The organism is Rahnella bonaserana (assembly GCF_019049675.1).
GTDB classification, from domain to species: Bacteria; Pseudomonadota; Gammaproteobacteria; order Enterobacterales; family Enterobacteriaceae; genus Rahnella; species Rahnella bonaserana.
Genome location: NZ_JAFMOW010000064.1, coordinates 57,672 through 173,014 on the forward strand (window position 1 = coordinate 57,672; position 115,343 = coordinate 173,014).

103 protein-coding genes (2 of these 103 cut by a window edge) are annotated in these 115,343 nt (G+C 52.5%); 49 read left to right on the forward strand and 54 right to left on the reverse strand.

Annotated elements, in window-relative coordinates; translation table 11 throughout:
• From fbaB to J1778_RS14415, 10 genes are all read right to left on the reverse strand, one after another.
• Positions 1 to 379, reverse strand: partial view of a class I fructose-bisphosphate aldolase gene (fbaB, locus tag J1778_RS14370; RefSeq protein ID WP_217173741.1) — the start only. Its footprint begins 671 nt before the window's first position; the window shows 379 of its 1,050 coding nt (coding positions 1-379); the start codon lies at positions 377 to 379; its stop codon lies beyond the left edge, outside the window.
• Between the two features lie 132 nt (positions 380 to 511).
• On the reverse strand, positions 512 to 1,354 hold the full coding sequence (locus tag J1778_RS14375; RefSeq protein ID WP_217173742.1) for a hypothetical protein: 843 nt from the start codon (positions 1,352 to 1,354) through the stop codon (positions 512 to 514).
• A gap of 169 nt (positions 1,355 to 1,523) precedes the next feature.
• Complete coding sequence (locus tag J1778_RS14380; RefSeq protein WP_217173743.1) at positions 1,524 to 3,902, reverse strand: virulence factor SrfC family protein; 2,379 nt, start codon at positions 3,900 to 3,902, stop codon at positions 1,524 to 1,526.
• Positions 3,899 to 6,871 carry a virulence factor SrfB gene (locus J1778_RS14385; protein ID WP_217173744.1) on the reverse strand — a complete coding sequence of 991 codons (2,973 nt, stop codon included), beginning with the start codon at positions 6,869 to 6,871 and terminating at the stop codon, positions 3,899 to 3,901. Before J1778_RS14385 ends, J1778_RS14380 begins: the two co-directional genes overlap by 4 nt.
• A 4-nt stretch (positions 6,872 to 6,875) precedes the next feature.
• The gene (locus J1778_RS14390) at positions 6,876 to 8,243 is read right to left on the reverse strand and encodes an SrfA family protein (protein ID WP_217173745.1); all 1,368 of its coding nucleotides are present in this window, start codon (positions 8,241 to 8,243) and stop codon (positions 6,876 to 6,878) included.
• A 199-nt stretch (positions 8,244 to 8,442) separates the two neighbouring features.
• The gene (locus tag J1778_RS14395) at positions 8,443 to 9,498 is read right to left on the reverse strand and encodes a hypothetical protein (RefSeq protein WP_217173746.1); all 1,056 of its coding nucleotides are present in this window, start codon (positions 9,496 to 9,498) and stop codon (positions 8,443 to 8,445) included.
• Between the two features lie 449 nt (positions 9,499 to 9,947).
• A complete protein-coding gene (locus J1778_RS14400) occupies positions 9,948 to 10,793 on the reverse strand; it encodes a hypothetical protein (protein ID WP_217173747.1) in 846 nt (281 codons plus the stop codon).
• A gap of 227 nt (positions 10,794 to 11,020) precedes the next feature.
• A complete protein-coding gene (locus tag J1778_RS14405; protein ID WP_217173748.1) occupies positions 11,021 to 11,914 on the reverse strand; it encodes a dihydrodipicolinate synthase family protein in 894 nt (297 codons plus the stop codon).
• A 50-nt stretch (positions 11,915 to 11,964) separates the two neighbouring features.
• On the reverse strand, positions 11,965 to 13,410 hold the full coding sequence (locus J1778_RS14410) for an MFS transporter (protein WP_217173749.1): 1,446 nt from the start codon (positions 13,408 to 13,410) through the stop codon (positions 11,965 to 11,967).
• Positions 13,411 to 13,538: 128 nt separating this feature from the next.
• Positions 13,539 to 14,261 carry a 2-phosphosulfolactate phosphatase gene (locus tag J1778_RS14415; protein WP_217173750.1) on the reverse strand — a complete coding sequence of 241 codons (723 nt, stop codon included), beginning with the start codon at positions 14,259 to 14,261 and terminating at the stop codon, positions 13,539 to 13,541.
• Between the two features lie 143 nt (positions 14,262 to 14,404).
• Here J1778_RS14415 and J1778_RS14420 point away from each other — a divergent pair, with 143 nt between their 5' ends.
• Complete coding sequence (locus J1778_RS14420) at positions 14,405 to 15,328, forward strand: DMT family transporter (RefSeq protein ID WP_217173751.1); 924 nt, start codon at positions 14,405 to 14,407, stop codon at positions 15,326 to 15,328.
• Between the two features lie 33 nt (positions 15,329 to 15,361).
• On the opposite strand, the gene J1778_RS14425 is transcribed toward J1778_RS14420, so the two are convergent.
• Positions 15,362 to 16,609, reverse strand: coding sequence for an LVIVD repeat-containing protein (locus tag J1778_RS14425; RefSeq protein WP_217173963.1), 1,248 nt, complete (start codon positions 16,607 to 16,609; stop codon positions 15,362 to 15,364).
• Between the two features lie 9 nt (positions 16,610 to 16,618).
• The gene (locus tag J1778_RS14430) at positions 16,619 to 17,686 is read right to left on the reverse strand and encodes a sugar ABC transporter substrate-binding protein (protein WP_217173752.1); all 1,068 of its coding nucleotides are present in this window, start codon (positions 17,684 to 17,686) and stop codon (positions 16,619 to 16,621) included.
• Between the two features lie 221 nt (positions 17,687 to 17,907).
• Here J1778_RS14430 and J1778_RS14435 point away from each other — a divergent pair, with 221 nt between their 5' ends.
• The 10 genes from J1778_RS14435 (at position 17,908) to J1778_RS14480 (ending at position 34,799) form a co-directional block, all read left to right on the forward strand.
• Entirely contained in the window at positions 17,908 to 18,990 is a 1,083-nt protein-coding gene (locus tag J1778_RS14435) for an oxidoreductase (RefSeq protein WP_217173753.1), read from the forward strand.
• A gap of 323 nt (positions 18,991 to 19,313) precedes the next feature.
• Positions 19,314 to 20,309: a VirK/YbjX family protein gene (locus J1778_RS14440; protein WP_217173754.1), complete on the forward strand. Its 996-nt coding sequence runs from the start codon at positions 19,314 to 19,316 to the stop codon at positions 20,307 to 20,309.
• 412 nt (positions 20,310 to 20,721) lie between these two features.
• Positions 20,722 to 22,287, forward strand: coding sequence for an MFS transporter (locus tag J1778_RS14445; protein ID WP_217173755.1), 1,566 nt, complete (start codon positions 20,722 to 20,724; stop codon positions 22,285 to 22,287).
• Between the two features lie 88 nt (positions 22,288 to 22,375).
• Positions 22,376 to 24,544 (forward strand): right-handed parallel beta-helix repeat-containing protein, encoded by a 2,169-nt coding sequence (locus J1778_RS14450; protein ID WP_217173756.1) that lies wholly within the window; start codon positions 22,376 to 22,378, stop codon positions 24,542 to 24,544.
• Between the two features lie 73 nt (positions 24,545 to 24,617).
• Positions 24,618 to 25,298 (forward strand): oligogalacturonate-specific porin KdgM family protein, encoded by a 681-nt coding sequence (locus tag J1778_RS14455; RefSeq protein ID WP_217173757.1) that lies wholly within the window; start codon positions 24,618 to 24,620, stop codon positions 25,296 to 25,298.
• Positions 25,299 to 26,193: 895 nt separating this feature from the next.
• Positions 26,194 to 28,893, forward strand: coding sequence for a magnesium-translocating P-type ATPase (gene mgtA, locus J1778_RS14460; protein ID WP_217173758.1), 2,700 nt, complete (start codon positions 26,194 to 26,196; stop codon positions 28,891 to 28,893).
• 111 nt (positions 28,894 to 29,004) lie between these two features.
• Positions 29,005 to 30,666, forward strand: a complete 1,662-nt coding sequence (locus J1778_RS14465) for a Na/Pi cotransporter family protein (RefSeq protein WP_217173759.1) — start codon at positions 29,005 to 29,007, stop codon at positions 30,664 to 30,666.
• 227 nt (positions 30,667 to 30,893) lie between these two features.
• Positions 30,894 to 31,700 carry a trehalose-phosphatase gene (otsB, locus tag J1778_RS14470; protein ID WP_217173760.1) on the forward strand — a complete coding sequence of 269 codons (807 nt, stop codon included), beginning with the start codon at positions 30,894 to 30,896 and terminating at the stop codon, positions 31,698 to 31,700.
• On the forward strand, positions 31,697 to 33,088 hold the full coding sequence (gene otsA / locus J1778_RS14475) for an alpha,alpha-trehalose-phosphate synthase (protein ID WP_217173761.1): 1,392 nt from the start codon (positions 31,697 to 31,699) through the stop codon (positions 33,086 to 33,088). Before otsB ends, otsA begins: the two co-directional genes overlap by 4 nt.
• Positions 33,089 to 33,143: 55 nt before the next feature.
• Entirely contained in the window at positions 33,144 to 34,799 is a 1,656-nt protein-coding gene (locus J1778_RS14480; protein ID WP_217173762.1) for an alpha,alpha-trehalase, read from the forward strand.
• Between the two features lie 110 nt (positions 34,800 to 34,909).
• On the opposite strand, the gene J1778_RS14485 is transcribed toward J1778_RS14480, so the two are convergent.
• Both J1778_RS14485 and J1778_RS14490 read right to left on the reverse strand, forming a co-directional pair.
• Positions 34,910 to 35,362, reverse strand: a complete 453-nt coding sequence (locus J1778_RS14485; RefSeq protein WP_217173763.1) for a hypothetical protein — start codon at positions 35,360 to 35,362, stop codon at positions 34,910 to 34,912.
• Positions 35,363 to 35,528: 166 nt separating this feature from the next.
• A complete protein-coding gene (locus tag J1778_RS14490) occupies positions 35,529 to 36,518 on the reverse strand; it encodes a nitrilase family protein (protein WP_217173764.1) in 990 nt (329 codons plus the stop codon).
• Positions 36,519 to 36,634: 116 nt separating this feature from the next.
• Here J1778_RS14490 and J1778_RS14495 point away from each other — a divergent pair, with 116 nt between their 5' ends.
• On the forward strand, positions 36,635 to 37,504 hold the full coding sequence (locus J1778_RS14495) for a LysR family transcriptional regulator (RefSeq protein ID WP_217173765.1): 870 nt from the start codon (positions 36,635 to 36,637) through the stop codon (positions 37,502 to 37,504).
• 42 nt (positions 37,505 to 37,546) lie between these two features.
• On the opposite strand, the gene J1778_RS14500 is transcribed toward J1778_RS14495, so the two are convergent.
• A complete protein-coding gene (locus J1778_RS14500; protein ID WP_217173766.1) occupies positions 37,547 to 38,008 on the reverse strand; it encodes a GNAT family N-acetyltransferase in 462 nt (153 codons plus the stop codon).
• A 159-nt stretch (positions 38,009 to 38,167) separates the two neighbouring features.
• Here J1778_RS14500 and J1778_RS14505 point away from each other — a divergent pair, with 159 nt between their 5' ends.
• Positions 38,168 to 38,542, forward strand: coding sequence for a YebG family protein (locus tag J1778_RS14505; RefSeq protein WP_217173767.1), 375 nt, complete (start codon positions 38,168 to 38,170; stop codon positions 38,540 to 38,542).
• Positions 38,543 to 38,616: 74 nt separating this feature from the next.
• On the opposite strand, the gene phoC is transcribed toward J1778_RS14505, so the two are convergent.
• Complete coding sequence (phoC, locus tag J1778_RS14510) at positions 38,617 to 39,354, reverse strand: acid phosphatase PhoC (protein WP_112286645.1); 738 nt, start codon at positions 39,352 to 39,354, stop codon at positions 38,617 to 38,619.
• Positions 39,355 to 39,608: 254 nt separating this feature from the next.
• Between phoC and J1778_RS14515 the strand changes: the two genes are divergently transcribed.
• Both J1778_RS14515 and J1778_RS14520 read left to right on the forward strand, forming a co-directional pair.
• Positions 39,609 to 40,031: a GFA family protein gene (locus J1778_RS14515; protein WP_217173768.1), complete on the forward strand. Its 423-nt coding sequence runs from the start codon at positions 39,609 to 39,611 to the stop codon at positions 40,029 to 40,031.
• Positions 40,032 to 40,060: 29 nt separating this feature from the next.
• On the forward strand, positions 40,061 to 41,455 hold the full coding sequence (locus J1778_RS14520; protein WP_217173769.1) for a M24 family metallopeptidase: 1,395 nt from the start codon (positions 40,061 to 40,063) through the stop codon (positions 41,453 to 41,455).
• A gap of 81 nt (positions 41,456 to 41,536) precedes the next feature.
• Here J1778_RS14520 and J1778_RS14525 read toward each other — a convergent pair whose 3' ends face one another.
• Positions 41,537 to 42,121, reverse strand: coding sequence for a nuclear transport factor 2 family protein (locus J1778_RS14525; RefSeq protein ID WP_113878195.1), 585 nt, complete (start codon positions 42,119 to 42,121; stop codon positions 41,537 to 41,539).
• 107 nt (positions 42,122 to 42,228) lie between these two features.
• Between J1778_RS14525 and J1778_RS14530 the strand changes: the two genes are divergently transcribed.
• A complete protein-coding gene (locus J1778_RS14530; RefSeq protein ID WP_217173770.1) occupies positions 42,229 to 43,110 on the forward strand; it encodes a LysR substrate-binding domain-containing protein in 882 nt (293 codons plus the stop codon).
• Between the two features lie 17 nt (positions 43,111 to 43,127).
• On the opposite strand, the gene arsC is transcribed toward J1778_RS14530, so the two are convergent.
• The 3 genes from arsC to J1778_RS14545 are packed head-to-tail and all read right to left on the reverse strand — an operon-like array spanning position 43,128 to position 45,220.
• Complete coding sequence (gene arsC / locus J1778_RS14535; RefSeq protein WP_217173771.1) at positions 43,128 to 43,553, reverse strand: glutaredoxin-dependent arsenate reductase; 426 nt, start codon at positions 43,551 to 43,553, stop codon at positions 43,128 to 43,130.
• Positions 43,554 to 43,564: 11 nt separating this feature from the next.
• Entirely contained in the window at positions 43,565 to 44,854 is a 1,290-nt protein-coding gene (locus J1778_RS14540) for an arsenic transporter (RefSeq protein WP_217173772.1), read from the reverse strand.
• Between the two features lie 45 nt (positions 44,855 to 44,899).
• Complete coding sequence (locus tag J1778_RS14545) at positions 44,900 to 45,220, reverse strand: metalloregulator ArsR/SmtB family transcription factor (RefSeq protein WP_112286640.1); 321 nt, start codon at positions 45,218 to 45,220, stop codon at positions 44,900 to 44,902.
• A gap of 86 nt (positions 45,221 to 45,306) precedes the next feature.
• On the opposite strand from J1778_RS14545, the gene arsH reads away from it, so the two are divergent.
• Positions 45,307 to 46,011, forward strand: a complete 705-nt coding sequence (gene arsH, locus J1778_RS14550) for an arsenical resistance protein ArsH (protein ID WP_217173773.1) — start codon at positions 45,307 to 45,309, stop codon at positions 46,009 to 46,011.
• Between the two features lie 390 nt (positions 46,012 to 46,401).
• The gene (locus tag J1778_RS14555) at positions 46,402 to 46,635 is read left to right on the forward strand and encodes a CinA family protein (protein ID WP_217173774.1); all 234 of its coding nucleotides are present in this window, start codon (positions 46,402 to 46,404) and stop codon (positions 46,633 to 46,635) included.
• Between the two features lie 53 nt (positions 46,636 to 46,688).
• Here the strand turns inward: J1778_RS14555 and J1778_RS14560 are convergent, their stop codons facing one another.
• Positions 46,689 to 47,180, reverse strand: coding sequence for a YciE/YciF ferroxidase family protein (locus J1778_RS14560; protein WP_217173775.1), 492 nt, complete (start codon positions 47,178 to 47,180; stop codon positions 46,689 to 46,691).
• 240 nt (positions 47,181 to 47,420) lie between these two features.
• On the opposite strand from J1778_RS14560, the gene J1778_RS14565 reads away from it, so the two are divergent.
• The 4 genes from J1778_RS14565 to J1778_RS14580 all read left to right on the forward strand — a co-directional run bounded on the left by J1778_RS14565 (position 47,421) and on the right by J1778_RS14580 (position 51,056).
• On the forward strand, positions 47,421 to 47,816 hold the full coding sequence (locus J1778_RS14565) for a YgiW/YdeI family stress tolerance OB fold protein (RefSeq protein WP_217173776.1): 396 nt from the start codon (positions 47,421 to 47,423) through the stop codon (positions 47,814 to 47,816).
• A gap of 272 nt (positions 47,817 to 48,088) precedes the next feature.
• Entirely contained in the window at positions 48,089 to 48,850 is a 762-nt protein-coding gene (locus J1778_RS14570) for an endonuclease/exonuclease/phosphatase family protein (protein ID WP_217173777.1), read from the forward strand.
• The gene (gene clsB, locus J1778_RS14575; RefSeq protein ID WP_217173778.1) at positions 48,847 to 50,094 is read left to right on the forward strand and encodes a cardiolipin synthase ClsB; all 1,248 of its coding nucleotides are present in this window, start codon (positions 48,847 to 48,849) and stop codon (positions 50,092 to 50,094) included. The genes J1778_RS14570 and clsB overlap by 4 nt, the downstream gene beginning before the upstream one ends.
• Positions 50,094 to 51,056 carry a lysylphosphatidylglycerol synthase domain-containing protein gene (locus J1778_RS14580; RefSeq protein WP_217173779.1) on the forward strand — a complete coding sequence of 321 codons (963 nt, stop codon included), beginning with the start codon at positions 50,094 to 50,096 and terminating at the stop codon, positions 51,054 to 51,056. The genes clsB and J1778_RS14580 overlap by 1 nt, the downstream gene beginning before the upstream one ends.
• Positions 51,057 to 51,313: 257 nt before the next feature.
• Here J1778_RS14580 and J1778_RS14585 read toward each other — a convergent pair whose 3' ends face one another.
• The 4 genes from J1778_RS14585 to J1778_RS14600 form a co-directional block, all read right to left on the reverse strand.
• Entirely contained in the window at positions 51,314 to 52,039 is a 726-nt protein-coding gene (locus J1778_RS14585) for a putative quinol monooxygenase (protein ID WP_217173964.1), read from the reverse strand.
• A 99-nt stretch (positions 52,040 to 52,138) separates the two neighbouring features.
• Positions 52,139 to 53,170: an aldo/keto reductase gene (locus J1778_RS14590; protein ID WP_217173780.1), complete on the reverse strand. Its 1,032-nt coding sequence runs from the start codon at positions 53,168 to 53,170 to the stop codon at positions 52,139 to 52,141.
• A gap of 44 nt (positions 53,171 to 53,214) precedes the next feature.
• On the reverse strand, positions 53,215 to 53,493 hold the full coding sequence (locus J1778_RS14595) for a YciI family protein (RefSeq protein WP_217173781.1): 279 nt from the start codon (positions 53,491 to 53,493) through the stop codon (positions 53,215 to 53,217).
• Between the two features lie 15 nt (positions 53,494 to 53,508).
• Complete coding sequence (locus tag J1778_RS14600; protein WP_217173782.1) at positions 53,509 to 54,084, reverse strand: NAD(P)H-dependent oxidoreductase; 576 nt, start codon at positions 54,082 to 54,084, stop codon at positions 53,509 to 53,511.
• 140 nt (positions 54,085 to 54,224) lie between these two features.
• On the opposite strand from J1778_RS14600, the gene J1778_RS14605 reads away from it, so the two are divergent.
• The gene (locus tag J1778_RS14605) at positions 54,225 to 55,124 is read left to right on the forward strand and encodes a LysR family transcriptional regulator (RefSeq protein WP_217173783.1); all 900 of its coding nucleotides are present in this window, start codon (positions 54,225 to 54,227) and stop codon (positions 55,122 to 55,124) included.
• Between the two features lie 201 nt (positions 55,125 to 55,325).
• Here the strand turns inward: J1778_RS14605 and asd are convergent, their stop codons facing one another.
• The 5 genes from asd to J1778_RS14630 all read right to left on the reverse strand — a co-directional run bounded on the left by asd (position 55,326) and on the right by J1778_RS14630 (position 60,724).
• Positions 55,326 to 56,444 carry an aspartate-semialdehyde dehydrogenase gene (gene asd / locus J1778_RS14610; RefSeq protein ID WP_217173784.1) on the reverse strand — a complete coding sequence of 373 codons (1,119 nt, stop codon included), beginning with the start codon at positions 56,442 to 56,444 and terminating at the stop codon, positions 55,326 to 55,328.
• Between the two features lie 414 nt (positions 56,445 to 56,858).
• The gene (locus J1778_RS14615) at positions 56,859 to 58,163 is read right to left on the reverse strand and encodes a PQQ-dependent sugar dehydrogenase (protein WP_217173785.1); all 1,305 of its coding nucleotides are present in this window, start codon (positions 58,161 to 58,163) and stop codon (positions 56,859 to 56,861) included.
• The gene (locus J1778_RS14620) at positions 58,160 to 58,600 is read right to left on the reverse strand and encodes a DUF2231 domain-containing protein (protein WP_217173786.1); all 441 of its coding nucleotides are present in this window, start codon (positions 58,598 to 58,600) and stop codon (positions 58,160 to 58,162) included. The genes J1778_RS14615 and J1778_RS14620 overlap by 4 nt, the downstream gene beginning before the upstream one ends.
• Before the next feature lie 131 nt (positions 58,601 to 58,731).
• Complete coding sequence (locus J1778_RS14625) at positions 58,732 to 59,469, reverse strand: GntR family transcriptional regulator (protein ID WP_217173787.1); 738 nt, start codon at positions 59,467 to 59,469, stop codon at positions 58,732 to 58,734.
• Between the two features lie 151 nt (positions 59,470 to 59,620).
• A complete protein-coding gene (locus tag J1778_RS14630; RefSeq protein WP_217173788.1) occupies positions 59,621 to 60,724 on the reverse strand; it encodes a sugar phosphate isomerase/epimerase family protein in 1,104 nt (367 codons plus the stop codon).
• Positions 60,725 to 61,137: 413 nt separating this feature from the next.
• Between J1778_RS14630 and J1778_RS14635 the strand changes: the two genes are divergently transcribed.
• The 6 genes from J1778_RS14635 to J1778_RS14660 are packed head-to-tail and all read left to right on the forward strand — an operon-like array spanning position 61,138 to position 67,093.
• Positions 61,138 to 62,253, forward strand: coding sequence for an ABC transporter ATP-binding protein (locus J1778_RS14635; protein WP_217173789.1), 1,116 nt, complete (start codon positions 61,138 to 61,140; stop codon positions 62,251 to 62,253).
• A gap of 15 nt (positions 62,254 to 62,268) precedes the next feature.
• Positions 62,269 to 63,321 (forward strand): extracellular solute-binding protein, encoded by a 1,053-nt coding sequence (locus tag J1778_RS14640; RefSeq protein WP_217173790.1) that lies wholly within the window; start codon positions 62,269 to 62,271, stop codon positions 63,319 to 63,321.
• 6 nt (positions 63,322 to 63,327) lie between these two features.
• Positions 63,328 to 64,158 carry an ABC transporter permease gene (locus J1778_RS14645; protein WP_238484732.1) on the forward strand — a complete coding sequence of 277 codons (831 nt, stop codon included), beginning with the start codon at positions 63,328 to 63,330 and terminating at the stop codon, positions 64,156 to 64,158.
• Positions 64,151 to 64,981: an ABC transporter permease gene (locus J1778_RS14650; RefSeq protein WP_217173791.1), complete on the forward strand. Its 831-nt coding sequence runs from the start codon at positions 64,151 to 64,153 to the stop codon at positions 64,979 to 64,981. Before J1778_RS14645 ends, J1778_RS14650 begins: the two co-directional genes overlap by 8 nt.
• 35 nt (positions 64,982 to 65,016) lie before the next feature.
• Complete coding sequence (locus J1778_RS14655; RefSeq protein ID WP_217173792.1) at positions 65,017 to 66,441, forward strand: M24 family metallopeptidase; 1,425 nt, start codon at positions 65,017 to 65,019, stop codon at positions 66,439 to 66,441.
• 1 nt (position 66,442) lies between these two features.
• A complete protein-coding gene (locus J1778_RS14660; RefSeq protein ID WP_217173793.1) occupies positions 66,443 to 67,093 on the forward strand; it encodes a flavin reductase family protein in 651 nt (216 codons plus the stop codon).
• Between the two features lie 2 nt (positions 67,094 to 67,095).
• Here J1778_RS14660 and J1778_RS14665 read toward each other — a convergent pair whose 3' ends face one another.
• Positions 67,096 to 67,317: a hypothetical protein gene (locus J1778_RS14665; RefSeq protein ID WP_217173794.1), complete on the reverse strand. Its 222-nt coding sequence runs from the start codon at positions 67,315 to 67,317 to the stop codon at positions 67,096 to 67,098.
• Positions 67,318 to 67,677: 360 nt separating this feature from the next.
• Entirely contained in the window at positions 67,678 to 68,586 is a 909-nt protein-coding gene (locus J1778_RS14670) for an SDR family oxidoreductase (RefSeq protein ID WP_217173795.1), read from the reverse strand.
• 250 nt (positions 68,587 to 68,836) lie between these two features.
• Here J1778_RS14670 and J1778_RS14675 point away from each other — a divergent pair, with 250 nt between their 5' ends.
• Entirely contained in the window at positions 68,837 to 69,154 is a 318-nt protein-coding gene (locus J1778_RS14675; RefSeq protein WP_217173796.1) for an RcnB family protein, read from the forward strand.
• Positions 69,155 to 69,204: 50 nt separating this feature from the next.
• Here J1778_RS14675 and J1778_RS14680 read toward each other — a convergent pair whose 3' ends face one another.
• A complete protein-coding gene (locus J1778_RS14680; RefSeq protein ID WP_217173797.1) occupies positions 69,205 to 70,023 on the reverse strand; it encodes a helix-turn-helix domain-containing protein in 819 nt (272 codons plus the stop codon).
• 217 nt (positions 70,024 to 70,240) lie between these two features.
• Between J1778_RS14680 and J1778_RS14685 the strand changes: the two genes are divergently transcribed.
• From J1778_RS14685 to dcuR, 5 genes are all read left to right on the forward strand, one after another.
• Positions 70,241 to 71,815 (forward strand): alpha-L-rhamnosidase-related protein, encoded by a 1,575-nt coding sequence (locus J1778_RS14685; protein ID WP_217173798.1) that lies wholly within the window; start codon positions 70,241 to 70,243, stop codon positions 71,813 to 71,815.
• Between the two features lie 45 nt (positions 71,816 to 71,860).
• A complete protein-coding gene (locus J1778_RS14690) occupies positions 71,861 to 73,252 on the forward strand; it encodes an MFS transporter (RefSeq protein WP_217173799.1) in 1,392 nt (463 codons plus the stop codon).
• A 55-nt stretch (positions 73,253 to 73,307) separates the two neighbouring features.
• Positions 73,308 to 74,951 (forward strand): carbohydrate porin, encoded by a 1,644-nt coding sequence (locus tag J1778_RS14695; RefSeq protein WP_217173800.1) that lies wholly within the window; start codon positions 73,308 to 73,310, stop codon positions 74,949 to 74,951.
• Positions 74,952 to 75,134: 183 nt separating this feature from the next.
• Positions 75,135 to 76,754 carry a sensor histidine kinase gene (locus J1778_RS14700; protein ID WP_217173801.1) on the forward strand — a complete coding sequence of 540 codons (1,620 nt, stop codon included), beginning with the start codon at positions 75,135 to 75,137 and terminating at the stop codon, positions 76,752 to 76,754.
• Positions 76,751 to 77,470 (forward strand): two-component system response regulator DcuR, encoded by a 720-nt coding sequence (gene dcuR / locus J1778_RS14705; RefSeq protein WP_112286620.1) that lies wholly within the window; start codon positions 76,751 to 76,753, stop codon positions 77,468 to 77,470. The genes J1778_RS14700 and dcuR overlap by 4 nt, the downstream gene beginning before the upstream one ends.
• Here dcuR and J1778_RS14710 read toward each other — a convergent pair.
• Together J1778_RS14710 and J1778_RS14715 are read right to left on the reverse strand one after the other, a co-directional pair.
• On the reverse strand, positions 77,464 to 78,426 hold the full coding sequence (locus J1778_RS14710; RefSeq protein ID WP_217173802.1) for an FAD:protein FMN transferase: 963 nt from the start codon (positions 78,424 to 78,426) through the stop codon (positions 77,464 to 77,466). The two genes, dcuR and J1778_RS14710, sit on opposite strands and share 7 nt — an antisense overlap.
• A gap of 23 nt (positions 78,427 to 78,449) precedes the next feature.
• Positions 78,450 to 81,227 (reverse strand): flavocytochrome c, encoded by a 2,778-nt coding sequence (locus tag J1778_RS14715; RefSeq protein WP_217173803.1) that lies wholly within the window; start codon positions 81,225 to 81,227, stop codon positions 78,450 to 78,452.
• A gap of 760 nt (positions 81,228 to 81,987) precedes the next feature.
• Here J1778_RS14715 and J1778_RS14720 point away from each other — a divergent pair.
• Positions 81,988 to 83,499: an anion permease gene (locus tag J1778_RS14720; RefSeq protein ID WP_120163653.1), complete on the forward strand. Its 1,512-nt coding sequence runs from the start codon at positions 81,988 to 81,990 to the stop codon at positions 83,497 to 83,499.
• A 190-nt stretch (positions 83,500 to 83,689) separates the two neighbouring features.
• On the forward strand, positions 83,690 to 85,336 hold the full coding sequence (fumA, locus tag J1778_RS14725) for a class I fumarate hydratase FumA (protein ID WP_217173804.1): 1,647 nt from the start codon (positions 83,690 to 83,692) through the stop codon (positions 85,334 to 85,336).
• A gap of 73 nt (positions 85,337 to 85,409) precedes the next feature.
• Here fumA and J1778_RS14730 read toward each other — a convergent pair whose 3' ends face one another.
• Positions 85,410 to 86,183, reverse strand: coding sequence for a DUF3750 domain-containing protein (locus J1778_RS14730; RefSeq protein ID WP_217173805.1), 774 nt, complete (start codon positions 86,181 to 86,183; stop codon positions 85,410 to 85,412).
• Between the two features lie 262 nt (positions 86,184 to 86,445).
• Here J1778_RS14730 and J1778_RS14735 point away from each other — a divergent pair, with 262 nt between their 5' ends.
• From J1778_RS14735 to mtr, 7 genes are all read left to right on the forward strand, one after another.
• The gene (locus tag J1778_RS14735) at positions 86,446 to 87,123 is read left to right on the forward strand and encodes an SDR family oxidoreductase (RefSeq protein WP_217173806.1); all 678 of its coding nucleotides are present in this window, start codon (positions 86,446 to 86,448) and stop codon (positions 87,121 to 87,123) included.
• A 105-nt stretch (positions 87,124 to 87,228) separates the two neighbouring features.
• Positions 87,229 to 87,831: a TetR/AcrR family transcriptional regulator gene (locus J1778_RS14740; protein ID WP_217173807.1), complete on the forward strand. Its 603-nt coding sequence runs from the start codon at positions 87,229 to 87,231 to the stop codon at positions 87,829 to 87,831.
• Between the two features lie 61 nt (positions 87,832 to 87,892).
• Positions 87,893 to 88,816, forward strand: a complete 924-nt coding sequence (locus J1778_RS14745; protein ID WP_217173808.1) for an alpha/beta fold hydrolase — start codon at positions 87,893 to 87,895, stop codon at positions 88,814 to 88,816.
• A 139-nt stretch (positions 88,817 to 88,955) separates the two neighbouring features.
• Complete coding sequence (locus J1778_RS14750) at positions 88,956 to 90,194, forward strand: MFS transporter (RefSeq protein ID WP_217173809.1); 1,239 nt, start codon at positions 88,956 to 88,958, stop codon at positions 90,192 to 90,194.
• Positions 90,195 to 90,481: 287 nt separating this feature from the next.
• Positions 90,482 to 92,215, forward strand: coding sequence for an ABC-F family ATP-binding cassette domain-containing protein (locus J1778_RS14755; RefSeq protein ID WP_217173966.1), 1,734 nt, complete (start codon positions 90,482 to 90,484; stop codon positions 92,213 to 92,215).
• A gap of 158 nt (positions 92,216 to 92,373) precedes the next feature.
• Positions 92,374 to 93,108 carry a pirin family protein gene (locus tag J1778_RS14760; protein ID WP_217173810.1) on the forward strand — a complete coding sequence of 245 codons (735 nt, stop codon included), beginning with the start codon at positions 92,374 to 92,376 and terminating at the stop codon, positions 93,106 to 93,108.
• A 979-nt stretch (positions 93,109 to 94,087) separates the two neighbouring features.
• Positions 94,088 to 95,332, forward strand: coding sequence for a tryptophan permease (gene mtr / locus J1778_RS14765; protein WP_217173811.1), 1,245 nt, complete (start codon positions 94,088 to 94,090; stop codon positions 95,330 to 95,332).
• Between the two features lie 24 nt (positions 95,333 to 95,356).
• On the opposite strand, the gene J1778_RS14770 is transcribed toward mtr, so the two are convergent.
• The 7 genes from J1778_RS14770 to J1778_RS14800 all read right to left on the reverse strand — a co-directional run bounded on the left by J1778_RS14770 (position 95,357) and on the right by J1778_RS14800 (position 100,454).
• Complete coding sequence (locus J1778_RS14770; RefSeq protein ID WP_217173812.1) at positions 95,357 to 95,929, reverse strand: GNAT family N-acetyltransferase; 573 nt, start codon at positions 95,927 to 95,929, stop codon at positions 95,357 to 95,359.
• A 147-nt stretch (positions 95,930 to 96,076) separates the two neighbouring features.
• The gene (locus J1778_RS14775; protein ID WP_013578204.1) at positions 96,077 to 96,256 is read right to left on the reverse strand and encodes a hypothetical protein; all 180 of its coding nucleotides are present in this window, start codon (positions 96,254 to 96,256) and stop codon (positions 96,077 to 96,079) included.
• Positions 96,257 to 96,362: 106 nt separating this feature from the next.
• Positions 96,363 to 96,962: a flavin reductase family protein gene (locus tag J1778_RS14780; protein WP_217173813.1), complete on the reverse strand. Its 600-nt coding sequence runs from the start codon at positions 96,960 to 96,962 to the stop codon at positions 96,363 to 96,365.
• A 60-nt stretch (positions 96,963 to 97,022) separates the two neighbouring features.
• Positions 97,023 to 97,877: a metal ABC transporter permease gene (locus tag J1778_RS14785; RefSeq protein ID WP_217173814.1), complete on the reverse strand. Its 855-nt coding sequence runs from the start codon at positions 97,875 to 97,877 to the stop codon at positions 97,023 to 97,025.
• Positions 97,874 to 98,728 carry a metal ABC transporter permease gene (locus J1778_RS14790; protein ID WP_217173815.1) on the reverse strand — a complete coding sequence of 285 codons (855 nt, stop codon included), beginning with the start codon at positions 98,726 to 98,728 and terminating at the stop codon, positions 97,874 to 97,876. The genes J1778_RS14785 and J1778_RS14790 overlap by 4 nt, the downstream gene beginning before the upstream one ends.
• Positions 98,725 to 99,504, reverse strand: a complete 780-nt coding sequence (locus tag J1778_RS14795) for an ATP-binding cassette domain-containing protein (RefSeq protein ID WP_217173816.1) — start codon at positions 99,502 to 99,504, stop codon at positions 98,725 to 98,727. The genes J1778_RS14790 and J1778_RS14795 overlap by 4 nt, the downstream gene beginning before the upstream one ends.
• The gene (locus J1778_RS14800) at positions 99,501 to 100,454 is read right to left on the reverse strand and encodes a metal ABC transporter substrate-binding protein (protein WP_274388770.1); all 954 of its coding nucleotides are present in this window, start codon (positions 100,452 to 100,454) and stop codon (positions 99,501 to 99,503) included. The genes J1778_RS14795 and J1778_RS14800 overlap by 4 nt, the downstream gene beginning before the upstream one ends.
• A gap of 187 nt (positions 100,455 to 100,641) precedes the next feature.
• Here J1778_RS14800 and mntR point away from each other — a divergent pair, with 187 nt between their 5' ends.
• The 3 genes from mntR (at position 100,642) to J1778_RS14815 (ending at position 102,250) form a co-directional block, all read left to right on the forward strand.
• A complete protein-coding gene (gene mntR / locus J1778_RS14805) occupies positions 100,642 to 101,082 on the forward strand; it encodes a manganese-binding transcriptional regulator MntR (RefSeq protein WP_112286701.1) in 441 nt (146 codons plus the stop codon).
• Between the two features lie 283 nt (positions 101,083 to 101,365).
• Complete coding sequence (locus tag J1778_RS14810) at positions 101,366 to 101,695, forward strand: hypothetical protein (RefSeq protein ID WP_338019646.1); 330 nt, start codon at positions 101,366 to 101,368, stop codon at positions 101,693 to 101,695.
• A 15-nt stretch (positions 101,696 to 101,710) separates the two neighbouring features.
• Entirely contained in the window at positions 101,711 to 102,250 is a 540-nt protein-coding gene (locus J1778_RS14815; protein WP_217173818.1) for a glycine zipper family protein, read from the forward strand.
• Between the two features lie 73 nt (positions 102,251 to 102,323).
• Here J1778_RS14815 and J1778_RS14820 read toward each other — a convergent pair whose 3' ends face one another.
• The 3 genes from J1778_RS14820 to J1778_RS14830 form a co-directional block, all read right to left on the reverse strand.
• A complete protein-coding gene (locus J1778_RS14820) occupies positions 102,324 to 103,136 on the reverse strand; it encodes a Cof-type HAD-IIB family hydrolase (RefSeq protein WP_217173819.1) in 813 nt (270 codons plus the stop codon).
• Between the two features lie 117 nt (positions 103,137 to 103,253).
• Positions 103,254 to 104,423 (reverse strand): MFS transporter, encoded by a 1,170-nt coding sequence (locus J1778_RS14825; RefSeq protein ID WP_217173820.1) that lies wholly within the window; start codon positions 104,421 to 104,423, stop codon positions 103,254 to 103,256.
• An 87-nt stretch (positions 104,424 to 104,510) separates the two neighbouring features.
• Positions 104,511 to 105,509 carry an ROK family protein gene (locus tag J1778_RS14830; RefSeq protein WP_217173821.1) on the reverse strand — a complete coding sequence of 333 codons (999 nt, stop codon included), beginning with the start codon at positions 105,507 to 105,509 and terminating at the stop codon, positions 104,511 to 104,513.
• Positions 105,510 to 105,652: 143 nt separating this feature from the next.
• Here J1778_RS14830 and J1778_RS14835 point away from each other — a divergent pair, with 143 nt between their 5' ends.
• Positions 105,653 to 106,048: a VOC family protein gene (locus J1778_RS14835; RefSeq protein ID WP_120162320.1), complete on the forward strand. Its 396-nt coding sequence runs from the start codon at positions 105,653 to 105,655 to the stop codon at positions 106,046 to 106,048.
• A 13-nt stretch (positions 106,049 to 106,061) separates the two neighbouring features.
• Here J1778_RS14835 and J1778_RS14840 read toward each other — a convergent pair whose 3' ends face one another.
• Genes J1778_RS14840 through J1778_RS14855 form a run of 4 tightly spaced genes read right to left on the reverse strand, consistent with a single transcriptional unit; the run spans position 106,062 to position 109,287 of the window.
• The gene (locus tag J1778_RS14840; protein ID WP_217173822.1) at positions 106,062 to 106,949 is read right to left on the reverse strand and encodes a serine hydrolase domain-containing protein; all 888 of its coding nucleotides are present in this window, start codon (positions 106,947 to 106,949) and stop codon (positions 106,062 to 106,064) included.
• 53 nt (positions 106,950 to 107,002) lie between these two features.
• The gene (locus tag J1778_RS14845) at positions 107,003 to 107,725 is read right to left on the reverse strand and encodes an amino acid ABC transporter ATP-binding protein (RefSeq protein ID WP_217173968.1); all 723 of its coding nucleotides are present in this window, start codon (positions 107,723 to 107,725) and stop codon (positions 107,003 to 107,005) included.
• Positions 107,712 to 108,476 carry an amino acid ABC transporter permease gene (locus J1778_RS14850; protein ID WP_217150398.1) on the reverse strand — a complete coding sequence of 255 codons (765 nt, stop codon included), beginning with the start codon at positions 108,474 to 108,476 and terminating at the stop codon, positions 107,712 to 107,714. The genes J1778_RS14845 and J1778_RS14850 overlap by 14 nt, the downstream gene beginning before the upstream one ends.
• 43 nt (positions 108,477 to 108,519) lie before the next feature.
• Positions 108,520 to 109,287 (reverse strand): basic amino acid ABC transporter substrate-binding protein, encoded by a 768-nt coding sequence (locus tag J1778_RS14855; protein WP_120508750.1) that lies wholly within the window; start codon positions 109,285 to 109,287, stop codon positions 108,520 to 108,522.
• 223 nt (positions 109,288 to 109,510) lie between these two features.
• Here J1778_RS14855 and J1778_RS14860 point away from each other — a divergent pair, with 223 nt between their 5' ends.
• A complete protein-coding gene (locus tag J1778_RS14860; protein WP_217173823.1) occupies positions 109,511 to 110,299 on the forward strand; it encodes a hypothetical protein in 789 nt (262 codons plus the stop codon).
• A gap of 41 nt (positions 110,300 to 110,340) precedes the next feature.
• Here J1778_RS14860 and kup read toward each other — a convergent pair whose 3' ends face one another.
• The 4 genes from kup to tssH form a co-directional block, all read right to left on the reverse strand.
• Positions 110,341 to 112,215 (reverse strand): low affinity potassium transporter Kup, encoded by a 1,875-nt coding sequence (gene kup / locus J1778_RS14865; protein ID WP_217173824.1) that lies wholly within the window; start codon positions 112,213 to 112,215, stop codon positions 110,341 to 110,343.
• A gap of 524 nt (positions 112,216 to 112,739) precedes the next feature.
• On the reverse strand, positions 112,740 to 113,273 hold the full coding sequence (locus J1778_RS14870) for a M35 family metalloendopeptidase (RefSeq protein WP_217173825.1): 534 nt from the start codon (positions 113,271 to 113,273) through the stop codon (positions 112,740 to 112,742).
• A gap of 15 nt (positions 113,274 to 113,288) precedes the next feature.
• A complete protein-coding gene (locus J1778_RS14875; RefSeq protein ID WP_217173826.1) occupies positions 113,289 to 114,617 on the reverse strand; it encodes a VasL domain-containing protein in 1,329 nt (442 codons plus the stop codon).
• A gap of 20 nt (positions 114,618 to 114,637) precedes the next feature.
• Positions 114,638 to 115,343, reverse strand: the 3' end of a protein-coding gene (gene tssH, locus J1778_RS14880) for a type VI secretion system ATPase TssH (RefSeq protein WP_217173827.1). The gene runs 1,865 nt beyond the window's last position; the window shows 706 of its 2,571 coding nt (coding positions 1,866-2,571); the start codon falls outside the window, past its right edge; it ends in the stop codon at positions 114,638 to 114,640.

Below are 115,343 nucleotides of genomic sequence, written 5' to 3' on the forward strand. Positions count from 1 at the left end.
TTTTATGGGCATAGCGGCGCGAAACTGACGCTAACACCCCATACGTGGACGCCACACAGTTACAGCCTGCTTCAATCGCCAGTTCGACAATATTTTTAGGATCGAAGTACAGGGGATTGGCAGCAAAAGAAGCGCCCGCGGAGTGCTCGACGCCCTGATCCACCGGCAAAATGGACAGATAACCCGTTTTGGCTAAACGCCCGGTGTTATACAAATTTTGCATCGCGGCCAGCACACGGGGAGAGCGGTTATTGTCGATCATCACGCGGTCAACAAAATCGTTACCGGGAAGATAAAGCTGATCTGCGGTGATGGTGGAACATTGATGCTGCAGCAGTGAATCGGCTTCTTTGCCTAGTAACTTAGCGATATCAGTCATATGGACTCCTTTTCGGCTCTTTGCGAACGCTCAGAGCAGTGAATGAAATTTCCTGACCCCTTACTTATAGTCGCCTTACCGGCTTTTTGTGTAACTCATATTGCGCTTTTGCGGCAGCCGGTCACTCTGCAGTCACTCAGTCAGAACGTCTCTGTCTTCACCCATATTGTTGAAACCACCCGGAAATTCGATCGTGACATGCTTATCATTGCTTCCTTGCCAGACATTCCTGAAAATGGTGGTAGCGACGGTACCTGCACCGCATTCAAACGCCATTTCATTGTCCATTTTACCCGTACGGATATTAATGAACCGCAGCTTTCTCATTGAAGATTTACAATCCTGCGTTTGCTGGTAAATCCCTATTAATAAATACCTTTTCGTGTGATACCACATAGGAATTTCCATTTCCCCGGCAGGTTTTATCTCCTGACTTTTGTCGTCCGTGTCATCAAGTTGAGCCACTTCTTGCAGATGTATAACCAGGGATTTTCTTCCGTCATTCCAGAGCCCTGTCACTTTGCCGCTATCAACGCTGAGTTCCATCGGACAAGGATTGGGACGTGCGGGTATCGGCTTCGGCACCACGGGACTGTCTCCGAGAGTATCGGGAGGCGTCACTTCACAAAGAACCAGCTTGCCATCCGCATGGCGCGTACCCACTAAAGCGATAGGGCGCCGGTGTGCATCATAATAGTAACTCCCTTCAATTTTTGACTGGCCGGCCTCTCCACGGTTTAACTCATCATAGTTTTGCAGTGAGACGTGGACGGGATAGCTGCCTACGAAACCGGTGTAATTGCGTACCTGATACCAGCCGGCACAGGCTGGTGTACTGAACAAGGCGACGCATAAAAACGCAGCGGACAGCACGGAAAACCATCGGTAGCGGCTGAGTTTATGGGTGTCTTTTGTCGGGAAAGTAAATGAGGGAATAGTGCAGGTTACATTCATTGTGATGTCCGGTTTGTTCATGAGGCCGTGATCATATGCTCATGATTTTACCTGTTTTGCTGAGTTCCATGCAGAAAAGCATTCAGGGGTGCATGCTGTCAGCAAACACTTTTTAAATGCTCTTTTAAACAATACCCCGCACCGGTATCAAAAAAAACGGAACACCACACTGATGTCCCGGTTTAATTATTCAGTTTGCCGCTTTTAACGTCTTCAGCAACTGCGCGAGATCGGCGCGCTGTGCTGCCGGGATTTCACCGCCCGCTGCATAACCCGCATTTTGCATAATGCTTTCCTGCAACCCCACCAGCCAGTCGTAGATATAAAACGCGGTGGAATTGGTCGGGGTGGCCGAAAGTTTGGTCAGGCGCTGGGATGATTTCCAGCTGGCGACGCTTTTCTTCGGTTTGGCGAAGATCTTGTGACCTTTATTTATGCGGCTTTCCGGACGCTCAGCTTCAGGTTGTTTTTCAAAGCCCAGCCACGCCACAAAATCGCCGAGCACGGTAAGCGCACGGGAAACCTGCCGGTCGGCATGATGTTCATGTTCACGCGCACCCGCCGGTAATACATTGCCTAAAGACCGCACCAGCGCTTCCCCCATATTAAGACGGAAACTGGCAGTGATAAGCTCCTCCATCAGCAGTTCGACCGTCGGTTTCGCCACGCCGAGCAGGGCGATCAGCGGTTCGTTTTCCGGCAGACTGCGCAGTTGGTTGATCCAGTAACGCTGGACCTGACGGGCAAACGCGGTGCCATCATCCGCTTTCGCCTGCCAGACGGGCGCGTCCTGTTGTTCTGCGAAGAGATCAATATCGATGCCGATACCAAAACTCTCCGCGCCGTTTTCATCCTGAGCGCCGGATTCCACCGGCTGGCTGGTATGTTCCAGATAAATACGGTGCAGCTCGTCGCGGCCTGGCAACAATTTTTCCAGTAGTTCGCCATGAACGCCGGTGCGGGTTTGCAGCGCTTTAATTACCGTCTGTACCGTACGCTGTTTCTGCTGCGGATCCGCGGCTTCGCCTTCCTGATACCAGCGGCCGAGCAGGTTGTCTGCCAGTTCACGATGCAGTTCATCACGTAGTTCACTCAGACGGGTCAGCCGTACCTCAGGACGGATTTCAGCCACCAGATAATCCGCCATGCGTTGCAAACCACGCTCGTCCATCGCCAGCAGTGCGCCCCAGGCATCGCCCGGATTGCCCACATGACGCTGAACAGCCTCGTCAAAATGCACAGACTGCGTCATCCGCCGGTCAAACGGGGTCAGCACCCAGACCAGGCCCGGTTTGCGGCGGCTGCGTACCTGCGGGTTTTCGCCGTGCATCTCTTTCACCCAGTGCTCGAGAGTCCGGCCAACCGCGACCACGTCATCACGTTTATCCGCGGCGGTGCAGACCATCAGCATATTCATCTCATGGCGGTCGGTGTAACGTTCCGGCAGATACGCGACTTTGGCGCGAAACAGCGGCGTAATGTCGTCATCACTGTCGTCGACCTCTGCGTCGCCGTAAGCCGGTAAATCCAGTAGATCAAACTGTTCGAACAAGGCTTCGCGTGGCGGCGAAAGCAGGGGGATCTGCACTTCAGATGCAAGCAGGGTTAGCTCTTCAAGTGACAACGTCACAGGTACAGTGCTCGTATCTTCAAATTCCGGGCAGACTGAAATCTCAATGTCAAAGGCCGGAGACTGACTGAAGATGCCATCGGCCGGTTGCATTGAATCATCGACCAGCACACTGAGCGGAGCCAGCAGACTCTTTGCGCCACCCAGGTGTTGCAGCGTATGCGCGTAATGACGGTAAGCCGTGGTCAGCGCGGGCACGTTGCCCCACAGAATTGAGAGCAAACGCGCACGGTCATCGACATTCAGATACGGTGCCAGCTTTACCGCGACCGGCCAGAAATGCGCATTGAGATGGCGAAAACGACGGGCATCAAGTCGAATCATGGAATCCCATAATCCCATCATCTGCTCACTGCTGAAGCCTTCAACCGGCTCCGGCTGGCGATGCATCATCAGTTTATTCAGATGTTCGGTGATTTGCTGCGTATCCGGCACGTGGTAATAGCTGTCCGGCTCGAAAGCGCGGATAACGATGCGGGCCAGATCAGGTTCACTGAGTAACAGCACGCGAACCGGGTATGCCCGGTCGCGCACATCGGACTGACGTGTGAAACGGGTGGCCAGGCGCGCGGTACGATGCCCCGGATTAATTTGCGTCAGATAATCCAGGGTAACCCCGCCCAGACGGGTTTCCAGTCGCCCGTAATTCCCGGCGGCCAGCGAACAAATCAGATAGGATTTACCCGCCTGTGAATGACCATAAAAGCCCAAAGCCGGCGGCAATTCACAAGCCAGTGCCAGACGCTGCGCTTTATCGCGGCAGCGTGTTAACTGCAAATTAAGCCGGTCAGCTTCAAGATCTAAACGGGGTGCCTGAGCGCGGGTGTTTTCCACCCAGTTCAGCGCATCGCCAATAGTGTCGGACGCGGCGGCAAACTGACGTTGCAGCACATTAGTGGTCAGATCCTGCGCCGGAATTGTTGTTGTGCTGATTGTCATGAGACGAATACGCTCCCACTGTCGATCCAGTAATGGCTTTCGCCCAGTGTATTTAGCCGCAGACGCAGGTGATGGGCTGGCACTTTGGTGCCGTTGTCCAGTACCGCGCTGGCAATATCAAAAAATTCCGGCGTCGGGTGATCTTCCCCTTTTTTGACCGCCAGTTTCACCCGCAGCACGCTGTCACCGGCCACTTTGCGCGCCAGCTCAGGCTCGGCAATTGACAGGGTATACAGCGGTGACGCCGGCCAGCGGTCATTTTCCAGCTGACGGAAGCCCAGACAAATCGCGCCACGGATACGGAAACTGGCCCCGGTGTCGAGTTTGTAATCATGGGCATCGAGGTCAATATCGCTGTAACAAACGTTCTCCCCGGTCAGCGCCTGATTGCCATCGAGCATGCCCAGATAGCGCACCGTCGAATACGGCTGGAAGTCACCGGCTTTGAAATAGAAGCCCGGCAGACGTAGATCCAGCGCCAGCAGGCAGAGCATCGCGCCCACGGCAGCGGTAGATTTCGGATTGTCGATGCGCCCGAGTTTATTAAACGGATACCAGCCGCTGGTGTGATAACCGTCGAGGGATAACATACGGTTAATCGGCAGCGGTTGCAGGTGACGGAACAGCGCCTGAATACCAGGGAAGCGCGAAGGGCGACCGGTCAGCAGCAGGACATCGCAATCATGCAACGACACCACTTCACACAGTGAACGCAGATTCTGGGTAATGCTCATCCGGTTGGATAAAAACTCGCCGTGCAGCTTGCTGAGTTTGAGCACCAGCGGTGTTTGCAAAATATCAAAGACCGCGGAACCGGCAGGCAGCACGCGCTGGATTTCGCTGTGCAGATAATCGAGCACTTTTTGCGTCGGCGGCTGTTCCAGCAACTCACCAAAAGGTGCGTCGATTTCCGCATGGGTATCCAGCGGGTCAAAGCGTTCATATACTTCCAGCACCGCGTGAGCCAGCGGAATGAAAATTTGCAATGTGCTTTGCTGGCGCAACGTTGCGTGTCCGTCCATGCGGCCTTCGCTGCCAAACAGACGGGTCATCAGCCCGTCAGGATTCGCCAGGCCGGCCTTTTTCAGTGCCGCATGCAGCGCTGGTAAAACGTAAAGCTGAATGACGTCGAGCAGAATATCGTCGCCCGCCACTTTAAAGCCTTCGCGGAACAGCAGACGCGGGGTGATTTTGACGTTGTTACCCACACCGTCATCCAGCCAGTATTGCGTGATAGCCAGATCGGTGGTGCCGCCGCCGATATCAATCGAGGCGATGCGCAGGGTTTTACCGACTGGTTCGTCATCCGCCAGTTCGCGGTCAGGTCGTGCCATGCTGGCAAAAAACTCACCCGTATGGCCGCCGAAATTCACCTGCGTTTCGTTATACAGATAGACCATCTGACCGCAGGTGGCTTCGTCCCATTCCATCTGCACGTCCGGCACGGGCATCAGGCTTTTCGCCTTGTCTGCCGGAGTTTTAAAGCCGTCATCAGACGGATGCCAGCCCATTGATTTCCATACCAGACCAATGGCTTCCTGCATGCGGCGGCGGAAGATTTCACGCTCCGGTTTAGGCATCGCCGAAGGCAGGGTCAGGATAATATTGCGTAACTGACGCGGAGCGGAAGAGCGCAGCATTTTGGTACGCTGAGCCGGGCTGTTAATTTGCATCAGCGCCTGCGCCAGCAGTTCGGACAACATCAGCGTCATCACCGAACTGCGGCTGTAGTGCGCCGAAAATACCGGCAGGCGGTCTTCAGCCGGTAAATCAGACAGCGGCTGTCCTTCATCATTAATCAGAAATGTCAGCGGCATGGCGGCCGCGACAGGTTCGGTAATCGCGCCATGCCCGCCCTGACTGAAACGCCAGCCCGGCGTGTAACTGTCTTCATCCCACAAATAGCGGCGCGGGCTGGAAATTCCGGTCGAGCCTTCGGTACCTTCGCGCAGTAAAGCCAGACGGCTGGCTTCACGCCCGGCACGCAAAATTGACGGCCAGATGAACGCATCGTCACGACCACTTTCGGCAGAAAAGTTAGGCTTGCCGAAGCGAGCCTGAGCAAATTCCACGCGGCTTTCAAACAGTTCGTTATAGAGGAAATGCGGCTGAGAAAGATCGCGCAATTGCAGTTCGCTGGTCTGCTTCAGACCGTCGATTTCACCGACGTGATCTTCAACCAGAATGCCGCAGGTATGCGAATTACCGACATCCAGGATCAGGTCCACGTTGATGGCCGGTTCCTGCAGGGTGGCACCACTGATTTTCAGCTCCGGAATGCCGAGCTGACTGCCGAGCATTTCCAGTAAATTCAGGTAGTGCGCCTGATATTCAAACTCACGCAAGGCGACTTTGATGTTGCGCGCCTCACGCTGCTCGCGGATAGCCGACTGCTCTGTAAAAACTTCACGCAGCCAGCCGTCAACCCAGGTCTGGTCAAGAAAATCCAGCAGTTCATCGTTATGCCACGCCAGCGCGAAACTGATGCCGTTTTTCACATCATCCGGTGTCGGGGCGAGCGGGGTATGTTCATCATCGCCTTCCACCACGCGGGTATCGAAAGCAATCACCACGCGGTGTGTGCTGCCGTCCGCTTCCGGCGTATCCAGCTGACGGATTTGCACCCTTGCCCAGTTATCCGGGCCAGCCATGAAAGTGCGCGGAGGATTAAAGCGCAGGAAAGGCAGCGGCAGCCAGATTTGATCCAGCAGTTTCAGCGACTGTTCCAGCGGAAAACTGAACTCAGGACGCACCACTTCCGGTGCGCCGCCGTCGGTTGCCGGTAAAAAGTGACGGCCATTTTGCGGATTATAATCCAGACGCAACAGCGGGCCGTTGGCACTTTTACGCACAAATTTGGCAGGCAGTTCGGTATCCCAGACCGGCTTAAGCGCGAAGTCGAGGAACTGGATGCCGCTGTCCCGGATCAAAGTCATCTTTTGTTTAAAATCAGTAATGGTTGCCAGCATGATCTTATTTACCTTCGCGCTTAATCGTCATTGGGTAAACCGTGTCGCCGTTATAACGGCCCTGACACACGGCAGCGCCAGTCGCGCCCTGGGTACAGCTGATTTCCGGCATCTGATAGCGTGAACCGTCGCTGCATTTCGCTTTATAACGGGTGTTAATCACCAGATTCCCTGACTGCATCAACCCGGCATTGACCGGTGCGCGACAGGTAACACCTGCGCCATAGGTGATTCTCACCGTGCCCTGACCTTGCCTGAACTGATAACGCAGCACCGGCGGCTTACCGGTGACCGGATCTTTGATTTCAACGATGCCATTCCAGTTACCGTTGAGGAATTTCGTTGACCCGATTTTTACCGCATCCGGCGGCAGTACCAGCGCATTTTTGCTCACTGGCGCAGGGGCAGGTTCAGCCACTACCGGCGTTTTCTCGACTTCCGCCACCGGCTCTGACGCAGGCACCACAACAGCAGCAGGCGCAACCGGTAAAGGTGCGGCATCGGTGGTTTTGGCATCGGGGGATTTCATTTCAGCAGCTTTGGCGGGTTCAGCGACCGGTGGCGGGGCGATGACCGCAGGTTCGGCTGCCGGAGCAGGTTTACTGATTTCAGTCTGAGCTGTCTCTGCTTTCGGCGCAGGAGGGCGGGAGTACAACCAGCCCGCAGCAGAACCGGCCACGACCAGCGCGGCAACCGGCAGCGCCCAGATCAGCGGCGATATTTTACGGCGCTGCGCCGCAACTGGTTCAGGTGCGACGGCTTCCTGCTCTGCGGCGCGCGCTTCAATGGTCTTTATCACACGCACCGGCGCTTCAGGCGCCATAACCGGCTCAGACGTTTTGACTTTTTCTGCGGCCAGCGAAAGTGAAGGCAAGGGTTCATCCGCTTTGAGTGTATTGCGCAGGGCAGCAAAAGGATCGGGATTACTGGTGCTGTCGAGGCTGACAAAGCCCCAGAACGTCAGAACTGGCTGACCGCCGACCAGATAAACGTGGTTCTGGTCCGGAAAACGAAAAGCTTTCTCCAGTAATGCGCCAAAAAACTGGCTGGCAGATTTCCCGGAGGATTTTGCCGCTTTGCTGATATGCGACACGGTATCGAGGCAGTTTTCCAGCTGGCGTAATGCCGAGGCGCGTGCTGCATCTGTTGCAGCCGCCCAGGAAACCACTTTACCCTCACGCGGTGAATACCAGTCGAGGCGGTCACCGGCCTCATTGAGTTGCGGAATAGCCAGACAATCCGCGATTGCAGGTTGTTTACGCAGGCGTAAGGTTTCCCGTAATTGCAGGGCTGATGCGTAAACCGGCTGCCCGTTCTCGCCCAGCGCAAGGATGTCGTTGAGACTGCCACTGCGTAAAAATGATTTTGCCACGCCTGAATAGCCTTTAGTGGTTTTGCTCCGCGCCAGCGCGCAGGCAGAAAAGGTTCATGATGCGGCCACCTTAAGCGATTTAAGCGAAATCAAACGGGGGAATAAGGGTCAAAAAGGGTGGCTGTTTATGGCGTGACGTAAAAGCGGCAGCATCTCCCACGGGAGGTCACCGCCGTTAAAAAAGAGAGGGAATAGCAGATTATCTCAGCAGGTCACGCGAGGTATATAAAGCCGAGACATATTCCTGCAATTCTGCACTACGGTTTTTGAGCCGCATCTGGTTCTCAATGCTGGTGATAACATTGAGATGCGGTGAACGAATATTGATAATTTCGTGCACAGAGTGATAGCCGCCTCCGACAAACAGAGCGATAGCGCACAGGGTTATCTGATCAATCTGAGACTGGCTCAGTTTATCGTCAAGAACATCCGCCGCTGTAAATATGCAGGAGGTACTGCCGGAGATTGAAGCGATTAAAGGGTTATCACGGTCAAACATGCGTTCCACAAATGCGGGACTGCCGTCCGCCAGCTTATGACTGATTCTCGTGCGAAACTGCGGTCTGTTTTTGGTCAGTCCGTTAATGGTTAATATTTGTTGCAGTTTCGGATCAAGCTGACTAAAAACTGCTTGGTCGAGAATACCGATATCTTCACGATAGGCTTTCGATTTCACGTCGCTGCGCCCCCTGACAGTGAACAGACCTTCAGGCCTGTTTCTCTCTACTATTTTTGCCGCAGGGGAAGTATTATGTTTAAACAGAAACGCATATTTTTCAGCATCCCTAATCCCGTGATCGATGATAAATGCTCCCATCGATTTAATCAGCAGTATTTTTCTGGCGAACATTTCTGCTGAATATTCCGCAGATAACAGAACAGAGGGGATATCCTGTTTAGATATCCTTGCAAACTGGCCATCAGTATCTACATCTGCTTCGACTTTCTTTACAAAAAAGTTAAACTCCTCAGAGTTGTTATTATTTAACCATACCCTGGAAAACTTAGCGGAAAGCATATAAATCGTGTCGCCAAAAACATGGGCATTTCTCAGAATAACGGCAGCAGCCCAGGACTCCTGAACAGTTTTTTCTATATTATTGAAATTACGATCATGTTCCAGCTTGTTTTGAAATTCGTAAGTATGGCTGGCATTCTTTGTCGCGCGGGTGAGTTGAGCGAGTTGCTTGTTTCGGAGGTTATTAAGAAACAAATCATCTCTGGTCTTAAAATCATTACTTTTCTGCGTCAGCATAAATTACCCTTGTTTTTTCAAATTTTCACATCTGCATAATTCACCTTCAGTGCAGCGAGTTTACCACAGGAGACAAATCAGGCCGCTGTAATTTTGAATTAATGTTAATCAATAACCATGATGAATAATATAAGGAGACAATATTTTCTTATAAAATAAATAATGGCAACTGTGCCGGATGTGCGCAGGCAAAAAATTTATGATCATGCAGGACACTGCCGGTATAAGCGGGGAAAACAATTATCTCAACAGGTTACAGGCGTCATGTAAAGCCGCGACATATTCGTTTAATTCCGCAACACGGTTTTTATGCCGCATTTGGGTTTCAATGCTAGTAATAACATTAAGATGTGGTAAACGGATATTGATGACTTCGTGCAAAGCGTGATAGCCGCCTCCGACTATCAGGGCGATAGCGGAAAGTGTTATCTGATCAAGCTGAGACTGGCTCAGTTTATCGTCCAGCACCTCTGCCGCAATAAAGATGTTGCGGTACTGCCTGAGATAGACGCGAGTAAAGGATTATCACGGTCGAACATACGCTCAACAAATGCGGGACTGCCGTCTGGCAGTTTGTGACTGATTCGGGTACGAAAAAGCGGTCTGATTTTCGTCAGTCCGTTAATGGTTAATATTTTTTTCAGTTTCGGGTCAAGCTGGTCGAAGACGGCTTTATCAAGAATACCAACGTCTTCACGATAAGATTTCGACAGCACGCCGCTGCGCCCCCTGACCCTGAAAAGACTATCTGGCCTGTTTCTCTGCTTTATTTTTGCTACCGGAGAGGTATTGTGTTTAAACAGAAACGCATATTTTGGGGCATCCTGAATCGCATAATCGATGATAAATGCCCCCATCGATTTAATTAGCTGTATTTTTCTGACGAACATTTCTGCTGAATACTCCGAAGACGACAGGACGGAGGCAATATCCTGTTTAGCTATCTTCGCAAACTGACCGTCAATATCAACATCCTCTTCAATTTTCCTTACGAAAAATTTAAATTCCTCAGAGTTGTTATTTTCCAGCCATATACTCCTGAATTTATCACAGAGCTTATAAACTGTGTCACCAAAAACACTGGAGTTTCTCAGGATAACCGCCGCAGCCCAGGACTCCTGGGCGGTTTTTTCTATGTTGTTAAAATTACGATCATGGGCCAGCTTATTTTGAAACTCATAAGTATGACTGGTATTTTTCGCCGAGTGGGTGAGTTTAGCGAGTTGTTTGTTTTTCAGCCTGTGAAGAAATAAATCATCTTTTGAGCGATGTCCATTTTTTGCATGCGTCCGCATAAACATCCTTATCTTTATAAATAATTACATATACGAAAATAGAGACTTCATTTTTAGGCAGGCCAGTCTAACACAAGGGGAAATGCAAATAGATGTACTTTTTAAATCACGTCATTTAATAAACATGGTGAATAATATTAAGGGATAACATTTATTTATAAGATAAATTATGCGCACCCACTGTCTCGGGGAAATAAATCGAGGCGGAAATATTTCCGCCTCGAATATCAGGCAAGTAAATCAAGCTGTCCGAGAACTCGGGCCAGTCGCTGGCGTTCATCACCCGTCACAGACTGAAGCGGTAGCGGCAGACAAGGTGCGGACGCAAGACCCAGAATTTCTGCGGCGGCTGCCACAACGCGCAGGCTGCCGTGCTGACGGAACATTTCCCATAACGGTTCCAGCTGTGCTGATAAAGCCTGCGCAGTTTGGGTATCGCCTTTTTGCGCTGCACGCGTAATAGCGATCGGAATTTCCGGGAACAATCCGGCAATGACGGAGTACCAGACATCGCCGCCTTGCGTCAGAACCGTGGCAGCAGCCAGATCACCCGCCGCGCCAAGCGTCACATGTGCCGGAACCCGCGGACGAAGCTCTGCCAGACGTTTCTGCGTGGCAACCGGATCAGCAGATAAACCGGGGATTTTGATACTGGCAACATGAGGCAGTTGCGCGATACGCCCGTAAAGCTCATCAGTGAAATCAAAATGCGTCGTGGCCGGATTATCGTAAACGCATAACGGCACCGAAAGATGACGGGTCACCGTTTCATATAACGTAAAGACTTCGTCACTGGTGAGTTTCTGATACGACACAGGTGCCAGTAATACCGCACTCACACCCGCGCGCTGGGCATCTTCCGCCAGGTGCAGCACGTCAGAGGTACGAACTGAACCGATACTGACCATCACGGGAATACCCCCGGCGTGTTCGACCGCCAGCCGGGCAACGCGGTCACGTTCACTGTGTTTCAGATAAGCATAACTGCCTGTTGAACCCAGTGCACCGATGGAATCCACACCCGCACTCACCAGACGCGCCATCAGCCTGACAAAAGATTTCTCATCAATGCCTTTATCAGTCAGCGGGGTGAGAGGAAAAGCACTTAATCCTGTGAACATCGGGAACTCCCAAAGGGGTTAATTAACACGACTCAGCATAGAGCAGCGATTTACTTTTTGCCCGAAACAGATGAACCGGCATCCGGTTTCAGGCGCAACATATCCAGCCAGCCAATCAGGGTCAGCACCGCGATAACAACAAAAGCCACTTTGAAACTCATGCCGGGGACAGACTGCCAGTGCAGCGCATCCACCAGTTGTTCACCAAGACGGGTGCCGAGCGCGCCGACCGTGATCCCAAGCCCGACCGACAGTTGCAGCACCGTGCTGAACAGGGTATTCGCATCGGCCATTTGTTTTGCAGGTACATCCGAAAAGGCCAGCGTACTGATGCCGGTAAACTGCATTGAACGGCTCAGGCCGCCGAGAAACAACAATAGCATCACCAGCCAGTCCGGCGTACCCGGCATCAGAAATGCGCAGAACAGCAGTGAGAAAACGCTCAGCAGGCCATTCACTACCAGCACCGGACGGAAGCCAAAACGGCGGATCAGCGGCGTGGTCGCCGGTTTCATCGCCAGATTACCGGCAAACACGGCCAGTACCAGCAAACCGGCATGAAAAGGATCCATCCCAAATCCGACCTGTAACATCAGCGGCAGCAGGAACGGCACCGCGCTGATGGTCACGCGAAACAGTGAGCCGCCGCCCATACTGATACGAAATGTCGGGATCACCATCGAATCCAGATGCACCATCGGCGCGGGGGCGCGGTAAAGATGACGAACAGCCAGCACCGAAAGCACCACACCTGCGACCAGTAACAGCACTGCGGTCGTCCACAAAATACGGTCCTGACTGATCAGTTCCAGACCGGTGACCAGCGAAAGCATCGCCAGCCCGGTGAGCAGGAACCCCGGTTTGTCGAAATGTTTAGGTTCATCGGAAGGTGCCTGAGGAAACAGACGCCACGCCAGCACCATTGCAATGATCCCGAGCGGCACATTGATATAGAAAATCCAGTGCCACGAGGCGTAATGGGTAATGAATCCGCCGAGCGGAGGCCCGAGGATCGGCGCGACCAGCGCAGGCCAGGTCAGGGTGGCGATGGCTTTGATAAGCTGCGGTTTTGGTGTGGTTTTCAGCACCGTGAGACGACCGACCGGCACCATCAGCGCACCGCCAATGCCCTGAATAATCCGCAGAATGATAAATTCACTGACGCTGGTCGCCATGGCACAAAACAGCGAAGCCAGCGTAAAGACGGCGAGGGCAAAGGTGAATACGTTGCGGGCACCAAAACGTTCCGCTGCCCAGCCACTGGCGGGGATCAGTACCGCCAGCGTCAGCATATACGCACTCATCCCGGCATTGAGATCGACCGCTGATACCCCGAAGGAAATCGCCATTTGCGGCAGTGCGGTGGCAATCACCGTACCGTCGATAAACTCCATAAAGAAAGCAGCAGCAACCAATAAAGCAATAACGGAGATCCCGTCACTGGCGGCGGTTTCTCCCTGCGGATGTTCTGACGCATCCGATTTACTGTGGCTCATTGTCTTCTGTCCCGGAAAAACAGCATTGCTGCAGGACGCAGCAAAAGATAGATGATAAGTATTTAACCTATCACACAACTTTGAACGGATTACAGATCCTGCGAGGATCAAAAAGAGCGATCTTTCTTTCAGCGGTGAGCCGTAAAGTATCTACCTTGAAACTGGCAGGCTAAATCGCTGACATCTTCCTCCAGGCAAAGTGCGATATCCGCGGCAAATCCACGACGGTTGAGCTCACGCGCTGAACCACAGCGTTCAAGTTCTGCCCGTGTCAGATGTTGATAAACAGCACGGGCAGCGCGGGCTTCAGCAGATAAACGGCGGTGCGAAAGGCGCGAAACCAGCCCGCCGGCGGCGGCGAAATCTTCAAGTGCCGGACGCAGTGAGTTGTCCGGCCACTTTTCACCGGCGGGCACGATCAAAATCTGGCGATACTTTTCACACGCGCGGGCGGTCGCGGTCAGATTGCGAAAACAGGCGGTGAAAATCGCCGCCTTGTGCGCTTTGGCTTTAAAAGTCAGCGCGGAACCGTTCGGCGAAGGCAGCACCAGCCGCGTTCCGGCTGTCATGTTCAGCAAGGAGCAGGGAGAAAGGGTGAAACCCTGCCCCTGAAAACGCCGGTCAAATTGCGCACATTCGGCATCATTCTCTGCGGCAAATTGCTGCGCGCTGGCGTCTTTCCAGGGATACGGGAAGATCATGCCGCCGCGTTCACCGGCCACGCTCACGCAGGTGGAAAACGACATCACGTCGATAATGACAATACAGTCCGCTTCTGCCGCCAGATGCTCAATGGCTGGCGCGCCCCATTCCACTCGAACATCAAAATCAGCCTGCGAAAAATCATTCATGAAAGCGTCCTGTTCAGAATATAAAAGCAAGAAAAAGCAGGTTAATCCGCCGGTGTATTCACTACACTGATTAACACGATTTCCAGCATTGATTATTCCAGTACTAAAACAAGGCAATAGCCAATATTCAATAGGGGAAGTGAATGAAAAGCGGGGATTATTGCCGTCTGTTACTGTTAGCGGCGATCTGGGGTGGCAGTTTTCTGTTTATGCGGGTGGCGGCTCCGGCCTTCGGTGCCATTAATACCGCCTTTTTACGCGTACTGTTCGGGTTTATCGGGCTGGCAGTTATTCTGGCCGTAATGCGAACGCCCCGTGATTATCAGCAAAAATTTGGCAGTTCACTGCTGCTCGGGGTGATTAACTCCGGTTTGCCTTTCCTGATGTATTGTCTGGCTGCGCGCTGGTTACCGGCGGGCTATTCGGCCATTCTCAACGCGACTACACCGCTGATGGGCGTGGTGCTGGGCGGAATATTTTTCTATGAAACCGTGACACTCAAAAAAGCGCTCGGCGTGCTGACTGGCTTATTCGGCATCACTCTGCTGACTACGACTGGCAGCGCAGAGTCATTACCGCAACTGCTGGCGGGGGTGATCGCTTGTCTGGTGGCGACCGGTTGCTATGCGGTAGCCGGTTTCCTGACCCGTCGCTGGATAACCGAACGCGGCGGATTAGACCCAAAACTGGTGGCTACTGGCAGTCAGCTGGGTGCGACGCTGTTTCTGTTGCCGTTCTTTCTCTACGCCTGCGCGACGGAAGCGCCGGTCCATTGGGCGCAGCCGCTGGTCTGGTTGTGCGTACTGGCAGTCGGCCTTATCTGTACCGCGTGGGCGTATATCCTGTATTTTCGTCTGATTGCCGATATCGGCCCGCTGCGCAGCATGACGGTGACGTTTCTGATCCCGCCATTTGGTATTTTATGGGGTTATCTGCTGCTCAATGAAACGCTGTCAGAAGGCTTCTTCGCGGGAGGAATACTGATCTGCGTGGCGGTGTGGCTGGTTCTCAGTCCGGGAAAAAAGCTGGCGGAAAAAGGCAAAACGCCCGCACCTGAAACCAAATAGATTCAATCCACTAAGCCAGGTGCGGGCAGGGCGTCAGCCAAGATATTCGATGATTGATAAACCGCCGTTGTAATCGGTGCTGTAGATAATGCCTTGAGCATCGACAAACACGTCGCAGGATTGAATCACCTGCGGCCTGCCCGGACGTTTATCCATCATGGTGGCGGGTGCGGCGGGCACCAGCGCACCGGTTTCTTTGGGCTGATACGGATTACTGATGTCGTACGCGCGCACACCGGCATTCTGATAGGTGGCGAAAATCAGCGTCGAACTGACAAAGCTACCGGGCCGGTTTTCATGCAGATTATGCGGCCCGAAATGCGCACCCTTGCTGACGTAGTCCCGTTCCTCCGGCTGTGGGAAGGTGGAGATACTCACCGGATTCGACGGCTCGCGCACATCAAATACCCAGATCAGCTTCTCGCCATCTTCCTGATTATCCAGCACGGCTTCATCCAGCACGACCAGTAAGTCCCGGTCCGGCAACGGCAGCGCAGTATGCGTGCCGCCGCCAAATGGCGGGCTCCAGTTACGGTGCGAAATTAGCTGTGGCGCGCTGCGGTCTTTGATATCCAGCAACGTTAAACCGCCGTCGCGCCAGCTGGCATAAGCGGTATCGCCGCTGATAATCGCGTGGTGCAGCGCGTAGCGTTTACCTTCCGGCCAGTCCGGCGTTTCTCCGCCTGCGGTATGCATGCCCGGCAGCCACCAGCGTCCGGCGATCTGGGGATTACGCGGGTCGGCCAGATCGATAGTCAGGAAAATATAGTCGCTGTAGCCGTCAATCAGCGCGGAAACATACGCCCAGCGGCCGCCGACGTACCAGATGCGATGCACGCCGATCCCTTCGAGCCCGAGGAAGCCGATCTCTTTCGGCTGATCGGGCAGCGAAATATCAAAGATACGCACACCGGCACTCCAGCCACGCTGTTGAGTGCCTTGTACCGTCTCGCTGACGGAGCGGGTGTAATAGACCTTTTCATCAGCAAAACGCACATCGGCGAACAAATCACGTGCGTTGATCACCAGCAGTAAATCGTCGTGCGCCTGTAAATGTACATTCCAGGTACCCGCTGGTGCTGCGACAAAACCGGCAGGTCGCGGATTTTTCAGGTCACGCACATCCACAATGGAAAAGCCCTGCGACACCATATGACCGATATAGGCATAACCCCGGTGAACCATGACCTGCACACCGTCCGGTTTTCCGCCCTGATCGCTGTGGCCGATCAGCCGCATATTGCGGCTGTATTCAGGCGTTGGGAGAGATTGTGTTGTCATCATCCGGCCTTATTTTTTGTGCTGGGCTTCGAGGGTGGCGAACCACGGCGCAATAAAATCATCGGATTTGCCCCAGCCTGGGATCACTTTCGCCAGCGACGCGACGTTTACCGCATCAGGATTGCTGACCAGCAGCGCCTGCGGAATGGACGCGGCTTTGAATTCATAGGTGGCAGGTGTTTTCTCGCCGGCTATTTTACTGGCAACCAGACGCAGGTTGATTGCCCCAATCAGTTTCGGATCGACCGCCACGCTGACTTTCCACGGGCTGTTAGCCTCGCGCATCAGACCGATATCCTGATTGGAAATATCAATACTGTAGAGTTTGATTTCGGTACGGCCATTCTCCTGCAGGGCTTTGTACGCGCCCTGACTGAATGCATCCCAGGTTCCCCAGATGGCATCGATTTTGCCTTTCGGGTATTTCGCCAGCAACGCACCGACTTTGTTGGCAGTATCCCCCTGAACGTCAGAAGACACCGCGCCAACGGATTCCAGTTCATGAATGCCGGGATTGGCGGCTAAGATTGTTTTATACGCGTCCTGACGGCGTTCCATTGGCGGGAAACCGGCGACCCAAAGTTTGACGATATTGGCTTTGCCGTTGAAATCTTTAATCAGCTGACCGACGGAAAGATCGGTGAGCGACGCATCGTCCTGTTGGGTGACGGTCACACCGGGGATGTCGCCATTAACCGCCGTATCAAACACTGACACGGCAATGCCGCTGGCGGTAATGCGTTTGAGCAGTTCGGTGGAATAGGGATCGCGCCCTTGTGACAAAATAATGCCGTCGTATTTCTGGCTGATCGCCTGATTCACAAAGTCCTGGAATTTGGCGTCATCACCGTTACTGAGAAATGTATTCACCTGAAAGCCCAGCTTGCGGCCTTCCTGAACCGCACCGGACACAAACTGCGTGGTGTTGTCGTCGGAGCCCAGATTGCGGATCACCGCAATACGCACCGGCCCTTTATGATCACTGATGGCTTTTGGTACAGGCGCGGTGCCGGCGGCAAAAGAAGGGAAAACGGAGAGCAAACTTAACGCCAGCAACGACGAGGAAAACAGTTTCATGGTTATTACCCTGTGTGGTTAATCATCATTTTAACGGGAGGACAATTCATGACAGGCCTTGTTCAGGCTCTTATATTGAGTTAATGAATTGATTGCCCGAGTTTTGATGACCCGCGCATGAATGGCAACGAACGAAAAGGCATAAGTTAATGCCAAAGATTATTAGCCATCCGGATGTCCGGGCGTAGGATGATAACAGCTTCTAAATTAAGGATTTCCCCATGAGTGAGACAGATATCCGCGTGGTCACCGGCCCCGCCAACTATTTTTCATTCCCCGGTGCGATTGACCGGCTGAGCGACTTCTACACAGCGGCGCAGCTGGATAAAGCGCTGTGGATTTACGGCGAGCGCGCTTTAGTGGCCGCGCAGGATTTCCTGCCGGAAGCCTTTACCACTTCGCAGGCCCGGCGGGTTCTGTTTAAAGCGCATTGCAGCGAAACCGAAGTGCAGCGCATTGCGGATATTGGCGGGAATGACCGTCAGGTAGTGATCGGCATCGGCGGCGGGGCGGTGCTTGATACCGCCAAAGTCGTGGCGCGACGTCTGGGATTGCCGGTTGTCGCTATCCCGACCATTGCTGCGACCTGTGCCGCCTGGACGCCGCTGTCTGTCTGGTACAACGATGAAGGGCAGGCGCTGCGTTATGAAATCTTTAACGATGCTAACCATCTTGTACTGGTCGAGCCACGCATTATTCTGCGTGCGCCAAAGGAATATCTGCTGGCAGGGATCGGCGATACGCTGGCGAAATGGTATGAAGCCGTAGTGCTCAGCCCGCAACCGGAAAAACTGCCCTTAACCGTTCAGCTTGGCCTGAATACCGCGCTGACCATCCGGGATGTGTTGCTCAATGAAAGCGAAGCGGCGTTGCAGGCGCAGGATGATCATCAGCTGACGCAGCCGTTCCTCAATGTTCTGGACGCGATTATCGCGGGCGGGGGATTAGTCGGCGGGCTTGGCGACCGTTACACACGCATTGCCGCCGCGCATTCCGTGCATAACGGTCTGACCGCATTACCGCAAACTGATGCGTTCCTGCACGGCACCAAAGTGGCGTACGGTATTCTGGTACAAAGCGCGCTGCTTAATCAGCCGCAGGTCGTGCAGCAGTTAACAGCACTGTACAAAGTGCTGGATTTGCCGGTCAGTCTGGCGCAATTGCAGGTGGATATTCACGACGACCGGCAGATGTCGCGTCTGATAGAACGCACATTACAGACCGGAGAATCCATACATCTGTTGCCTGGAAATCCGAATGCAGAACAGCTGCGGCTGGCATTTGAATTTGTAGAGAATAAATAGTCTTTTCCAATCTCCTGTGATTAATAAAAAACCCGGCATTGACCGGGTTTTCTGCCAAATGCTCAATTAATCGTTAATCCCAGTGTCAGGCATGATGTGCGAATGGGGAAATGTTCACAGCAATGATCCGCGGTAAGCAGGCGCTGAACTGTCAAGAAATCTTTGTGGAGGAATAAAGGAGTCAACGTAAGGATTACGTAAAGTAAACGACAGCTAAACGCTTTGCATTTTCCCTGCTGATGTTGATTCTCTTTAAATCTACGTTGTAAAGATGTTTAAAAATCGGGTGATACCGTGATTATTTCAGGCAGCGGAAACCGATCATGGAACACTCACCCCTCAACGAAACCGAATCCCTCAGCGGCGCCTTTTCCTCCGGACAAATCGGCGCTGAAGAAATAATCAAAAAAAGCAGCGGATTCAGCTTGTTTATGGATCTGCTGAGCGGCGCATGCGTGCCTGATAATCTGTGGCGCAACAGGATGTTCCGCGTGAAATACGCCGTCCGTACCTTGCTGCACCCGCTCGATACGCTGAAAGTGCTGAACAAAATGGCCAGTGAACCTGTCTGGCAGGAAGCATTCAGTATTCAGACCAAACTACCGAGCAAAATTCACAAACCTTATCTGCATCTTGGCCTGCCTTCTGCCGGTCGTGCGGATGCGCTGGTGGATCACTACGAGTTCGTGAAAAACCTCGAAAACGTACAGATGCGTAACACATTCCTCAGCGAAAAGGGGAACACCGTAACGCAGTTCACCGGTAAAGACGGCGAAGCGTTCCGCGTGGTGCTGGGTTCCATCGGTAAATCCGAGCGCGAAGGCGAAGCCAATATGTTCCTGTATATGGAAGACACCCTGCTGGCGGCGCTGACCTTCAGCATTGTCCAGCGTCCGGAAGGGTTAACTCTGATTGTCGGCGGATTCCAGGGCGCACACCGCTCGACGCCACATGAAGTCATTAAACAGGCGACAAAATCCTGTTACGGGTTATTCCCTAAACGCCTGCTGCTGGAAAGCCTGCAACGCGTCGCGGCAGAGACCGACGTTCAGCGCATTCTGGCCGTGAGCGATACCGGCCACGTTTTCCGCAGCCTGCGCTACCGTCACCGCAAGAAAAATGTGTTTGTCGCCAGTTATAACGAATTCTGGGATTCCATCAGCGCAACGCCGTATTCCTCTGCGCTGTACGACGTGCCACTGGAATTGCCGCGCAAACCGATGGAAGAAATTGCCAGTAAGAAACGCTCCGAATACCGCAAGCGCTACACGCTGCTTGATGAACTGCATGAAAGCACCGCGGCACTGCTGAAAAGCTGAGTGCAACGCCCGCACCAATATCACTCGCTGTAGCAGGCAACAGGGCCAGGGAACGGCCTTTCTGCCTGATTTTACACCCGATAGCACCGGTAACTCCCGCCAGATGCATGACCTTCACGGAAAATTCCCGTCAAAAATTCCTATGTGTACTTCGCTTAAGCCACGGTTTCATAAGTCATAGTTGTCTAATCATTCGAATTAAAACCAATTCATTCCCAATAGTTGCGCAAATTGTGTATTAATTATGAATGATATTGTTACACGTATCTCAAAACTGACCGCTCATTCGTACACTCCTGTGTCAAATGTGAACTAATTCACATCTATTCATTCGTCTCGCCTATATAAAACGCCATATCCATAAAATCGAAACAGCGGTTCAATTTTACAATACTCTCCGGGCGGGACAATTATGAACGCAGAAAAACCAATTCTTTTCAGACACCAGCTGGCCTATGGCGGCGGGAATTTACTGGGCAGCGGGGCGCTGGCGATCGCCGGTATCTGGCTGCTCTATTTCTACACCACGTTTTGCGGCCTGACGCTGTTACAAGCCTCGGCGATCTTCTCTGTCGCCAGTATCATTGATGCCATCAGTAATCCGCTGATGGGTTATCTTTCTGATAACTTTGGCAAAACGCGCCTTGGCAAACGCTTCGGGCGTCGTCGTTTCTTTATTCTGCTCGGCGTACCGCTGATGATGTTCTACCCGCTGTTATGGGTCGAAGGCTTCGGTTTCTGGTATTACCTTTCCACCTACGTGCTGTTCGAACTGATTTACACCTCGGTGATGGTGCCTTATGAAACTCTGGCCACCGAAATGACCACCGATTTCTCGGCGCGTTCTAAGCTGACCGGCTACAAAGCGATTTTCGGTAAAGTGGCGAACTTCCTGGCGGCTTTTATTCCCGGTCAGTTCATCCTGATCTACGGTAAAGATTCAGCGCAGCCGTTCTTCTTCACCGCACTGACTTACGGCGTGATCCTGTTCATCGCCATCGGCCTGTTGTATCTCTCTTCCTGGGAACGTCCGGTAGAAGAAACCACGCCGGTGGATGAGAAGAAAATGACGCTGGGCAAAACTATGCTGACGCTGGTGCGTGACATGAAATCTACCTTCCACCTGCGCGTCTTCCGCAAGCATCTGGGGATGTATCTGTGCGGGTTCGGTGCAGAATGGTTGTTCGCCTCGGTATTCACGTATTTCATCATCTTCGTGCTGCAATATGATCCGGCGATGGTGGCAGGGCTGAGCAGCCTGAACTCAATTCTGCAACTGTTCTCTACTGCGATCTTCATTGGGATCTGCGTGAAACACGGTTTCAGCAAGCCTTACATTCTGGCGCTCGGCATCGTTGTATTTTCGGTTGTATGCTACAGCCTGTTGCACTTCCTGCATCTTCCGCAACAGTACGCGACCGTCGCGATGCTGACGATTACCGTGGTGTTTGGTATTGGCACCGGTGGCGTGTATTACATTCCGTGGACCGTTTACACCTTCCTGGCAGACATTGATGAAGCCTTTACCGGCCGCCGCCGTGAAGGGATTTACGCCGGTGCGATGACCTTCTCCGGTAAGCTGATGCGATCTGTGATTGTCTTCGTGATGGGCGCGATTTTAAGCTTCTACGGCTTCCAGTCTAAATCCCATACGCAGCCTGAAAGCGCGGTAACGGCGATAGCACTGGTGTTCTGCATCGGCGTGATTACCCTGGCGCTGATGGCGATGGTATTCAGCCATCAGATGAAACTGAACCGCAAAACGCACTTAGTAGTTCTGGGAGAAGTGGCGCGTATCAAAGCGGGCGGGGCGATCAGCGACGTTCAGCCGGAAGTTCGCGTGGTGATGGAAGAACTGATCGGCTATCCGTACGAAGAATGCTGGGGCAACAGCAAAGTCTGCCGCAAAATCTTCGACACTCCCGCCGTTGAACTGGATGCGTCCAAACCGATGGTCAGCGTCACGCAAAAACCGTAAACCCTGATTTAACTCTGCATTTTATGACTTCACCGACTGGCCGGTAAACCGGCCAGCGACCCCTCACGTTTTTAGGATAAGAACGATCATGCGGGCATCAAAATTTGTTATTGCCGCGCTGTCCCTCGGGATGGGCGCACAAAGCATCGCCGCTGCATTGCCTGACGCCAGTAAACTGGTCTGGCACAGCATCACGTTTGGTCAGTCTACTGACGTTAATTTTGCCACCAACGTTTTGCCCCAAAAAATCGGTATGAACGAAACCCGGCTCGCTGATGGAAAACCGGTGCCTGCCGCAGGCACGTTGCTCAGCACGCCGTTTACGCTGGAAAGCCGCGGCGGCAAGGTCGGAAACAGTCACGATGGTCTGACCTATTTCTACACACGATTACCGGCTGGAGTAAATTTCCGCCTTGAGGCCGATTTCACCCTTAACCAGTTCGGGCCGGAAAACGGCGCAAAACCGGCGGGGCAGGAAGGCGCCGGATTACTGGTGCGCGACATTCTGGGCACACCGCGTGAAGCGGTGACCAAACCGGGGATTGAAGAATTACCGGCCGCATCAAATATGGTGATGAACAGCGTGCTGGCCACCGGCGACAAACCGCCGGTTCTGGCGCTGATTGCCCGTCAGGGCGTGCAGCAACCGTGGGGAAATACCGGTATCAGCATTGTGCGTAAGAGTTATCACACGCTCACCACGCCTGCGCATTTTTCATTACGCCTGACCCGCACGGATAACAGCTTTGATGTCGCTTACGCGCCGCAGGGCAGCGACCAGTGGATCAGTCAGTCCGTCGCAGGCGCTGACCGCGTGACGCAACTGGATAATACCGGTTATTACGTCGGGTTCTTCGCATCACGTAATGCCAGCATCACAGTGAATCACGCGAAACTGACCCTTGATGAAGCGCATACCCATGCCTCCATGCCGTATGTGACACCGTCACTTAAAGCGCGTGTGGAAGTGATGTCCTCACCGCTGATCACCCGGCGCGACAGCGTGATCCAGTGGCGTACCAACGGTGATGGTCAGTTACAGATTGAGCAGGATGGCAAACCTTTACTGCGCCAGACCGCCGTACGCGCCGGTGAGGTGATGACCGTGCCATTCCACGCGCAGCAGCCTGTCACACCGTTACAGATAACCTTTACACCGGATAAGGGCACACCGGTCACACTGGAATTCCCGCTCAACATGGCACTGGTGAGTAACCCTGATGAATTGCATGTGTCCCCGCAGGGCGAGGCCGGTAACGACGGTTCCGCGCAACATCCGCTGGATTTCGCCAGTGCAGTGAATCTGTTAGCACCTGGTGGCACATTATGGCTGGCGGAAGGGGAATATCCGGCGGCGGTCATACCGGCAACGGCCAGCGGCACGGAGAAAAACCGTAAAACGTTGCGTGCGCAGGGCGATAACGTGGTGTTTAACGGGCTGAAACTTGACGCCAGCTTCTGGAATATTCAGGGCATTACCGTTACCCAAAAAAGCTTCCACATTGCCGGCAGCTACAACCATATCGATCGCGTGAAAGCTCATCACGCCGATGATACCGGCATTTGGGTCGCCTCACCGGACGGTATTGGCCGTGCATTGTGGGCCAGCCATAACCTGATCAGCCATTCAGAATCCTGGGGGAATCAGGATCCGGGACGCAAAAACGCCGACGGCTTCGCGGTAAAAATGCGCGTTGGCGACGGTAACCGGCTGGTGAATTGCTATTCCCATGACAACATCGACGACGGCTTCGACTTATTCAACAAGATTGAGGACGGTCCGAACGGCAGCGTGACGATTGAAAACAGCCTGTCGGTTCACAACGGCAGCAACGGTTTCAAACTGGGCGGCGAAGGCTTACCTGTTGCGCACGTTATCCGTCAAAGTGTGGCAGTTGAAAACGGCATGGATGGCTTCACCGACAACTTTAACCCCGGTGCGCTGGTGGTCGAAGGCAACCGCGCGGTGGACAACAAACGCTTCAACTTCCTGTTCCGCCCGTCCCCTTACACCACAGCTGATAAGCAGGGTACCTTCAAAGACAACCTTTCCCTGCGCACTTCGCCGGGGAAATATGATGATGCTGTGACCGGAAATGTGGACGACAGTAATTATTTTTATACCGGCCATAAAACGGTAAATAAACAGAGTAAAGATATTCAGCCCGGAGATTTTATTTCTTTGCGGCTGCCGGATCCGATAACCCGTCTTTCTGATGGTGGATTTAATTACGCTGACTTTCTGAAGAAAAAATGATTGCAGCGCAGTTAAAAAGCAATACCAATTTTAAATAAAATAATATTACTCAATATCTCTGGGATTTATAAAAATGAAAAAGTGCAGACTGATAATCTGCGGCTTACTGCTGGCCAGCGCCAGCACTCATGCCGTGACGATTGACCTTCGCCATGAATGGCTGGATGACAGTAAACAACATAAAGACCGTGCGATGGTATCGCACCGCTTCGCTAACGGGTTTGGTTTCTCTCTGGAAGCCAAATGGAAGTCCGGTGGCGACAACCCGAACAAACCCTTTAATAATCTGGTGGATAACGGTACTGAAAGCACCGTCAGTTATCAGTACAAGATTAGCCAGAAGGTGTTTATCCAACCCGGCTTCACACTGGAATCGAGTTCTGACAGCAGTATCTATAAACCCTTTTTGACCGCAGGGTATACGTTCGACAGCGGGATCTATTTTAATGCCCGTTATCGTTATGAATATACCCGTTACACTAAAGAAAATACCGAAGACCGTAAAACCAACCGCGGTGAAATCTGGTTAGGTTATCGGCTTGCCGACTGGCGCTTTGAATATAACTATATATATAAACACAGTGATCAAATTCTTTACGACAATGATAAATGGGATTACGAGCAGGATCTGAAAATCGCTTACAATATTAATAAGCAATGGACGCCATATGCCCAGATCGGTGATGTCTCCGTCAGAAAAACCACCGACGAAAGACAAACACGGTTCCGTTTAGGGATCCAGTATAACTTCTGATGTTTTCACAATTGGGTGAGATATCTGTCAGCCGGGCAGCAAATGCTGTCCGGCTATTTCCTCACTGAAATATAAACGAAACATATCAATAAGTGTTTTCAGGTTGACAATAATAGGTGCTCTGGGTAAATTGCACGAGCCGCAAGTAGCGGCCTTTATTAACTTTACATAAGAGACTAATGGACACTGTAACCAGTAGCTTGCCGGATGACGCTGATATAGCGTGCCGGAACAGTAAACATAAAATCGATTGTGATCATTTCACCGTTTGGGTGTGCCTCGCCAGAGCCTGATGCTCTCGTGTAATCCCACCTCGACCTGAATGTCACGGTCCCGAGGTGTGTTATGAAGTTCAAATCTACCCTTTTTTCTGATGTCAAAACACTGACATCCACTTTGCGTGTCCGCCCGTCCCGTGACAGGACGCTGGCTGCCCGTAAACAAGATGCGTCATCTATTTTTTCCTCTAAAATCAACAGGATTAACCACCGCGTTACCACGTGGCGGGTCAGTCCTGTCACCGGTCAGCTGGAACAACGCTGCATCGTTTCTGACTGCGAAGACCCACCTGGTCGGATTTACTCTCACTGATTCAACGTCAGCATTTCGCTGCGCTGAACATCGTCTTGACACATGTCTGACGGCTTTGGTCCTTTTATTATTCCTTTAATAAAACCCCGACGTCAGTTATGTATCAATAAACGACACATAAACGAATCCACTCTGTTTATAACCTTAATATTTGACGTTAAATAATTAAGGAAAATAAACGGCGGGGAATTCTGCGCGAAAATAATTAAATACCGATCACTGAAATAACGTGAAGGATTTCTGCTGTCTGAAAATAACAGACTGCGGTTTCATCTGCGCGTTATCCGGTGACAGGAGCATTACCATGACTGCACAAAACCAAAACATCGCAGAAAGAAAAAAACAGGCGCTCTCGATGCGCGCCGTTCAGGAAGCTAATAACGGGGTGGATGTTACCCTCATTAATGTTAACTCGACCCGCGAAGGCCTGACGCACCACAGCGCAGCGCAGCGTCTGGAGAAACAGGGGTATAACGAAGTGGCACATGACAAGCCACCTCACATGCTGGTTCAGCTGGTTAAGGCCTTCAATAATCCGTTTATTTATGTGCTCACCGTGCTGGCGATTATCAGCTTCTTCACTGATTTCTGGTTACCGCTGCGTGCGGGTGAAGAAACCGATCTGACGTCGGTTTACATCATTGGCGCGATGGTCGGCCTCAGCGGACTGGTGCGTTTCTGGCAGGAATATCGCTCTGCAAAATCTGCCGAAGCGCTGAAAGCGATGGTCCGCACTACAGCAACCGTGCTGCGTCGTGAGCTGCCAGGTAAAGAGGGCAAACTGTGTGAAATTCCGATGCGCCACCTGGTGGTGGGCGACATTGTGCAGCTCTATGCCGGGGATATGATCCCGGCAGATGTCCGGCTGCTTGAATCGCGGGATCTGTTCATCAGCCAGGCCGTGCTGACCGGCGAAGCCTTACCGGTCGAAAAGTACGACACGCTGGGCAACGTCGCACAGAAATCTGCGGATGAGATCGGAGCGGAAAACGAAAATCTGCTGGATATCCCGAACATCTGCTTTATGGGCACCAACGTGGTCAGCGGCACAGCATTAGCGGTGGTCGTCGCCACCGGACCGCGCACCTATTTCGGCTCGCTGGCAAAAGCGATTGTCGGCACCCGTGCGCAGACGGCCTTTGACCGCGGCGTGAACAGCGTCAGCTGGTTGCTGATCCGCTTCATGCTGGTGATGGTGCCGGTGGTGTTTCTCATTAACGGCATCATGAAAGGTGAATGGTGGGATGCCTTGCTGTTCGCGGTCGCGGTGGCCGTGGGCCTGACACCGGAAATGCTGCCAATGATCGTCAGCGCCAACCTGGCGAAGGCTGCGATGGCGATGGCAAAACGCAAGGTGGTGGTGAAGCGCCTGAATGCTATTCAGAACCTCGGCGCGATGGACGTCCTCTGTACCGATAAAACCGGCACGCTGACGCAGGATAAAATCATCCTCGAGCACCATATCAACACGCAAGGGCAGAAAGATGCCTCGGTGCTGGAACTGGCGTGGCTGAACAGCTATCACCAGAGCGGCATTAAAAATCTGATGGATCAGGCGGTTATCTGGTTCTCTGATAATACGCCGGGCTTTGTGAAACCGCAGGGTTACAGCAAGGTCGATGAAATGCCATTTGATTTCGTGCGCCGCCGCTTATCCGTGGTCGTCAAAGACCGCAACGCAAATCATCTGCTGGTATGTAAAGGCGCGGTGGAAGAAATGCTGAGGATTTCGACGCATATCTGTGAAAACGGCGATGTCGTGGAACTGACAGAAGCGCGGCGCGATGCGTTGCTGGAGATGTCAAATGACTACAACAAAGAGGGGTTCCGCGTACTGGTCGTCGCGTCCCGCGAAATCCGCCGCGCTGAGACAAAAAAACAGTATGGCGCTGACGACGAGCACGACCTGATCATCCGGGGATTCCTGACATTCCTGGATCCACCAAAAGAAACCGCCGGTCCGGCGATTGCCGCGATGCGCGATATCGGCGTGGCGGTGAAGGTGCTGACCGGGGATAACGCAGTTGTCACCAGCCGTATCTGCCGTCAGGTCGGACTAGAGCCAGGCGAACCGCTGCTGGGGCCACAGATTGAACGTCTCGATGACGCGTCGCTGCGTGAACGGGTCGAAGAACGCACTGTCTTTGCCAAACTGACGCCGTTACAAAAATCCCGCGTGCTGAAGGCCTTGCAGGCCAACGGGCATACGGTCGGATTTTTGGGTGACGGGATCAATGATGCCCCCGCGCTGCGTGATGCCGACGTCGGGATTTCCGTCGACAGCGGTACGGATATCGCGAAAGAATCCGCCGACATCATCCTGCTGGAGAAAAGCCTGATGGTACTGGAAGAGGGCGTTCTGAAAGGGCGCGAGACGTTTGGCAATATCATGAAGTACCTGAACATGACCGCCAGTTCTAACTTCGGCAACGTGTTTTCGGTGCTGGTCGCCAGTGCGTTTATTCCGTTCCTGCCGATGCTGGCTATTCAGTTGCTGCTGCAAAATCTGATGTACGACATCTCCCAGCTGGCGCTGCCGTGGGACAAAATCGACAAAGAGTTCCTGAAAAAGCCGCGCAAGTGGGACGCAAAAAACATCGGCCGTTTCATGGTGTGGATTGGCCCGACCTCGTCGATTTTCGATATGACCACTTTTGCGCTGATGTGGTACGTGTTCAGCGCCAACAGTGAACATATGCAGACACTGTTCCAGTCCGGCTGGTTTGTAGAAGGATTGCTGTCGCAGACGCTGGTCGTCCACATGCTGCGCACGCAGAAAATACCGTTCATACAGAGCACCGCCGCCTGGCCGGTGATGCTGATGACCGGCCTGGTGATGGCGATCGGGATTTATGTGCCGTTTTCACCGCTCGGTCCGGTGGTCGGTTTGCAGGCGCTGCCTTGGGAATACTTCCCGTGGCTGGCCGGCACGCTGCTCGCCTACTGTTGTGTGGCGCAGGGCATGAAAACTTTCTATATCCGCCGTTTCAAACAGTGGTTCTGATTTAGTGACAAAAGGTGCCGTCGGGACGGCGGTACCTGCTTTTATCGTGCCTTTGCTTTTCGCATTTTATGCATCACAAAAACAACCCTGAAAAGGGGAATGACAATGATTATGACGACTCAATCCGGAACCTCACTGCTTATCCATCTGGCAGGCGCCATCGCGCTGCTGCTGTGGGGTTCTCACATGATTTCAACTGCGCTGCAGCGCGGATTTGGTACACCGCTGCGTCACTGGATGGGACGGCATCTCACCAACCGCTGGATGGCGCTGCTCGCCGGTGTCGGGATAACCGGCCTGCTGCAAAGCAGCACCGCGGTCAGCCTGATGGCGACCTCATTTACTGCCGCCGGAACGCTGAGTCTGGCACCGGCGCTGGCGGTCATGCTGGGTGCGAATATCGGTTCGACACTGGTGGTTCAGCTGATGAGTTTCAACACCGAAATTGCCGTTCCGTTGCTGATACTGAGCGGGTTTGTGGTGTTTAAACTTCGTGATCACTCCGGTTTTGAAAGCGCAGGTTGCGCGCTGATAGGACTCGGCCAGATGCTGCTGGCGCTCGGCATGCTCAGCGCCACGCTGGGAGATATCGAAACCACGCCGGTATTTCACGCGGTGATGCAGGGGCTGGAAGGCGATACGCTGATTGCGTTAATGGTCGCCATTATTCTCACGCTGATTTGTCACTCCAGCGTGGCGGTCATTTTGCTGATTGCCTCGCTCGCTGCCACCGGCGTGATGACACCTGCCACCGCGATGGTGCTGGTGCTGGGGGCGAATATCGGCGGGGCGCTGCCACCGGTGCTGAACGCCGGTTCGGCGGTGGCGCGTCGCCTGCCACTGGGTAATCTGCTGGTACGCGGCGCGGGATGCGTGGTGTCACTGGCGCTGATGCCACTGCTCGGCAAGCTGGCCGCCGGCCTGGCACTGACCACGCCACAACTGGTGGTGATGTTTCATACCGCGTTCAGTGCCATTTTAGCCGTTATCTTTATCGGTCTGACCGGTCCGCTGGCGCGCGCACTGGAGAGGTACTCACCGGAGGAAGAACGTCCGGCGGATCCGGGGATGCCGATGTATCTCGACGAAGCGGGGCTGGATATCGCCTACATCGGACTGGCCAACTCCGTGCGCGAATCCCTGCGTGTGGCAGATATGCTGAACGTTATGCTCGACCGCCTGCGTGCGCTGTTTGCCACGCCGGATCCGCTGAAGGCAGCCGAAATCCGACAGACCGATCAGTCGCTCGACGGGCTGAGTGCGGCGATACGCGCCTATCTGGCGGATATCGGGCAGGAAGGACTGAGCGATGCTGACGCCGACCGCGCGCAGGAGATCCTGATGTTTGTCATTAACATTGAGCACGCCGCCGACATTCTTTCCAGCAGCCTGACGCAACTGGCGACCCGTCGTGGACAGCGCGGTGAGCAGTTCAGCGAATTCGAGCTGCAAAATATCGGCCTGCTACACACGGAAATCCTGGTGAGTCTGCGTCTGGCAATCACCGCATTTCTTGGCGAGGATTTACCGGCAGCGCATCAGCTGGTGGCGCGCAAAGAGGTTGTCCGCCAGATTGAAGCCACCGCCAGCCGCGAGCACTTCAGAAAGCTGCGCGACGATAAAAATGCCTGGGCGGAATCCGGCGACATTTTTCAGCGCGTTTTGCGTGATTACCGGCGTGTGCATCATCACATTGCAGCCATTGCCTACCCGGTGTCTGACCGTCTGAGCGACGAAGAAATCATCACCGGGGAAGAAAGGACAGATGCCTGAGTGACATTGTCACGTTTATCGGGATTTTCTGAGAATACCCTGCACCGGCGGGCTTGTGGATAAATCTGATTATCCCGCCGGTGCCCTGATAAGAGACTATATTTGTTAATTCGAAATTGTTCATCGTGAACAAGGTATCAGATACAACTATTAGAAAATAAGAAAACGCCCGAGGGTTTTCAGCGCAATGACGCGTTGTGTCGTAACTTATCAGCAGGAGAATCACCTTGACCTCAGAAATTCAGGAAAATACCACCGAAACACCGCTACTTCCGCACCCGGACAGTCAACAGTACGCCTTCTTTTTCGATGTCGATGGCACGCTCGCCGAAATTCGCGACGAGCCCGACGCGGTGTCCATTCCCTTCGAAGTTCGCCAGCATTTACAGGCGTTATTTACCGCTTCGTCCGGCGCGCTGGCGCTGATTTCCGGCCGTCCGGTTGAACAACTGGACCAACTGCTTGCGCCATTAATTCTGCCAGCCGCTGGTGTGCACGGTGCAGAAATGCGTGACGGCGAAGGACAGTTTCACCGCGTGACCTTACCGGCGCAGATGGCGAAAGACGTAGAAGAAACGCTCGCCGCCGCGATGGAAAAGCTGCCCGGCACCTTACTGGAAGTGAAAGGGATGGCTTTCGCATTACATTACCGTCAGGCCATGCTGCATCAGCAACACGTGCTTGAACTGGCAGAATCTGTCGTCGCAAAATACCCAGAACTGGTGCTGCAGCCGGGAAAATGCGTGATTGAAATCAAGCCCCGCGGCAAAGACAAAGGCGCGGCGATTTACGATTTCATGCAGCAACCTCCGTTTGCCGGACGCCTGCCAGTGTTTGTCGGTGACGATCTGACTGACGAAAAGGGTTTTGAAGTTGTTAACGCACTGAAAGGTATCTCGGTCAAAGTCGGAGAAGGTTCAAGTCTTGCGAAATACCGCGTGCGTCACGTTCGCGACGTTTATCAATGGCTGGCGACGTTACAACGTCACACCACATCATCTTCATTAACTTATACAAAGGAGTCACACTCATGAGCCGCCTGGTTGTTGTATCTAACCGTATTGCTATTCCTGACGGGTCGAAGTCCGCAGGCGGGCTGGCCGTTGGGATCCTTGACGCACTGAAAAATACTTCCGGCCTGTGGTTTGGATGGAATGGCGAAATCAGCGAGATTTCGGGCGAAGAAGAAGATGAACTGAGTGTGGTGGAAGATGACGGCATCACTTACGCCTCCGTTCCGCTGGATCAGAACGATTACGATCTGTATTACTGTCAGTTTTCCAATGCGGTACTCTGGCCAGCGCTTCATTACCGCACCGATCTGGTCGATTTCCAGCGTGAAGCCTGGGACGGTTACTGCCGCGTCAATGATCTGCTGGCGAAAAGATTGCTGCCGCTGATTAAAGAAGACGACATCCTGTGGATCCACGATTACCACCTGCTGCCTTTTGCTGCTGCGTTACGCAAACTGGGCGTGAAAAATCGCCTCGGTTTCTTCCTGCATATTCCGTTCCCGACGCCTGAAATTTTTAACGCGGTACCGACGCATGATGAGCTGATCAAAATGATGAGCGAATACGATCTGCTCGGCTTCCAGACCGAAAGCGATCGTCAGGCGTTTCTCGATAATCTGAGCCAGCTGACGGCGCTGGAACAAACCGCTTCCGGCACCCATCAGGCGTTCGGCAATACCTTTACGACCGGTGTGTATCCAATCAGCATTGCGCCAGAAAGTATTAAAGAGATGGCAGAAGGGCCGCTGCCGCCGAAAATGGCCGCCATTGAACGCGAACTTCGTGAAGCGCAGAATATTATTTCCTGTGAGCGACTGGATTACACCAAAGGGCTGCCGGAGCGTTTTCTGGCCTTTGAAGCGTTGCTGGAAAAATTCCCGCAGCATCGTGGCAAAGTGCGTTATACCCAGATTGCGCCTACCTCGCGTGGCGATGTGCAGGCCTATCAGGAACTGCGTCATCAGCTGGAAACCGAAGTCGGACGCATCAACGGTAAATACGGCAGCATGAATCAGACGCCGCTGTTCTATCTCAACCAGCATTTCCAGCGCAGTCTGCTGATGAAACTGTTCCGTCTGACCGACGTCGGGCTGGTGACGCCGCTGCGTGATGGCATGAATCTGGTGGCGAAGGAGTATGTCGCGGCGCAGGATCCGGCCGACCCCGGCGTACTGGTGCTTTCACAATTCGCAGGGGCGGCGAATGAACTGACCTCGGCACTGATTGTCAATCCTTATGACCGTGATGATGTGGCGGCGGCGCTGGATAAAGCCCTGACCATGCCGCTGGCCGAACGTCAGGCGCGCTACAACGATATGATGAACGTGCTGACGAAAAATGATATCGCGAACTGGGGTGACACCTATTTGCGTGATCTGAACAATCTGACGCCGCACGGCGGAAAATAAAACGCCCTTGCGTGGCGTCTTAAAACCCACAGTCCTCAAATAAAAAGGCTCGCTTATGCTAAATGAGAAACACCAGACGAAGGAGATCGCAGCACTGGAAGGCGAAGAGTTTCGTCTGAGCGAACTCGAGCCCATTGAGCTGATCCTTGACCGAATGATGGACGCCGAGCCGGAACCCGAGATGATCGAAGGGCTGCCGCCTTCCGATGCGTTGACGCCTGCCGACCGTTATATGGAACTGTTCACCAGCGTCCAGTCCTCATCCCTTTTTGCCGACAGCAAAACCTTTCCTGACTGTCCGCCCAAAATGGATCCGCTAGATATCCTGCTGCGCTACCGCCGGATAAAAAACCATCCGGGCTTTAACCTGAAACGCTTTGTCGAGGCGCATTTCTTGCTGCCGGAACCGCACGGTGATGAATATGTGTCTGATCCCGGTGACTCGCTGAAAGAGCACATCGACAAACTCTGGCCGGTGCTGACGCGCCAGCCGGAAGATCATGTTTCCTGGTCGTCACTGCTGCCCCTGCCACAGGCGTATGTGGTGCCGGGCGGGCGTTTTGGCGAAACCTACTACTGGGATTCGTATTTCACCATGCTGGGGCTGGCGGAAAGCGGGCGCAACGATTTGCTGCGCACCATGGCCGATAACTTTGCGTGGCTGATCGAGATTTACGGGCATATTCCTAACGGCAACCGCACGTATTATCTCAGCCGTTCGCAGCCACCGGTCTTTGCGCTGATGGTCGAACTGTTTGAAGAGGACGGTGTGCGCGGCGCACGTCGTTATCTTGACCATCTGAAAATGGAATATGAATTCTGGATGGACGGTGCGGATTCACTGGCACCCAATCAGGCTTATCGACATGCGGTGTGTCTGCCGGACGGCACCTTGCTCAACCGTTACTGGGATGACAGGGATACGCCGCGTGATGAATCCTGGCGGGAAGATGTGGAAACCGCGAAACAATCGAGTCGCCCGGCCAGCGAAGTGTACCGTGACCTGCGCGCCGGCGCAGAATCGGGCTGGGATTACTCCTCGCGCTGGCTGCGTGATGGTCACCGGCTGGCCAGTATCCGCACCACGCAGTTTATTCCCATCGACCTGAATGCGTTTTTATTCAAACTTGAAAGCGCCATCGCCAATATTTCTGGTCTGAATAATGACCGGACCACCGAAGCGGAGTTCCGCCAGAAAGCTGAAACACGCCGCGAAGCCATCAACCGCTATTTATGGGACGAAGCTGAAGGGTGTTTCCGTGATTATGACTGGCACCGTCAGCAGCTGGCGCTGTTTTCCGCCGCCAGCGTGGTGCCGTTGTACGTCGGACTGGCGACGCATCATCAGGCCGTTCGTATTGCAGCCGCAGTTCAGACGCGTCTGCTTACTTCCGGCGGGCTGATGACCACGGAATACGAAACCGGCGAACAGTGGGACAAACCTAACGGCTGGGCACCTCTGCAATGGATGGCTATTCAGGGCTTCAAGCTGTATGGCAACGACGCGCTGGGTGACCTGATTGCCCGCAGCTGGCTGAAAACGGTAAATCAGTTTTATCAGCAGCATCATAAGCTTATCGAGAAATATCACATTTCCGGCAATGCGTCGTGCGAAGGTGGCGGCGGGGAATACCCGCTTCAGGACGGCTTCGGCTGGACCAACGGCGTTGTCCGCCGTCTGATTGGTTTGTACGGCGAAAACTACGACTGATCCGCGCTCCCATCAGCACTGTGACCCTGCTCCACCAGCCAGTCTTCAAAGGCGTGGTGGAGCAGGTTGATGTTTTATCTGGTGGGCTCAGCGCTGGCCTGAAATATCCGTTAGAGGCTGGGATATTTGCCGTCATCATCCACCAGATCCACGGCGGTCAGATACCAGCGGTGCTGCTGATACACCAGACGGTACTCATACGTCGGCGTGTAGTATTGCTGCGGGAACTTCGTCACCACCACCGCTGCGCCACCTTGGGTTTTCACCGACACGATTTTCTCTTTAGCCGGATCGTGCATCGGTTCAGAGCTGTAAGCGACAGGTTCGCCGACAAAATCGGGCAGGGTGTATTTCTTCAGCATCTCGCGGTAGGTTTTCTCTGCCATCGCTATGTTGTCAGCGGGCGTATGATCCGCTTTCGCCGCCATGGTCTGGTTATTCCAGCGCAGATAATCTGTCTGGAAGGCAACCACTATATCTGCCGGAGACGCCATCTCAGCCGCCTGCGCGGCACCAACTTTCAAACCCGGCCAGCACAAAAGCAGGCCAGTCAGTAAAGTCATGAAAATACGGGAACCGAAAGGAAGGATGCGCAAAATAAAGTCTCGCTGAGCAAAAGGATCAATGAAAGCATCATGATAGAGCAAAGCCTTGCTGCGGGAAACACAGCAAGGTGCAATTGAGCAGGCAATCTTATGATCCGGTTTCCCTGTACGCCGAACACCGATTTTAGCGTGTTTTTATTCCTGGCAACTCTTCGGAAAAACGCGCCGTAATCGCATCACGTTCGTAGCCCTGACGCTCAGTCAGAATGTGGTAGAGGTCGGGGCGACGGCCTGCCATCCAGCGCCTGCCGGTACTCATCGGAATAAGCGAAAGATCCAGTTCTGCACTCACCATGGCATCTGCCGCCACCCAGGTTTCTTCCACGATGCGGCCGTACGGGTCGATGATCATCGTGTTTCCTGTGCGGACTTCATCATCGTCAGCACCCACACCATTGCTGAACAAAATAAACATGCCGTTATCGTGCGCCCGCGACGGCAGCCAGCGCATCAGCCACTCACGGCCACTGGCGCCTTTAAAGGCAGCGGTAATTTCTTCCTGTCGCGTGGCGCGCTGCTGCCATAATTCCAGCGGAATAGGTTTCATGCCGTGCGGGCTGCGGGAATTTGTGCCGCCCGTCTGATGCGGGGCCAGTAAAATATCGGCCCCCAGCAGTGCCGTTGCACGGGCGTTTTCCACCAGATTGTTATCCCAGCAAATCAGGATCCCCACTTTTACGCCCCACGGCGTATCAAACACGGTATAGGCATCGCCGCAACTGATGGAAGGATGTTCAAAGGCGTGCATTTTGCGGTGTGTATGCACCGAACCGTCCGGCATACAGGCGGCGTAAGCGTTGTAAAGACGACCGTCATCACCGCGTTCAATAAAACCGGCACCAATCAGCATCTGATGTTTTACTGCCAGTTTTCGGATCAGGCGCACAGAAGAACCCGTCTCAACGGATTCGGCCAGCGCGGCGACGCCGTCGTTATCCAGTTTCGGAACATGCCAGTAACCCGTGATACACATCTCCGGGAACGCCAGAATTTGTACGCCGTTAATCGCCGCCTGTTGAATAAAACCTTCCATCATCATCAGATTATATTTTTTGTTTCCGGCCTGATGCTGAAACTGAACTACTGCCGTTTTAATCGATCCCGACATTGTCATTCTCCGTCGCGTTAAGGGGTGGCTTGCACTGGTAAGAGAGCTGGTATTAGAGCAATGCGGCTGATAACTTTATAATGAATAGTTTTCTTAATCTGATAACCAAACGGAATGCAAAAATGAATACGCGTTTGCTCAGCGCTTTTGTCACGCTCGCGCAGGAGGGGAATTACGCTGCGGCGGCGAATAATCTTTCCATCTCGCAACCGGCGCTGACCAAGCAGATCAATTTGCTCGAATCCCGGCTTAACGTGACGCTGTTCGACCGCGGCCGCCATGGCACTACGCTCACACCGGGCGGGCGACGACTTTTGCCCGAAGCGGAGAAAGTGCTGCGTCAGATGACGGCCTTTATGCAACACGCCGGTCAGGTGGAAAAGGGCGGAGAAGGGTTACTGGCGGCGGGATTCGGCCTGTCGAGTTTTACCTTTGCGCCGCAATGTATCGCCAGATTCAGGGCGGCGTATCCCGGCGTGGATATTGCGCTGGAAGATCTGCCTTCTGCCGTGCAATACGACATGCTGGAGAACGGGGAATTGCAGATTGGATTTGTGCGTGTGCCACCGGCTGCTCCGCTGAGTTATCACGCCTTGTTTGAAGATGAGATGGTGTTTGTGGTGCCCGCAGACGACGGAACCACGGTGGCAGGCTGGCTGAAACAGAAGCCGCTGCTGCGTTTATATCCCGATCGCGGGCGCGGGCTGAACACACAAACCGACCGCTTTCTCGATGAAAACCAGCTTTACACGTCTTCCGTCCAACAGTCCGAAGATATCCAGACGATTGTCGCACTGGTCATGGCCGGTGTCGGTGTCGCGCTGCTGCCAAAAAGCGTCATGCACATTGCGCCGCCCGGCCTGAAGACGCTGCCGCTGAGTGGCAAAGCCACCCGCTGGCAGGTCGGGATCGCATGGGATCCGCGCAGTGCGGATTTAATCCGCGACAACTTTGTACGGATGGTGACTGAACTCACGGCGGACGCGGGCTGAAACGGTCGAAATGTTCAGAAAACAGAAAGCCAGAAAACGTGATCAGCCTTCCTTCAGGTAAATCCCCGGACGGGTGATCACCCAGGTGTAGTTCGGCTCGTTCACCGGCGTATAGCCAAACTTCTCATACAGCCAGGGTGCCGTGGAAGTAAACAGCGCCATCCTGCGCAGTCTGGCCGTGACCGGATGCGACTGAACACATTCAATCAGCCATGCCCCCAGATTTTTCCCCTGATATTCCTCCAGCACATACACATCGCACAGATAGGCAAAGGTGGCGTAATCAGTGATAAAGCGGGCGTAACCAATCTGTTTTTCACCGTCGAACAAGCTGAAGTTCAGGCTGTTTTCAGCGCCATCACGCACCGTTTGCTCGTCAATGCCCGGAGCCCAGCTTGAGCGGGTCAGATAGGCGTGGACGGCTGGAATATCCAGCAGGCTGATGTCGGTGGTTATCCGATAGGTTTCTTTAGTCCAGTTGCAGACATCTTTCAGTTTTGTCACGAGATCCTCACAAGTACGTTATAAAACAGGTTATTTTCTACCTTAGCGGTTATCTGTAAGAAATTCACGCCAGCTCCGCACTATAAAAAACAGGCTGGATGATGTATCCTGCATTGATTATTGGTATGCTGTATATAATTACAGTATAAGGAGCGAATCATGGCTGTTGAAACAAAGTTTGTTGTCGTCAGAAAAGGTGAAGAAAAAATGACATTTGCCAATAAGAAAGAAGCGGACGCTTACGACAAAATGCTCGATATGGCAGATGCTTTTACTGACTGGCTGTTGCAGAGCGAACTGGAAATTGATGAATCGCTGGCAGAAAACATTGCCCTGCGCCTGGCTGAGCAAAAAGATACCGTCCAGCACATCCTGCGTACCAGCAAGCTGCCGGAAGAAGAAGCCGTGAAAGCCCCTGTCGCGCAGACGGAAGAACCGGCGGTGACTGAAACTGAAGAAGCAGCGGAAGAAACGACTGAAGAAACCGCAGCAGCGCCAGCCCCTAAAAAAACCCGTGCGGTTAAAGCGGCCTGATTCGCTTTCTGCTCCCCGTAAAAAAACCGGCTTATCAGGCCGGTTTTTTTTGTCCTGCAAGAAGCAAAAGACGCTTATTTATGCTGTTTCGCGAACTCTTCTTTGGCTTTCTTCAGTTGCTGCTGGAAAGCGTCGTTGGTATGCAGCGTTGCCACAACCGCAGAACCGACGATCCGCGCCGCATCCACATCACTCTGCCAGTGGTATCCGCAAATCACGCGGCTCTGGCCTAAATCATAACCACGCTGCAGGATTTGATCCTGACGTTGCGGGTTGATTTCAGTCAGCACTAACGCCGTTGCCCAGCCAATAGACGTATGGCCGGAAGGATAAGAACCGTTTTTCGAAAGCTTATCCTGCTCGGTGGTATTACAGGTCGGGACGCCATAGAAGGCAAACGGGCGGATACGCATGTACTTCTCTTTCGCGCCACGCGTCGCCAGATCTCCGGCATCTTCAATCATATTGGTCAGCAGCTTGTGCAGTTCCGGCGTGTCTTTGGCAGTGATCGGTGAGCCAAACGCACCGGAGAAGGCATTCGCCACACCGCCTCCGCTCAGGTTTGCATCTTCAGCAGCCTGCTTGCCGCGCTCGGTTGAACGCAGCAGACGGCCTTGCTCATACATCGCCTGGTCATTGAGGAATGCAATGCTGCCCACAGCCGGTGGTGGTGGCAGCAGGGTCAGGCTATTGATCGCCTGGTCATTCTTTAAATAGTAGAGATCCGGCTTGGTGGTGGCATCGTTGCCGGTCAGGGCAAACGCATTAAATGAAACAAGTCCTGCGAGGCAAAAAGTGGTCAGTCTTTTCATGTTAGCTTCCTTACGTGCAGCTATTTTATTTTCATTACGAAATCATTTTCGTAACATTTCCTAACATCGGGTAGTAAAACAAAATAGGTGACAGAAAGTTGGTATGAGATCTCAAAACAAGAAATTCATAGCGGGCATGAATGTTTTACGGCTAAAAAATGGGCTTTTTTGCTGGAAAGCTGTAATGCGCGACGAAATTTGGTACAACATTTTCTCGGCCAACCCGACCGCTCATCCCAAAGAGGGAGATTGCTATGCCAGATAAATTGTCCGCTCAATGCCATTGTGGTGCCGTCATATTTAAGGTTGCCTTAACTGACGGTTTCAACGGCGTATTACGCTGTAACTGTTCATTTTGCCGTATGCGTGGCGCGGTCGTCGCCACTGCCGGTGAAGTTGAAATCACGCAAGGCAAGGATAAGCTGACGGAATATCGCTTTAACAGCGGTGAGGCCGCACATTTCTTCTGCTCGGTATGCGGCATTTATACCTTCCATCAGCGCCGCTCAAATCCCGAATTTTACGGTGTTAATGTCGCCTGCATCGAAGGCGTGTCACCTTTTGATTTCTCGCGGGTTCCGGTCAGCGATGGCATCAACCATCCGAAAGATGGCGGGAAGGGCGGTGTGGCGGGCTATGTTATTTATGAACCCAAAACTTCTGAATCTGACTCCTGATAATGATTTCTGACGCATAAGGAAACGCAATGAATTCTGATACTGCCTACACACTGGCCACTGTCCCGGCACCGGTCACTTACCCTCAGGTGCCCACGCCGGTGTTGTCGGATGAAACCATGAAAGCCCGGCTGAACAGCGTTCTGAGCGCCATGCAGCAACAGGGCTTATCGTCGCTGGTGATTTACGCCGATAAAGAACACGGCGGCAACTTCGAATATCTTTCCGGTTTTATCCCGCGTTTTGAAGAAGCTTTGCTGGTGGTCACCGCAGACGGCGAACTCACCTACATAATGGGCAACGAGAACCTGAAACTGGTGCCGCACGCCCGCAATGGCGGCAACTGTTTGCACGCGCCGGTATTTTCCCTTCCTAATCAGCCGATGAAACACCCTCAGCCGCTGGAAAATCTGCTGGCAACGGCGGGCGTGACAGCGTCACAAACCACCGGCGTCGCGGGCTGGAAATTGTTCTGTATCGATCCGCAAACCGATCAATACAGCTTTGATGTTCCGGCTTTTATTCTGGATGCCGTGCGCAGTGCAGCCGCAGGCAAAGAAAACGTGGTGAACGCCACCGGCCTGTTTATCGCACCGGAAAATGGCGTGCGGTGCATTAATAACGCCAATGAAGTCGCGTTTTATGAATACGGCGCGAATCTGGCATCGTCCTGTTTGCTGGGCGCACTCGACGCTATTGCTCCCGGAAAATCCGAGAAAGAAGTCGGTCAGTTGCTGGCAGGCGATGGTCAGCAGAACAATGTCATCATGATTGCCGCGACCGGTGACCGGTTTGCTCACGCCAGTCTTTATCCCTCGGACAAAGTCATCCGTTACGGGGATAAATTTTCACTGACCGTCGGTTATAAAGGGGGATTATCGAGTCGCGCCGCGTACGTCGTTGCCAGTGAGGAAGAGTTGCCGCAGGACGTCGCTGACTGGCTGCCGCGTCTGGCGATCCCTTATTATCATACGGTCGTCACGTGGCTGGAAAATTTGCATATCGGCATGCGCGGCGGCGATTTATACCGTCTGGTGCAAGAAACCCTTGAGCAGAAAACCTGGAACTGGCATCTCAATCCGGGGCATCTGGTGGCCGATGAGGAATGGCTTTGTTCGCCGGTTTATCCGGATTCCACCGTGCCACTGGCGAGCGGAATGCTGTTCCAGATAGACATAATTCCCTCGCTGCCCGGTTACGGTGGCAGCAGCATTGAAGACACCGTTGCGCTGGCGGATGAAACGTTGCGCCGTGAACTGGAAAGTCAGTATCCGCAGGTGTGGCAAAGGATGGTGGCACGCAAAAAATACCTGGCAGACGTGCTGAACATTCAGGTTTCTGACGATGTGATTTTGCTGTCGAACACCGTGGGGTATCTGCGCCCGTTCCTGCTGGATAAAACACGTGCGCTGGTGAAGGCTTAGAAGGTATAAAAGAAAAGGGAGGCAATTTGCCTCCCTTCAAAATGATGTCATCCGGCAAAGACCGGATCCGCGCTCAGACGATCAGACCGCCAGCCACTTTTTAGCGTCCACTTTCATTTTCGCTTCAAGTTCACTGCCACGGGTCGCAAATACGCGGCCGAGCGGGAAACCACTTTGCTCCAGCAGGTAAGCCAGCGCGGCATATTCACGCGGATATTTGGCGGCAATGCTTGAATCAATGTCAACCGGTCCCAGCGGGAAGGTGAACGTGCCCATATCGTAGACGCTCTGACGATGGAACAACTTCCAAACGCCATCTCTTTTCTCTGCCAGATCGTAGAAACGGTTGTGGCATTCGCAGCCGATATTCAGTTTTACATTTTCTGCGATGATCATCGCATTGGTTTCAAGAATTGCTTTGTCACCACGGTCGTTAAAGGTCACGACGGGTGCGCCAATCATATGTTTCGTGCGTAAATCCGAAGCGCCCATGCGCATGGAACCATCGACAAAACCGCTCGCCAGTCCTTCATACCAGGTGATTTCAATCGTGCCGTCTGCATGGAACAGATTACGCAATTGCTCCCATTCGCCCAGGTCGCGGTGCATCCAGCCATTCATCAGGTCGTTCAAAGCCTGACGATCTTGCAGTTGTTGAGTTTGCATTGTTGGGTTCCCTTTACGTTGATGTGTTCAGTTTGGACAGGGATTGGGTTAAACTCAAATATATAGATTTGACTGAACAATCATTTTTAATGATGAATGAGGCGACAATGGATCTCCGGCACTTACGTTATTTTGTGGCCGTTGCAGAAGAAGGGCATTTTGGCCGTGCCGCAGAGCGACTCAACATCGTGCAGCCCGCACTGAGTATGCAGATTAAAGCACTGGAAACCGAGCTGGGCGGTCCGCTGTTTATCCGCACCAGCCGTCGTGTCGAGCTCACCGAAGCGGGAATACTTCTCCTGACCGAAGCCAGGCTGACGCTGGAACAGGTGGAACATACACGACTCGCGGTAGAACGGGCGATGCGTGGTGAGACAGGGCGGGTGCGTGTAGGCTTTGCCGGTAACGCCATTTTCAGCGGCAAAATGATTGCTGATTTGCGCAGGTTCCGTAAAACCCATCCGGACGCGGAAGTTATTATTCAGGAAATCTCACCCCTGCAGCAGGTGGAAGCGATCCTCGCGGGACGAATCGATATCGGTTACACCCCGGATAACAGCACGACTTCTGATCCGCAAATCAGGGTGCAGGAGGCGGGAAACTGGGAAATGATGATAGCGCTGTGCGACGATCATCCCTTAGCCGCCCGTCCGCAACTGACCGTTGAAATGCTCGCCGGACAGCCGCTGGTACTGTACGACGCGCACGATACCCACGAAAATCTGACTGTTTTGCTGGCGCAAAAACTGGGAGAAGGATTTAACGTGGCACACCGTTCAAACAGCACGCTGAGCGTGCTGGCAATCGCCGCCGCCGGGTTGGGGCTGGCGCTGATCCCCTCGCCCCTGCAACAGGTGAATATTCCCGGACTCGTATACCGCAGCCTTAAAGCGCAAGAACTGACGGCGAATCTGGTCATGATCAGCCGGATGCAGGAGCCGGGAAATGCAGTGACCGCTTATCTGGCGATGGCAAACATGAAAAGCTGAACCATTGCCGTAACCGGTTATTTAATCTTTTTACCCTGACCATCCACAACCTCTTCACCGTCTTCTTTGGTAAACGCGCCACGTTGAGTATCAGGCAAAATGTCCAGCACCACTTCAGACGGGCGGCACAGTCGGGTTCCCAGCGGTGTCACCACGATCGGACGATTAATCAGAATGGGATGCTGCAACATAAAACTCATCAGCTGATCGCCGGTGAAGATATCCTCAGCCAGTCCGAGTTGCTCATAAGGCTCAACGTTCTTACGCAGCAACTGCCGCGGGGTAATACCCATATCTGCAAGCAACGTAGCCAGTTCCTCACGGGATGGCGGCGTTTCCAGATACAGAATAACGGTGGGTTCAGTGCCGCTGTTGCGGATCATTTCCAGCGTATTACGAGACGTACCGCATGCCGGGTTGTGATAGATAGTGATCAAGCTCATAGGATATCTCATTAGAAAGTGACTGATAGCCGCAACGCCAGCGCAGCAAGCGTGACGAACAGCACCGGAATAGTCATCACCATGCCCACCCGAAAGTAATATCCCCAGGTGATTTTGATATTTTTCTGCGACAAAACGTGCAGCCACAGCAACGTTGCCAGACTGCCAATGGGCGTGATTTTTGGCCCAAGATCGCTGCCGATCACATTGGCGTATATCAGCGCTTCTCTGATCACGCCGGTCGCGGTGCTGCCATCAACAGACAGCGCGCCGATGAGAACAGTGGGCATATTGTTCATCACGGATGACAGGAAAGCCGTCAGGAAACCCGTTCCCAGAGTGGCGACCCATAAACCCTGATCTGAAAGATGATTTAACAGGGAAGAAAGATAGTGGGTCAGCCCGGCGTTGCGTAATCCGTAGACCACCAGATACATGCCCAGCGAGAAAATCACGATTTGCCAGGGCGCGCCACGCAATACTTTGCTGGTGTTAATCGCATGACCTTTCCTCGCAACAGCCAGCAGAAGCAGGGCACCCGCGGCAGCGACCAGACTGACCGGCACACCCAGCGGCTCCAGGGCAAAGAATCCCACCAGAAGCAAAACCAGAACCAACCAGCCGGTTTTAAAGGTTCCGGCATCACGGATAGCGGCTTTCGGCTCCTTTAACAGAGCGACATCGTAAACAGCCGGAATGTCTTTGCGGAAAAACAGATGCAGCATGCCCAGCGTTGCCGCGACAGACGCCAGATTGACCGGCACCATTACGGCGGCATATTCAGAGAATCCGAGTTTAAAGAAATCCGCCGAGACGATATTGACCAGATTCGAGACAATCAGCGGCAGGCTGGCAGCATCGGCAATAAACCCTGCGGCCATAACAAAAGCTAACGTTGCCCGCTGACTGAATCCCAGTGCCATCAACATCGCAATGACGATGGGGGTCAGAATAAGCGCGGCACCATCGTTAGCGAACAGTGCAGCAACCATCGCGCCCAGCAGGACAATCCAGGTAAAAAGTAATCGTCCCCGGCCATTGCCCCGGCGGGCGACATGCAGCGCGGCCCACTCAAAAAAACCTGACTCATCGAGCAACAGACTGATGATGATCACGGCGATAAAGGTGGCGGTCGCATTCCAGACAATCTGCCATACCACCGGAATATCGGCCGGGTGAACGACACCTGTCAGCAATGCCAGACCGGCGCCCAGCGCAGCGCTCCAGCCAATTCCCAGTCCCCGTGGTTGCCAGATAACCAGAATGAGGGTGAATACAAAAATAGCACCAGCCAGTAGCATCAGAAACCCCTGACACATTCACTATGGTGAATGTGAATACATGTTTTAACAAGAAGTGGGCGATGTATTGTCGAGCTTTTTGCGCACATTCTCTCTTTCACAATTCCACGCTGAATCAATAATGGCCGCAGCCCAGGCCGGCATATGGGGGGACAAGCGGTAATGCACCCATTTTCCTTCCCGGCGATCGATAACCATCCCGGACTCTCGCAACATCGCCATATGACGGGAGATTTTCGGCTGAGATTCCGCCGTTGCTGCGCAAATATCACAGACACACAGCTCACCGGATTCACGCAGAAGCATCACGATGGCCGAGCGGGTTTCATCGGAGAGCAGTTTAAAAAGCTGGACAGGTTGTAACATACAGAACCTCGCTTAAAATTATTTATACATATGTTATTTCATATATGTTAGGTTTTAAAGCATAACTTACCCCATAGAGAATTTTTATGACGCAGTGTCCTGCAATCGAACGGCAATACTTTGATGAGGCTATTGCCAGCAAACTTCTGAGTGGTGATGCAACCATGCCACGCATTCTCATCCTCTACGGCTCAGTACGGGAGCGTTCTTACAGCCGTTTCGCCGCTGAAGAGGCGGGGCGGTTGCTGGAAGAAATGGGAGCAGAAGTGAAAATCTTTAATCCTTCAGGTTTGCCGCTGCCGGATGATGCGCCGGATACCCATCCGAAAGTGCTCGAACTTCGCGAGCTGGTCCGGTGGTGCGACGGAATGATCTGGAGTTCTCCGGAAAGACACGGCGCCATGAGTTCAGTGATGAAAGCGCAGATCGACTGGATACCGCTGAGTGATGGCGCGGTGCGCCCGTCGCAGGGTAAGACGCTGGCGGTGATGCAGGTCAGCGGCGGGTCGCAATCATTTAATACGGTGAATCAGATGCGGATACTGGGCCGCTGGATGCGGATGTTCACTATCCCCAATCAGTCATCGGTGCCCAAGGCATGGCAGGAATTTGACGATGAAGGGCGCATGAGACCCTCGGCCTGGTATGACCGCATCGCAGATGTCGCCGAGGAGTTGTTCAAAATCACATTGCTTCTGAAAGGGCATTCCGCTTATCTTGCCGACCGCTACAGCGAAAGGAAAGAAAGCCATCAGTCACTGTCCGAACGGGTTAATCAGGAAAAAATCTGATTTTCAGCGGTTTAAATGCAGTAAGGCTTCCTGCATGGGCTGGCTGGAAATCATGACCATTTCTCTCTCCTTTATGGGAAAATAATCTGTTTAAAAATAAAAGGGGAATGGTTATTGGCATAAACCGACAGGGTGTAGATGCCATATTCTCTTGGCTTAAGCGTCAGCCGGACTCCGCCTTTATCCGCGAGGTCAGAGTTATGCGGGTAAATAATTAAGGCGTCCGGAGTGCGGTGTATTACCGCGCTTTCCGGGCTGACATTAATAATATCGTTGTCGTTGACGAAATCTCCTTTAAAGATAATACGGTCAGTTTCTCATTCTTAAAAGGATAAGCAATAATCAGCGGTGATTCGGTATCGCTGCGCAGATACTTTTCGTAGAAAAGAGATGGCGCAGGGGGCCAACCGGGCGGCAAAAACACAGGTTGCATTGTCGGTTAGTGGTTATTCCGGCCCACAAGGCGGTGATGACGGCACGCATGCTGGCACCATCTGGTTCGCCTGGGCGTTTGGCACCGAGCGGGTGATTGCCGAAGTTAGGCATTTCGAGGGAGAGTGTGAAGAAGTGATCCGTCAGGCCGCGCTTTTTTCCCTGGAACGTCTTGCGTCCCTGCTGGCCTGACGATAACCCGTCGTCCTGACGGGTTTCTTGTCAAAGAAAAATCGGTGCAAGGTTTAACGGGTTTTGCTGGCCGGAGCGGACTCAGCAATTGTCGTTAACTTCTGATCGGTATTCTTTTCTTCCTGCAAGGTTTCTTCCAGAAGTTTTGCCGCCTGGGTATAACCCAATTTTTTCGCCAGCGCAGCCAGCGTACCGTAAGTGGCGATCTCGTAATGCTCGACTTTTTGCGCCGCGCCGATCAGCCCTGCATCAAGAACTTCACCTTTCTCCACAGAATCAATCAGTTCCTGCGCTTCTTCCACCAGCCCTTCCATGGCATGGCACTTCATGCGTTTAATGCGTATCTCGTCGGAAGATTCCACTACCTGATCTAAGCGATCAATTTGTCCCTGAGTTTCTTCCAGATGCGCTTTAAACGCTTCGACGAGTTTAGGATCGGTTGCTGCACGGGCCATTTTTGGCAGCGCCTTGGTAATTTGACGCTCGGCGCTGTAAACATCAGATAAATCATGAATAAAGAGTTCTTTCAGATTTGTAATAGACATTTCATTCTCCTTGAGGTCAGTTTAAATACCTCCATCAGCTTAGCCTCTCTCAATAAACAGATATAACATTGAGATTTTTCTTAATATAATTTAATAAAGACACCTAAGCTCATGAATTCTGGAAATTATGTATTCAACCTGCGCCAATCGAGTTTTCCATATAATTCATCGTTGACACCCAAATTGCCTGTACTAGACTGAATACCAGACTATTTATAAGCGCTTAAAAAGGAGATACAAATGAAAAGAATAATTCTGGCTTGCATATTAATGTTATCTGGCTTGCCTGCATATTCCGCTCCCGGAGGCGGATTCGAGGCTTCGGAAACACCACCGCCAGCTCACAAACAGGATAGTGGGATCAAAGGTTCGGAAGATGCCAAAGAGTCTACGATTAAGAGGGTCATTAATAATGACAAAAATACCTGGGTAACTCTTGAAGGTAATATCATTAAAAAGACCGGAGAAGAACATTATACTTTCCGTGACAAAACCGGGATTATACCGATAATCCTAAAAGACGATAAATGGGATGGACAGAAGGTCACTCCTAAAGATCTCGTGAGCATCAGTGGTCGCCTTACAAAAGAAAAAGGGCAAAACGTCATTCAGGTTGAACATATTCGAATTCAGTAATTTTTCAATGGCTTTACCTGGCTTATCAAGAATTAACGCTAAATTGAGATAATCCGCACAGGGAGCATCTCAATTTAGCGGTTATGTTTATGATTCTCTCCTGAGAAACGTCATAACCACGGCCAGCCATATCCCGGCTGAATCTGCAAAGTTCTGTGGAGAGCGCCTCCCTGAAAGACCGGACTTTTGGGAAAAATCCATAACTGCTCCGCTTTTCGTGACAGAAACTATACTTGATTTTCATTGAGATAGTGATACTGGCAGGAGAGTAAATGACCCAAAATACCCGGCACTTTTCGTTAAAACTACTGACGATTAATACGCATAAGGGCTTCAATGCGTTTAATAAACGCTTCATTTTACCCGAGTTGCGCGACGCGGTACGCACCGTCAGCGCCGATATCGTCTGCCTGCAGGAAGTGATGGGCGCGCATGAAGTGCATTCACTGCAGGTGGAAAACTGGCCGGACAAAACTCATTACGAGTTTCTTGCTGACACCACATGGAACGATTTTGCCTACGGGCGCAACGCGGTCTACCCTGAAGGTCATCACGGTAATGCCATACTGTCTCGCTATCCAATTGAATCTTATGAGAATCGCGATGTGTCGGTCGCAGGTAGTGAGAACCGGGGCCTGTTGTACTGCCGCATAGTGCCTCCCCAGCTTGGGTATCCTGTCCATGTGATCTGCGTACATCTTGGCCTGCGCGAAGCGCACCGTCAGGCGCAACTCAACATACTTGCCGAATGGGTTAACGCTTTCCCGGAGGGAGAGCCCGTGCTGGTCGCGGGTGATTTCAACGACTGGCGGCAAAAGGCCAACCATCCGCTTAAAGCGCGGGCGGGCCTGGATGAGATTTTCACCCGCGCGAAAGGTCGCCCGGCACGCACTTTCCCGGTCAGTATGCCGCTACTGCGTCTCGACAGAATCTACGTGAAAAATGCCAATGCCAGCACGCCCGCCGCGCTGCCGCTGCGTAACTGGCGTCATCTGTCCGATCATGCCCCGTTAAGCGCGGAGATCCACCTATGAAACCAGCATGGCGGGAAGGGAATCATATCCAGCTTCTGGAAAATGGCGACGAATATTACCCGGCTTTATTCGACGCTATTGATAACGCTCAGAGTAAGGTGTTTCTCGAAACCTTTATCTGGTTTGAAGATAACGTGGGTCGCCGTTTGCATGCGGTGCTCCTGCGCGCCGCACGGCGTGGTGTCGACGTTCAGGTGCTGCTAGACGGGTACGGCTCGCATGGCCTGAGCGATAGTTTCGTCAGCGAACTGACTTCGGCAGGGGTGGCGTTTCGCTATTACGACCCGCGGCGGCCACTGTTCGGTATGCGCACCAATCTGTTCCGGCGTATGCACCGTAAAATTGTTGTCATCGATAACAAGGTGGCGTTTGTCGGCGGGATTAATTACTCCGCCGAGCACATGTCCGACTACGGCCCCGAGGCCAAACAGGACTACGCCGTGCAGGTAGAAGGCCCGGTGGTGGATGACATTCTTAAGTTTGAGTTGGAAAACCTGCCCGATCATGCGCAAACCCGCCGATGGTGGCAGCAACGTCGCCGCTATCATGCGGCCGAAAATCGTCATCCCGGCGAGGCACAGGCGCTATTTGTCTGGCGCGATAACGACGATCACAGTGATGATATTGAGCGTCACTATCTGAAAATGCTGTCCAGCGCCAGGCGCGAAGTGATTATCGCTAATGCCTATTTCTTTCCTGGCTACCGTCTGCTGCACGCCATGCGTAATGCGGCCCGACGGGGGGTACAGGTGAAACTCATTGTGCAGGGTGAACCGGATATGCTGATTGTCAAAGTCGGTGCGGAGCTGCTCTACAACTATCTGCTGAAAGGCGGGGTGCAGGTGTATGAATATCGGCGTCGTCCGTTGCATGGCAAGGTCGCACTGATGGACGCTCACTGGGCGACTGTCGGCTCGAGCAATCTCGATCCGTTAAGCTTGTCCCTCAATCTTGAGGCCAATCTCATTATCCATGACCGCGCGTTTAACCAGACGCTGCGGGAGAATCTCCACGGCATTATTGCCAATGACTGCCAGCGTGTGGATGAAGCCATGGCCCCGAAACGCACCTGGTGGAACCTGGCGAAAAACGTGGTGGTGTTCCACTTCCTGCGTAAATTCCCTGCAATGGTCGGCTGGCTACCGGCACACACACCAAGGCTTTCTCTGGTAACGGCACCGGTACAACCCGAAATTGAAATGCAGGATCGGATGACGTCAGAAAAATCGGAGGTAAAAACCTGATGTCCACACCACATCCAAAGTGGCGTCTCGCGAAAAAAATCCTCACCGGTATTTTCTTTATCGCCATAGCCGTACTGCTGGTGGTTTATGCCCGCACGGTCAACTGGGAAGACGTGTGGAAGGTCATTCGTCATTACAACCGCACGTCACTGCTGATGTCTGTGGCGCTCGTGATCCTTAGCTATCTGCTGTATGGCTGTTACGATCTGCTCGCACGCGCTTATTGCGGACACAAACTCGCGGCACGTCAGGTGATGCTGGTGTCATTTATCTGCTACGCCTTTAACCTCACGCTCAGTACCTGGGTTGGCGGAATTGGTATGCGATACCGGCTTTACTCGCGTCTGGGTCTGCATGGCGGCACGATCACGCGCATCTTCTCACTGAGCATAACTACAAACTGGCTTGGCTATATTTTGCTGGGCGGGATCATCTTCACCTCCGGTGTAGTAGAACTGCCTTCGCACTGGTATATCGACGCCGGTACATTGCGCATTGTTGGCATTGGACTGCTGGCGATGGTGGCGGTTTACGTGTGGTGCTGCGCCTTTGCTAAATACCGTCACATGACGGTTAAAGGGCAAAAACTTGTGCTGCCGTCATTTAAATTCGCGCTGGCCCAGATGGTAATTTCAAGTGCCAACTGGATGGCCATGGGGGCGATAATCTGGCTGTTGCTTGGTCAGGATATGAACTATTTCTTTGTACTGGGAGTGCTGTTAGTCAGCAGTATCGCCGGGGTGATTGTGCATATCCCGGCGGGGATCGGCGTGCTGGAAGCGGTGTTTATCGCGCTGCTGGCCGCAGAACATACTTCGCAGGGCACGATTATCGCCGCGCTGCTGGCCAATCGCTTGCTCTACTACTTCCTGCCGTTGCTGCTGGCTCTGGTGTGTTATTTGCTACTGGAGAGCAGGGCGAAGAAATTGCGGGCTAAGAACGCAGAGGCAATGGCCAAATGAGGCTGCTGACAATGGTTTAGGTGCATTAGCGTTTTGGAGTAACCATTATAAACTAGCCAAAAAGTGACATTATCAAATGGGACTTACACATTCTGTCTATCCCAGTTTAAAATGTCATCCTCAGGTCCAAACACGACATTATCGCTTTGCGCTACATATTCGGTGCGCATAATCATGATTATGTTAAATAGGATATCAGATGCGTACTCACAGCTTCTGATTAGTGTTGAACAAAGGGTCTGCTTGCAAAACGGAAATTATAATTCATACATCAGGCCGCCTTTATTCATCAGTATGCCGGGTGTAATTCCGATGGCTTCTTTATAAGTCGTCATTTCTGCAGTCTGCTCAATGTATTTTTTAAAATGAGGTGTCTTACGATGGGCCTGATAAGCCTCTTCGCTGGCGTATATTTCATAGAAATACCAGCGTTCAGGATTCGCTTTATCGATAGCGGCATACATGGCCAGAACGCCCTCTTCCAGCTTAATAGACTGCGCCATCTCGGGTAAAACGACATCGCGAAAAGCCTGCCCGAACTGTGGTTTTACATCAACGATGACAAAGTTATTTATTGTGTGATCGCTTTGCACAATCTGTTTATCTGCCAGAAATTGCGGTATCACATCAATTCTGCGCTTTTGGTTCGCCTCCAGAATATCAGGTGAATTGCGTAAAAATTCTTTATAGCTCGTTGAATTCAGATGTTTTCCGTATGCGTCGCTATCAGCGTAAATTTCAAATACATAAACAACTGACGGGTTTATTTTCTTTTTGGCGGAATACATTGCAAGGGTTCCAGATTCACCGGTAACCGACGCTCTGATATTCTTTTCAGCCAGGCTGTCGTATGCCTTATCTTTACCTTGCCGGATGCCGAGTTCAAAAATATTGAACACGGGTGGAACAGATAGTTTCTGTTCCTGAGCAATAACAGAACAGCTCAGAACCAGCAAAAGTGATAAAGAAACCCCGGCTTTCATAAACGACCCTCTCTTTTCGGCTGCATTAAAATTGGTGCCACTATTGCTGATAAGGCGCGTTAACCACGCCATCATCACATTCCATTTTCGTCACTCGGCTCACTGGTTGATTCGCAAAGGGGAGAGTCGCGGCGCTTGTTCAGACAGCGGCGGAACGATGCCATCAACCACATGGGGAACGTACGGTGCCTCCAGCGCTGCAATTTCTTCTGACGATAATGTCAGGTTAAGTGCTTCCACGGCGGTTGACAGGTGTTCCGCTTTAGTGGCACCGATGATGGGTGCGGTAATCACAGATTTAGACAGCAGCCATGCAAGCGCAACATGTGCACGAGGAACGCCCTGCCCGGCGGCAATCTGCGCCACAACCTCAACCACTTTCCGGTCCTGCTGTGCAGCGTTTTCATACATTTTCAGCGCAAAGGCGTCGTTCTGTGTCCGGTGAGTGGTTTCACTCCAGTCGCGTGTCAGCCTGCCGCGCGCCATCGGGCTCCAGGGAATAACACCCACGCCCTGATCCTCACATAGCGGCAGCATTTCCCGCTCTTCTTCCCGATACAGTAAATTGTATTGCGGTTGCATAGAGACAAAGCGCGTCCAGCCGTTACGCTCAGCAACATACTGCATCTTGGAAAAACGCCAGGCTTCCATTGAGGAGGCACCGATATAGCGCACTTTCCCGGCTTTCACCAAATCGTGAAGTGCTTCCATGGTTTCTTCAACAGGTGTGCCGTGATCAAAACGGTGAATCTGATACAGATCCACATAATCCATACCCAACCGGATCAGGCTGTCATCGATGGACTGAAACAGCGATTTTCGCGAGAGAAAACCGGTGTTTGGCGAGTTACGCCATGGGAAAAAAGCCTTAGTAGCGACAACGATTTCATCCCGATATGCCATATCGCGCAGCGCCCGACCGACAATTTCTTCTGAGCTTCCACCTGAATAAATATTAGCCGTATCAAAGAAATTAATTCCCGCCTCAAGTGCCTGACGTATCAATGGCCGGGACGCACTTTCATCAAGAGACCACGGCTGAGGAAGACGTTCTGGTTCGCCGTAACTCATGCATCCCAGACACAGTCGCGATACTTTCAGGCCACTTCGCCCCAGGTTTACATACTGCATAATCATCTCCCTGCATCGTTATTAAATGAAAATTGTGACGGCTGTTATTGCCAGTTTCCCACCATTTTCGGGATGAATTCACGAATCTCATATTCAGCGAGATTTGGGTGATAGGCGTCTTCTCTCAGAATAGCGTCCAGCTCTTCCCGACTTTCAGTATGAGCAATAATCACCCCTGCTCTTTCGCGATCGGAATAGGGACCGATGAGAACAAACTTGCCTGCATTGAAATACTGCTGAAACCAGCTGACATGGCGCGTGAAAAGCGCCTCATGCTCCACAGCCGTGATATCGCCATTCACCGTAATATTGATGAGATACATTTTCCCTCTTCTCCTTTACACAGCCATTTTTAAAGCAGGGGCAGTTTGTTTAATCGCGGTAATCAGACGCGCGGCATGAACTTTAGCCAGTGTTTTCTGTTCGAGGACTTTAGCTTCATCACGTCCTGCGTAGCTCATCCCAAAGGTGTAGACCGGATCCTGCAAATCCAGATTGCACAGCAGTGCTGTGGTTTCAAACTGGGTCAGGTATTGCTGAATGTCGTGACCGAACAAACCTTCAGCGGAATACAGTCCCTCTGGTGCGCCGGCAGTAAAAGAAATGATCAGCTTTTTGCCCCCCAGTTTTGCAGCAGAACCATGAGCGAAACCATGAACAAAAACCTGATCAATCCATAATTTCATTAAGCCCGGCACTGAATACCAGGAAAAAGGAAACTGCCAGACAATCACATCGGCGTTGAGTAAGGCTTGCTGTTCCTGTGCCACGTTGATGTGATAGTCAGGATAAAGAGCATCAAGAAAGCGAATTTCGGCTTCGGGCAGCGCTGTTGCAACTTCACCCAGAATAGTGGCATTGCCAATGGACTCATTAATATTCGGGTGACCAGAAATAATCAGTACATTTTGCATTTTTGGCTTCCTTAACAGGGGTTTGTTAAACTGGACGTGAGTATAAACAACCCTGATTCTGTTTTTTAGAGCAGTAATAGCTCATACACTCTTAGCCAATAGCTAATAATCTAATTTTGTTTCCTCTTCTGGATGACGCCATGAACAATGTCATTTACAACCAAATCCGTATTTTCCAGAGCATCGCCCGTGAAGGCAGCATTACTGCTGCGGCCAGGAAACTTGAGATAACGCCACCTTCCGTGAGCAAAGCGCTAAAACTGCTTGAGCAACATATTGGCCACCCGCTTTTTGTGCGTACCACGCGGCGCATTGAGCTGACGGATGCGGGTGAACAGTTGTTGCAACAGACGTCGCGGGCTGTGGCGTCACTGGAAAGTGCGGTGGAAAGCATCAAAGACCTGAATCAGGAACCCTCCGGGCTGGTCCGAATTACGCTGTCGCGCTTTGCTTACCTGCTTATTCTAAAGCCCCTGATGGCAGAGTTTTGCAAGAGTTACCCCGGAATACAGCTTGAGATATCCGTCTATGACGGAACCGTGAACATGATTGATGAGCGCTTTGATTTGGGCATACGTTTCGGCGATATTCTGGAAGAGAGTGTCGTGGCCCGCCCGTTGATGAAACCTTTTCGTGAGGGTTTATATGCTTCTGCGGCCTATCTCGCAGAATACGGTACGCCAGAACTGCCGGCTGACTTACATCAGCATCAACTCATCGGCTATCGCTTTATCACCAATAACCGCATCCTCCCGCTGATGCTGGAAGACAAAGGTGAGCAATTAACCGTTGAGATGCCAGGGCAAATCATCAGCAATGATATTGATGTCATGGCAGATGGAATACGCAGCGGTCTGGGAATTGGCAGATTGTTTGAGCCGGTGTATGAATTGCAGCCCGATAAAGAGCAGTTTATCCCGGTGATGATGCCGTACTGGAAAACCTATCCACCGGTTTATCTTTACTATTTAAAAAGCACCGGCAAGGCGAAACGAGTCAAAGCGCTGATTGATTTTTTAATGATGAAAACCCCAAAATAGCTACCGACATAACCTGTTAAAGATCCCCATCAGTTGAAGCGCTAAACAGCCCGCAACAGTGTCATCAGACTGCACAGAGCGAAAAACGGGCGATGAGGTAACCCTTTCATGTCCGTCAAATCTGCTGCGATTCAGCATATGATGCTGCTCCAAAAAACAAAAGCACCTACCCGGCAGATGCTTTTGTAAAAATAATATGAATCAGACTTTGCCGAGCAGAATATTCAACATGCGGCGCAATGGTTCCGCCGCTCCCCACAACAGCTGATCGCCTACTGTCAGAACCGAATAGATAGGCTCATTGTTCAGAGACATTTTTTTGTAGCGACCGATACCCACCTGAAGCGAGCCGCTGATATAAGCCGGGGTCAATTTACTGACACTCTCATCCTTGTTATTGGGCACATAGTTAACCCATGGATGGGAATGCGTCACTAATTCTGCAAATTCTTTTTCACTGACTTCGCGCTTGAGCTTCAGGGTGATCGCAGCACTGTGACAGCGGATCACGCCGACCCGGATGCATAAACCATTAACCGGGATTGTACCGGGAGACAGGCTCAGAATTTTGTTCGTTTCAGCCTCACCTTTCCATTCTTCACGGCTGTTGCCATCGCCTAAATCGCTGTCAATCCACGGAATGATGCTGCCCATTAAAGGCGCGCCGAAGTTCTGAGTCGGCATGTCAGCGCTGTTAATCAGTTCACTGACCTTATTGACTAACGGAAGCACTGAACCTGAGGATGTCAGCTCTTCGGAGGACAAATGGTTGCTTATGTAAGCGCTTTGCGTAATTAATTCCCGTACATACTGCGCTCCGGCACCCGATGCAGACTGATAGGTCATCACACTCATCCATTCAATGAGATCGGCCTTTATCAACCCAGCGAGTCCCATAAGACTTAACGTGATGGAACAGTTGCCGCCGACAAAAAGTTTAATCCCCTCTTTGACTGCACGATCAATATTTGTGCGGTTAACCGGGTCGAGAATAATGCAGGCTTTCTCATCCATCCGCAGTGCTGAGGCTGCGTCAATCCAGTAGCCTTTCCAGCCATGGTTAATCAGCGCAGGATATATTGCTTTAGTATAATCCCCGCCCTGACAGGTGATAATGATGTCCATTTCAGCCAGGGCACTAATCGAATTAGCATCTTTTAAGGTATAGCTTACGCCCCCTATGACAGGACCGGCGGCGCCCGCACTGGAAGTGCTGTAAAAATGTGCAGAAATGTCGTCAAAATCCCTCTCTTCGACCATTCGCTGCAGCAAAACAGAACCTACCATTCCTCGCCAACCCACAATGCCAATTTGCTTCATTTGCTTAACCTTAACAACGTTATAAGAATGTTAACTATTTTCGCGGTGAGTTATATCTCATCCCTAAATCAAGGTCATTACGAATTGCATCAGGTTTTAATATTATTAAAATCTTTCAATAAGCGATCAAAGATAGAAGGAGCTGTTATTGATGCCATGGGTACCGGATACCGCCCGCTCAATACCGCTGGGTCTCAGGATTGTCACTTACCGGTGAAGCCTTAAAATCGTTTCGGTTACTCTCCTGAGCATCAGGCTCGTGCAGGCCTTTAAAACCCGCACGGGTCCACAGCGGATAGCGGACACGTTGTATAAAAAAGTCTTAACGTGGGGGGATTTCCTTTTTCCAGCGGACTCCTGGAAAAGCAAAATGCCCCACCTGGGGCATTTTTTATCCGGCAATCTTTTCTGCCGTTACTGCGCTTTGCTCACCCGCCAGACGACGTTGCCCGCATCGTCGGCGATGAGTACGCCGCCCTGTTTATCCATCGCCAGCCCGACAGGAAGACCGCGAACCTGTTTCTGATCGTCAGTCAGGAAACCCGTCACCACAGGTTGCGGCAACCCAACCGGCTTACCGTTTTCGAATTTCACCCACATCACCTGATATCCGTTCAGCGGTTTACGGTTCCAGCTACCGTGCTCGCTGACGAAGGCACCATCGCGATATTGCGGCATGTTTTCGCCGGTATAGAACAGCAGTCCGAGGGGCGCGACGTGTGAGCTGATGGCATAATCAGGCTTGATGGCTTTCTCTACCAGATCCGGACGCGGCGGTTTGACCCGTTCATCAACGTGCTGGCCATAATAGCTGTAAGGCCAGCCATAAAAACCGTGCTCCTGTACCGATGTCATGTAATCCGGCACCAGATCCGAGCCAATTTCATCGCGTTCATTCACCACCGCCCAGAGTTTTCCACTCTGCGGCTCCCATTGCAGGCCGGTCGGATTGCGTAATCCGCTGGCAAAAATGCGGCTGGCTCCGGTTGCAGCATCCACTTCCAGTATCGCTGCACGCCGGTCTTCTGCCCCGATGCCATTCTCGGTGATGTTACTGTTAGAACCGACGCCGACATACAGTTTGCTGCCATCCGGACTGGCCAGCAGGGATTTCGTCCAGTGATGGTTAATCGGACCGCCCGGCAATTGCGTCACCACTTCACCAGGCGCGGTAATTTCTGTTTCGCCTGTCTGATAGGGATACTTTATCAGGCTGTCGGCGCTCGCAATCCACAGAGTATTTCCGGTCAGCTGAATGCCAAACGGTGAGTTTACATGCGCAATAAACGTATGTTTCTCCCACTTACCACCCGTATTTCGCAGCAATGTAATGCGGTTGCCGCCCTCGCCGCCTTTACCTGACGACTTCTGCACCATGCCCATAATCAGCTCTTTCGGGCGGAAGATGAGTTTTTTGGCCGGACCATTCGATTCTGCCACCAGTACATCATTATTAGGCAGAACGTAAACCTGACGGGGATGTTTCAAACCTTCAGCGATTTTCTCGATTTTCAGTCCGTCGGCAACTTTCGGCATTTCGCCGCTTTTCCAGGGAATACCTTCCGGCACTTTCATCGGCGGCATCAGGAAGTTCTGCGCTTTTGGCAGTTCAGGATCTGCCCCGGTTTGTTTTTTCGGATCAATTTGCGAGCTGTTATCACAGCTACTGAGCAGCCCGGCAAGCACACAGGCGGACAATAAACGTTGATAATTTTTCATCGTATCGCCCCTCCTGCAACCGGAAGGCGTAATGCCAGCTGGACATTGGCCAGAAGCAGAAGCACCACCACCAGCGTCGAAAGAATGACGCCCGTCGGGACAACCGCATACGCATCACGGCTGTGAATAAAGGCATTGAAAATCGCCAGCACGATGGCCAGCAGGTTCAGCCAAAAGTGCAGTTTATGCGCGCTGTCAGCAACAGATTTTGGCCCCGTCCAGACCTGAACCAGATTGATCAAACGAGGAATGACAGCGATGAAAAGCCCCAGCACAATCAGCCAGTTGGCCGCATCGGTCCACATATTGATGAAGGTTTTCATATAGAGAATGTCAAAAATCAAGGCGGCGACAAAAAAACCAAGAGGAATGGGGTTTAACAATTCGTACAGCGCCGTGGCAATTCCGCGGCGCGTCGAATTCGGATGCGTTTGCATGTCCTTCTCCTTTGACTGATCCAAAGCTGCCAGCGTCAGAAATGGCGCGACAACTAACAGGTGTACCTGTAATAGATTAGTAAAGTTGAAGAATGCTGCCGAAATGAATGCCTGTCGGACGGCGTTTTACATCACGAGAAGTTTTCCAGCACGGACAAAAATGTATGCCGGTCGCCGTGGCCTTCGGTTAAACGCACGCGCCCTTCGATGTCGGCAAGATGGTGGTCCATCAGCTGCTGCGCTTTGGTCAGGTCTTTCTCTTTGATGGCCGCCACAATCATTCGGTGATGATCCGCGCCGCAATCGTCTTTATGCTCTTCTTCATACAAGGACATGACCAGGGAAAGACGCGCGACAATCTTCGCCAGCATTTCGGTCAGCACCGGGTTACCGGCGATTTCCGCCAGCACGATGTGAAACTTACCGGAAAGCACGGTTTTGGATTTTTCATCGCCATGATGATGAATGTGCTCTTCCTCGTCCGCCAGCTTTTCCAGTGCTTCAAGCTGTTCGGAAGTCGCCCTTTCCACCACCAGTTCAAGCAGCAGGGCTTCGATTTTACGCCGTGCTTCAAACAGGTTTTTGGCCTGCTCAATGCCGGGCTCTGCGACAAACGTGCCACGATTTCGTTTACGCTCGAGCAGATGGTCGCTTTCCAGCACACCCAGCGCACCCCGCACCACCGTGCGACTAACCCCAAAATGTTCGGCAATCGCCTCTTCGAGAATTTTGGTGCCCGGCTTTAATGCCCCTTCACCAATCGCCGCCGCCAGCGTGGCGCGGATCCGCTCTGAAACATCGTCGTTATTATCGGCCGTACTGGCCGCGACCGGCGCTGTTCTGGCGCTTTGCGCGCGGGTTTTCTTCATTGTTGTCTCCGGATTTACGCTCAGTCATACCTTATGCCGGACAAAGGCGCTCCGGTCATGGCGGGTTTAAGTATCTCGTTAAGAATGTTTCTGCGCAAATGCTGAATAAGCCAGTGGCGATATTTGCACAGAACCCCTTAAGACGCCGGTTTCAGCCCAATATTATGCCTTTCTGTTCACTGATAGCGCGGATATGGCGTGCAGAATCCTGAATAAATCGTATGGCTGCATCAAAGTCGTAAGACTGATTTTCATAGGTCGGATAACCGTACTGCGCACTTTCAAATCCTTCCCAGTCCGGGATTTCACCTGATGCGACGCGTTTTTCGCCCTCATCAAGCATGGCTAAATAGAGTTCAAGCTCCGTCGTATTCAGATCCGGATGACCGGCCCGCCAGACCGGATCATCAATCTGAATACACTGACGCGGATTAGGCTGGCGGCGTTTGTCGTCGGTTGACTGATTAATTTCCAGCGACAAATTCAGGGCCCGATTAGATTTCGCGAGTATCGGTAAAATTGCCGCAAAATCTACCACCCCCTGACCGCAGGCGCGGGGCTGGAAATCCAGACCGCCGGGCGCGCGACCGACCCAGGCATCTTTAATGTGCGTCTGCCGGATATAAGGCGCCAGCCGCTGCGTCGCCATCACCGGATGCTCGCCGCGTTGCAACATATTGGCGGTATCCAGCACCGCACCGACACAATCTTCTCCGACTCTTTCAATCAGGCGCAGGATTTCAAAAGAGGTGATTTCGTCGTGCGTCTCAATATTCATGTGTACGCCATGCGCGCGTGCTACGGGCGCCAGCTTTTGCAGCACGTTGCCCATCGCCAGCAATTGCTCATCCCAGCTGACATCAGTACGAAAACGATCGACTGCCAGACGTCCGCGATACTCGCCTTTAAAATTACCGGGTGACACCCACATCTCGCGGCAACCTATCGCTGCGCTGGCTTCGATCATTCGTGTGAAACCCGCAATAATGTCGCCATCGCCAATCGCCCGTAATTCCGGTGCTTCTGCGCTGCAATAAGGATTGATTTTGCCCAGACCACTTTCCAGATAAAGACCTGATTCGTCCGCTTTAGCCCGGATTTCCCGCAACATTCCCGCATCCAGCGTCGGGCTCATATCCAGTACAGTACTGAAAAATATCCCTTCAAGACCCAGTTCCCTGACATGGTCGAGGCTGGCCAGCGGTCCGCGTTTCTTAACTTCAGGGAGTTTCTGACCGTCGATGCCTAATTTCATAAAAGACTCCGCAGCCTGGGGCTGCCAAAAAGAGGAATTAAAGATTCATCTTCAACAGTGCAAATCACATGCCACCAGAGAGAAACACGCTAAAATTAGCCAAAATCACCTTAAATATCATACCATTATTAATCACTAACCAGATTCGCAAATACTTTCGGAAGTTATTTCGAATTAAAATAACAACATTCGCACCAAAATGGTTAACACAATGCACCATCATGGCGTAACTGCATGGCAATCAAACATACGAATATCACGCTTTATTTTCATAAACATCTGTGTGCGTAAGTTTAATTACTATTTAATCACTGTTTTTCAATGGGTTGAATTTTAATCTAGCGGGCATATTGGGTTATGGCACGCCGTTTGCTTTTCAATATCAAGCACACGACTCAGATCCGGGAAGCCATATGCCAGACATGCAAAACACCACTGAAAGCAAACGCCTGAACGTTCAGGGCCTGACTCACAGTTACGGTGGAAAGAACGCCATCAGTGATGTGTCATTTTCCATTGAAGCGGGAGAAATTGTTGCGCTGCTGGGGCCGAGTGGTTGTGGCAAATCCACCGTTCTGCGGGCTATCGCAGGGCTTATTCAGCCGAAGAACGGAAGGATCGTCCTTGGCGGTCAGGATCTTGCGGAGGTTTCAGCCCGGGGTCGTGGGATCGGCATGGTATTCCAGAACTATGCGTTATTCCCGCACCTGACCGTTGCCGAGAACATCGCCTATCCGCTGGCCTGTCAGCAGATTTCCCGTGCCGCCCGCAAGCAGCGTGTGGAAGAAATGCTGTCACTGGTCAGGCTGAATGATTTCGGCAACCGGCTGCCGCGCGAATTATCCGGCGGACAGCAACAGCGTGTCGCCGTCGCCCGAGCTATCGCCGGTCGTCCTTCACTTCTGCTGCTCGATGAACCTTTTGGCGCGCTGGACCGGGCATTGCGCTTCGACCTTCAGGTGGAGCTGTTACACCTGCAAAAAACGCTTGGCATCACCACGTTGATCGTCACCCACGATCAGGAAGAAGCGCAAAGTCTGGCAAACCGTCTGGTGCTGATGAACAAAGGCAACGTCGAACAAATTGATACGCCGATGACGGTATATGACCGCCCCAAGACGCTGTTCGTGAACACTTTCATCGGGCAGGCCAATTTGCTGCACGGCACGGTGCTGCGTTTTGAGCTCGACACCACCGTCATCGCTCTTGCGGATAACCGCCTGCTTCGCCTGCCGCGCCGTCTTAATTTCACCCCCGGTTCGCGCGTCACTATTACCTTCCGCCCGGAAGAAGTGCGTTTATCCGCGCTGCCGGGTGAAAACACCCAACCCGCCCGGATGACCGTCTCAGTGCCGCTCGGACCCTCGCTGGTTCACGACCTGATTCTGGAAGACGGAACCAGTCTGCGCGCATCCGAAGTCAGAGGCCCGTCGACGTTCATCCCTGAACCGGGGTCACAACTTTTCGCAGAAATCGATACCGCAAGGTGTCATGCCTTTCCGGCTGAACCGGAATTCATCAGTGAATAAACAGAGGTGAGCTTTATGAAAGACTTTGAAATCAGTCGTCGCCGGTTCGGTTATCTCATGGCGGGCGTTGCGGCCTCCACAATGCTGCCTTTTCCGTTACGCGCTGCGAGTGCAGCTACCGGCGGCAGTGCGGTTGCGGCCACCTTCCCCGGCAACTGGGAAGATGCCTATCGCAACGTTCTTACACCGGTGCTGAAAAAACAAGGCTTTGATCTGACCATCGCGCCTGCCATGGCGCAGGATCAGCTGGCTAAAATCATGGCCAGCCCCGGAAATCCGCCTTACGACACCCTGCTGATGTCGCCGGGGCAAATGACGATTGCCATTCAGAACGATCTTATCCAGAAAATTGACCCGTCCAGACTGAAAAACTGGAGCCTGCTCGACCCGTCATTCCAGGGCGAATACGGCCCGACCGTGACCGTGGAAGTGAACGGCATCGCCTATAACCCGGATCTGGTGCCGCGACCAAAAGGGTATCGCGATTTGTTTGAAAATCCGGCGTACAAAGGCCTGGTGTCCTGGACCGGTTTTGCCTCGAACACAGCCGTCATGGCTTATACCGAAATTGCCAAAATCTACGGCACAGGTCCTGCGGATATGGCGGCGGTATTTAAGCTTTTCAAAGAACATCCTGAGCAACTCAAAGGCGTGGTGGACAGCACCAACCATCAGATGACGCTGTTCCAGCAGGGCGAAATCGCGGTCTTTATGTGCAGCACCAGCAACGTGGCACGCCTGAAAAGCCTCGGTCTGAATGCGGAATTCGTGCATCCGGAAACCGGATCACCGGCCGCGCCGGTCAATATTCATCTGACCAAAGGCAGCAAAAATCTCGACGCCGCCTACGCCTATATGGATGCCGCGATCTCCCAGTCTGCACAGCAGCAACTTGAACAGCCGCCGACCGAGATGTTCCCGACCAACAAAAACGTGGCACTGACACCGGCGATTTCCGCCTATGTCACCCGCGAACAGCTCAAAACGCTGGTCTATCCGGACTGGACAGAAATCAACAAGAACCGTGATGACTGGATCCGCCAGTTCGACACATTGGTTGCAGGCTGAGGTGGAATGATGAAGCAGAGCGGCTTCCCTTACGTCGTACCGATGTTATTACTTTCAGTGGCGTTTTTTGCAACGCCGCTCGCCGTGCTGGTCGGTTTCAGTTTTACCGGCAATGGCGGAGCAACGCTGGATCATTACGCCCGTTTCTTCGGGGATGCGTTTAATTTCCGCGTACTGGTGAACACTGCGCGGCTCGGTATCGAAACAGTTATCGGCACCACTCTGCTGGGTATTCCGATTGCCCTGCTTTACTGGCATGGCGGACGCAATCTGCGGCAGATCCTGATATTCCTGACCCTCATTCCGATGCTGACCAGCAACGTGGTGCGCACCTTTGCCTGGATTGTGATCCTCGGGCGTCAGGGGCCGATCAGCGAGGCGCTGATGGCGATGGGCATTACCGGTATGCCGGTCAGCCTGATGTTTACCGAACTCGGGCTGGTAATGGCGATGTGTCAGATTGATCTGCCGCTGATCATTTTACCGCTGATTGCCATTCTCTCCCGCACGCCGTATCAGCTTACCGAAGCGGCGCAGGTTTCAGGCGCCGGGCCGTGGCGCATTCTGGTGACCGTGCTGCTGCCGCTGATGTTGCCAGGTCTGCTGGCGGGATGGATCCTGGTTTTTGCCAGCACCAGCAGCTCTTTCGTCACTCAGGCGGTGATCGGCGGCGCGCGGAATGTGTATGTCCCGCAACTGATTTACCGTGAAGTCGGTACGCTGTTCGACTGGCCGCTGGCCTCAGCCATCGCCGTGATTCTGTTGCTCTCCACGGGCTGCCTGCTGGTGGCGCTCACCATGATTTCACGCCACAGGAGACTGGTCGGCCATGCTTAAACAACGTGAAAATCCGCTGCCGGCGCTGCTCTACAAGCTGTTCGTCTATGGCTTCGGCACGCTGTGCGTCATCTATCTGGTGGCACCGATTGTCATCGCGCTGATGATGTCGTTTACCTCCGGCCAGACGCTGAAATACCCGCCGCAGGGATTTTCTCTGCGCTGGTACGAAGCGTTGCTGGATCCGGTGCGTTCAGCCACTGAACAGACCGCCGCGTGGAACTCGCTGAAAATCGCCGGTCTGGCGGTGCTCGGAGCCTTGCTGTTCGCGGTCCCTGCGACCATCGGCATGACCCGCATGAAACGCCGCAGCGTCAGCACCATTGAGCCGCTGCTGCTCGCGCCGCTGGTGTTGCCGAGTCTGGTTTACGGTCTGGCGGCGCTGATTGTGGCGAATTTCATCGGCTTTCAGCCGTCGTTGTGGCTCACCGTTATCGGGCATGTGGTGGTGTTTGGCCCACTGATGTACCGCGCTGCGTCAGTGGTCGCGCAGGGGATCAATCCTTCGCTGGCGGAAGCCTCCACCACGATGGGCGCCAGCTGGTTTATGACTCTGCGCCGCGTCACGTTACCGCTGTTGCTGCCGGGGATACTGGCCGGTGCGTTCCTGGTGTTTATCCAGTCGCTCGACAACGTGTCGGTTTCGCTGTTCCTTGCGGACGCCAAAACCACGGTGCTGCCTCTGCGCATGTTCGCGCTGATTGAAGAATCGCTGGATGTCCGCGTGGCGGCTATTTCCGGGATCCTGATTGCGGTGACGTTGCTCGGTCTGCTGGTTGCCCGGCGGGTTCTCGCCCCGCGTCCCATACCTGAAAACTCATAACTCACTGACTTTTATTCAGACCTAAGGAAGACCCTATGAACACACATGCGACGATGGCCAACGGCTCCCGCATCGGACAGTTGCTGGCAGATTTCCAGCCAGATTTCGATTTCACCGCCCCGCTTCCTCTGCCGGTGGAAGAGTTCGAAGAACGTCTGCGGAAAATCCGCCGTCAGGCGGTCGAAGCCGGACACGACGCTATCGTGGTTCACGCCGGCAGCGTCGGCTGGTTCCATGCGTCAAATGCGTATCTGCGTTATATCTGCGACTGGATGCGCGAAGGTGTGCTGATCATTCCCACAGATTCGGATCAGCCGCTGGTATTGCTCTCTTTCTTCACACAATCCGTGCTGCTGCCGCCGGGTGGCGAACCGGTGCTGGTGGATGAAATCTGGCAAATCGGGCCCATCGGGCGCGAATACGCCGACCGTCCGGGTGATTCCGTGATTAAAACAGCGGAAAAATGTGCACAGGTACTTGCCCGTTTCGCACTGGCCGCCGCGCAGATTGGCATAATCGGTGACCGTACATCCCTGACCTTCTGGGCGGCACTCGGATCGCTGACGCCAAAATGCAAATACGTGACCGATAACGCTATTCTGGATCGTCTGCAAAAAGTCCGTTCCCCGCGAGAGATTGCGTTATTCCGAGGTGCGGCGCAGATGATCAGCCTCGGGACACAGGCCGCCTACCATGTCGCCCGACCGGGGGTGACGGATCATGAAATTTACGCGGCGTTTTCTTTTGCTCAGCTGGCAGCCGGAGGCGAAACCGGCGACGGTTATCAGATTGGTATTAACGAATTTGGTACACATTGCGGTAAACCTTACGGGCATGTGGTCCGTCCGGGTGATCTGATTAATCTGTATATTTCCAACGTGACATGCCGGGGTTACACCGCGCAAACGGCCAGAATGATTGCGGTCGGCGACATCACGCCACATCAGGAAGACGTACTCGCCGCCTGTACCGAAGGTGTAAAACGGGCAGAAAAGCTGATCCGTCCGGGCGCACTGATGCGTGATATCAACAATGCCGCCTTCGGTCCGATGATTGAGCGCGGCATGCTGACCTCACCGGAGGCGCGCACCATGCCGTATAACTGGGCACCGATGCCGGACGGCGGCGCGCGGCTGATACCGCATCAGTATGTGCAGGATATCGACTGGGAAGCGCAGGGACGCAGGCTGATGCATGTTTATCCGGCGACGCATGGACCGCACAACCCAAATCTCGGACATTCTGTGGGCATGGCCGGAGCGCAAAACAGCTTCAATATTTCGTCGCATAATTACGACACCCTGGAAGAAGGCATGGTGTTTGTCCTGCATACTCAGTGGCTTGAGCCGCTGTCAGCGGGCTGTAATATCGGTGATTGTTACGTTGTCACTAAAGAAGGCTTTGAAAATCTGAGCCGCCATACACCGCTTCAACCCCATCGCGTTACGGCAGGTAAATGATATGAGCCGACCTTCTTCGCACACTCATTTTGATTTTGCACAGCTGACGGAACGTGAACGTTACAAAATCCTGATCGGCACGGTGATCCCACGTCCTGTCGCGCTGGTCACGACTGTCAGTATGTACGGCGTGCCGAATGCCGGGCCCTTCAGCTTTTTCAATGTCCTGACGCATGACCCGGCGATTGTGGCGATTGGCGTTGAAAATTATGCCGATATGCGCTTTAAAGATACCGCGCGCAATATCCGTGAAACCGGCGAATTCACGGTTCATATCGTCGATGATGCGCTGGTCAGTCAGATGGAAATCTGTGCCATTAAATTCGGACCGGACGTGGATGAGCTTAGAGAAGCCGGGCTGGATACCACTCCGGGGCTGATGGTCAGAAGCCCGCGTATTCTCGCGGCACCGGCGGCGCTGGAATGCCGCCGTCACACCACACTTCAGGTGGGACCGGCGCGTGAAATTATTCTCGGTGAAGTGCTCGGAGTCTATGTGCGAAGCGATGCGGTTGACCCGTCAAATCTGCATATCGACCAGCAGATAATGGATGCAATCGGGAGAATGGGCGGTCACACGTACACTCGTACACGTGACCAGTTTGATGTCAAAACGCTGACGCCGGAGGAATGGGCCGCACGGGGATTATAACGTCAGATATCAAAGTCATTCATTCTGGGTATGCCAGCGGGGAAGTTGTCGTAGATCCCGCTGATGTAGGTCCCTTCCCGGAAAATAATGACTTCATCCACCCTGACCGGATGCGAACAAACCGCGCAGACAAGAGAATTTACCTGTTCAGCGATAGGTGTGTTTACGCTGGCGACAAAGCGGTCTGAGCCGCATTGCTCGCAGACAATCCTGATATCTGGCATGTGACGGGTCCGGCAATAAGAATAAATAGTTAAGTTAAATATAGCATAATTAGATAATTCTTATTGTCCATAGCAATACTCAGGGTTTTCAGAGAGAAGGTTGCTTTTTTGATTAACTGACCAGAAATCACACAAAAAAAAGCCCGCACAATGGCGGGCAATTACAGACGGACACAAGGATTAAATGCAGTGGTTATCTGTAGCGTGGTACAGATGAATCAATCATAGCTTCCTTTACATTGTCCGCGAGGCGAGTTTGCTTGTGTGATGAAAAATAGGAATAATCCGCTGATTGCTTCCCTCAGACCACCACGTCGCCGGCAGACGCCGGTGAATTTTCTGCAAACGCAGCAATGAAAATTACAACGTACCGGTGCCGCCGTCTGAGCACCAGACCTGGCCAGAGGCATAGCTGCTTTCCTGCGAAGCCAGCGTCACATACATTCCCGCGATTTCCGCCGGTTGTCCCGGACGCTTCAGCGGAGCCTGCTCACCAAAGGATTCGACTTTTTCCTGAGGCTGACCACCGCAGACCTGCAACGCCGTCCAGTACGGCCCCGGAGCGACAGAGTTCACGCGGATGCCTTCAGGCGCCAGCTGTTTGGCCAGACCTTTAGTGAACGCCACAATAGACGCCTTGGTCTGAGAATAATCGAGCAGATTATCGCTCGGTAAGAATGCCTGAACCGAGGACGTATTGATAATCGAACCACCACGCGGAATAAATTTCAGCGCTGCTTTGGTTATCCAGAACATGGCATAAACGTTGGTTTTAAAGGTGGCATCAAACGCTTCGGTCGTCAGATCTTTAATCGAATCGCAGAACTGCTGGCGACCGGCATTATTGACCAGCAAATCCAGGCCGCCGAGTTTTTCTGCAGCGTCGTTCACCAGTTGCTGACAGAATTTTTCATCGCGTATATCGCCGGGAAGCGTCACCACTTTCAGCCCTTCACCTGCAAGCAATTCAACGACTTCTTTCGCATCAGGTTCCTCGTCAGGCAGATAATTGATCGCCACCTGTGCCCCTTCTCTGGCAAACGCAATCGCCACCGCCCGGCCAATGCCGGAGTCACCGCCGGTGATCAGCGCTTTACGCCCTTTCAGCCGCCCGCTGCCTTTATAGGTCTTCTCGCCGTGATCGGGAACCGGCTTCATTTTGCTGGCGAGTCCGGGAAACGGTTGTTTCTGGCGTTCGAACGGCGGTGTCGGGAAAGCGTCTGCATGTGGCGCATTGAGTGAGTCGGGAATCGTTTTTTGATTGCTCATCAACATTCCTTATTTTGAAAAATGAATGAACTATAAGGCTAGAAGAAATTTCGACGGGCGTTTGCACTAACGGACAGTTCTGAAATCATTTGCATTTCGACACAAAAAAATGCCCCGTCATCCGGACACTTTCTCGTTATTATCCTGTCCTACAGAAAAAGCACAGGCTTTGGCTTTATGACTCATACAACGGACTGGCAGCATATCACCGAAGCACGCATTAAGTTGATGGTTTTAAACGGGATAATCTATGCGTCATTCTAAAATTGTTTTGTTATCTGCCTTGGTTGTTTCTTCATTGTTACCTCTGGCGAATACGGCGTTTGCCGCGTCAAACTCGCATGAAATCAAATCGTTCTATGATGATTCCAGACTCTACGCGATTGGCGACCAGGTTCCGGCACTGTACCGCACCAAGCCTTACGAAATCGTCGGCTGGCAGGAACGTCATTTACCTGCACCGGATGCGGGCAGTCACTGGACTTATATTGGCGGCAGCTACGCGCTGATCACCGACACCGACGGCAAAATCCTGAAAGCCGAAAACGGTGATATTTATTTCCAGTGATCCGCGAGTAAAGGACTCTGCGAATTGCAAAGATAAGGGCCTGAAGAGATTCAGGCCTTTTTTCTTTCCTGCGAAGGCGTCAGGCCAAAGACCTGCTTATAGGATGTGGTGAAATGATTACTGTTGGAGAACCCGCACATAAAAGCGATATCCGTAATGGACGTTTCGGTATTTTTAATTTTCACCCTTGCAGAAACCAGTCGTAATCTTTTCAGGTAATTTTCCGGCGTCATGCCCGTAGTTTCCTTAATGCGGCGGAACAGCGTACGTTGGGTCAGCAAAAATTCATCCGCCACATCTGTCCAGTTAATCTCGGTGAAACAGTGTTCCTGAAGGTAACCTAGCATACGGTGCAGTTTATATTGGGTATGATTGCGATCCCCGGTTTCCTGCTGATTCACCAGATTCATGATCAGTTGAAAAAAAAGGCCCTCCTGTTGTAACGCCTGAGGATCCTGTTCCCGGTTATGGGCAAACATTTGACCGACAAGACCGCGACAATGATTTTTGACGTCAGGCAACAGCCAGCCGTAATGGCTGCCTTCGCTGGCTGAAAAGCGGGACAATAAACTTTCCGTATTGGTCAGATAATTGAACTGAGTTTGCGGGTTGATAAGCACATTAATCAGTTTCAGCGTGCCCAGCTCATCATAGAAATGGTAGTCATTGTCCCTGACAAAAAAAACGTCCCCTTCCTGAATAAAAACAGGTTTGCCATTGATCACGTGCAGGCCGTGCCCGCTATCCACAATCACCAGTTCGTTGAAATCATGACAATGCTCACTGTTATTATCTTCCGGGTCACTGGAATAGACCGAAAGTTTCTCATCAGCAGACGGAAAATAGGCTTCAACTCTGAGCTTCTCCATAGGGCACGTTATCTCTTTTCGTTCACATATCCAGGCAGGCAGCCAACATAAATTATTGCCTTCAGGGCGGCGAATCTGTTTTCGGAATTTGTGATCATTACCTTAACTACCCCACTCTGGCTGCCATTCCTGCCCTCTGCCTGGCAATCTCAGAATAGCTGGCCGATCCCGCACGGTGCACACTGATTGCCACCACAATATCGATCAGGAATCAGGCATGTCCCAGGGAATTCAAAAAAACAGCGATGTGATTTTTCAGCGCAACACCCACTTTCTTTCTACCGCAGCCAGCCTCGTACCTGCGTTGCAACAGCATCGCTGTCCGGCGTTAAGTCTGGTAAACGCTGTGCCCGATGCCTCGCAGATCCACGGCTGGCGCACCGATTCCTGCGGTACGCCGGCCGGACTGGCAAACAGGGAATTCGGTCCGGGGGAAGAAATCGTTGTCGATTTCGGAACACATTGCGTCGGTTACTTCAGCCTGCGCTGTGAGGCCGCCGGAAGCCCGCCTGACGCCCCGGCACATCTGCAATTCATTTTTGGTGAAACACCTGCGGAAATCGCCGAACCCTTCAGTGACTATGAAGGCTGGCTTAGCAGCAGCTGGCTGCAACAGGAAGATCTCTATCTGGATGTGTTGCCCGCGCATGTCCGTTTGCCCCGCCGCTATTGCTGCCGCTATGTCAAAATTAAAGTGATATCGACCTCTGCTAAATTTTCGCTTCGCCTTAGCGACATTTATCTCACGACGGTGACGTCAGCAGATCCCTCCGCACTTGAAAATCTGAGCCATCAGGATGCCCTGCTGGGGCAGATCGATCAGGTCAGCGTACTTACCTTACGTAATTGTATGCAGGAGGTGTTTGAAGACGGCCCGAAACGTGACCGCAGGTTATGGCTGGGTGATTTACGGTTGCAGGCGCTGGTCAATTACCAGACCTACGGCCAGAACGATCTGGTCAGGCGCTGCCTGTATTTGTTCGCAGGGGTGACCCGTGAAGATGGCATGGTTTCATCGAACTTGTTTATGAAACCCGAGATCATCGCAGACGATACTTTTTTGCTTGATTACGCCCTCTTTTTTGTCGCAACGCTCGCCGATTACATAGCGGCCACGGACGACCTGACGACCCAGAATGATCTCTGGCCAACTGCAGTACGGCAGATGGAACTCGCTCTTGAACGTGTCGGCGAAAATGGCATTCTGCACGACAGCGAAGACTGGTGGGCATTTATCGACTGGCATGAATCACTGAATAAACAAGCGCCTGCACAGGGCGTGCTGATTTACTGCCTTAAAAAAGGGTGGGAACTGGCGCAGCGATGTGATCATCCCCGTGTCGCCTGGTTGGATCAGCAAATCGGCCGTCTGGAAGCGGCGGCCAGAAATGAACTGTGGGACGAAGAAAAAGGCTTTTTTGTTAGCGGCGCTCAGGCGCAAATCTCCTGTGCCTCTCAGGTCTGGCTGGTGCTGGCGGGTGTGGGGGAAGAGGAGTTTCGTGCCCGCGTCATGGCGAATCTGCTGACCACACCACCGGAAACCGGCATGAATACACCCTACATGATGCACCATTTCATCGATGCACTGATAAGCGTAGGGCAGACAAGCCGCGCAGTGCAGGAAATAAAAAAATATTGGGGCGGCATGGTTCAGGCCGGTGCGGATACGTTCTGGGAATTATATGACCCGAAACGCCCTGACTTTTCCCCGTATGGCAGCAAACTGATTAACAGTTACTGTCATGCATGGAGCTGTACCCCCGCTTATTTCATTCGCAAATACGGGTTATAACGTTTTAAAAAATAACAATAACCTCCACCCTGAAGAGAATAAACCATGCAAAACACAACATTTTCCCTGTGGCGGCAACGCCTGGGATATGGGATCGCAGATTTGTCCTGTAACCTCGTCTGGCAAATGATCTCGCTCTATCTGATGTTCTTCTATACCGACATTATGGGATTGCCCGCCTACTACGCCGGACTGATGTTTTTAGTCACCCGGCTGGTGGATGGTGTGGCCGATGTCCTGATGGGACTGGTGATCGACAACACTTATACCCGCTGGGGACGCTGCCGTCCTTATCTGCTGATTGGCGCAGTGCCCTTTGGTTTGTTATGCGTGATGGCATTTTATGTCCCGGATTTCGGTCTGACAGGTAAACTCTGGTATGCATTCCTGACCTATCTGTGCCTCTCATTCCTTTACACGCTGGTGAATATCCCCTTCTGCGCCATGCTGCCTTTTATCACCAATGATTCGAGAGAACGCACCACACTTTCAGCGGTGCGTATTGTCATGGGATCGCTTGGCTCAACCATTGTGGCCGTCGCCACCCTGCCGCTGGTTCATTCGCTCGGCAATGGCAATCAACAGTCCGGCTTCCTGTATACCGCGATGATCTTCGGCGGGATTGCCATCTTTTTCCTGCTTCTGAGCTTTGCCAACGTCAAAGAAAGCATCAACGTGCAAAACGAAAGAATGACCCTTAGCCGGGCGTGGACCAGTCTGCGACATAACCGTCCGTGGTTTGTTTTTGCCGTTAATATTTTCCTGATGTGGGGCGCTTTCTTTTTCCAGACCGGCGCGCTGGTCTATTTCTTTAATTATTATGTCGGTGATCCAAATATCACTGCTGTTGCTGCAGGCATTTCAACCTTTGTTCCTTTATTAGGCACATTAACCGTGCCCTTTATGGCAGCGAGAATGAAAAAGCGGCACGTTTATTTATTATCCTGCGCGATTAACTTAGCCGGCATGATAGTTATGATATTTTCCGGCAGCGCCATTACAGGCTTACTTGCAGGGGCAACAATATTATCAATTGGTGCGGGTCAACGCACGGCGATCTATTTTTCAATGCAGGCTGATCCTGTCGATTATGGCGAATGGAAAACCGGTATTAACACCGCAGGCATATTGACCTCCATTAATGGATTCCTGGGTAAAGTAGCTATGGCTGGCGCAGGCGCAATCAGCGGCATCCTGCTCTCTGCGGGCGGCTATGTCGCGAACCATGCGCAAAACCCGCAGGCACTTTTGGCCATCAAAGCCTGTTATCTGTATATCCCTGCTGCCCTTATTCTCTGCTCAATGTTCTGGATAGGGTGTTATTACCGGCTCGATGATAATTACGAGAAAATTAAATCCGAACTGGATAAAAGAAAAACTGAAAACGACAATAATTCCGGACAAAAGGAAGCACCACAAACAGTTAATAACCTTTAAAATAAAAATAAACTGCCCTTTCAACAATAACCTCAAATAACAATAAAGGTTCGCTATGCGTTTAACGACAATTTACGCAGGAATGTCATGTCTTTTTATCGGCATGGTATCGCCGGCAATCAGTTTCGCAGCCGGAAATACGTTAACGATAGAACAGCGTCTGGCTTTGCTGGAGCAACGATTAAATCAGGCTGAAAATGATGCCAGACAGGCGAAGTTACGCGCCACACAGGCTGAACAGCAAACCCGTGATGCCGATGCCCGTGCCAGGATGGCGGAAAACCGGGTGCAACAACTGGAAAACCGCACGTCAGCCGTTGAGGCACAAACTGCGGAAACGGGTAAAAAAATCGACGATACCGCGCTGGCCTCTGCCAGGACCCGCCCCGCAGACAATGGATTTGAGTTCTCAGGTTACGCGCGGTCGGGCATGTTAATCAACAGTAACGGACGGGGTGCCCGCGGTGGACCGGGAGTCTCTCCGGCCAGCTCTATTGGCGGCGATGCCCATGTCGGGCGTCTGGGTAATGAAAAAGATAATTACGTTGAACTGAGTTTTATCAAACATCTTCAGTTTGATGACGGCTCGAAAGCACGGTTTAAAACCATGTTGGCCGACGGGGCAAACAATCCCGATCCGTGGGTTCAGGATAACGACAGTCATCATCTGAATGTGCGTCAGCTTTATGTCGAAATGACGGATTTACCCAGTTTCAGCGGGCCAGTCAAAAACGCCACTCTCTGGGCCGGCAAAAGGTTCGACCGGGATAATTTTGATATCCACTTCACCGACAGCGACATCATGTTCCTTGGTGGCACCGGTGGCGGGATTAATGACGTGCAATGGACACCGCACTTCAAAAACGATTTCTCCCTTTATGCCCGTAATTTTGGCGATCTTGGCAGTGACCGCTATAACGACAACGATGTGCAAAACGTCATGCTTACCGCCAACAGTTTCTTTGATAACTGGCAACTGATGCTGACCGGCATGGCGGCGCAGGGTAACGATGAGCTGAAAGACAACACCTCCACCACCGGCAGCTATGCGCTGCGTAGTGACAACACCGCGCAACATGGGTATTACGCGATGCTGGCTTATCATGATAAAGAGCGGTTCTATGGCGTATTGCCGGGCAGCTCAGAAAGCGCATTGCAGTTCGGTAACGGTCTTGGGGCAGAAGCACGGCAACCGGGCAGCGATGGAGATCTGACCCGTGATGCCATGTCAGTCAGGTTCGCGTCGTACGGCATTCTGCCGGTGTCGAAAAACTGGGAAATCGCGCCGTCGGTAATTGCACAACACAGTGAAGATCGCTACCGCAGTGGCGACCGTTATGACTGGGCCACATTCAACCTTCGTGCCTCCCAGGCCATCACCCAGAACTTCGCGCTGCTTTACGAAGCCTCGTGGCAATATATGGATCTCAATCCTAACGGCAGAACCTACAACAATGACGGAGATATTGACGCATATCAGGCTGTAAAAGGAGATTTCTACAAACTGACCTTTGCTCCGACATTCAAGGTCGGCGACGTGTTCGATATCAAAGCGCGACCTGAAATTCGTTTCTTTGTCACCTACATGAACTGGGATAAAGAATTGGATCGTTATGCGGTGAACGATGATTTTGGCAGTGCAGGCTTCACCGCAGGCGGAAACTGGAACTTCGGGGTGCAAACTGAGATCTGGTTCTGATGAAGATTCCCCGTGCATCCCACTTTTGAAAGTATTAAATAGCGGAAATATCAGACAAATAGTCATATCATTATGCGTGAACAGGGATGGTTCACGCAGTGTTCAACGCCAGACCGCCGGACGAACAACGCGAACTGTCAAAATCATCAATGAGCATTTGGCTCTTTTCTCTCCGGGGCTCCCATGAGCGACTCGCAGCAACGCCATCCCGTGCGCAAGCACCCCATGAAACTCAGCACATCTGTCATTCTGATGGTCAGCGCGGTGATTGCTTCCGTGTTGCTGGTTGTGCATATGCTTTATTTTGTGCAGGTCAGCGATACCACCCGCGACGGCGTGAAAGATAAAGCGCTTGCCGTGGCCCGCACCATGGCGGATTTACCGGAAACCAAACGCGCCCTGCTTCTGCCGCCTGACAGCAATATCATTCAGCCGATTGCCAGCTCAGTACAAAAACGCAATGACCTGCTGTTTATCGTGGTCACCAATATGGACGGCATCCGCTATTCGCATCCGAATGCTGATGTGATCAGTCATCATTTTATTGGCGATGACATCAATCCGGCACTGCTCGGCAAAGAAAACGTCTCGATCAATAAAGGCACGCTGGACGAAGCCCTGCGGGTTTTCACGCCGGTTTACGATGCTAATCACAGGCAAATCGGCGTGGTCGCCATCGGGATTTCGCTGGTCAAAGTCACTGAGCAAATCAACAAGAGCCGCTGGAGTATTTTGTGGACGGTGCTGTTCGGCATGATTGTGGGCGCGCTCGGCACGTACTGTCTGGTGCGAATGCTCAAACGCATTTTGTTCGGGCTGGAACCTTATGAAATTTCGACGCTGTTTGAACAGCGTCAGGCGATGTTGCAGTCGATCAAAGAAGGCGTGATCGCAGTGGATGACCAGGCGCATGTCACGCTGATCAACCAGACTGCCCGGCAGATATTTCAGGAAACGGCTAAAGACGTGACACCGGACGAAAGCACTCTGCCGTTGATCGCCAATCTGCGGGATGTGGTGAATACCGGTGTTCCGCGCCGCGACGAAGAAATCAATTTCAAAGGCCGTTTACTGCTCAGCAACACGGTGCCGGTGCGCAACAACGGCGTGATTATCGGCGCTATCTGTACTTTCAGGGATAAAACCGAGGTCAGCCAGTTAATGCAGCGCCTGAGCGGCATGGTAAACTATGCAGATTCGCTGCGTGAACGTTCGCATGAGTTTATGAACAAACTGCACGTGATCCTCGGATTGCTGCACATGAAAAGTTACACGCAGCTTGAGGATTACATCCTCAAAACGGCCAATAATTATCAGGCAGAAATCGGATCCCTGCTGCTGAAAATCAAGTCGCCGGTGATTGCCGGTTTTCTGTTGAGCAAGATTAACCGCGCGTCTGATACCCGGCATCTGCTGACGCTCAGCGATGACAGCCTGTTGCCGGACAACAATAATGAAGATCAGGTGGCCGCGCTGATCACCGTGCTGGGTAATCTGATTGAAAATGCGCTCGATGCGCTTGGTGAAGAGCCTGACGGTGAAGTCAGCGTGCTGCTTCACTATCAGAACGGGCAGCTGGCCTGCATCGTGAGTGACGATGGGCCGGGTATTCAGCCGGAAAATATTGAAACCATTTTTGAAAAAGGGGTGTCGTCGAAAGGTGACCAGCGCGGTATGGGCCTGTTCCTGGCCAAGCAGCAGGTCGAAAGCCTGGGGGGTTCGATTAATGTCGAATCTGAGCCCGACGTTTACACCCAATTTTTTGTACAACTTCCCTGGGATGCGGAGAGGACAAGTTCTTGATCAATGTGCTGATAGTTGATGACGACGCCATGGTAGCAGAGCTGAACCGCTGTTATGTTGGCCAGATAGAAGGCTTTACGTGCTGCGGTACGGCATCCACGCTGCAACAGGCGAAAGATTTGGTTCTGAATTCAGAGCTGTCTATCGATCTGATTTTGCTCGACGTGTATATGCAGCAGGACAACGGGCTGGATTTACTGCCTGAACTGCGCAATGCCCGCCGGCCGATCGACGTGATTGTGATTTCTTCTGCCGCCGATGCAGAAACCATCAAAAAGTCGCTCAATTATGGCGTGGTGGATTATCTGATCAAGCCGTTCCAGTTCTCCCGTTTTGAGGAAGCGCTGACCGGCTGGCAGCAGAAAAAAACGCTGATGGATAATCAGCAGTATTATGAGCAGTCCGACGTTGACCGGTTGATCCACGGGAGTAACCCGGCCGCAGCGGACACCAAAAAGCTGCCGAAAGGCTTAACGCCCCAGACATTACGCACGTTGTGTCAGTGGATTGATGCCCATCCGACCATGGAATTCTCCACGGATGAACTGGCCAGCTCGGTCAATATTTCGCGGGTGTCGTGCCGTAAATACCTGATCTGGCTTGCGCAGATGAACATTCTGTTCACCAGCATTCATTACGGTGTCACCGGCCGCCCGGTTTACCGCTACCGTTTACAGGCCGATCACTATTCGCTGTTAAAACAGTATTGTCAGTAAGTCGTGATCCGGTAGCTGTCATCCAGCGGTGTAAAGGTAAACTGCCGCTGCGATGACAAAATAATTTGCCCGTCACGGGTAACAAATACCGCCTCGATGTGCGGGATCTGCTCAAGATACGCCAGACTTTTCTCCACCCCCATCCCGTACAGCAACGTTGTCCAGATATCGCCGTCAATAGAATCTTCAGAAATAATGGTAACGCTGAGCAGTTCGTTATCCAGCGGATAGCCGGTTTTCGGATCGAGAATGTGGTGATAACAGTGACCATCCAGCTCGAAATACCGCTCGTAAATACCGGAAGTCACCACCGATTTACCGATGACGTTAATCACCCCAATCAGCGCATCCGGCGAAGAAAACGGTTTTTTCAGGCCAATCGCCCACGCCCCTTCTGCCCCCGCACCGAGTGTCTGAACGTTACCGCCCAGATTGATTAACGCCTTCTCAACCTGCTGTTCGCGCAGATAATCACGCACGACATCGGCGATGTAACCCTTGGCAATAGCGCCCAGATCAATCTCCATGCCAGCCTGTTGCAGAAACACTGAACGGGCTGATTCATCGAGGATCACGTCTTCTGGATCCGTCAGCAGCAGCAGCGCTTGTAAATCTTGTGCTGCCGGAATGGTGTGACCGCTGAAGCCGATTTTCCAGCGCTTAACCAGCGGGCCGATAGTGAAATTGAAACTGCTGTCGGGCAGGCAACTGATGGCTTTGGCGCGGCGGATCAAATCAAAGACCGGCGCGCTGACAGTGACAGGGTCACGTCCTGCGGCATGGTTAATCGCCATAATATCGGAATGCGGGCGATTCACCGTGAAAGTGTTTTCCTGATGTTTAATCAGCCTGAAAACGCCAGACGCCAGACTCTCGTTATGTTCAAACAGCTTGAGAAGAATGGGCGAACCCATCAAAACAGCGGAATAAGCATAAACACGATCGTCTGGCGTCATTGTATTACCTTACGTGATAACGGTTACCGCATCGCGAATTTCGCGGCGTTTTGTCCTGCAAGGATACCGAAGATAATGATATCTGCAACGGCGTTACCGCCGATACGGTTACCGCCGTGAATGCCGCCGACCACTTCACCCGCCGCAAATGCGCCGCCGATCACCTGTTGCTGTGCATCCAGCACGCAGGTTTCGGTGTTGATGGTGACGCCGCCCATGGTGTGATGCACGCCAGGCGCGATACGGATTGCGTAGAATGGCCCCTGATTAATTGGGTGGCGCAGCGCGGTGCGGCGACCAAACTCTGCGTCATCCTGCTTATCAACGGCTACGTTATAACTTTCCAGCGTAGCGAGGAAGGCGTCTGAGTCCATCTCCAGTTTCGCCGCCAGTTCGCGTGGCGAATTGCCGCTGATCACAAATCCTTTGGCAATGTATTCGTCAGCCGCTTTGTTGTTCAGGCGCACCTGTTCGTCGAACACCACATAAGCGAATTTCTCCGGCAACGCGATAATGTTCGCGGACACTTTGTCGCGGGTTTCCATCTCGTTGAAGAAGCGTTTGCCCGCCTGACTGACCAGAATTGCCCCGCCGCCACGAATGGCTTCAGAAATCAGATAAGACGTGGTCTGTTCCACAGTCGGGTGGATCTGGATTTCACCCATATCGACAGTACCGGCACCAATATTCTGCAAAATTGCGATACCGCTGCCGGTCGCGCCTTTGTGGTTGGTGGTGACGAAACCGTCCAGCTCTGGGCGGTATTTCACAACCATATCGCGGTTGGCGCTGAAACCACCGGTAGCGACAATGACGCTTTTCGCGTTAATCACCAGCACTTCGTTTTCATCATTGAGCAGATTCACGCCCTGCACTGCGCCATCGGCATAACGGATTTCAGTGACGGAAGTGTCGAGCATGACGTCGATATTGCGTTTGTTGAGATTCTTCACCAGACCGCTGATCAGGAAGCCGCCGACTGCGCTGCGATCCGCCGGACGGTGCGTACGGTCGATGCTCATTCCGCCGGTAATGGTGATGTCGCTCAGTTCAATATTGTGCTCGGCCAGCCATTCCACGGCCTGCGGCGCACGTTCGATGAACTCTTTCAGCAACACAGTATTGTTCTTGAACTGGCCGCCTTTCAGGGTTTCCTGATAGAACAGCTCTTTGCTGTCTTCGATGCCTTTCAGACGCTGGAAGCGGGTTTCTGCGGCATTCATACCGACCGATGCTTTAATGGTATTACCGCCGATAGTCGACATTTTCTCAACAATCAGGACTTTCGCCCCTTCGTCACATGCCTGAATTGCCGCCGCCAGACCTGCACCGCCGCTGCCTACCACCACAACGTCGTAGTTTTGTGGCTCATTCAGGCTGCCGCCCTCTTCGAGCAACTGCGCTTTGCAGGATTTAGCGATCGCTTTGGATACCGCTTTTTTCACCGCTTCGCTCTGTTCGGTCGCGCCAGTCACCGCATCAACGTGCGGGCTGTTGGCGTCCAGAATACGGGTACGGATGATTTCAAAACTGGTGGTGAATTCCACATCCAGATCCGCACCTGCTTCCAGCGCGATATCGGCAATGCGGTCGGTTTCCAGGCTGACATTGATCGCCAGTTCATGCGCAGGATCCTGTACTTTTTCCTGGAACACACCGGCTTTGAATTTCTTCGACGTCATGCTCATGTCGCGGATCATCGCGTCCACCAGCGAGAAACGCCACAGCGGCTCAGGGATGGTCAGCGCCTCGCGTTGGGTGCTGTCGATGAACAGATCGAGTTTCTGATCGGCAGCGATACGGTCAGTCCAGTCCGGATAGGCGATACAGGCTTTACCGATGGCAATCATGTCGTAGCCGTGTTCCAGCGCTATATCGGCGTCAGATTTATTGACGATGCCGCCCACGCCCATCACCGGAATTTTTGCCAGTGTGTCTGAACGCATTGCGACATATTTGTCGATCAGCGGCGTCGGATCCGTGGTATCAACAATGGAAGGACGCAGCGAGTAACCGAGGGAAAAATGCAGGTAATCCAGACCGCGCGCCGCCAGTTGTTCCAGCAGGTACATGGTGTCGGCAAAACGGATACCCGGTTCTTCCAGTTCTTCGGGCGAGAATCGATAACCAATAATGAAAGAGTCGTCGGCATATTTCTTCGCCATCTCATGAGTAATGTCCAGCACCGCCAGCGGGAAACGGGCGCGATTTTCACGGCTGCCGCCCCATTTGTCGTCACGCTGGTTGGAGTTCGGAGAGAAGAATTGCTGGATAAGATAAGTATTGGCACCGTGGATTTCGACGCCGTCGAAACCGGCTTCAATGGCACGACGCACACCTTCACCGAATTTGGCGATCATGCCATCAACTTCTTCTGCGGTCAGCGCGACGGGTGTGGCTGCGCCTTCACGTGGAGCTGCCAGCGCACTGGGTGCGACAGGCTGCTGGCCGCCAATCAGTTTTGGCTCACTCATGCGTCCGCCGTGATAAATCTGCAAAACGGCTTTTGAACCCTGAGATTTCACTGCGGCAGCGATTTTCGCCAGTCCGTCTATTTTGGCGTCGTTGTCGATACCGATAGCACCCGGGAAAGCCAGCCCTCTGTCATCAACAAAGCAGCATTCAACAATCACCGTACCGATGCTACCGGCGCGGGCACGGTAATATTCGACCAGTTCGCTGGTGACAGTGCCGTCGTAAAAACCGGTGCAGGTGGTCATTGGCGCCATCAGAATGCGGTTTTTTAGCACAGTGCCATTCGGTAAAGTAAACGGGCTCAATAGCAGATCGTTGTTGCTCATAATAGTGACTCCAAACTTTAAGGTTTTAAATCTGAATTCGTCACCGGCGCGCTATTTTTGTGAAGCGTGATGAAATGTTTATTTATTATTCGTTGTATTATTTCATGGCCGGAATCATGTTTATTAATATAGTTTTATTTTTACTTTCTAAACCTCTTACATTAGTTAATTAACTATTTATCTATTAACTTAATACCTGTTATATTAAAAATATGTTAACTAATAAATTAAATAATCACATTACTGTAAACTACGGGCGGAATTGTATTTAACTGATGAGAATATTATTACATCCTGCCGCCTCTCACCTACGGCAGATCATGAAGTTCAGCCGCTGGCAAGTGGCGCAGGATCGCCTGAAGGCAATCTGCAGATGTTGTCCCGGACTGTGAATGGCTCTCATTTGGCCTACTCCGTTTTTGCTGATCTCCTTCCCGAACGCTCACCGCAGGAGATGTCGATCTCCTGTCTCGCCATAATTAATCAGATAAAGCGTGTTCTTTTGTTTTATTCGATTTAAAAAACAATTTAGCCCCGTATTTTCTTGATCAAGATCAACAGTTAAAAATAGGGAAATCGCATTATATAAACATTTCCTCCCTCTTACGGGGAATAAGGGTTAGCAAACAAAAATAACAATAATGAGGCAATGAACATGCCACTATTGAATAACTAAAGAAAATATTAAGTAACTAAAAAAACCAGACAACATCTTACCTATGCATCATCACAATATTCCTAACTACCTAAGATAAATATTATGAGCGAAATAACAAAAACTGCGGTGAAAGAGCCAGCGAAAAAAGCCGAACCCGGCAAAAAAAATCGCTGGATCTTTATGATACTTCCCGTGCTGGTGTCGGTGCTGTTGCTGCTGGTTCCGGTGCCTGCCGGGCTTGAACCTTATGCATGGCATTTCTTCGCTATCTTCGTGGGTGTCATTGTTGGTCTGATTTTCGAGCCATTGCCGGGAGCCGTTATCGGCCTCACCGGTGTGGTGGTCATCGCCCTGTTCAGCCAGTGGTTGTTGTTCAGCCCGGCGGAACTGGCGGATCCTAAATTCAAAACCGCAGCCCAGTCCTTCAAATGGGCGGTCAGTGGTTTTGGTAACTCCACGGTCTGGTTAATCTTCGGGGCATTCATGTTTGCCGCCGGCTACGATAAAACCCAGTTTGGTCGCCGTCTGGCGCTGATCCTGGTGAAATATCTCGGTCGCCGCAGCCTGACGCTCGGTTACGCCATCACCTTCGCTGACCTGTTGCTGGCACCGTTTACGCCTTCCAACACCGCGCGCAGCGGCGGCACAATCTACCCGATCATTGCCAACCTGCCGCCGTTGTACGGTTCAAAACCTAATGACCCGAGCGCACGTAAAATCGGTTCGTACCTGATGTGGGTGGCCATTACCGCGGCGTGTATCACCAGCTCCATGTTCCTGTCCGCACTGGCACCAAACCTGCTGGCACTGGGTATCGTGAACAGCGTAACGGGTATTAACATTTCGTGGGGCACCTGGTTTATCGCCTTCCTGCCGGTCGGTCTGCTGCTGCTGCTGACCATGCCGCTGCTGGCATACTGGTTCTACCCGCCGGAAGTGAAAATCAATGACGAAGTGCCGCGCTGGGCGACTGCTGAGCTGGCGAAACTGGGCAAAATGTCCCGTCATGAAATCCTGCTGCTGGTATTCGTGTGCTGTGCGCTGGCGATGTGGATTTTCGCTGCAAGCTTCATTGAACCGGCAATGGCCGCACTGCTGGTCGTGGTGCTGATGCTGTGGACCGGTGTTCTGAACTGGAACGACATCACCAGCAACAAACCGGCCTGGAACACCTTTGCCTGGTTCGCCACACTGGTGGCGCTGGCTGACGGCTTGTCCCGCACCGGTTTCATCGCCTGGCTGGGTAAAGAAGGCGCAGCGCTTATGGGAGGTATCTCACCGGGTGCGGCGACGATTGCACTGCTTCTGGCGTTCTACCTGCTGCATTACCTTTTCGCCAGCACCACGGCGCACACCACTGCGCTGTTACCGGCTATGCTGACTATTGGTGCCGCCATTCCGGGTATTAATATGCAGGTATTCTGTCTGCTGATGGTGACGTCTCTGGGTGTTATGGGGATCATCACGCCATACGGTACGGGTCCAAGCCCGATTTACTACGGCAGCGGTTATCTGCCAACCAAAGATTACTGGCGTCTCGGGACGATCTTTGGTGCCATCTTCCTGATTGCTTTACTGGTGATCGGTTATCCGTGGATGGTGATGATGTTCTGATTGTGGCGATAAAATCACCCACAAAGCTTTAACAGAGCATTTACTGAAAGAAAACATATAAACCCCGTTGCCAGCCTGTGTACTTGGCTGGCAACATACAGAACGAATATAAATGTCGCCCCGAACACCTCTGCTATACCGAATCAACATTCCAATCCGTGGCGGCAAAAACGGAAAAAGTGAGAAAACAATGTCGAACAAACCGTTCTATTATCAAAATCCCTTCCCCGTTTCTGAAGATGACACCGAATACTACCTGCTGACCAAAGATCACGTCTCTGTCAGCACCTTCGATGGCGAAGAAGTATTAAAAGTGGAACCGCAGGCGCTGACCCTTCTGGCCCAGCAGGCGTTCCATGATGCTTCTTTCATGCTGCGCCCTGCGCATCAGCAACAAGTGGCCTCCATTCTTCATGATCCGGAATCGAGCGAAAACGACAAATATGTCGCGCTGCAGTTCCTGCGTAACTCTGAAATCGCGGCCAAAGGTATTCTGCCGACCTGTCAGGACACCGGCACCGCCATCATCATGGGTAAAAAAGGCCAGCGTGTCTGGACCGGCGGCGGCGACGAAGCCAGCCTGTCTCAGGGCGTGTACAACACCTTCATTGAAGATAACCTGCGCTATTCCCAGAACGCCGCGCTGGATATGTACAAAGAAGTGAACACCGGCACCAACCTGCCTGCGCAAATCGATCTCTACAGCGTCGATGGCGACGAATACAAATTCCTGTGCATCGCCAAAGGCGGCGGTTCTGCCAACAAAACCTACCTGTATCAGGAAACCAAAGCGCTGATCACGCCAGCTAAGCTGAAAGATTATCTGGTTGAGAAAATGCGCACGCTGGGCACCGCAGCCTGCCCGCCGTACCATATCGCCTTCGTGATTGGCGGAACTTCCGCTGAAGCGACGCTGAAAACGGTGAAACTGGCCTCCACCCATTACTACGACGGTCTGCCAACGGAAGGTAACGAACACGGTCAGGCATTCCGCGATGTCAATCTGGAACAGGAACTGCTGGTTGAAGCCAACAATCTTGGCCTGGGCGCGCAGTTCGGCGGCAAATACTTTGCTCACGATATCCGCGTAGTGCGTCTGCCACGTCACGGCGCATCTTGTCCGGTCGGCATGGGCGTTTCCTGCTCCGCAGACCGTAACATCAAAGCCAAAATCAACCGTGACGGTATCTGGATCGAAAAACTGGAAGACAACCCAGGTAAATACATTCCTGAAGCCCTGCGTCAGCAAGGCGAGGCCGGTGTAGTGAAGGTTGACCTTAACCGTCCGATGAAAGAAATCCTCGCTCAGCTTTCTGAATATCCGGTGTCTACCCGCCTTTCCCTGAGCGGTACGATCATCGTCGGTCGTGACATTGCGCACGCCAAACTGAAAGAGCGTCTGGATAACGGTGAAGGCTTGCCGCAGTACATCAAAGATCATCCGATTTACTACGCAGGCCCGGCGAAAACCCCTGAAGGTTACGCTTCCGGTTCTCTCGGTCCGACCACCGCAGGACGCATGGATTCCTACGTGGATCTTCTGCAATCCAACGGCGGCAGCATGATCATGCTGGCAAAAGGTAACCGCAGCCAGCAAGTCACCGACGCATGCCACAAACACGGCGGTTTCTATCTCGGCAGCATCGGCGGCCCGGCAGCCGTTCTGGCTCAGCAAAGTATTAAGAGCCTCGAATGTGTTGAATATCCTGAACTGGGTATGGAAGCCATCTGGAAAATCGAAGTCGAAGACTTCCCGGCGTTCATTCTGGTGGATGACAAAGGTAACGATTTCTTCCAGCAAATCCATGCAAGCACCTGCGCGAAGTGCGTGAAATAAGCGCCTTCTGAAAGACAAAAGGCCTGCCAGAAATGGCGGGCCTTTTTTATGGATATGCCGGTAAAATCTCTGACTAAAGTTCTGCTTTCCCCGGATTATCAAATCCGACCCGCCCGACAAACGGTAAACGCAGCGCCGGGTTTTTCACATCGACACCCAGGTTCAGCCCCAGCACGTTAACTTCCAGACCTTCTTCTACGCCCAGCGTGACGCCAAGAACGCCGAGCAATGACACCTGAACACCGCGCCCCGAAGGCGGCAACCCAATCGGATGGGTAATTCCGCGATAATCCTTACCAATCGCGTTAGACGGCATATCCAGTTCAAGCTCCGGTACTTCACGGCCAATATGCGCCATAAACGTATTGCTGTTTGGCCCCGGCCAGGCGTGATAAGTGTGCGGATACGGGTAGCTTTTAATGGCGGCTTCAATTTTTGGGATCATCATCTGCGCCTGCACGCCGCGGTGATCCACCAGCAAACGTGGCTGCGAGCCAAACCAGTAGCCATCCGCAATGGCGTAATTGCGGCGAACCACATTGGTGCTGCCCCAACTGATAACGTCATAACGGGTAAACTCGGTCTCTCCTTCCCGCTTGAAAATAATCCACGGATGCACGGCGACCAGCCCGCGCCAGCCATAGGTCGGTGCGGCATAAATCTGCACGATAGCAGTACTTTTGAGTTTTGCCGGATCCGGTGCAATTCCGGCGGAATCCCGTCGCGCCGTAGACCAGCTTTGCCCTGCGGGTTCTTCACGGGTTTGCGAGGCCTTTGCGTAGCTGTATCCGAAAGACAGCAGTAAAACGAGGACAAACCCGAGACTAAACCATTTTATGGCGATCATGCTTTTATTCACCTTTGCCAGTCTGTTGGAAACAACATCAATGCCTGAATCGTCTCTAAAGTAAAGACTTACCGCCTCATGCACTAGCGCATGCATAAAAGCGCCCGTCCGTCATCCGAGGCTCTGCCCATGTGGAAAATCAGACTCCAGCCCATTGTTGCTGAAACGTTGCGGGCTCATACTGCCATTAATACGATTCAGATTTACCCATTTAATGAAAACAACTAACTGATGTTAACACATTGATTACTAAAGGATGAATATGACTGACTCCAAGAAAGCATTGATCATCGGCGCATCGCGCGGTATCGGTTTGGGTGTGGTGGACGTACTCACAAAACGCGGCTGGCAGGTAACGGCTACCACTCGTGATGCCGTACCCGAAAAAAGCCCCGCTTCGGTTGAATGGGTAAAACTGGACATCAATAAATCCGAGGCACGCCAGGCAGTAAAAGACGCGCTCACCGCAAACCATTTTGATCTGATTTTTGTGAATGCAGGCGTGTTTGGTCCGGATCATCAGGATATTCATCAGGCCAGCGATGAAGAAATCCTTCAGCTGTTTTTGACTAACGCCATCTCCCCTGTCCGTTGCGCCGCCGAATTGTTGCCGCTGCTAAATCACCGCACTGGCGTGCTGGCGCTGATGACGTCTGAGCTTTCCAGCCTCAATGAAAACGAAGTGGCAACCTATCCGCTTTATTCTGCCAGTAAGGCCGCACTGAATATGCTGACCCGTGGTTTGCAGGAACAGACCGAAAAACAGGAAGTAACACTGCTTTCCGTCCATCCGGGCTGGGTACAAACCGATATGGGCGGTGAAAATGCCACCCTGACCATAGAAGAAAGCGCCACAGGTATTGTCGATCAGTTCGAAGCCTCGTCCGGTAAAGGCGGCCATCATTTCGTGGAATATTCCGGTCGTAAGTTACGCTGGTAACTTTTCACCCCGTCAGTTCAGGCGGTCGTTGAAAAACGGCTTGCCGTCATTGCAGCTCAATGCCATCATTAGAGAATAAACGTTTCCTAATGATGGCAGCCTTCTATGCAACCTTTCCCTTCCAGAGAACGCGGACGTCCGCGGGAGTTCGACACCGATCTGGCGCTGGATAACGCCATGACTGTGTTTCGTGAAAAAGGCTTTCATGCCGCATCAGTCAGCGACCTGAGCCAGGCGATGAACCTGACAGCGGGCAGCATCTACAAGGCTTTCACCGATAAACGCACTCTGTTTCTCAACGTATTTGAGCGCTACACCTCGCTGCGCAATGCACAGCTGCGCCAGCAGATTGAAGGCCTTACGACCGGGCGCGAGCGCATCGCCGAAGTGCTGCGTTTTTACCTCAAATCCTCGCATGAAATTGAAGGCCGCCGGGGATGTCTGGTCGTCGCAGGTACGGTTGAGTTACTGACCTTCGATAATGAGGTTGCCACGCTGGTTCGCCAGGCAATTACCCGTAATAAAGCGTTTCTGACATCGCTGATCGAACAGGGGCAGCACGATGGTTCGGTCTCAGCGACACTCGATCCCGACGCTGCATCTATGCTAATGCTCTACATCGTGCTGGGAATGCGTGTCGCCGGCAAAGTTGAAAACAATCCTGACGGGGACCCCACGCTGGAACTTGCCCTCAAAATCCTCGATTAAAAATTTTTTACCAATTAGGAAATAATCATTTCCTAATCCATCTCAGTAAAGGAGAAATACCATGACTCAGATTATGCCCTCTGTTGCCGTTACCACTGCGCCATTCAGTTCGCCGGAGGCCACGCTTGCCGGATTTCATCACCATTACGCCAGCGTTGACGGTGTACGAATGCATTACGTGTGTGGCGGAAATCCTGAAGGGGAGGTTTTACTGTTGCTGGCCGGTTTCCCGCAGAGCTGGTTTGCATGGCGTCGCGTTATGCATGCGCTGAAGGAAACTTTCTGGCTGGTAGCACCTGATTTGCCCGGTCAGGGGGATTCCGACCGACCAGAAACCGGTTACGACACACAGAGTCTGGCGCAGAAAACCCACGGACTGATGCAGTCTCTCGGACATAAAAGCTATTTTCTGGTCGCGCATGATGTTGGTGCCTGGGTGGCTTATCCCTATTCGGCGCTTTACCGGGATGAAGTGAAACGGCTGGCGCTGCTCGATGCCGGGATCCCCGGTATTACTTTGCCGGATACGTTGCCGGTCACGCCGGATAAATCATGGAAAACCTGGCATTTTGCGTTTCACACCCTGCCCGACCTGCCTGAAGCATTGATTACCGGCAACGAACGGCTCTATCTCGACTGGTTTTTACGCAGAAAAACAGCGGCACCGGATGCCTTTAGTGAGGAAGATATCAGCGAATATTTGCGCGTTTTCCTCAAAAGCGGTGGCCTGCGCGCCGGACTGGCATATTACCGTTCGGTCACGGTTTCCGCTGAGCAAAACCGTGAGCTGAACCGTCAGGGAAAATTGCAAATGCCGTTGCTGGCAGTGAGTGCCGATCAGGGGTCGATACCGGATATGGCTGTGCCACTGCGTGCTTTCGCAGAAAATGTGACCGGAATTATTATCGCCAACAGCGGGCATTTTATTCCCGAAGAGCAACCTGAGGCGCTTGCACGCGAACTGCACACTTTCTTCGCAATGTGATATGCAGATTTGTTGAATTTTTTATGGTAAAACGGCCGGTAAGATTGTTTGTTAATTATTTGTATCCACAATAATTGCCGGGCTAACTTGTCGCATGCGACCAGCAGACACGGCATCTTTCATTTTTCAGGGATTTGTCATGTCATCTTCTTCCGGTAATCCGGATTCACTGTTACAGCACCGTTCGTTTGTGGCGTTCTGGATAGCCCGCGCGGCGTCCAGTTTTGGTTTTCAGATGCTTTCCATTGTGGTGAGCTGGCAAATTTACTCGATCACCGGAAGGGCATTTGATCTGGGGCTGATCGGGCTGGTGCAGTTTTTTCCCTCTGTCGCGCTGGCGCTGGTCGCCGGACACGTGGCGGATCAGTTTGACCGCCGCCGCGTGGTATTGCTCGGACAAATTGCTGAATGGGTGGCAATTGCCGCGCTGGCATATCTGTCGCTGACTCACCACGTTAATGAAATCATTATCCTCGCCCTGATTTTTATCATTTCGACCGCAAAGGCCATGGAAGCGCCGTCGTTACAGTCGATGCTGCCAGCGCTGGTGCCGCCGCATTTACTGGCACGGGCGATGGCCGCCAACAGCGTTTCAGGTCAGGCCGCGTCTATGATGGGTCCTGCGCTCGGCGGCTTTATGTATGTCGCCGGCGCTGGCGTCGCTTACTCGGTGTGTGCCTGCCTCTATTTGCTATCGATTGTGATGGTCAGCCGTCTGCGTTATGAACAGGCACCACCGCGCCGTGTTCCGGCGACTTTTAAAACCCTGTTCGCCGGGATCAGTTTTATCCGCGCCCGTCCGGATGTGCTGGGTGTCATCTCTCTCGATCTGTTCGCGGTTCTGCTCGGCGGCGCCACCGCCCTGCTGCCGATTTTCGCCCACGACATTCTGCATACCGGCCCGTGGGGACTGGGGTTATTACGCGGTGCTCCGGCAGTCGGCGGGTTAATTGTCGGTTTCTGGCTGAGCCAGCGCGCGCTGAAACGTAACGTCGGCATGACAATGTTTGCCGCCGTAGCGGGCTTCGGCGCGGCGACGCTGGTGTTCGCATTCTCCACCTCGCTATGGTTGTCAATGCTGGCCCTGTTTGCGCTCGGCGGATTCGATATGATCAGCATGGTTATTCGCGGCGCACTGGTACAACTCGACACACCCGACGATATGCGCGGACGCGTCAGCGCGGTGAACTCTATCTTCATCAATACGTCGAACCAGCTCGGCGAATTTGAATCCGGCCTGCTGGCTGCCTGGGTGGGCGCAGTCCCTGCGGCTGCTATTGGTGGCATCGGTACATTGATTGTCGTCGGATTGTGGATGACCTGGTTCCCCGGTCTGCGTAAGCGGCAGAAACTGGAAAATGAGGTTGTTGAGGCGTAACGGCGGATCGGGGAATTTTGAAACTGGAACAATTCAAAATTCCCTAATATAATCAGTTCATTCATTCACCAATTTTATATATAAGGAGGATCCCCATGCTGACCCGTGAATGGTTTTTATATTCACCTGTCTTTGGCGATCGTCGCTGCTCAGGCGTTTCCGGCTCCATGCCGCGATAACCTGTCTGAGCGAAGCTAACTGACAATCTGAGTTCTTCCCTCCGGCTTACCGGTTATCGTCGGCTTTATTGACGAGAGGCATTCTTATGCCCGAAAACCTGAGTAAGCATCATGACTTTACTGTCTGCACAATCTTTATCTTTCGATAATTCTTTCGGCCCTTTGCTGGCTGAGATTTCATTCGGCCTGAAAAAAGGCGACCGCATCGGCCTTATCGGCCACAACGGCTGTGGCAAAAGTACTCTGCTAAAAATCCTCAGCGGTGAACTGGCGGCAACGTCCGGCAGCGTTACACTGGCAAATCAGTGTCTGATGGCTCGCGTGGAACAGCATCTGCCCGAAGAACTGAACCATTACACCCTGCTGGGATCCGTTCTGCATCATCTGCCGCCGGGCCTTCATCAGCCTGAACTCTGGCAGGCGCAGGTCTTACTTTCCACGCTGGGTTTCGATGAATCCGCCTGGCAACTGACCGCCGGCACACTGAGCGGCGGGCAGCACACCCGTCTGCTGCTGGCCCGTGCGCTGATCCGCCAGCCCGATTTACTGCTGCTCGATGAACCGAGCAACCATCTGGATCTGCCGACGCTGTTGTGGCTGGAGCAGTTTCTGAAAAACTGGAACGGCAGTTTTGTGCTGGTTTCGCACGACCGCAGCCTGCTCGACAACGTGACCAACAGCACCTGGATCCTGCGGGATAAAACCCTGCAGTTTATTCGCCTTCCTTGTTCACAGGCCCGTCAGGCGCTGGAGGAAAAGGACGCCTCCGACGCCCTGCGCAGAAAAACGGAACAAAAGGAAATTGACCGCGTCACCAAAAGCGCCAGGCGGCTGGCACTGTGGGGCAGCGTTTACGATAACGAAGGACTGGCACGCAAGGCCAAGCAAATGGAAAAGCAGGTCGACCGGCTGAAGGAGGACCAGACTGACGTCACCGCCGGTAATCAGTGGAAACTGCAGCTGAAAGGCGAAGCACTGGCGGCTGACCGCGTTCTGGCTCTGTCTGGTTTGCAGGTTCGTCCGGCACCGGCTGCTCCGGTTCTGTTCACGCTGGATGAAATGCGCATCAAAAGCGGTGACCGGGTAGCGTTGGTCGGACGTAACGGCTGCGGGAAATCTTCGCTGTTGCAGACGTTGTGGCACGCCTTCAGTCAGACGCAAACGACGCAAACGGGTGTGACTTTCCATCCACGTGTGCGGGTGGGTTATTACGATCAGAATCAGCATCAGTTGCAGGACGATGATTCTCTTTGCGACGCACTGGCGAACTTTGCGCCACTGACCGAAGAACAGCGGAAAATGGCGCTGATTGGCGCAGGATTCCCTTTTATCCGTCATCAGCAAAAAGTGTGCACGCTTAGCGGTGGCGAACGGTCAAGGCTGTTGTTTATCGGGCTGACACTGGCGAATTATTCGCTGCTTCTGCTTGATGAACCCACTAACCATCTGGATCTGGAAGGTAAAGAGGAACTGGCGGAAACACTGAAAACCTTTAGTGGTGCGGTGCTTCTGGTATCGCACGACCGTACGCTCATCGAACAAAGCTGTAACCGGTTCTGGCTGGTGGATGGGCAACGGTTAGAAGAGTGGCATACCCTTGCGCCAGTCTACGCCGTACTGGCGGGCTCTTCCCCGCCTGCTGAACCGTTTGATTCAGAAAGCGGAACTGACGTAATCGACAAAGAAGAAACGGAAGAAGAGCAACTGCTGGCCAGGCTGGTGGTGCTGGAACAACGGCTGGCTGAAGATATAGCGCGTAAACCAAAGCACCAGAAACCTGAGCTACAACGTGAGTGGCAGTCGCAAATTGCCCGGCTGACTGCGTTGCTGAGTCTGGATTAACCGCTGATCTTTCTTTCAGGCCTCAGGGACGGGGCTTTTGTTTCTGATTAATTGGAAAGTTTATTTATGACCGTTACGCTTATATGAAAATAGTATGTTAGAAATTAGGGCTTAACTTCCATCCGAACCCTGCGTTCCTGTCTGCCGCCGGAGAGATTATGTTTAACGTTTTACGTGCTGAACCCAAAACTACCTTTGAATATGGCCCGTTTCGCATCCGCCGTATGCGGCCGGGACACATCCAGCCGGAGAAAAATGATGATGCCTTCGGTCCTCTGAGTGTTATCGATCACGCCATTCTCGATCAGGGCACCCTCGTGAAAATGCACGAGCATAACAACGACGAAATCCTCAGTTATATGTGGCGTGGTTCGATGGTGCATGAAGATTCTGCCGGTAATCGCGTTCCCCTTTCTCCAAAACAGCTGATGATGATGAATGCCGGTGAAAGTTTCTGGCATGAGGAATCCACGCCGCTGGTGTCAGCAGAAATGTTGCAGATATTTATTCGTCCGCGTACGGCAAATCTGGAAGGCCGCGTGCAGTTTATGACACGCCCAGACGGCATAAAGAGCAATGAATGGACGCTGCTGGCAGCACCGGAAGGGATTGAGTCTCCGCTGGAAATCCGGCAGGCGGTGTATGTTTACGACATCCGCATGGATGAAAACACCAGTACGCAGATTCCTTCACATGCGGGATTTGCTCAATGGCTGTATGTGATGGACGGAGAAATCAGCATCGGCGATGTCACTTTGTCAAAAGGCGACGCAATCAGCGATGAGGAAAGCGCATTAACCGCCGCAACTGCGGGCAAAGACACCACGCTGGTGTGTTTTCTGGTTTGTCTGGGCGCACAGGCGGTACTGGAAGGGACTATCAGCGGGAAATAATAACAATCTGATTGTACAAATGAAAAAGCCCCAGTCGTTAAACCGGGGCTTTTAAGGTACTATCAAATTAATATTTAACATTCATCAACTTAATTACGTGTACTGCTTAGGTAATGCTACTGCTAAAGATGTACGTATTTTCACAGGATATATTTTTACTGCCTGGTAACGCTATCCTCCTATAATTTTGTGGAATAACATCAGTATCCTGATCATTTGATTTACCCTTCTGTTTGACATCGGGATAAACCGGTACATCACCCTCGCGATATATACTCTTTGATGCGTGGCCTTACTTTCGTCGCGACATTCTCGATTTCATACTTACGTACCCAAATCGCGAACATTACTCTCACTAACAAGGCGTTACATCATCGCGTTTCGTCCACATCATGCGATTGCACAGCTTTACTGCGTGGCCTTAAAGCGTCATCTCACGGACTTGCAAATAACATCCGGTGTTGAATCACCCAAACTAAAATACTTCGTGGCCTTTATCGCATCTCATTACTAACAAGTTTATCAACTTGTGAATTGCACCGCGAAATAAAAATTTCTTTCCACTTCTCTCTGGTGCTGAGTTCTAATTTACTCGCTATATGTTGTGTGTCAACCCTGTATTTTCGAACAGGCTTTTTTATTCTATAAAGATAAGAAACCGTAATGAAATCTGTGATCTGCGCCAGGGATATCGCGCCTGTGATTAACATGAAAATTGCACAACGATAATATTTTGTACACATTTTCAGCGCTATTTCCCCTGTTCAACTTCCTCAATGCGCTCCTAAGCTTCTTAATGTGCGATTTTGTATCAGCAAACTAGTTCAGCAGTGTACAAACCGCTTCATTTCCACTATATTGCCGCGCTTAAGACCCAAATCGCAGCACAAAACAGCGATTCCTGATCATTATTTAACTCATTTCTTTTTCAGCCATTCTTTCAATGAATTCTGATAAAAGCCACGCGAGGATACGCACTATGGCGACGCTTTCCGTGACCGCCCCGCAACGTTCTGTACTGGGCGGTGCAATGATTATTGGTGGAACGATCATTGGCGCAGGGATGTTTTCCCTGCCGGTGGTGATGTCCGGCGCCTGGTTTTTCTGGTCAGTGGCCGCCCTGATTTTCACCTGGTTTTGCATGCTGCATTCCGGACTGATGATCCTTGAAGCAAATCTTAACTATCCGGTGGGATCGAGTTTCAATACAGTCACCGGCGATCTGCTGGGTAAACACTGGAACCGGCTGAACGGCATCACCATCGCGTTCGTTTTGTATATTCTGACCTACGCCTATATCTCCGCCAGCGGCTCAGTCATCCAGCATACGTTGCGCGAGATGTCCGTGAGCTTTTCTCCCCGCCTCGGCGGTCTGCTGACGGCGCTGGTCGTGGCCTTTATCGTCTGGCTGAGCACGCGCGCGGTGAGCCGCATGACAGCGATTGTGCTCGGCGCGAAAATCATTGCCTTCTTTCTGACGTTCGGCAGCCTGTTATGGCATGTGAAACCGGTGAATTTGCTTAACAGCGTCGAGATCAACCCGAGCTATATGCCTTATGTGCTGGCGACGCTGCCGTTCTGTCTGGCGTCATTTGGCTATCACGGCAATGTGCCAAGTCTGATGAAGTACTACGGCAAAAATCCGCAAATCATCAAGAAGTGTCTGCTGCTGGGTACACTGATGGCGCTCGGGCTGTACATTATCTGGATGCTGGGGACGATGGGGAATATTCCGCGTCCGGAGTTTATCGGCATTGCTGAACGTGGCGGCAATATTGATGTGCTGGTGCAATCACTGGGTCAGATCCTCAACAGCGCCGGTCTGGATTTGCTGCTGACGATTTTCTCCAACTTTGCCGTCGCCTGTTCATTCTTAGGGGTGACGCTGGGGTTGTTTGATTATCTGGCAGACCTGTTTAAATTCAGCGACAGCCGTACCGGTCGCTTCAAAACGGCGCTGGTGACGTTCGTTCCGCCCATTATTGGTGGCGTGATCTATCCCGACGGTTTCATTTATGCGATAGGTTTTGCCGGTCTTGCAGCGACCGTATGGGCGGTGATTGTTCCGGCGCTGATGGCACGCGCATCACGCCAGCGCTTTGGCAGTCCGCTGTACCGCGTATGGGGCGGCAATAAAATGATCGTGCTGGTGTTGCTGTTCGGCGTGCTCAATGCGGCAGTACATATTCTTTCCAGCGTGAATTTACTGCCGGTATATCGTTAACTGAAACTGAGTTCCGTACCCCTGTTACTCAGGGTGCTGGTAAAAGGCCTGCACCCTGAGTGGTTCAAACGTGAAAATCACATATCCCCTTCCATTCAGTTCAAATTCCCCCGCTTCATCCATCGGATAGTGGCGATGAATAAGCAGCGATTTGTGGTTTTCTTTATCCACAAATGCCACGCCAAGGGTGAAATCCTTCTGCAATGTCCGGCAGATGTGCAGCAGCAGTTGGGTCAGTATGCCTTTGCCACGAAATTCCTTTCTGACGCTGACCGGCCCGTAGAGAAAAATCTGCTCTGCTTTCGCGAAGCCGCTTTCCAGCACTGTCTGATAAGCAGCTTGCGCAGTGCCATGTTTTGTCAGACTGCCGGGCGCAGTCATCGCAACACCGCAAATCACATCCTGCCCTGCGCGCTGTTCACGGCTGACAAACACGCCGCTGCCAGTCTGGAATTTATTCAGCATCGCGGCATCCATCGTGCCCTGAGTAAACCCTTCTTGTTCGCGTTGCTGCGCCGTGAGGTTATCGCCCTTCGATGCATTTAAAATGCTGAGGATTTCCGGAATATCTGCTGCGTTGGATTTATCTATTTTCATCAATGAACCGGCCCATACAAGAGTGAAATAAGGGTCAGTATGGCAAAGACAGAGGAAGGACAAGAGGATTTCTGAGGGAAGAACATCACGCAGCCTGCTTTTTGCGTAATACAAACAGGCCGCGATTACAGAGAAGGTCGTTAACGTTTAAGCTTTATTCACTGACACAATTTCTTTGATGAAAGTGAAGTTAGAATCACCGTGATCTGTTTTGATCGTCGGGTAAATTCTTTCTCCTTTCTTCACAAAGCCAGTCACTTCATGGGTTGAGCCGTTCTTGACAGTAAAGCTATCGCCAACACTGATGGAACTTGCTACTTCGCTCATAACAATCCTTAACTCTTACTTCATTGAACTTCAGTAAACCCGTTTACTACTGCCCGATGGTAGGCCTTTCTTCGCCAGGTAGCCAGCGGCGTCGGTAAACACCGCGTCAGGACAAGGATGAGTTCAGGTCGGTATTCGCGTTCAGCGGTTCACCGGTCGCGTAAAACTGACCGCCGGCGATGTAGTGCAGACTGCGCAGCGTTGGGTCGGCATCTTCGAAATGCCAGTGGCCGTCTTTGAAAACACGGGTATCAGCCCAGGCACCCACAATTTCACCGATAAACAGGTCGTGCGCTTGCTGATTATGAGGCTCAGGGATCAGTTTACAGGCCAGCCAGGCGGTACAGCCTGCGACGAACGGCAGATTGCCATGGCCTTCCATGCGAAACAGTTCTGCACCGCAATGCCGTAATTTATCCCGATCATTTCTCAGCGTCCGGGTACCTAAATCGTAGGTCATTTGCAGCTGTGCCACGGTTGGCACCTGAATAACAAAAAATCCACTTTGCTCAATCAGTTCACGGGTTCTGGCAATTTTATCCAGTACCACGGTGAGTTTTGCCGGTCTGAAATCCAGGCCGCATACCCACGAGGCAGACATCACGTTGTCGATGCCATTGTGATGCGCGGAAACCAGCGCCGTCGTGCCATGGTTAATCAGACGGTAAGCTTTTTCCAGTTCGACAGGAGCAAATTGTTGTGTCATCAGAATCTCTTTTAATAAGGAATACTTGCACGCCAGCATGCCAAACCTGCGCTGCGGGCACTATGCATTCGGTGCGGCCCGGCGGGATTTAAACGGTTTACGCAAAAGATGCACCGCTAGTGCCAGCAGAAAAAGCAAAGCCTGAATAAGCACGATCGCCGGTCCGGTCGCTGCGTCAATATAAAAACTGATAAAAGTGCCGGAAACGGCGGCAATAAGTGACGCCGTCACGGCAACCATCATCATTTTGGGCAGCGTTTTACACAACAGAAATGCAGTAATGCCCGGTGTGATCAGCATCGCGACCACCAGCACCACGCCAACGGCCTGCAGTGCCGCCACAATGGTCAGCGCCAGCATACACAGCAACGCGTAGTGATAAAAACGTACCGGCAATCCGACCACTTTCGCCTGCACCGGATCGAAACAAAACAGCATCAGATCTTTGAATTTGATGATAATCGCCAGCGTCACCCCCAGGGCGATGACCAGCGTTTGCAGCATTTCACTGTCAGTCACGCCCAGCACGTTGCCGAACAGAATATGGCTCAGGTGCTGTTCAGTATTTACACGGGAAAACAACACCAGACCGGCGGCAAACATGCCGGAGAAGACAATGCCCATCACTGAATCTTCTTTTACCCGGCAATGCTCTTTAATAAATCCGGTGGCTATCGCGCAAAACAGACCGGAGCCAAACGCGCCAATCACCAGCGGGATCCCCGCCAGATAGGCCAGCACCACGCCCGGCAGCACCGCGTGTGAAATTGCATCGCCCATCAGCGACCAGCCTTTGAGCACCAGAAAACAGGAGAATATTGCGCAGACAATACTGGTCGCCATGGCGGTCAGCAGCGCGCGCTGCATAAAGTCGAAGCTCATCGGCTCCATCAGTACATCAAACCAGGACATCATGCGCGGCTCCGGCGTTTAATACGCAGCTGACTGACCAGCCAGCCGTGTTTTGGCGCGAATAAAAACGCCAGCAGAAACACCGTGGTTTGCAGACAAACGATGACTCCGCCGGTTGCGCCATCCAGGTAATAACTCAGCCATGCGCCCGCTGCGCTGGTGATCGCGCCAATAATTACCGAAATAATCAGGACATGGGAGAAACGATCAGAAAGCAGATAAGCGGTTGCACCCGGCGTGATCACCATCGCAATCACCAAAATTGCACCGACGGTTTGTAACGCCGCCACGCTGCAGGCGCTGAAGATTGTGAAGAAAATGATTTTTAGCCACAACGGAGAAAGCCCGACCGAAACCGCATGGGCCTCGTCGAAAAATACCGCCAGCAGGTCGCGCCAGATCACACACAGCACCAGCAGGGAAACGCCGACAATAATCTGCACCTGCAAAATATCAGCGTCATCGATACCTAAAATATTGCCGAACAGAATCGACTGCACGTTGACAGATGTCGGATTGAGGGAAACCAGCAACAGCCCGAGCGCAAAAAAGGTTGAGAAGACGAAGCCGATGATCGCGTCTTCGCGCAGCTTTGTGAAATGGCGCAACAGCGTCATGGAAAGCGCCGCCAGAATGCCGGTACCAAAGGCACCAATGGCATACGGAAAGCCCAGCGCGTAAGCTCCCGCAACGCCCGGCACCACCGAGTGCGACAGCGCATCGCCCATCAGCGACCAGCCTTTGAGCATCAGATACGCTGATAAAAATGCGCACACCGCACCAACGCCGGCACTGACCCAGATGGCTTTGACCATGTAGTTGTACTGGAACGGCTCCAGCAGCAGTTCCGTCATACCGCCCGCCTCACCGGTTCCTGTGGGACTAAATAACCGATATTCCGCAACGCGCCGCCAAAGGTATTTTCGAGATTATGGGGAGTAAACGTCGTTTCGATGGCACCGGCCGCGATAACCGTGCGGTTGATCAGCACCACGCGGTCGCAGAAATCCGGCACGCTGGCGATGTTATGCGTCGAAACCAAAATCAGATGCCCTTCTTCGCGCAACTGGCGCAGGAGTTCGATAATGGCGTTTTCGGTTTTGATATCCACACCGGTAAAGGGTTCATCGAGCAACATGACGCGCCCCTGCTGTGCCAGCGCCCGCGCCAGAAAGACGCGTTTTTTCTGCCCGCCTGAAAGCTCACCAATCTGCCGGTGCGCCAGTTCAGTCAGCCCGACACGTGCCAGCGCTGACGCCACCTGTTTTTTGTCCTCGGCCGACGGGATCCGCAAAAACGACATTTTGCCGTAACGCCCCATCATCACCACATCACGCACCAGCACCGGAAAGTTCCAGTCCACCTCTTCCGACTGGGGTACATAAGCAATGAGGTTTTGTTTCAGTGCTTTCGCCACGTTCAGCCCGTCCAGCGTCACGCTGCCATGCGTCGGGCGGATAATCCCCATGATGGTTTTAAACAGCGTGGATTTCCCGCTGCCGTTAACGCCGAGCAGCGCGCAAATTGAACCCCCGCGCAGGATAAACGAGGCATGTTCAATCGCGGTATGACCGTTGTTATAGGTCACCGAAATATCGTCAACGTTGAGATGCAGCACAGCTTCGCTCATTGTCCGAACCCTTCTGCGATAGTGCCTACCGTGACTTTCAGCAGGTCGATATAGGTCGGAACCGGACCATCAGCCGCTGATAACGAATCGACATACAGCACGCCGCCGTATTTCGCGCCGGTTTCTTTGCTGACCTGTTTCGCCGGTTTGTCTGAGATTGTGCTTTCACTGAACACCACCGGGATTTTTTGCTGACGCACCAGATCGATGATTTTCTTTACCTGCAGTGGCGTGCCTTGTTCTTCGGCATTGATCGGCCACAGATAGGCCTCTTTCAGCTCGTAATCTTTCGCCAGATAACTGAACGCGCCTTCACTGGTGACTAACCAGCGCTGCCCTTCCGGGATTTTTGCCAGCCGTTCACGCAGCGGCGCATCAAGCTGGCTGATTTTTTGCGCATAATCTTTGGCGTTACGGTCATAGGTTGCGGCGTTTTCGGGATCATATTTCACCAGCGCCGCACGGATATTTTCGACGTACACCAGCGCGTTTTTAGCCGACATCCACGCGTGCGGATTCGGATTGCCCAGATACGGCCCTTCCTGAATCGGCAGCGGCGTTATGCCATCCGTTACGGTTACTGAAGGCACATGTTTGATGTTGGCGAAAAAGCGGCCGAACCAGCGTTCGAGATTGAATCCGTTCCACAGGATCAGATCGGCAGATTGTGTTTTCACAATATCCCGCGGTGTGGGCTGATAATCGTGGATTTCCGCGCCAGGTTTGGTGATCGACTCCACGGTGGCGGCATCACCGGCGACGTTCTGCGCGATGTCCTGGATCACCGTGAAAGTGGTCACCACCTTAAACTTTTTTTTATCTTTACTGGCTGCCTGATCTGCCGCCTGCGCGTTGCCGGTGATCAGCGCCACAATCATGCCCACCAGCATCAGCCGCAAGCGAAACGGTGAATGGCTGAATAATTTTAAGATGTCTCGTCCATTTTCCATGAAATCTCTCCTGTACTTCTGCGCGTCAAACGGCGGTTTATTATTCAGATATAGCACAGGCTATACTCCATAGCCAAGGCAAAGTTTTCATAAATTGGTAGATATGTGGACTTGGTTTACAATGCGTGGTTGCTGCGGTGAGCGCGGCTGCGGTGGAAAACCGTCAAGCAAGAAAGAGGCAGGCGTAGTGAAAGATAAAAAAATGAATCCATTACTGGATGTGGAAGAACACGCGCAGGGTTTCTTACAGGTGCGCGAGGCGCATCGCCGGGAATTAATGGATGATTACGTTGAGCTGATTTCAGATTTAATTCACGAATTTGGCGAAGCGCGACAGGTGGATCTGGCCGCGCGTCTGGGTGTTTCCCAGCCTACGGTGGCCAAAACCCTGAAACGCCTGGCCAATGCCGGACTGGTTCACCAGTTGCCTTATCGGGGAACGTTTCTGACACCGGAAGGTGAAAAACTGGCGGCAGAAAACCGCGAGCGTCATAACGTGGTTGAAGCGTTTTTCATCGCGCTGGGTATCAGCGCAGAGACTGCGCGCTTAGATGCTGAAGGGGTGGAGCATCACGTCAGCGATGAAACGCTGGAAGCCTTCAGACGTTTTACAGCAAGTAAGAAATAACACCTTAAATCCGAATTTTTAATTCTTAGCCCGGATTTGCTGTGGCAAAACCGGGTCTAAAATATGAATCCCCCGCCTCTCAAACCCTGAACGTAAACAAACGTTTGCTGCTGAATTTTTTGGTCACAATTGCTGCCACAGCCTTGTCGTATTCACCCTAATCCCCCTCCAACCTTTTATCCGCAACCGGCGTATCTTTACCCTCAGGAGTGGTGGATTTTTTATCACTCCGGACATCCGGTCAATATGCTTCGAGGTCGTTATGAAAAGGCTGTTGTTGTTGATGCTTACTGCTGGCGCGCTGATGTCGGCCAGTTCTGCGTCGTTCGCCTACGGTTATTATGGGCATGGCTACTATGGTCACGGCTACGGTCACGGTTATTATCATGGCGGCTATTATCGCGGCTGGTATGGGCCTGACGTGGTGATTGGCATTCCTCCGCCGGTCTATTACGGGCCGCCTGCCGTCGTTTACGCTGCGCCGCCACAGCCGCAAACTTATGTCGAGAAACCCCCGGCTTATGCGTATTACTGCCAGAATCCTGCGGGATATTACCCGCAAGTCCCGGCCTGCCCGCGCGGCTGGATGAAAGTGGTCGCAGGCCCACGTTAACAGGCGATAAAAGTCATGAACAGGTTTACACCGGTGGCGGTACTCGCCTTAGCCGCGGCCTTATCCGGCTGCGTTTCTCCCCCAACCCGGCCCGATGTGATGGTATTACCCGGTACGGGAAAGGATTATCAACAGTTTCAGATCGATGAAATGTCCTGCCGCAATGCGGCCTACAGCAGCGTGAACGGCGGCGCGCAAACCGCCAGTAATAATGCTGCCGGTACTGCTGCAGCAGGAACCGTTGTCGGCGCGGCAGCCGGGGCACTGATCGGCGCAGCGTCTCATCAGGCCGGACCGGGCGCGCTGATTGGTGCAGGCAGTGGTTTGCTGATAGGCAGTGCGATGGGCAGTAATAATGCTGGTGCCAGCAGCGGCGATTTACAGGATCAGTACGATACGGTGTACACACAATGTATGTACGCCAAAGGCAATAAAGTTCCGGTAGATGCCCGTGACGGCTACAGTTCGGATCAGCCATCGCAATCGCCGGTTCCGCCGGATTATTATCCTGCGCAGCCCGGCAACAACGGCGTTCCGCCAGACTACGTGCCTTAATCTTCATTGCACCATACTAAAAAGGCTGCCGTGTTATGCGGCAGCCTTTTCGTTTTAATGCACGCTGACCAGGTTAAGCGAAAGGGGCGCGGCCGTTCAGTACGTCATCAATCACTTTCAGCACACCCTCATCACGGTTGGATGGCGCGACGTATTTCGCGGCGGCTTTCGCCGGTGCCGAGGCATTTTCCATCGCAAAACCGTAACCGGCGTAGCTGAGCATTTCCAGATCGTTGCCGCTGTCGCCAAAGGCCAGCACTTCGTCATCACGGATACCATAAATCTGCTGGATTTTTTGCAGACCACAGGCTTTGTGGTTCCCGCTGATGATCAGATCCACAGAGCCATGTCCGCTGGTCACCGGTGCAACAATCCCGCCAAGGTTTGCATTAACTTCACTCATCAGCGGATAGACATCGTCTTCCACGTAACTCAGCGCAAATTTGAAAATCGTATCGTCGATTTCTGCGTAATGCTGCACTTTTGTCAGGCGGTGATAGTAACGGCGCATACGGCTGATGAAATCCTCATCAGTACCGGCCAGCACATAAGCCCCATTGCGACCGCAGACAATGGTGTTGATGCCCGGCGTGCGGCTTATCCAGTGCAGCACCTGAGTCACCTGTTGCGGCTCAAGCTTGCCGCAGTAAATTTCCTTTTCCTTATCGACCACATACCCGCCGCCTTCCGCAACGTAAGCAATCTGTGTATCGAGATCGTCAAAGAAGGATTTCAGCTGGTAATACTGGTTGCCGCTCGCCACCACAAATTTAATGTCACGTTGCAAAAGTTGCTGATATTGCTCGCGAAAGCGGGCTTTATTGTATTCCTGCTGCGGATTGAGAAAGGTTCCATCCATGTCTACGGCGATAAGTTTTACGGCCATTACTGCTCCTTACAGAGTCGGATTCTACATCAGTCAGGGTAAAAGAAGGCTGACGTTTTTTACGCGTCAGCTGGCAAATTTGCCACTCAGTTATAAATCATTGGTCTTTGAAAACAATCAATACTTCAGCTTGTATGCGCCAAACGTGATAACCAGAAACGCCGCCGCGACCGCCGAGAATGCGACATACAAGCTGGAAAGATGCGCAATAAAGCCGATCAGCGCCGGACCACCCAGCACGCCGAGATAACCGAGCGTCGCCACCATCGCCACCGCCATATTGACCGGCATCACTTTTTCCTGACCGGCCAGCGTAATCAGCACCGGAACAATATTCGCTGCGCCTATCCCGACCAGCGCAAAACCACACAATGGCAGGATCCAGCCCGGCAACAGCACAACCATCAGATAACCGGCGATACCCAAAACCCCGCCGATAATCAGGATCCGTTTGCGCCCCAGTGCACTGACAATCGCATCACCGGTCAGGCGCATCAGCGACATCGCTACGGCAAATACCGCAAAGCCCCAGCCCGCATGTTCCAGCGCCAGACCGCGGTCCTGGGTCAGGAAGACACCGCCCCAGTCCAGCACCGCGCCTTCGGCCATAAAACAAATCATCGCCATCACCGCCATCAGCACCAGACGGAAATTCGGTCTGGCTTTCGGCTGGCCTTCTTCAGGATCCTCATGCGCGCCAAACGGTAACATTCCGCGATAAGAATACGCCGTCAGCGCGATAACCAGCACGACGGCAAAAAACGTGCTGCCGAGCGGCGTGATACCGGCACTGAGCAGCAACGCACCGCCACCGGCTCCGGCGATCCCGCCCACGCTCCACAGGCAATGAAACCCTGACATCAGTGGTTTATCCGCGGCCTGTTCCACCAGCGTGCCCTGCACATTGACGGCTACATCCGCCAGCCCGATGCCCATGCCGAAAATAAACAGGCTGAGCGCCAGCAGCCAGATGTCACTGAACACCGCCAGCAGCGGCAACATCAGACAGTACAAAATGACCGCCGCGACGATCACTGCCCGACAGCCAAACTTGCCGATAATCCGTCCCGACCCAAGCATCGACAGCAGCGAACCGGCACCAAGACACAGCAGCAATAACCCGAGATCACCCGCCTCTGAATGCGTCCGCAATTGGGCATAGGGAACCAGCGCCGCCCACAGCCCCATCGCCATGCCGGTGACAAAAAATATCGCCCGCGTCGCGACACGCCGGACAGGACTTCCGGCATGAATATCGTTGTGCGCAATTTCAGATGACAGTGACATCAGGTTCTCCCGCGAGGTGAAGTTAGTTATTAAAAGTCTTTTAATAAGTCCGCAGTATAAGGGGGCGAACAACAAAGTCAACCGGCGTTATTCACCGAAAGCAATGTGCAGATTGTAGTTGCTGAGCGTCAGTTCCGCGATGCCTTGAAGATAATCCTGACGCATCGACGGGCGGTAAGTCAGCTGCGGCATATGCTGTGCGGGAATGCGCTGCAGGCAAAGCATCTTCAGCTCAGGCAGCAGTGCTTCACTTATTTTCGGGCCGGAAAGCGCGATGGTGGCCGGGTTGATAATGGCGGTCAGCGAGACAATCACTTTCGCCATTTCTTCTGCGACCGGCAGTTTATCCAATCCTTCAAAAGGCAGATTTGACACTTCCCCTGCAAACTGGCTGGCACCCTGTAATACCTGACCATTAATCACCATGCCACAGCCCAGACAAGGCACCTCCGGTTTAAAGAGATAGGCCACCGGCGCGGTGATGCCCGCACAACTGCTGCGGTAAAACCCCCAGGCGGTGTAGTTCATGTCGTTATCTGCCTGAACATAGATCCCGAACTGTTCACGCAGTTGCTGCTCCACCGCCACTCCGGCAAACACGCTGATATCACAGGTTGCGACGGTTCCTTTTACCACCACGCCCGGCAGGCCAATGCCCAGTGCTTTAATATTGGGATAGTCCGCCAGCAGGCTGCCAATTTGCTGATAAAACGTCGCCAGCGTCAGCGGTAAAAAGCGGATTTCACCCTGCGCCAGACTTTCACCGGTGGCTGAATTCACCGACCAGACAATCTGTGCGGCAGCGTCGCTGCCCTGCGCGTACAGGCTAAGTACCGAGAAATAGTTCGGGTTATACGCATAGCGCTGCGCCGGACGGCCGCCACGCGAGACTTCGAGTTCCAGCGCCAGCACTTCGTGCCGCTGGCTCAGGTCATTCAGCACTGCGCCGCAGGTGGCGATACTCAGACCGGTGACACCCGCCAGTTCCGCCTTCGTCGCCGAGCCCAGAGATTTCAATGCATTCGTCACCAGCACGACATTGTTTATCTTCATTTCACGGGTGGTACGGTTTGAAGGGATGATCATGTTGCCTCGGGAATGCGCGTAAGAATGGGGGGTAATTTAGCACGGATCCGGCGGCACGACTTTTTAGAGATCACATTCAAAAAACGGCAGAGCGGAAAATAACCCGCTATAACAAGGGGGACTGTTTCAAAAGGAGAGCGATTTTGATTTCCCATATTTGTATTGGCGTTTACGATTTTGAACGGGCTTTCACTTTCTATTCGGCGGTGATGGCGGCACTAGGGCATACCCTCAAGTTTTGCGACAGGGAAAAACCCTGGGCGGCGTGGATGGCACCGGATTCGCCAAGGCCGCTGTTTGTTATCGGCCAGCCGCATGACGGCGAACCTGCCAGTGCGGGTAATGGTCAGATGCTGGCATTACTGGCAGACAGGCGTGCTACCGTGGATCAAATCTATCAGTTTGCGATGGCAAACGGCGCGACAGATGAAGGCGCGCCGGGACTACGCCCGCATTATCATCCGGATTACTACGGTGCTTATTTTCGGGATGCCGACGGTAATAAGCTGTGTATTTGTTGCCATCATCCTGAGGCCTGAAGCTTTGGCCCTTTTACCCGAAGTTCTGTACCCGCCGGCCCAGCTCGGTTTCTGCCACGCCTTCGTGATGTCCGTCAGTGAAGCAGGCACCGGTCACCGGTTCGCGGAGATCCGGGAAGTGATAGACCGCGTTCACGCATGACGGGCCGCCGCCTGAATGACCGGCTGATCGCCCAGCTGTACCCATCGCGCCGCTCATCAGCCCGAGCGCATAACCGCATTCGGTCCACGGACGTCCTTCAAGGGCACCACCGAGCGGAATTGTCACCTGCATTTCAGCCAGCGACGGGGCGCTCAGCAGTTTTCCGCTGAATAATCCGTGCAGCAGTCTGGCCGCGTCCCGCACATTTCCCGCCAGACAGCCGTGATACACCCAGCCCGGATGGTATTTTCCGGCGGCTTCGCAGCGAAGTTGTGCGAACTCCTCGCGCGTGGTGACAGGCGCAATACTGGTCAGTCCGAGCGGTGTCGAGATGAACGCCTCCACCAGATTTGCAAAACTCAGCCCTGAGGCGGCTTCTATGTTTTCACGGGCCAGCATGTAGCCAATGTTGGAATAAGACCACCCTTCGCCCGGCGCAAATAGCATACCTCTGGCTAACGCGGCACTGAGTAATTTTTCGCGTGACCAGGGTTCCTCTCCGGCGGCCACGGCGTCGTGATAATCTTTCAATGCGCCATAATCCGGCAAACCGGCGGTGTGGTTAAGCAGTTGCCGCAGCGTATAAACCTGACCCCCGATGAGGCTATCCAAATCCAGAGATCCGTTTTCACTGAGCTTCAGCGCGCAAATTGCGATCACGGTTTTCGTGAAACTCCAGTAAGGGAAACGGGCTTCAGTATCTCCTTCTGCCCTCTCTTCGCCGGAGCCTGAAATACAATAAGAATGGAAACGCTGCATGGCTAACCTCTTCATATCAAAGAAAACGGGCGCTGTTTAAAGCGCCCGTTGGATCATAATACTTTACTCAAAAATTCGCGGGTTCGGGGATTTTCCGGTGCACTAAACAGTTGCGCCGGTGGCCCCTGCTCCTGAATCACACCCTGATCGATAAACACTACACGGTCGGCGACTTCACGGGCAAAGCCCATTTCGTGCGTCACAATGACCATCGTCATGCCTTCGAGCGCCAGCTGTTTCATGACGGCCAGAACTTCACCGACCAGCTCCGGGTCCAGCGCCGACGTCGGTTCATCGAAAAGAATGATCGAAGGTTCCATCGCCAGCGCACGGGCAATCGCCACGCGCTGTTGCTGCCCACCGGACAAACTGGAAGGCCAGGCGTCGATTTTGTCGATCAGTCCGACTTTTTGCAGCAACTTTTCGGCACGCGTTACAGCTTCGGCTTTGGATAAACCTTTCAGCGACATTGGCGCCATAATCAGGTTTTCCAGCACGGTCATGTGCGGGAACAGATTAAAGCGCTGGAATACCATACCAACGCCGGAACGCAGCGTATTCAGATTGGTTTTCGGATCATGCACCGCAAAACCGTTGACCACCACTTCACCACCGTTGGGCTTTTCCAGCGCATTCAGACAGCGCAAAAAGGTGCTTTTACCGGAACCGGAAGGCCCGATGATGCACACCACTTCTTTCTCTGCGATGTCGCAGGAAATGCCGCGCAACACGTGGGTTTCGCCAAACTGCTTCTGTAAATCCTTAACGTGAATCACTTTTGCCAAACCTCTTTTCCATGTGTTGAACGAGCAGCGAGAGCAGGAAAGTCAGAACCCAGTAAACCAGTGAAATGGTCAGGTAGGGTTCCCAGTAGGTGGCATAGGCGCCGGAAACGGTACGCGCAGCATACGCCAGATCGGCCAGGCCAATCGCCGAGGCCAGCGAGGAATCTTTCACAATCGCGATAGCGTTGTTGCCCAGCGGCGGCAGAATACGGCGAAACGCCTGCGGCAGGATAACCTTGCGCATCGTTTTACCCCAGCCCATGCCCAGCGCGCGGGAAGCTTCCATCTGCCCGTTGTCGATAGACTGAATACCCGCACGGAAAATCTCAGAGACATACGCCCCGGCGTTGAGGGTAATCGCCACCACGCAGGATAAAAAGGCACCGTAATCAGAGCGCAGCGCTCGGGCGAAATCTGAAGACATCAGGCCGTTCGCCACTAAAATGCCGTCACGTGGATTAATAAACAGCGGCACTAAGGCGAAGTGAACCACCATGATCTGCACGAACAGCGGCGTACCACGAAAGGCACTGACGTAAATGCGCACCGGCCATTGCACGGCAAAACGCAAAACGTGTTTCCACGGGCCATCGTCGGCGCGTGCCATCCGTCCTAGCCCCAGCAGCAGCCCCCAGGTGGTACCCAAAATCACACAAATAATGGTGCATTTGATGGTCATCAGCGCGCCCTGCACAAACAGCGGCGCGTATTCTGAGATTATCTCCCAGCGAAATCCGGTCATACCAATCCTTGTTTAAACTTCTTTCGAAATATTTAGGGTAAATTTACTCGGCCGGGAGTGTTGGAACATTCTTGTCGAACCAGGTTTCGTAGATTTTGGCATAGGTGCCATCGGCCACGATCTTCTTCAGACCGGCGTTGATTTTACCCAGCAACTCAGTGTTGTCTTTGGCAACCGCAATACCGAAATACTGACGTTCGAATTTAGCATCCGGTACCAGTTTCAGCGCTTTCTCAGGATGGGATTTGATGTAGTACTTCACCACGCCCACGTCGCCGACTGCCGCACCGATGCCGTCTTCCGCCAGCTCCTGCAACATCAGCGGAGTGTTATCAAAACGTTTGATGTCGGTGCTGTTTTTACCCAGTTCATTGGACACCACGATGTCGCCGGTGCTGGAGTTCACCACACCCACTTTCTGACCTTTCAGGGCGGCCACGGAATCCACTTTAGAGTCTTCAGGCACCACGATGGACTGTTCTGCCGGGAAATACGGGGCAGAGAAAGCCACCATCGCTTTACGTTTATCGGTAATGGTGATGCCAGAAATAATGATGTCACGATCACCGGAATTCAGTGTCGCAAAAATTCCTTCCCACGGCGTATTAACCAGTTTGATGTCAAAATCTTCAGCTTTGGCGATCGCTTTGATGATGTCGATATCAAAACCTTCCAGCTGTTTCTGGCTGTTTTCATATTCGAACGGACGGTATGTGCCGCCGGAACCGACGACGTAAGTGGTCTGAGCGGCATAAGCAGATGTGATTAATGAAGAAAGCAGGCACCCGGTGAAAATTAATGACTTAAGCATGGTCACTCCTGTGTGATTGTTATTTTATGCAGTTAATTTGCATAAAAATACACAAGTTGACGAAGTGCTTCAACTGAAAGTTGCTGCGGACTGACATAACGAAAACGTGGAGAAGTGAATCGCAGACTCCTCCGAGTTCCCTGTAAGAACGTTCATCTCTCTCGTGGGATCAGGTATATTGATACACAGATCACAAAAATCCCTTAAAGGAAGACGTCGCACTATGAGTTATCGCTTCACCCTTGCTGCCGTAGCAGCCGTTATCGCACTCACAGGATGCGCAAAAACGAAAACCGCCGACCAGGCACCGGCTTTCGATTTTGGCTCAACGCGCCTGACCGTGGCGCACGTTCCGACAAAAACCGACGATGGCACCAAACTGTATGTGACCATTGATGATAAAGACGCGGGCGCTCTGGGAACGGGCGAGAGCATGGAAGTTCAGCTTCCTGAAGGGAAACACAAAGTCGGCGGCTATGCGCGTTCACTGATTGGTCGCGTCACCATCGCGCCGGTCGAAGTGGCAACATCACGCGATGCGGTCAGTCACGTGACCTATTCTGTGGCGAATCTCAAACCGACGTTCCTGGTTCGCGCATCAACGCCTGTGCCGAAACCGAAGTCTGAATCGATTCCGGCCGTACCAGTTCCGTCGCTGCCTAAAGATATTGAGGATCCGGCAGCCGCCGAACAATCGCAGACCTCAGCTGCACCGGCCGCAGCAACGACGCAGACGACGCAAACAGTTACACCAGCAACGACTCAGCAGACTTCTGCAACCGCTGCCACATCGACAAATTCCACAACTCCGGCGCCAGCAGCGGCTCAGCCAGTGCAAACCACCGCGCCTGCCACTCCGGTGGCGACTCAGCAGACACAAACTGCCGCACCAGCCACGCAGACGCCAGCGGTGACTGAGCTCACACCCACCACTTCGTCGCAAACCTCACAGGCAACGCAGGATAAGACCACGCCTGAAGTCACCGACCTGACTTCCGCGCCGCAGGCCTAATCTGCTTTCCCGCCGGTTCTCACGATCCGGCGGGAAAGTCCTCAGAATTTCACCACCGCTCCCAGCTCAATGACCCTGTTCGGGGGAATATGATAATGCTCAGGCGCTCGCAGAGAATTGCGCTGCAAGACCTGGAACAGTTTGCCACGTGCTTTCAGGTACCAGGGACGGGGTTCTCCCAGCGTAAAAGTATCCCGCGACATAAAGAATGACGTCTCGTTCATCGTGCATTTCAGCCCTTCCAGCCCGCAGCGATAGAGAATGTCCGTCACATTCGGTGTTTCCCGCCAGCCATAGCTGGCAATAACCCGCCAGAATGCCGGTGAAAGCTGTTCAATCGTCACCCTTTTCACGTTGTGAACATAAGGTACGTCTTCCGTCACCACCGTCAGCAGCACCACCCGCTCGTGCAAAATTTTGTTGTGCTTGAGATTGTGCAGCAGCACCAGCGGCACTTCATATTGCCCGCGCGACATCACCACTGCCGTGCCCGGCACACGTTTCGGCGGCGCTCTTTCCAGTGAGGTGATAAGCGCCTCAAGCGCTTCCGGATCCTGTCTCAGACGGCGCAGCAGGCGCGAACGCTCGGTTTTCCAGGTCAGCATAATCAACAGTATGGTCACCCCGATGGCCACCGGCAGCCAGCCCCCGGAGAACAATTTGGTCAGGTTGGCGGCAAATAACGGTATATCAATGATCAGCATCGCTGCCATCATCAGGCCGCCAGCCCAGGTTTTCCATCCCCAGTTTTTGACCATAACAATGCCAATCAATACCGAGGTGATCACCATCGTACCAGTGACCACTATCCCGTACGCCGACGCCAGATTGCTGGAATGTTTAAAGCTGACGATGGCAATCAGTACCGCGAAATACAGCAGCCAGTTGACGACCGGGATGTAAATCTGACCGGATTCTTCATCAGAGGTATAGATGATCCGCATCGGCGGCAGATAACCCATACGCACGGCCTGACGCGTCAGGGAGAACACGCCGGAAATCACCGCCTGCGAGGCAATCACCGTTGCCAGCGTAGCCAGTATCAACAGCGGGATCAGCGCCCAGCCAGGAGCGAGGAGGAAAAACGGATTCGCAATAGCGTCGGGTTTGCTGAGCAGCAGCGCGCCCTGTCCGAAGTAATTCATCACCAGTGAAGGGCCGACCAGCACAAACCAGGCAATGCGGATCGGTTTTTTACCGAAATGGCCCATGTCGGCATATAACGCTTCGCCACCGGTCACCGACAGCACCACCATGCCGAGCGCAAAGAACGAGACGGTTTTGAATTCCACAAAGAAATGCAGCGCCCAGTAAGGATTCAGCGCCTGTAATACATCGGGATTACGCATAATGCCGCCAATCCCCAGCACACCGATGGTCACAAACCACAGCACCATCACCGGCGCAAAGATTTTGCCCACGCTTCCGGTGCCATTTTTCTGAATGAAGAACAACAGGGTCAGCACGGCAATCGAAAACGGAATGATAAAACGGTCCAGCGACGGCTCAATAATCTCCAGCCCTTCAATTGCCGAAAGTACCGAAATGGCGGGTGTTATCACACCGTCGCCATAGAAGAAGCTGCCGCCGACCAGCCCGATAAACATAATCACCGGGATCCACCGCGGATTAAGGTTGCGGATCGCCAGCGACATCAGCGTCAGAATACCGCCCTCACCGTCGTTGTCGGCACGCATCACGAAACTAATGTACTTCACCGACACCACCAGCATCAGGAGCCAGAAAATAAGCGACAGAAAGCCGAATAATGCACTTTGGGTCACGGCGATGCCCTCTTGTCCGGTCAGGCATTCACGCAGGGTATACAACGGGCTGGTACCGATATCGCCATAGACGACCCCGATACACGCCACGGTCACAGTCAGCAGCGATGATTTATTTTTAGTATGCTTCATGAGTGGCTTCACAATCTCCGGGGTAACGTTGTTACCCTCTGAAGAGAGTATAGACGTTCCTCATGAACCACTAAGTTGCCAGTGCAAGGGGGCAGTCGGCACAGCACTGCTTTTTAAGCGAAATCTGCCTAAGCATCACGCCATTCTGGTGCATCCAGTTTCGCTGCATCTAAATAGGGTAAGTTATTTTTCAAAGCGTCAGGAATAATACAAAACCACTCTATTGTATGCTCATGCTTTCAATGGAATTGGAAGCCAGAAATATAACATCCATTTTTTCATTATTATTGTACCATATGATAAATCAAATAATCATATGTCCGCCAACGAGGCGTAACTTGTTAGATTTTCTTGCTAACTCCGGACTGGATATCCTTGGGTTTTGAGCTGGATTCATACGATGAAATGCCAGGATTTTATTGCCCCCTGACTCCCAATACAAAGCATATGCTTTTTTATGCATGGGAGATTCACTTTCTGAAAATTTATCAAAAGTACGACTCTTGATAATGTTTCAGCATTATTCATAGGGTTGCTATTTTTCCTCTGGCATAGCTGTGCAGTTCTTTAACAGACCAGGGAGTGAACAAACCCGATGCATGCTTACCCATACAGATAGAATATGCGTAATCCTCAGTATTCAAGATGAGATGGCTTAACTCGTGGATAACAGTCGCTGCAATATCATCAACATGCATGCGGCCGGTACTTAAATAAGACATCGCAATATATTTTTTATTGATCCCTTTCTTAAAATCTTTTGCATCGCTAGCTTTAACGTATCCGATAGTATCTCCACCCGCTTCATAGAGTTCTTCAGCAAGATCAAAATGCTCCGGTGTTAAATTTGCCATCCTTCTTCTAATTTTATTTAAAGAATGGGTAAGTTTTTTAACCGTGGCAGAACTATCTTCATTCAATAGTTCCTTTAGAATTTTCCTTGTCTCATCTTTCAACTTACTCCTTCCAAGAGCCTTAAGAGCAATATCAATCTGCTGCCTTGCCGTTATAATAATAAATGGCAAAAGTGTTTTTAATCTTTCTTCAGCCGGATGCACTATTTATATCTCCTTTTAATAATCACTCACTATCGAACTGTACGCATTCAGCGCATCGATTCTTTGTGTGATTTTTTTTAACAGAACCGGATTCACTTCTCTGTTGTTTTTTCTATCCTGCTGAATCATCCACAATAATGTTTCAGCACTGGTCCCATTTCGCTGCAGATCCTGACGTATCTCATATACTGCCGTTTTCAACTCCGAAACAGTCATATATTGGCTATGTTTCTTTTCGGCATTCAGCAGACGGGCATCAAGTTCATCAAGATGTTTATTCGCAAGTACAATACCGTCCAGCGCCGGAATATCCCCAGCTTTTTCCTGCAAGGTACGATGCCAGCGGGCACTTAATTCGTTATCGGGATACGCTTCTTCCAGGTGATCCGATAATATTTTTCCTTGGCGCAAAAGCACATCGGAAGGTTGTTCACTCAGCCAGTCCAGCAAGGGCACAGCATGCGTTAACACCGCCGTTTTTTGCGCCCGCAATTCTGGTTCCTGCGCCTTACGCCATACCTCATCCATCTGACGTTCACTGTGTTGCAGTGCCAGTAACGGAGCACTGAGTTTTTCTCCGAAACTCAGCGACTGCGCAGAAAACCAGATACTGGCCGCAATGGCACATATCGCGATACCCGCCGCCATCCCGCCCAGCGCCCACAACAGCGGACGTTGCGCAGGTTCCAGGCGAATTTCTGCAGGTTCTGCATCAGGCAGCATTTCGATCACCGCCGCTTTTTTCTCGCTGATGGTTTCAGGCGCAGGCTCCGGTACAGGCTGCAAGGCTTTCACCGGTTTTATCTGCGACGGATAAGGCACCGACCGGCAGCGAACCTGGAGAAAATAATGCAGGTTCTTCAGAGAATCATGGCTTCGTGAGTGCAGGTTTTTAGACTGTCCGCAAAGCACGCCGATGCTTTTTTCCACCAGACGCATTTCGCCGCTGTTTTCCGGGCCATATTCCAGCGTATAGATATGCGTTGCCACGTTTGCATTGAACCAGTCCATCAGTTGCTGACGTTGCTGAACCGCTGCCAGCGGTGGCCAGCAACGCTGGCTGTTGTGCGTAAATGCGGTGGACAGCAGATCCAGTGCCAGCGCCAGCCCTTTCCAGCTTTTGAGCCGCAAATTGATCAGGCAAAACCACATGCCACTTTGCAGGTCATAACCATATTCATGAAACAGCTGAAAACACTTTTCCTCCAGCGCATTCCAGTCCAGCCTCGCAGGGATGGTACCGCTCAGCGGACTGAGCTCGCTGCTCAGCAGCAAAAACGACTTGCTAAGGCGCGGATCATGCCCGTTGATTTTTAACGCCCGAAGATTCACCCGGTTTTTCATGGTCACTCTTTCCCTGTCGTTCAGGCGAGTTGTTTCGCCGCAGAACGTTTCGCGGCTGGCTGTTTAGTCAGTGTGAGCTGATCTTTACTGACACCAATTTGCAGACGAATATCTGCTTTGCTTTCAACCGCCAGCAAGCGGTCGGTAAGCAACGGCAGCAATTCCCGGTTCAGCACGGCATCAATTTCACGTGCCCCGCTTTGTTCCACCTGACATCGGCTGGCCATGAACTCCAGCACTTTTTCGCTGTAAGTCAGCACAGAATTACCTTCACCCGCGGCGCTAAAGCGTTTGCACACTTTATCAAGTTTAAGACGGATGATTTTTGCCAGCGTTTCACCCACAACCGGCAGATACGGGATGAGTTGCAAACGTCCCATCAGCGCAGGACGGAAGAATTTGTCGAATTCCGGGCGCAGTAACCGGGTCAGCGCGTTATGATCAGTGCTTCCGGCCGCAAAGGCAGTCATCACCAGATCGCTTGCCAGGTTACTGGTCAGAATAATCAGCGTATTTCGGAAATTAATCAGCTGACCTTCGGCGTCTTCCATCACACCTTTGTCGAACACCTGGTAGAACATTTCCATAACATCAGGATGCGCTTTCTCCACTTCATCAAGAAGCACCACGCTGTAAGGGCGACGTCGCACCGCCTCCGTCAGCACACCACCCTGACCATAGCCGACATACCCAGGCGGCGATCCTTTCAGTCCTGAAACCGAATGT

What these genes read in the sequence shown, in the direction of transcription:
- J1778_RS14375 (WP_217173742.1), bottom strand. Translation starts at nt 1,354, where the DNA reads ATGAACAAACCGGACATCACAATGAATGTAACCTGCACTATTCCCTCA.
- J1778_RS14380 (WP_217173743.1), bottom strand. Translation starts at nt 3,902, where the DNA reads ATGACAATCAGCACAACAACAATTCCGGCGCAGGATCTGACCACTAAT.
- J1778_RS14385 (WP_217173744.1), bottom strand. Translation starts at nt 6,871, where the DNA reads ATGCTGGCAACCATTACTGATTTTAAACAAAAGATGACTTTGATCCGG.
- J1778_RS14395 (WP_217173746.1), bottom strand. Translation starts at nt 9,498, where the DNA reads ATGCTGACGCAGAAAAGTAATGATTTTAAGACCAGAGATGATTTGTTT.
- J1778_RS14400 (WP_217173747.1), bottom strand. Translation starts at nt 10,793, where the DNA reads ATGCGGACGCATGCAAAAAATGGACATCGCTCAAAAGATGATTTATTT.
- J1778_RS14405 (WP_217173748.1), bottom strand. Translation starts at nt 11,914, where the DNA reads ATGTTCACAGGATTAAGTGCTTTTCCTCTCACCCCGCTGACTGATAAA.
- J1778_RS14410 (WP_217173749.1), bottom strand. Translation starts at nt 13,410, where the DNA reads ATGAGCCACAGTAAATCGGATGCGTCAGAACATCCGCAGGGAGAAACC.
- J1778_RS14415 (WP_217173750.1), bottom strand. Translation starts at nt 14,261, where the DNA reads ATGAATGATTTTTCGCAGGCTGATTTTGATGTTCGAGTGGAATGGGGC.
- J1778_RS14420 (WP_217173751.1), top strand. Translation starts at nt 14,405, where the DNA reads ATGAAAAGCGGGGATTATTGCCGTCTGTTACTGTTAGCGGCGATCTGG.
- J1778_RS14425 (WP_217173963.1), bottom strand. Translation starts at nt 16,609, where the DNA reads ATGACAACACAATCTCTCCCAACGCCTGAATACAGCCGCAATATGCGG.
- J1778_RS14430 (WP_217173752.1), bottom strand. Translation starts at nt 17,686, where the DNA reads ATGAAACTGTTTTCCTCGTCGTTGCTGGCGTTAAGTTTGCTCTCCGTT.
- J1778_RS14435 (WP_217173753.1), top strand. Translation starts at nt 17,908, where the DNA reads ATGAGTGAGACAGATATCCGCGTGGTCACCGGCCCCGCCAACTATTTT.
- J1778_RS14440 (WP_217173754.1), top strand. Translation starts at nt 19,314, where the DNA reads ATGGAACACTCACCCCTCAACGAAACCGAATCCCTCAGCGGCGCCTTT.
- J1778_RS14445 (WP_217173755.1), top strand. Translation starts at nt 20,722, where the DNA reads ATGAACGCAGAAAAACCAATTCTTTTCAGACACCAGCTGGCCTATGGC.
- J1778_RS14450 (WP_217173756.1), top strand. Translation starts at nt 22,376, where the DNA reads ATGCGGGCATCAAAATTTGTTATTGCCGCGCTGTCCCTCGGGATGGGC.
- J1778_RS14455 (WP_217173757.1), top strand. Translation starts at nt 24,618, where the DNA reads ATGAAAAAGTGCAGACTGATAATCTGCGGCTTACTGCTGGCCAGCGCC.
- mgtA (WP_217173758.1), top strand. Translation starts at nt 26,194, where the DNA reads ATGACTGCACAAAACCAAAACATCGCAGAAAGAAAAAAACAGGCGCTC.
- J1778_RS14465 (WP_217173759.1), top strand. Translation starts at nt 29,005, where the DNA reads ATGACGACTCAATCCGGAACCTCACTGCTTATCCATCTGGCAGGCGCC.
- otsA (WP_217173761.1), top strand. Translation starts at nt 31,697, where the DNA reads ATGAGCCGCCTGGTTGTTGTATCTAACCGTATTGCTATTCCTGACGGG.
- J1778_RS14480 (WP_217173762.1), top strand. Translation starts at nt 33,144, where the DNA reads ATGCTAAATGAGAAACACCAGACGAAGGAGATCGCAGCACTGGAAGGC.
- J1778_RS14485 (WP_217173763.1), bottom strand. Translation starts at nt 35,362, where the DNA reads ATGACTTTACTGACTGGCCTGCTTTTGTGCTGGCCGGGTTTGAAAGTT.
- J1778_RS14490 (WP_217173764.1), bottom strand. Translation starts at nt 36,518, where the DNA reads ATGACAATGTCGGGATCGATTAAAACGGCAGTAGTTCAGTTTCAGCAT.
- J1778_RS14495 (WP_217173765.1), top strand. Translation starts at nt 36,635, where the DNA reads ATGAATACGCGTTTGCTCAGCGCTTTTGTCACGCTCGCGCAGGAGGGG.
- J1778_RS14505 (WP_217173767.1), top strand. Translation starts at nt 38,168, where the DNA reads ATGGCTGTTGAAACAAAGTTTGTTGTCGTCAGAAAAGGTGAAGAAAAA.
- phoC (WP_112286645.1), bottom strand. Translation starts at nt 39,354, where the DNA reads ATGAAAAGACTGACCACTTTTTGCCTCGCAGGACTTGTTTCATTTAAT.
- J1778_RS14515 (WP_217173768.1), top strand. Translation starts at nt 39,609, where the DNA reads ATGCCAGATAAATTGTCCGCTCAATGCCATTGTGGTGCCGTCATATTT.
- J1778_RS14520 (WP_217173769.1), top strand. Translation starts at nt 40,061, where the DNA reads ATGAATTCTGATACTGCCTACACACTGGCCACTGTCCCGGCACCGGTC.
- J1778_RS14525 (WP_113878195.1), bottom strand. Translation starts at nt 42,121, where the DNA reads ATGCAAACTCAACAACTGCAAGATCGTCAGGCTTTGAACGACCTGATG.
- J1778_RS14530 (WP_217173770.1), top strand. Translation starts at nt 42,229, where the DNA reads ATGGATCTCCGGCACTTACGTTATTTTGTGGCCGTTGCAGAAGAAGGG.
- arsC (WP_217173771.1), bottom strand. Translation starts at nt 43,553, where the DNA reads ATGAGCTTGATCACTATCTATCACAACCCGGCATGCGGTACGTCTCGT.
- J1778_RS14540 (WP_217173772.1), bottom strand. Translation starts at nt 44,854, where the DNA reads ATGCTACTGGCTGGTGCTATTTTTGTATTCACCCTCATTCTGGTTATC.
- J1778_RS14545 (WP_112286640.1), bottom strand. Translation starts at nt 45,220, where the DNA reads ATGTTACAACCTGTCCAGCTTTTTAAACTGCTCTCCGATGAAACCCGC.
- arsH (WP_217173773.1), top strand. Translation starts at nt 45,307, where the DNA reads ATGACGCAGTGTCCTGCAATCGAACGGCAATACTTTGATGAGGCTATT.
- J1778_RS14555 (WP_217173774.1), top strand. Translation starts at nt 46,402, where the DNA reads ATGGCGCAGGGGGCCAACCGGGCGGCAAAAACACAGGTTGCATTGTCG.
- J1778_RS14560 (WP_217173775.1), bottom strand. Translation starts at nt 47,180, where the DNA reads ATGTCTATTACAAATCTGAAAGAACTCTTTATTCATGATTTATCTGAT.
- J1778_RS14565 (WP_217173776.1), top strand. Translation starts at nt 47,421, where the DNA reads ATGAAAAGAATAATTCTGGCTTGCATATTAATGTTATCTGGCTTGCCT.
- J1778_RS14570 (WP_217173777.1), top strand. Translation starts at nt 48,089, where the DNA reads ATGACCCAAAATACCCGGCACTTTTCGTTAAAACTACTGACGATTAAT.
- clsB (WP_217173778.1), top strand. Translation starts at nt 48,847, where the DNA reads ATGAAACCAGCATGGCGGGAAGGGAATCATATCCAGCTTCTGGAAAAT.
- J1778_RS14580 (WP_217173779.1), top strand. Translation starts at nt 50,094, where the DNA reads ATGTCCACACCACATCCAAAGTGGCGTCTCGCGAAAAAAATCCTCACC.
- J1778_RS14585 (WP_217173964.1), bottom strand. Translation starts at nt 52,039, where the DNA reads ATGAAAGCCGGGGTTTCTTTATCACTTTTGCTGGTTCTGAGCTGTTCT.
- J1778_RS14590 (WP_217173780.1), bottom strand. Translation starts at nt 53,170, where the DNA reads ATGCAGTATGTAAACCTGGGGCGAAGTGGCCTGAAAGTATCGCGACTG.
- J1778_RS14595 (WP_217173781.1), bottom strand. Translation starts at nt 53,493, where the DNA reads ATGTATCTCATCAATATTACGGTGAATGGCGATATCACGGCTGTGGAG.
- J1778_RS14600 (WP_217173782.1), bottom strand. Translation starts at nt 54,084, where the DNA reads ATGCAAAATGTACTGATTATTTCTGGTCACCCGAATATTAATGAGTCC.
- J1778_RS14605 (WP_217173783.1), top strand. Translation starts at nt 54,225, where the DNA reads ATGAACAATGTCATTTACAACCAAATCCGTATTTTCCAGAGCATCGCC.
- asd (WP_217173784.1), bottom strand. Translation starts at nt 56,444, where the DNA reads ATGAAGCAAATTGGCATTGTGGGTTGGCGAGGAATGGTAGGTTCTGTT.
- J1778_RS14615 (WP_217173785.1), bottom strand. Translation starts at nt 58,163, where the DNA reads ATGAAAAATTATCAACGTTTATTGTCCGCCTGTGTGCTTGCCGGGCTG.
- J1778_RS14620 (WP_217173786.1), bottom strand. Translation starts at nt 58,600, where the DNA reads ATGCAAACGCATCCGAATTCGACGCGCCGCGGAATTGCCACGGCGCTG.
- J1778_RS14625 (WP_217173787.1), bottom strand. Translation starts at nt 59,469, where the DNA reads ATGAAGAAAACCCGCGCGCAAAGCGCCAGAACAGCGCCGGTCGCGGCC.
- J1778_RS14630 (WP_217173788.1), bottom strand. Translation starts at nt 60,724, where the DNA reads ATGAAATTAGGCATCGACGGTCAGAAACTCCCTGAAGTTAAGAAACGC.
- J1778_RS14635 (WP_217173789.1), top strand. Translation starts at nt 61,138, where the DNA reads ATGCCAGACATGCAAAACACCACTGAAAGCAAACGCCTGAACGTTCAG.
- J1778_RS14640 (WP_217173790.1), top strand. Translation starts at nt 62,269, where the DNA reads ATGAAAGACTTTGAAATCAGTCGTCGCCGGTTCGGTTATCTCATGGCG.
- J1778_RS14645 (WP_238484732.1), top strand. Translation starts at nt 63,328, where the DNA reads ATGATGAAGCAGAGCGGCTTCCCTTACGTCGTACCGATGTTATTACTT.
- J1778_RS14650 (WP_217173791.1), top strand. Translation starts at nt 64,151, where the DNA reads ATGCTTAAACAACGTGAAAATCCGCTGCCGGCGCTGCTCTACAAGCTG.
- J1778_RS14655 (WP_217173792.1), top strand. Translation starts at nt 65,017, where the DNA reads ATGAACACACATGCGACGATGGCCAACGGCTCCCGCATCGGACAGTTG.
- J1778_RS14660 (WP_217173793.1), top strand. Translation starts at nt 66,443, where the DNA reads ATGAGCCGACCTTCTTCGCACACTCATTTTGATTTTGCACAGCTGACG.
- J1778_RS14665 (WP_217173794.1), bottom strand. Translation starts at nt 67,317, where the DNA reads ATGCCAGATATCAGGATTGTCTGCGAGCAATGCGGCTCAGACCGCTTT.
- J1778_RS14670 (WP_217173795.1), bottom strand. Translation starts at nt 68,586, where the DNA reads ATGAGCAATCAAAAAACGATTCCCGACTCACTCAATGCGCCACATGCA.
- J1778_RS14675 (WP_217173796.1), top strand. Translation starts at nt 68,837, where the DNA reads ATGCGTCATTCTAAAATTGTTTTGTTATCTGCCTTGGTTGTTTCTTCA.
- J1778_RS14680 (WP_217173797.1), bottom strand. Translation starts at nt 70,023, where the DNA reads ATGGAGAAGCTCAGAGTTGAAGCCTATTTTCCGTCTGCTGATGAGAAA.
- J1778_RS14685 (WP_217173798.1), top strand. Translation starts at nt 70,241, where the DNA reads ATGTCCCAGGGAATTCAAAAAAACAGCGATGTGATTTTTCAGCGCAAC.
- J1778_RS14690 (WP_217173799.1), top strand. Translation starts at nt 71,861, where the DNA reads ATGCAAAACACAACATTTTCCCTGTGGCGGCAACGCCTGGGATATGGG.
- J1778_RS14695 (WP_217173800.1), top strand. Translation starts at nt 73,308, where the DNA reads ATGCGTTTAACGACAATTTACGCAGGAATGTCATGTCTTTTTATCGGC.
- J1778_RS14700 (WP_217173801.1), top strand. Translation starts at nt 75,135, where the DNA reads ATGAGCGACTCGCAGCAACGCCATCCCGTGCGCAAGCACCCCATGAAA.
- J1778_RS14710 (WP_217173802.1), bottom strand. Translation starts at nt 78,426, where the DNA reads ATGACGCCAGACGATCGTGTTTATGCTTATTCCGCTGTTTTGATGGGT.
- J1778_RS14715 (WP_217173803.1), bottom strand. Translation starts at nt 81,227, where the DNA reads ATGAGCAACAACGATCTGCTATTGAGCCCGTTTACTTTACCGAATGGC.
- J1778_RS14720 (WP_120163653.1), top strand. Translation starts at nt 81,988, where the DNA reads ATGAGCGAAATAACAAAAACTGCGGTGAAAGAGCCAGCGAAAAAAGCC.
- fumA (WP_217173804.1), top strand. Translation starts at nt 83,690, where the DNA reads ATGTCGAACAAACCGTTCTATTATCAAAATCCCTTCCCCGTTTCTGAA.
- J1778_RS14730 (WP_217173805.1), bottom strand. Translation starts at nt 86,183, where the DNA reads ATGATCGCCATAAAATGGTTTAGTCTCGGGTTTGTCCTCGTTTTACTG.
- J1778_RS14735 (WP_217173806.1), top strand. Translation starts at nt 86,446, where the DNA reads ATGACTGACTCCAAGAAAGCATTGATCATCGGCGCATCGCGCGGTATC.
- J1778_RS14740 (WP_217173807.1), top strand. Translation starts at nt 87,229, where the DNA reads ATGCAACCTTTCCCTTCCAGAGAACGCGGACGTCCGCGGGAGTTCGAC.
- J1778_RS14745 (WP_217173808.1), top strand. Translation starts at nt 87,893, where the DNA reads ATGACTCAGATTATGCCCTCTGTTGCCGTTACCACTGCGCCATTCAGT.
- J1778_RS14750 (WP_217173809.1), top strand. Translation starts at nt 88,956, where the DNA reads ATGTCATCTTCTTCCGGTAATCCGGATTCACTGTTACAGCACCGTTCG.
- J1778_RS14760 (WP_217173810.1), top strand. Translation starts at nt 92,374, where the DNA reads ATGTTTAACGTTTTACGTGCTGAACCCAAAACTACCTTTGAATATGGC.
- mtr (WP_217173811.1), top strand. Translation starts at nt 94,088, where the DNA reads ATGGCGACGCTTTCCGTGACCGCCCCGCAACGTTCTGTACTGGGCGGT.
- J1778_RS14770 (WP_217173812.1), bottom strand. Translation starts at nt 95,929, where the DNA reads ATGAAAATAGATAAATCCAACGCAGCAGATATTCCGGAAATCCTCAGC.
- J1778_RS14775 (WP_013578204.1), bottom strand. Translation starts at nt 96,256, where the DNA reads ATGAGCGAAGTAGCAAGTTCCATCAGTGTTGGCGATAGCTTTACTGTC.
- J1778_RS14780 (WP_217173813.1), bottom strand. Translation starts at nt 96,962, where the DNA reads ATGACACAACAATTTGCTCCTGTCGAACTGGAAAAAGCTTACCGTCTG.
- J1778_RS14785 (WP_217173814.1), bottom strand. Translation starts at nt 97,877, where the DNA reads ATGATGTCCTGGTTTGATGTACTGATGGAGCCGATGAGCTTCGACTTT.
- J1778_RS14790 (WP_217173815.1), bottom strand. Translation starts at nt 98,728, where the DNA reads ATGACGGAACTGCTGCTGGAGCCGTTCCAGTACAACTACATGGTCAAA.
- J1778_RS14795 (WP_217173816.1), bottom strand. Translation starts at nt 99,504, where the DNA reads ATGAGCGAAGCTGTGCTGCATCTCAACGTTGACGATATTTCGGTGACC.
- J1778_RS14800 (WP_274388770.1), bottom strand. Translation starts at nt 100,454, where the DNA reads ATGGAAAATGGACGAGACATCTTAAAATTATTCAGCCATTCACCGTTT.
- J1778_RS14810 (WP_338019646.1), top strand. Translation starts at nt 101,366, where the DNA reads ATGCTTACTGCTGGCGCGCTGATGTCGGCCAGTTCTGCGTCGTTCGCC.
- J1778_RS14815 (WP_217173818.1), top strand. Translation starts at nt 101,711, where the DNA reads ATGAACAGGTTTACACCGGTGGCGGTACTCGCCTTAGCCGCGGCCTTA.
- J1778_RS14820 (WP_217173819.1), bottom strand. Translation starts at nt 103,136, where the DNA reads ATGGCCGTAAAACTTATCGCCGTAGACATGGATGGAACCTTTCTCAAT.
- J1778_RS14825 (WP_217173820.1), bottom strand. Translation starts at nt 104,423, where the DNA reads ATGTCACTGTCATCTGAAATTGCGCACAACGATATTCATGCCGGAAGT.
- J1778_RS14830 (WP_217173821.1), bottom strand. Translation starts at nt 105,509, where the DNA reads ATGATCATCCCTTCAAACCGTACCACCCGTGAAATGAAGATAAACAAT.
- J1778_RS14840 (WP_217173822.1), bottom strand. Translation starts at nt 106,949, where the DNA reads ATGCAGCGTTTCCATTCTTATTGTATTTCAGGCTCCGGCGAAGAGAGG.
- J1778_RS14850 (WP_217150398.1), bottom strand. Translation starts at nt 108,476, where the DNA reads ATGACCGGATTTCGCTGGGAGATAATCTCAGAATACGCGCCGCTGTTT.
- J1778_RS14855 (WP_120508750.1), bottom strand. Translation starts at nt 109,287, where the DNA reads ATGCTTAAGTCATTAATTTTCACCGGGTGCCTGCTTTCTTCATTAATC.
- J1778_RS14860 (WP_217173823.1), top strand. Translation starts at nt 109,511, where the DNA reads ATGAGTTATCGCTTCACCCTTGCTGCCGTAGCAGCCGTTATCGCACTC.
- kup (WP_217173824.1), bottom strand. Translation starts at nt 112,215, where the DNA reads ATGAAGCATACTAAAAATAAATCATCGCTGCTGACTGTGACCGTGGCG.
- J1778_RS14875 (WP_217173826.1), bottom strand. Translation starts at nt 114,617, where the DNA reads ATGAAAAACCGGGTGAATCTTCGGGCGTTAAAAATCAACGGGCATGAT.